The following is a 115343-nucleotide window of genomic DNA, read 5'->3' as shown; positions in this document are numbered from 1 at the left end:
GCCGAGGAGCTCCACCAGCGCTTCGGTCAGCGGCGTGAAGCCAGAGATGTCAACAAACAGCGCCGCGCCGGTGGTCTGTTCCGGCAAGGTAACGCCAGCCACCATAGCCTGGCGCCGATCCATGGGGATGTAAACAGCTTGAAGCTCGATCGGTGTCTGCATCCAAAAATTCCAGCTCTGCCTGTAGGTCACAGCTCCGCTGTGACGGCGCCGTTGGGGCGAGCCAACCTCCCGATCAAGTTCGGGAGGTTGGCCCGCATTGCCTGAATCATGTCACGCCGGAGGCGATGACCTACATAAGACGCTGCTTACGCCCGCGCAGCAGCCAACCGCCGCTGAGCAGGGCCAGCAAAGCAACCGCCAACAGGGTCCAACGACCGGCCAGGCCGGCCAGGTCGGCAAGGCCAGGATCGAAGCTTAGGGCGTCCAGTCTGATGGCGGTTGGCTCCGAGATGATGATCGTCGGGCCGGCCGTGACCGGGGAGGTGAAGTAGCCGCCCACCACGGCGGTGGTGACCTGGTACGTCCCGGCCGCCGGGGCTGTGATGGTGATGATGGCGGCGCCGTCAGGGCCAACCGGCGCCAGGTAGAAGGTCTGCGGGTGGTTGAGCAGATCCAGGTCGAACCGCACGATGGCCTGGGTCAGATCGCCCGGCGCCCCGTCATCCGCCTGCGTCACGCTGGCAGCCAGGGTCAGCGGCAAGCCCACCGCGCCGGTCACCGCGCCAGTGTAGGTGACGCTGGCATCTTCGGCGCTCAGGATCATGGCGGTCGCGGCCGTCGTGGCGTTGTAGCGCAGATCATCCAGGCTGAGTATCTGACCGTTACCCAGCGGGATGTCACCCACAAAGTAGACGCTCAGCGTGTAGCTGCCCGCCGGCGCGGGCAGGTCGCCCAACGGGGCGCGGCCGCTGTAGTCGGTGATGATCGGTTTGGCCTGCGGATCGCTGGCCGGTGTGAGCGGCGCTGACGCCCGCAGCGATTCAGACTCCGCCAGGAAGAAGACGGTCTTGGAGGCGAGGCGGCGCCCGCTGGCGTCGCGCAGCTCAGTCAGGACGTTGATGGGATCGCTATACTGCCCGGCGACCACGGTGGGTGAGAAGACGAGCGATGTGTCCTGCTTGAAGATGGTGAACGGTGCGCTGGCGGACGCGGGGGCAGCGGTGAGCGTGCCGGGAAACGTCACGCGCACCTGGCTTTCGCCGGGCAAGCCGAACAGCGAAAGGTTGACAACGCCGCGGCCGTTGCCATCGGTTACGCCCTGGCGAACTTGTGTGCCCAGGCTGAAGATCAACGGCTGCAGAGGCAGCGGAGCGCCCAGGCTGGTCAGCTCAGCCGTGAAGGGCAGTTCTGTGCCGTAGGGGCCGCTGCCCGGCGGCGCGATCAGCGCGATGGTGGTTGAAACCGGATAGGTGGGGGGCGGTGCGCCTGGATCACTGCCAGGGGTCAGATAGGAGCCGACATCGGTCACCAGGGAGACCAGGCCAACGCCATTGACCGCCTGAACCAGCGCGCGCAGGTTCGATGGGTCCGGGTAGGGGAGAGCCAGCGTGCCTTCCCACAGCGTCGAGTCGGTCGGGCTTTGCGCCAGGTCGAACGACTGCCATTGACCGAACAGCGGGCCGTCTATGGCCGTGTAAGTGACCCACACAGCCTGGATACCGGCAGCCGGGTCGCCGATGACGGTGGCCTGGAAGCTGACCTGGGCCAGGTCGGGGGTGCTGGTGACGCGCACGATGGTGGGCGGTGAGGCCAGGGCCGGAATGTTGCCGGTGGTCGTCAGCAGTCGCGTTGCCCCCCAGGGACCGCTTGCTGCCGCGGGCGCCTCCGGTGTGGGGTAGACGGTGGTGTTGGCGCTGTAGAACAGGCGGAAGTCCAGGGCGTCGTAGCGGCGCAAGGTGCCGGTGGGCGTTGTGGATGACGCGGCGCGGAACTGCGCGGGGCGCAGCAGGAGCGACATTCGGCCGGCCGCGCCGTTGGCCAGCACATCGAAGTAGTTGGCGTCCCAGGGCTTGACCGGGTAGAAAGAATCGCTGAAGAACGGGATGTGTACCCCGCGCACCTCGGTGGCGGCGGCGCCGGTCAGGGGCAAGATGTCGTTCAGATCGGTGTAGCGGCCGCCGCGGAAGCCCACACCGCGCAACACCTGCCCGTTGACATGGACGTTGCGCGCTTCCAGGGGCAGGACCGGCTCCGCGGGGTAGACGACAACGCCATCGGCGCCGGTGAGGTAGGCAGCCGTCACCGTGACGTCGGTCGAGTTGATGTTGAGAATTTTGGTTTGCAGGCTGAGGGTGGGGGTGATCGTCACATCAGCAAAGCTCAGGCCCAGGGTCAGGCCGGGGTCAGTGGCAAGGCCGGCAGTGGCGCCGACGATCGAGGGCGGGGCGGCCGGCGTGCCGCGTCCATTGGGCAAGTCAACGCTGAGCATGGGCAGGCCGAACAGGGTGGCGATCAGGAGCGCTTTCTGGTCAATGCCACGCAGGGAAGGAGTGGTAGCCAGGTAAGCCTGCTTGGCCGCGACCAGGGCTTTGCCCACGGGCACCGGCCCGCTGCCGGCCAGGAGGGCGCGGCTGAACTCGGTGTACAGTTTTTCGCTGTATGCGATGAAATCGGTATCGCCATACTGGTAGCCGGTGCCGCCGATGAAGGTGACGCGCTGGCGTGCAAACGCCTGCGCCCAGTCCGGTTGCGGGGAGATGCCGGCGATGCCGTGGGCGTTGACCAGGCTGTAACCCGAATGACAGCCTGCGCTGAACAGGATGACGTTTTGCAGATCAACGGTGGCCGACGCGACCTCAGAAGCGAGCAGGCGGGTGGTATAGTCCGCGGCCAGGGCGCTGCCGGCGCTGAAGTGGCCGGCCAGGAAGATCAGATCATGGCGGTTGCTCAAGAGGCTGGCGCGCAGATCGGTGGCCGTCCACGCGTCCGGATCGGCCGGCGATTGGTTGGCCGGGGCAATCAGGGTGTCGGCGGCGGCGCCGATGCCGGCCTCGAAGGCTGCCTGTACCGCCTGGGCGCTGTCGGTCAGGAAGTCATAGCCGGTAACGAGGGACGCGGTGGGCGTGTCCACCACACCGGCGGCCGTGGAAAGGTAGGCGTCGAGCATACCGATGATTTCGGCCGGTGTTTCGACGAGGCGTCCCACGGCCAGGTCAGGCAGCGGGAAGGTGCTCACCTTGTGGTTCAGTTCGATGGCCGCGCCGTAGTCGTCCTGGCTGAGCAGATAACCCAGGCGCAGGCTGGCCTGTGAGGCCGAGCTGTCACGCACCGGCGGCACGTAGTTGCGTTCGCTGGCGAGCAGGGCATGGTCAGGATGGCGGAAGAAGGGAATGACGTCATCGTTGCCCACCAACACTACGTAGGCCAGCGGGTTGACGAGGCGATAGCGATCTACCACGGTCTTGATGGCGTCGGCCACCAGGTTCTTGGCCGCTGGACAGGCTGGGTAGGCATCGGCCTGCGCGTTGGCGGCCGCCACGCGTGCGTCGGCGTCTACGTTGATGATCTCAGCGCTGACTTCTGGGCGCGCGGCCAACGTCAGCAGCCTGGCGCGCAGGGTTGGCGTCAACGGGTCGCTGGCGGCCAGGCGTGCGCGATCGGTCAGGATCAGGGTCTGGAAATTAGCGGCCGTCGCAGTCAGGCTGGACGGCGGCAGGTCGGAAGTCACCCCGTCGCAGACATCAGATAGCAGCGTCACCTCCAGGTGGAAGGCCTGGGTGGGGCTGAAAGCGCCATTGCGTCCGCGCACACGGATGTAAAAATCGCTGCTGTTGTCCCACGTGTTGATGGAGATGCCTTCGCTGGCGGTGCCCTCGAAGCCGGCCACGGCGATCACGCTGCGAACCTGCGCGCTGGCGTAGGCATCCGCATCCGGCGAATAGACATCCGGGCTGTAGACATCGGGGCTGTACACGTCCGGACTGTAGACATCCGGGCTGTACACGTCCGGGCTGTAGACATCCGGGCTGTACACGTCCGGGCTGTAGACATCCGGGCTGTACACGTCCGGGCTGTAGACATCCGGGCTGTACACGTCCGGGCTGTAGACATCCGGGCTATACATGTCGGGGCTGTAGACATCCGGGCTGTAGACATCGGGGCTGTAGACATCGGGGCTGAACGCGTCCGGCGCGAATTCAGCGCCCAGTTGCGCCAGGTCGGTCAGCGAAGCGGGCGGGTTCAGCGCCTGGTAGACCTGGGCAATATCCTTGAAGAGGGTCAAATCATAGTTTGCGGGCAGGTCGGTCAGCGTCACCGTCAGCTTACTCTGGGGCGTGACCCTGATCTTGTACCAGCGCGATTGTCCCGGCCGGCTCAGATATTGGTCTATCTCGCCCTGCAGCGTCGAAGCGTCCGGGGCTGGCGGTGCGGACAGGGGGAGGCGATAGGCCAGCGGCCAGGTGACGTTGTTGGGGCCGACGGCCTGGCACGGTCCGAATTCCGAGGTGTTACCGTTGCTGTCGGTGGCGGTGGCGGTGATGAAATGATTCAGCGGCACCGCCAGCGGCGCAGTCATCGAAAAGGCCACGCTGTCAGACAGATCCGTGCTGACGGTGGTGGCGCCGAGCGAAAGGCCGCCTTCACCATAGGTGCTGGCGTCACAGGCGATGTTGTCGAAGAATTCCAGGGTGAACGTCTGCTCGGCCTGGGTATCGAGGCGTCCGCTGATCAGGGTGGTGAGATCATCCGGCACGGCGCTAAAAACTAACGGGTAATTCTGGTCATAATTCGCGCCCTCATCGGCATCGCCGATATCGTTGAGGGTCGGCCCGTCGCCGTCGAGGTCAATGCCCAGGCCATCGTTCAGTTCGATCCGGTTGCCAAGAAAGGAATTCTCATAGCCGTTGAGCACGGTGATGCCGTCGCCGCCATTGAAAGCGATCCGATTGCCCTCGCCCGCCGCCAGGCCACCAACCGTATTGCTGCTGGCATCTTCGAAGTAGATACCGCTGCCGCCGTTGCCCACCGGCGCGTAGCCGCCCACATCGCTGCCGATCCGGTTACCCTGGATCACGTTACCGTTGGCCCAGAACCATGACAGCAGGATGCCATGCTGCGCATTACCGGAAATGACATTCTCCGCGCCTGGCGTCGTGCCGCCAATGGTGTTGTCGGACGCGGCGAGAATCCCGATACCGTTGGCTTGATTGCCGAGGGGCGCAGCGCCGCTCACGTTGGCGCCAATGAAGTTGCCCTGCACCAGGTTGCCAGACGTGCCTGGCTCAGCGGGCGCGGCGCCTGCAGCCAGGTGACCCGCCTTTGGGCTGGCGTAGAGTGTGATGCCGTCGCCCAGGTTGCCGGCCAGCAAATTGCGGCGATCAGGCGTCTCGCCGCCGATGACGTTGTTGTCTGACCGGACCAGCACGCCGCTGCCGCTGTTGCCCAACCCTTCCAGGCCGCTGGCGTCCGTGCCGATGAAGTTGCAGTACAGCGTGTTGTTTCCTGCGAAGCGCAACTCAACCCCATCCTGATCGAAGCGATTGATCACCAGACCCATCAGCGTGCTGTCACCCACCAGCGTCAACCCCGATGTTTGTGACACGGCGCTGCCGTTCACTTCGATGAGCAAGGTGGGCGGCCAGGATGCACAACTGGCGCCGGGCTGAGTCAGGCCGTTGATAATGACCGGATCTGTGACGTGCGGAAGTCCGGTGCTGGGCGTGATGGTCTGTACACCAGAACCGGGAATGGCAAAATGAATCTCATCGGGCACGCCGACGTTGGGGTGACTGTTGGCCGCCTCAATCGCATCGCGCAACGAGCAGGGTTCCACAATATCGCATACGCCGGTGCTTGTATCGTCGGTGGTGGTGACCGTAAAAACGAAGCCGCCCTGGGGTGTGTCCACATCACAGCGGGCACCGGGCTGGTCTGGCCCGGGGCAATCGCTGTTGGCACGGGCGCTCATGGCCGGGCTGCCCAGGTTGACGCCCAGGACCAGTATCGCCACAGCGCAAGCCACGAGCAGCCATGCGGCGCGGATGGGCTGCCTCTTAGAATGATTCGGATAGCTAGAATAAAACCACGGATTCATGCGCTTTTCTCCAGATTTATGATACCACCAAAGTCGAATTTTGCTAAACGCCGTTGCCGAAGGGGCGGCTGTGAGCGGCGGGGAGCAGGCATCGGTAACAAGAAGGGCCGCCAGGTGTAACCTGGCGGCCCTTCTTGTCTGTGTACCCAACGTGATTACTTGACGTCTACCACAGCGCCTTCGGCCTCGATGATCTGCTTGGCGTTGGCGGCCACTTCTTTGGTGACCGCAGCCAGGATGGTCGCGGGCGCCGACTCGACCAGGTCCTTGGCTTCCTTCAGGCCCAGGCTGGTGACCTGGCGGACTGCCTTGATGACGTTGATCTTCTTGGCGCCGATGTCCTTGAGGACCACATCGAACTCGGTCTGCTCTTCCACCACCGGGGGGGCTTCCGCCACCGGCGCCGCAGCGCCGGCCGCGGCCATCATACCTGCAGCCATCGGCGCCGCGGCACTGACGCCCCAATGCTCCTGCAGGATTTTGGACAGTTCAGCGGCTTCTTTGAGGGTCAGAGCATCCAGCTCTTCGACCAGTTTCTGCAATTTGTCGGACATGATTCTGATGATCTCCTCGTGCATTTCAAAAGGTTGTTCTAAGGGTTCGAATCTACGGTCGCGTCAGGCAGCGTTTTCTTCTGCCTGTTCTGAACGTGCGTAGAGAACCGTGATGATTTCGCGCAACGGCGCTTGCAGCACACCAACCAGGTTGGTTGCCGGTCCCTGCACGGCGCCCAGCAACTGCGCCAGTAACTGCTCACGGGTCGGCAGATCCACCAGGCGCTTGACCTCATCGGCCCCGAATATGTCATCGGGCAGGAGCGCGCCAATAAGCTCCAACTTCTTCTGCTCCTTGATCACAGCGAGCAGATGCTTGGTAGACGTTGCAATCGGGCCTGCAAAGTAACAGACGCTCACCATACCGGCAAACATCTCGTCTGGCACCGGGAACTGGCTGTCCTTCAGTGCGATCTTGAACAGTGTGTTCTTGGTCACCTGGAACGTCGCGTCTGCGTCGCGCAACTTCTTGCGCAGCGCGGTGATTTCAGCCACGGTCAGGCCCTTGTTGCGCAGCACCACTATGGCCCGGCTCTTCTGCAAGCGCTCCGCGTACTGATCAATAAACTTCTGCTTTTCTTTTCGAGTCAGCGGCAATCGAGTCACCCCCTCTCACGATTACATCATGGCCATGGCCGGTGCAACGATACGCATCGCGCCAGGCATGGCCTGCTATCAACAAAAAAACCTTCGTGCCGCAGGACACGAAGGCGCACAAACCCGGGCGCTCTCTGTGCAGGGCAGAGAGTGCAGGATTCATTGACGTGCAGCTTCGCCTCAGCAGGGTTTACGTTTGGCTTGGCTGGCAAGCACACAACTACCTGCGGTCATCGGCTCATGCGTTAGGATTCGTAAAAGAATCAGGCTGTCGGTTTCAGACTGGAGGCCAGGTTGGCGTCCATGCGAATACCGGGGCCCATGGTTGTTGTCAACGTGACGCGGCGGACATAGATGCCCTTGGCCGCAGCCGGCTTGGCGCGCACAATCGCGTCCATGATGGCCGACAAGTTTTCGAGCAATTGGTCAGGCGTAAAGCTGGTCTTGCCCACCGGCATATGAATGTTGGACGTCTTGTCCACGCGAAACTCCACACGGCCCTGGCGCGCTTCTTTGATGACGCGCGGCAGGTCTTCGGGCTGCACAATGCTGCCGGTTTTCGGGCTGGGCATCAGACCACGCGGGCCGAGAATCTTGCCGAGACGGCCAACCTTGCCCATGACCTGGGGTGTCGCCAACACCAGGTCGAAGTCAAGCCAGCCATCCTGGATCTTCTTGATCATGTCATCGGCGCCGACGAAATCAGCACCGGCTTCGGAGGCGAAGCGCGCCCCGTCACCATCGGCAAAGGCGAGGATGCGTACCTGCTTGCCGCTACCGGCTGGCATGACCACAACGCCACGGACTTGCTGATCGGCGTGGCGCGGATCAACACCCATACGCAGATGAATTTCGACTGTGGAATCGAACTTGGCAAAGGCTGTTTCTTTGGCCAGGTTGATGGCATCCTGCGGCGTGTAATACTGATTGCGATCTACTTTGGCCGCCGCGGCGATGTATTTCTTTCCGTGCTTAGGCATATTGAGACTCCTGTGGTGCAAGCGAAGAGGTCTTCTTCTCCCACGTGTGACAATGGATTATTCGACAACCGTGATACCCATGCTCTGCGCGGTGCCTTCGATCATCTTCATGGCAGCCGCCAGATCATTGGCGTTCAGGTCTTTCATCTTGGTTTCGGCGATTTCACGCAGTTGGGTGCGCGTAATTTTGCCGCTGGCCTTGCTGTTCGGCGTAGCCGAGCCTTTGGCCACATTGGCTGCCTTCTTCAGGAGATCGGCCGCCGGTGGTGTCTTCGTGACAAACGTAAACGAATTGTCCTGAAAGACGGTAATTTCCACCGGGATGATCATGCCGGTTTGGGCAGCGGTACGCGCGTTGTACTCCTTGCAGAAGGCCATCAGGTTGACACCGTGTTGACCAAGCGCCGGTCCCACCGGCGGCGCCGGGTTCGCCTTGCCGGCGTTCAGTTGGAGCTTAACGATTGCTTTGACTTTTTTCGCCATGCGACTTCCTTTCGACTTCCTTTCAACAAACCCTTTCCTACTACGTGCTTGTCAAGACTGTTGTCAAGAAAAACCGTCTGTCAAAACAAAGGTGCGGCGCCCATCACAGTGGGCCGCACCTCGTTCCCTTATGGCTCGTGCGCTATGCCATCACCCGGACGTCAAACTTTTTCAAGCTGTAGGAAGTCAACTTCAACCGGTGTTTCCCGGCCAAAGAACGACACCATGACACGCGCCTTGCCTTTTTCCAGTGAGATTTCGTCCACGGCGCCAGTGAAATCGGCAAACGGCCCACCCACAAGGCGCACTTTCTGGCCGATCTTGAAGCTGATCTTGATCTTGGGCGCCACATCCTCGATGCGGCGCATGATCTTGTCCACTTCTTCCTGGCTCAGGGCGGTTGGTTTGTTGCCCATGCCGACGAAGCCGGTCACCCCAGGGGTGTTGCGCACGACGTACCACGAATCTTCATCCATGATCATGTCAACCAGGATGTAGCCCGGAAAAACCCGGCGCTCGATGGTACGGCGTTTGCCGTCCTTGAGTTCCACTTCCTCTTCGGTCGGAACGATCACCTGATAGATACGATCTCCGCCCACATCATGCATCGAAGCGGCGCGGTGCTCAAGGTTTTTCTTAACCTTGTTCTCGTAGCCGGAATAGCTGTGGATGACGTACCAGAAGCGCTCTGCCGCTGGTTCTGTCGCCGCAGTCTCGCCTTCGCCGGCCGCGACAGCGGACCGGGTGACCGGTTCATCGTCCAAGTTCAGTTCATCTAGGTAATCTAGCAACATCGCGTGGTCCACACCTTGGTGCCCTGGTCAACTGTGTCAGACAGAATCAGCCACCGACCAACAGGCGGAAAAACTGGGCAAATATGAAGTCCACCGCTCCCAGGATCAACGCCATCGAGAAAGTCACCGCCAGCACGACGACTGTCAGGTTAGTGGCTTCCTCACGCGTCGGCCAGGTCACTTTGCGCAACTCGGCCCGCGTGTCCTTGAAGTATTTGATCAGCGGGTTCTCTTTTAAGTTGACTGTCACAGGTTTATTCACAAATCTTCTCACATCGTTGCGATATCACAGGCCTCTTACAGATCAAGACACCAGTCTCCGCCAGATACTGATCGGAACAGAGGTGGTGTCTCGATACACTCAACAAGAGTGACTTAGGCAGGCCAGGCAGGACTTGAACCCGCAACCCTCGCTTTTGGAGAGCGATGCTCTACCTATTGAGCTACTGGCCTTCGTAAACGAAGCGACAACACATCCTGAAGCTGCTGAAAAACCGGGTTTCGTGATGCGTCGGAAACCCGGTTCTTCCGGCTCCCCTAGCGCGTCTCGCGATGGGGCGTATGCTTGTGACAACGGGAGCAGTACTTAGCCAGCTCCATGCGCCCCTGGTCGTTGCGCCGATTTTTCTCCGAAACGTAATTGCGCTCTTTGCACTCCGTGCAGGCCAACGTAATTACGGTGCGTACCGCTTTTTTCGCCATGATTTTGTGTCCCGTCTGGCAGTGGACGCCGGCAAGGCAGCCACCGCAAAGTCCTTAGTTCATCATCTTGGTGATGACGCCGGCGCCAACGGTGCGGCCACCCTCACGGATGGCAAACCGCGACCCCACTTCCAACCCGACCGGTACGATCAGCTTGATCTTCAGGTTCACGTTGTCGCCCGGCATGACCATCTCCAGCCCTTCCGGCAAATCGCACGTCCCGGTTACGTCCATCGTCCGAATGTAGAACTGCGGCCGGTACCCGTTGAAGAACGGCGTGTGCCGTCCGCCCTCTTCCTTCCGCAACACGTACACCTCGCCCATGAACTCCATGTGCGGCTTGATCGAACCCGGCTTGGCCAATACCTGCCCGCGCTCCACATCGGTGCGCGTGATCCCCCGCAGCAGACAACCCACGTTGTCCCCCGCCTCGCCGCGTTCCAGAATCTTCTTGAACATCTCTACGCCGGTCACGATCGTCTTGCGCGTATCTCGCAATCCCACAATCTCGATCTCTTCGCCCACCTTGACTGTGCCACGCTCGATACGTCCCGTCACCACCGTGCCCCGACCCTTGATCGCAAACACATCTTCCACCGGCATCAGGAACGGCTTCTCCGTCTCACGCACCGGCGTCGGTATGTACTCGTCCACCACTCGCATCAAGTCCCAAATGCACTTGTACTCCGGCGCATTCGGATCCTTCGAACTCGATTCCAACACCTGCAACGCACTGCCACGCACGATCGGAATGTCGTCCCCAGGAAAATGCTGGCTCGTCAGCAACTCCCGTAACTCCAACTCCACCAACTCCAGCAGTTCCTCGTCGTCCATCATGTCGCACTTGTTCAGGAACACCACCATCGCCGGTACTTCCACCTGCCGCGCCAGCAAGATGTGCTCCCGCGTCTGTGGCATCGGCCCATCAGGCGCCGCCACCACCAGGATCGCACCGTCCATCTGTGCCGCACCCGTGATCATGTTCTTGATGTAGTCCGCATGTCCCGGACAATCTACGTGCGCATAGTGCCGCTTCGCTGTCTGGTATTCAACGTGCGCAATCGCAATCGTGATGCCGCGCGCCTTCTCTTCCGGCGCATTGTCAATCGAATCAAATGCACGAAAATCCGCCCATCCCTTGAGCGCCAACACCTTCGTGATTGCCGCCGTCAAACTCGTCTTCCCATGGTCAATATGACCAATCGTCCCCACGTTGATGTGCGGCTTCGTTCGCTGAAATACTGCCTTTGCCATGAAATCCTACGCCTCCTGATCCGTTGCGAGCACTGGCGCCAGGTCCATTTCTCGCTGCATGTTATTATGGAGCCCACGACCAGACTTGAACTGGTGACCCCGTTCTTACCAAGAACGTGCTCTACCGACTGAGCTACGTGGGCAGGTAGAGGAGAGAGCTGCGTGCGCTCTCTCCTCTAATCTGGTGGGCGGAGAAGGATTCGAACCTCCGAAGGCGTCAGCCAGCTGATTTACAGTCAGCCCCCGTTGGCCACTTGGGTATCCGCCCCTATTCACTTACACCGGCCGTTCAATCACTCTGACTCGACGAGAGCCGACGAGGAGAATCGAACTCCTAACCTACTCATTACAAGTGAGTTGCTCTGCCGATTGAGCTACGTCGGCCTGGCAATCGGGTATTATACCAGACGAAAACGAACTGTCAAATGCTTTGGCGTTCTACTTTTGACGCCCCATCCCGGCGGCTCTCGATGACACGCTGATACACCTCCAGGGTCGCCGCTGCGGTCTGCGCCCAGGAGAATTGCGCGGCCCGCACAAGTCCCGCCTGACGCATCGCTTGCCGCTCCTCCTCATCCTGCCATATTCGCTGCAGGGTCTGCGCGATGTCAGCAACCGTGAGGGGATCGAAATATCGAGCCGCCGTACTCCCCAGTTCAGGCAAACTCGCGGTCCCGCTGCACACCACCGGCGACCCGCAGGCCATCCCCTCCAGCACCGGCAGACCAAAACCTTCATACACCGACGCCAGCACCGTCAGGCGCGCGCCTGCGTAGACCGCGGGCAAATCGTCATCCGCCACAAAGCCGGCCAGATGAACTGCCTCGCGCTGCGGCAGCGTCTCCAGGCGGGCAAAGAAGCCTTCCGTCAGCCAGCCCTTGCTGCCAACGATGACCAGGTGGGCATCCAACCCCGATTGGCGCAGAATCAACAGCGCATCCAGCAGGCGATCCAGGTTCTTGCGCGGTTCGATCGTGCCGACGGTCAGCATGTAGTGCGCCGGCAGGTGATAGCGCGCACGTACGGCCGTGATGCGTTCCGGTGTCTGCGGGCGAAAGTGTGGCGCGGCCGCTTCGTAGATGACATGCACCTTTTGCGGCGTCACCGCATAAAGTCGCACCAGGTCGCGCTTGCTGTTTTCCGAGATGGTAATCAGGGCGTTGGCGCGCTGGCAAAACAGCGGCATGGCCGCGTTGAGAAACCAGTAGTTCAGGCGCTTGTGGTGCTGCGGCAACAGGCGGTAGATCAAGTCATGCACGGTGAGCACGCTGGGCACCTGGCGCAGCGGCATCAGCAAATGCTCGGTAGCGTGATATAATTCAGCCGCGGGCAGCAGGCGGTCGAAACCGATCCCCGCCATCTGTCCCAGCCAGACCGCCAGGCGCCAGGGCTTATATCCAAGACGAACGTGCCGAGCCTGATGTGCTGTGCCCGCGCCAGGCAGCCTGACCGTGCCTGATGCACCGGCCCGATTGTAGAAAAACGCCAGGCGCTCGCCCAGCAGCGGCGAGAGATGATCGGCCAACGTGGCGGCGTAGCGCCCCAGGCCGGCCTTGCCGTTGATGGCGGCTGACATATCAAGATAGATGGTCATCTGTACCTGGGTGACAAAAAACGATCGGCCGGCGTCTCATGCAGAACGCTGACCGTTAGCGACAAGCAACAGAAAGATGTTTCCTGACAAGCCCTACGGAGAAAGAACATGACGACAACAATTCCCAGCACGCATCTGGATTTGCTCACCGCACGAGCGCTCGCCAACCTGGCGACCAGCATGGATGACGGCACCCCGCAGGTGACGCCGGTCTGGTTCGATGTGGAGGGTGAGTATGTGCGGGTCAACTCGGCCCAGGGGCGCGTCAAGGATCGCAACATGCGTGCCCGTCCCTATGTGGCCCTGAACATCGTGGATCCACAAAACCCGTATCGCTACCTGCAAATTCGGGGGCCGGTGGTCGAGATCACGACCGAAGGCGCGGACGCCCACATTGATACGCTGGCCGAAAAATACACCGGCGCCGGTCGTCGCTTCAACCACCAGCCCGGCGAGGTGCGCGTGATCTACAAGATCAAACCGGAACACGTCCACGCGTCGGGGTGACCCGACGCCCGCCGAGGAACCGATCATTCCATGCGCATTCTTGTCACGGCTGACCTGCACTATCGGCCAGCCCAGCGTGCAGCCTACCTCGACTTTGCGCAACGGGCGAGCGCCCGGCGGCCTGATTGCCTGATCGTGGCCGGTGATGTGGGCCATCCGCTGCGGCTTTTTCAGCGCGGTCTGCAGCTCTTTCGTGATTTCGCCTGCCCGCGCCTGCTCATCGCCGGCAACCATGATGTTTACCGGGGCGAATTCCACAGTCGCGATCTCTGGCAGGTGCAGCTTCCGCACGCTGCGCGGCAAGAAGGCTTTGTCTGGCTGGAGGACCAAAACCTCGTCATCCAGGGCATCGGCATCTGCGGCACGATGGGTTGGTATGATTACTCCGCACGGGCGCCGCACCTGCCCTATGTGGCCAACGAGTACCGGGCGCTGAAGCGCCTGGTCACACACGACGCCGACTACGTTGATTGGCCGTGGAGCGATGTGGCCATGGCGCGCTATCTGCAGCGTGGTTTCGCCCGTCGTCTGGCGGCCCTGGAGGCCGACGCGGCCGTGCGTCAGATCGTGGTCATCACCCACTGGCCGATCTTTGCCGAATCGGTGCCCCAACGTCCTCAGAGCGCATTCTGGAGCCTGCTCAGCGCCTATATGGCGAACTTCACGCTGGGGCAACTGGTGCGGCAAAGCAGCAAAGTCACGCAGGTCGTCAGTGGCCACATCCATCGGCCGGGGCAATGGATCATCGCTGGCGCGCATGGCCCCATCGCATTCAGCATCGTTGGCTCCCGCAGCGATGAGCCGGCCTGGGTTGAACTCAACCTTTGACTATGTGGCCGTTGTCGGCGCCGGAGCCTGGGCAGTTACATCAATCTTCGATCGTTTCAGCCGTATCTTCTGTGTCCTCTTTCTCCGGCTGCGGTGACAGGCGCCGGTAGAGGTAGGTCAGTTCCAGCAGGCGGTTGCCAAGTTCAGCACTCAAATCGTCAGCCTGATAGCGCCAACCCCAGTTGCCGCTGGGGCGGCCGGGAAAGTTCATACGCGCCTCCGAGTCAAGGCTGAGCAGGTCTTGCAGCGGTGTCAGCGCCATGTCGGCCACGGATGCCCAGGCCACCCTGATGAAATCCCAGGCGATGTCATCGCCATCGCGCGCCAGGTAACGCCGGGCAAAGTCGCGTTCTTCCACGGTTGAGCTATGCCGGTACCAGCCGACACTGGTGTCGTTGTCATGGGTGCCGGTGTAGACCGCGGCGTTATGCACATAATTGTGCGGCAGGAAGGGGTCCTCCGGGCCAGAGCTGAAGGCAAACTGCACGATGCGCATCCCTGGCAGACCGAAATCGTCGCGCAGGGCGCACACCTCCGGCGTGATGAAACCCAGGTCTTCGGCGATGATGGGCAGGTCTCCCAGGCGCGCGCGTACCGTCTTGAAGAGATCGGCGCCCGGCGCCTTGCGCCATTCACCGTTGACGGCCGTTGGTTCGCCAAAGGGCACCGCCCAGTAGGCCTCGAAGCCACGGAAGTGATCAATGCGGATGATGTCTACCACGCGCAGGGTGGCCTGGATACGCGCCAGCCACCAATCATAGCCGCGCGCTTGCATGACATCCCAGCGATAGAGCGGATTGCCCCACAGTTGGCCGGTCTCGCTGAAATAGTCGGGCGGCACGCCAGCCACGATCTCCGGCTGGCCGTTTTCATCGAAATAGAACAATTCCGGGTTGGCCCAGGCGTCGGCGCTGTCATAGGCGACGAAAATGGGAATGTCGCCAATGATGCGAATCCCCTGCGCGTTGGCTGCGGCCTTGACCGCGGCCCACTGCTGGAAGAAGACAAACTGCATGAATTTTTGCAGCGCGACCTGCGCAGCCGCCCGCCGGCGCCAGGCGGTCAACGCCGCGGGCTGCCGGGTGGCGATGTCACGTGTCCAGGTACTCCAGTTGGCGCCGCCATGCGCGCTCTTGACCGCCATGAACAGCGCGTAGTCGTCGAGCCAGGCGGCATTTTCAGCGCACCACGCGTCGAGCGCGGCGCGATCGGCGGCCGTGGCCCGCGCCCGGAAATGGTCGAAAGCCGTGGCGAGCAGGGTCATTTTCCAGGCAATGACCCCGCCAAAATCAATGGACTGGGCCGGGAACGCCGGCACGTCAGCCAGATCATCGGCGTCGAGCAGACCGGCCGCCAGCAGACGATCGGGGCTGATCAGGAGCGGGTTGCCGGCAAAGGCCGAGAAGCATTGATAGGGTGAGTCGCCGTAGCCGGTGGGGCCAAGGGGGAAAACCTGCCAGAGTTGTTGACCATGCCGGGCCAGGAACTCGATCCATTCGATGGCAGCATCGCCCAGGTCGCCGATGCCGTAAGGGCCGGGAAATGACGTGGGGTGCAACAAGACACCACTGGAACGCGGAAAACGCATAGATCGAACCTCACTGCGGGTAAGAATTCACATCAAGATGATGTATTCTAGCACAGCGCAAAGCAAAGTCAATCTGACGGGTGTGAATAGGGGCATTTCGCATTGGGTGCAGGTTTGCAGAAGCCACTCACCGAGAATTCAGCGTGAGATCACGCAGGGGTTGAAGATTTCCTGATTCCGTGATAAGATGCTGCAACAGTGGATGTGAGAGCGAATCAAGAGATTTAGGAATGAGAATTAAATAAGTGTCCGAACATAGCCACCCCGTGGGCCGTTAAACCAGACAATTAAAAAATTCTCGTTCCTTAGCACAGCGATCGTGCCAGACAGGGAGCTGTCGATGCCAGAGCCCCAAAGCGAGATAATCTGGACAGATTACGTGCGCTATCGAGCCAGGTTGCGCGGGTTTGATCTTGCGAAAATCGAACCAATCGTGAGATACTCAAGTGAGCGATATCTGGATACCGAAACCGGACGGTCGGTCGCCATAGGGCGCATTGAGGATGTGTTAGTGATGATCCCTTACGAGACTGAACAGACTGCGATGATACCGGTGACTATTCATGCTACGACGCGTCAACAAGTCAATTTTCGGCTTAAGACGGGGAGGTTTTCCAATGAGTGAAGCCCGGATGATGTACTTCGAAGAGGATGACGTGCTGCATCTGTCCATCTCGGATGAGCCGGAAGCGGGAAGCGTGGAACTCGGCCCCAACATAACGGTCGAACTGAACGCACAGGGGGAAATGATTGGCATTGAGATTTTAGAGGCCAGCCATTTCATCCGAGATTCGATTATGGAGTCAGTGCAGGCAAGAGTATTGCGTATTTCCGATTTTGGCGCGCTTGCGACTGCTGCGAGTGTTTCTGCTGTTGGAGCGGAGGTTTACGCGTAACGTTGGCCGGCGCCATGATAGGTCAGGCGTCACCGGCTGCGCTGCGACCAGGCTGGGCAGTCACGCGGGGCTTGGCATCTGGCCGCGTGGTCATGACCAGGAGAAAGCCGCCGAACATGATGATCGCGCCGAGCAATTCGCTGAGATACAAGAATTCAGGATGCCCCAGGCGGGTGAAGGCGCCGCCAAACGCAGGCGCTAAGCCACCAATCGCAATCAGCACATTGCCGATGACCCGGTTGCGCAGGACGTGCTTGCGCCAGAAGAGCCAGGCCGAATAGATGGCGCCGCCCACCAGGCCGATGGTGCCGTAGATGTTGAAGGGAATGGTGAGCAGCCGCGCGCCGCCCGGCGGCATGATCTGTTTGTACTGCAGGCTGACAGGCATGGTCGCGGAAAACGCGGCGCTGTCCAGCGGGGTGGCAAAGACCCGCCAGACCGCGTAAACCGAACCGAGCGCCAACAGAGCCATGAGCGCGTGCGGCAGCCAGGCCGGTTTGCGCACCAGGAGATACACGGTGCCCTGTCCCAGCCAGGCAGCCGTCAGCATGGCGCCGCCAAGATACCACAGATGAAACCAGGCGGCGCTCCAACGCAGCGCCAGATAGAACTCCGCAAAGGTGCCGATAGCATACAGCACCAGGCCCATGCCCCACAGCAGCAAATGCGCACCGCCGCGGTAAGCGTAGCGGTAGAGCACGAAGCCGGCAAAGACGAGGGTGACAACAGTGGAAATGAGTGATAACCAATTCATGAATGATACATGCCTATTTTGGGGCCACGAGTTGTGTACGCACGTCGGTGATCTGTTTGCGCACGGTCTCATCGTCGGCGAGCAGGTGGGTCACCTTATCCACGCCGTGGATGACGGTGGTATGATCGCGCCCGCCCAGGAGTTGGCCAATCTGCGGCAGCGACATGTCCAACTCGGTGCGCAGCAGGTACATCGCGACATGGCGCGGCCAGGCAATGTTCTTGACGCGCGAGGTGCTGAATAAAACACCTGCTTCGACTTTGTAGTAGCTGCAAATGCACTTCAGGATACTGTCGGCGGTCGGCTTGGGCAGCGCCGGCGCCAGTTCACCCAAAATGCGCTCGGCCAGGTCGGTCGTGATGGGCCGGTGCAGCAATTGCGATTGGGCCACCACACGCGTGAACATGCCTTCCAACTCACGGATGTTGGTCCGCACACGATGCGCGATCAACATGAGCACATCGCCCGGCACCGGCACCGGCTGGTTGTTGGCCCTGGCCTGTAGAATGGCTACCCGTGTTTCCAGGTCCGGCGCCTTGACGTCCGCGGTCAGGCCGCCTTCGAAGCGCGAACGCAGGCGATCTTCCAGCAGCGAGATGGAACGCGGGGGGCGGTCACTGGAGAGCACCACCTGGCGATTGGCCGCGTGCAACGTATTGAAGGTGTGAAAAAACTCCTCCTGGGTACGCTCTTTGTCGGCAATGAACTGAATGTCATCAATCAACAACGCGTCACAGGTGCGGTATTTTTCCCGAAAGGCTTCCGTGCCTTGCGTGCGCAAGGCGCCGATCAGGTCATTCATGAAGGCTTCCGAAGAGACGTAGACGACGCGCAGCCCGCGCCGTTGCAGGTCGTGTGCAATCGCCTGCAGCAGGTGCGTCTTGCCCAGGCCCACGTCACCGTACAGAAACAGGGGATTGTAGGCCTCACCCGGTTTCTCCGCCACCGACTGTGAAACGGCATGCGCCAGCCGATTGGCCGAACCAACGATGAAGGCATCGAAGGTGTAGCGCGGGTTGAGCGGTGGTGATGACACCGCGCCGGAAAAAGCAACGCTTCTGGCGCCATGCCCGTTGCCATTGCGATAACCGGTTTCGGTAGTCTGCGACTCCCCATGCCTTGCTTCGACGTCAAGAAGCGGCCGTTCCGTAACTGCCGGCGGTTCTGACGCCTCGCGGTTGCGCACGACGAAACGCAGATCAATCCCGCGACCGACAATGGCTGCCAACGTGCGTCGCATGGTCGGGCCGAGCCGGTTCTCCAGCCAGTCCTTGGCATACGCGTTGGGGACGCCAATGACATACTCGTCCAGTTCACAACCAACGACGATTGTGTCTTTGACCCACGTGTCAAACGTGGCACGCGGCATTTGCAGCTTCAATTCACCCAGTGTTGCCTGCCAATGAACGGCAGGGGCCATACTATTGCTCATACAGGCCATCCCATACATTATCTGTCATTATCTGTCATCATCTGTCATCCGCCACGCTAACGATCTTTAACATTCTATCATGCCCTGCACGCTCGCGCAACCGCCCTTTTCAGGTCAAAAACCAGTGATTTTGGCTTTTTACGTCAAGTCGGTCACACCGAACATTTGTACTACACTACATCTAGGACAGACATCTTTTCCGAACGCAAAATAACTCCGATTTTCATTGCCCTACAGCAAAAACGCTACTTCTGTCATGCTCATAATTTTAAGGTTCTGTTTGCAACGGTCTTGCAGCGCCGCGCTGAAAGAAAGATTGGAGTAGATACCGGTTGTATGGTATACTTGCCCGCAATCTAGTCACTAGACGACACTCGTCACTCCAAGGAGGCTGTCACGTGCGTATCTCTTGTTTGCAGGAAAATCTGGCCAAAGGCCTTTCGATCGTCGGGCGAGCGGTATCCTCCCGTAGTACGCTCCCTGTTCTCAGTAATATCCTTCTCGCCACCGACCAGGGGCAATTGAAGTTGGCGGCGACCAACCTTGAAATTGGTATCAACTGCTGGATTGGCGCCAAGGTCGAGGATGAGGGAGCCATCACGGTACCCACCCGCATCCTGACCGAATTCGTCAACTCGCTGCCCACCGAAAAGATTGATCTGGACCTGGCGGTGCGCACGCAGACCCTCAACCTGAAGTGCGCGCGCTACGAGGCCAACTTCAAAGGCATTGATGCCGCCGAATTCCCTACCATTCCCACCATGGCTGACCGAGGCGAGACCGCGGTCATCGAGCTGCCGCCAGCCACCCTACGCCAGATGATCAACCAGGTTGCCTTCGCGGCTTCGACCGATGAGAGCCGCCCAACGTTGACCGGCGTCGAGGTGCGCTTCGAAGAAGAACGCCTGACCATGGCCGCGACCGATGGCTACCGCCTGGCACGACGCAGCGGCGGCATGGGGATGATCGGGGGCACGCGCAACACGGTGATCGTCCCGGCGCGCACCCTCAGTGAAGTGGCGCGCATCGTGAGCGACGCCAGCGACGAGCGCCCGGTTGAGGTCACCATCACACCCACGCGTAATCAGATCATGTTTCACGTCTGGGGCAAGACCGACAGCAAGGGCGGCTATCACCAGGTTGACATTGTCAGCCAATTGCTCGATGCCACCTTCCCCGACTACAACGCCATTGTCCCGCGCGGCTTCAAGACCCGCGCCGTGTTAGACACCCAGGCGTTCTTGCGCACGGTGCGGATGGCCTTCCTGTTCGCCCGCGACGCGGCCAACGCCGTGCGCCTGCAAATCATACCGGCCGACGGCCTGAAGCCCGGCACCTTGACCATCACCGCAACCTCGGCCGAGCTGGGCGACAATGTCAGTGAGATGGACGCGTTGGTCGAAGGTGAGGCCAACGAGATCGCTTTCAATGCCAAGTACCTGATTGACGCCTTGTCTGCCATTGACACCCCCCAGGTAGCGCTGGAAGCCACCCGCTCAACGTTGCCCGGCGTGATTCGCCCGGTGGGCACCGGCCCTGAAGACTACACCCAGGTCATCATGCCGATGCAGTTGCAAAAGTAAACGTTCCGCCGGCCGAATGAATTCGGGGGGGGCCGCCGAATGAATTCGGGGCGAACGGGCGTGCCGCCGCAAGGTCGGCCTGCGCCGACCGGCCTCCGCGGCCACGCAGGTGGACGCCTGGCGGCACGCCCTTTAGGTGCGATTTCAATCGCTGAACTGATCTCCGATCCCTGATCTCTGATCTCCGATCTCTGATCTCTGACCTGACCGCTGACTATGTCCGATTCTCACTCGCTGCCATCTCCCACCCAATCTACCCTGGCCGATCTGCCCGCGTGGGCCATCGAGGGCAACAAGGTCTTTCTGCACGGCCCGGCCGGCGTGGGCAAGACAACCCTGGGCGTTGCCCGCCTGCGCCATCTGTTGAGCCAACGCGGCGTCTCTGCGCGGCGTATCCTGGTGTTGACCCCCCAGCGCAGCCTGGCTGCCCCCTACTGGGACGCCCTGGCCGCGCCGGCCCTGGCGCGCAGTGGCAGTCAAGTCACCGTGCAGACCGTGGGCGGACTGGCGCGCAGCCAGGTTGAACTGTACTGGCCGCTGATTGCCGCGGATGCCGGCTTTGCCCATCCAGACCGGGAGCCTGTCTTTCTCACGTTAGAAACAGCCCAATACTACATGGCCGGGCTGGTGCAGCCGGTCATCGCCAGCGGTCGCCTGGATGCTGTGGGGCTTTCCCAGCCGCGCATCATCAGCCAGGTGCTCGACAACCTCAACAAGGCCGCGCTGGTCGGCTTTGCGCACACCGATGTGGCGCGCCGCCTGCAACGGGCCTGGCAGCACGATTCGAACCGCCTGACCGTGTACGAAGACGCGCAAGAACTGGTCAATGCCTTCCGCACGTTCTGCCTGCACAACAACCTGCTCGATTTTTCCCTGCAAATCCAGGTCTTCAGCCGCACGTTGCTCGCCAACGACTGGTGTCGTACCCAGCTCTTTCGCAGCTACGACCATCTGATCGCGGATAACCTGGAAGAGGACACGCCGGTCGCGCACGATCTGCTCAAGCTCTGGCTGCCTGACCTGAAATCGGCGCTGCTCATCTACGATGCGGAAGCCGGCTATCGGGTTTTTCTGGGCGCCGACCCGGACTCGGCGCAACAGTTGCAGGCTGTCTGTACGCAAGCGGTGGCGTTGACCACCCATTATGTCTCATCCGACGATGTGCAGGCGCTGGCATTGGCCTTGACGCGCCAGCTCAGCACGCGCCCGGCGCCGGAGCCTGCACCGGACCCCGCGCCCGCGACCCCTGGCGTTGCCCGCGCCGCGTTCGACGTGGCCCTGCGCCGCTTCTATCCCGAAATGCTCGACTGGACGGCCGATACCATCGCCCATCTGCTGCATGAAGATCGCGTGCCGGCGGCTGAGATTGCCGTCCTGGCCCCCTTTGTCAGTGATTCCCTGCGCTTCTCGTTGATGGATCGCCTGGCGCAGCGCGGCGTACCGGCCCGTTCGCATCGGCCCTCGCGCGAACTGCGCGCCGAACCGGCCACCCGCTGCCTGTTGACCCTGGCCAGCCTGGCGCACCCCGGCTGGCAATTACCGCCGCTGGCCGCGGACGTGGCGCAGGCCTTCTACCTGGCGCTGGACGGCCTTGACCCGGTGCGCGCCCATCTGCTCAGCCGCATCGTTTACCGCGCCAAAGCGGGCGAAGCGCCCACGCTCACCTCGTTCGACATCATCGCCGGCAAGGCGCAGGAGCGCATCACCTACCGGTTGGGGCAGGCCTACGAACAACTGCGCCGTTGGCTGTTGGCTTACCGGGTCGAAGAGGTGCAGGCGCTCGATCATTTTCTCAGCCGCCTGTTTGGCGAGGTGCTGAGCCAGCCCGGCTTCCGTTTTCACGGCGATTTCGACGCCGGCCGCGTGGCCGCGCAGTTGATCGAATCCGCGCGCAAGTTCCGCTGGGCGGTGGCCGGCGTCGGACAGACCCCCCTGCTCGACATGGGGCGCGATTACCTGGGCCTGGTGGAAAGCGGGCTGATCGGCGCGCTATTCGTCGCCGGCTGGCAAGAGAATGAGGACGCCGTGCTGATTGCCCCTGCCTATACCTTCTTGATGCGCAACCGTGCCGTGCAGCACCAATTCTGGCTGGATGTCGGCAGCTCCGGCTGGGCCGAGCGCCTCGATCAGCCGCTGACCCATCCCTACGTGCTCAGCCGGCGCTGGAGTGAAGACCGGATCTGGACCGATGCCGATGAGGTGGCAACCAAACAGCAGAATCTTTATCGCCTGCTGGTGGGCCTCCTGCGGCGCTGCCGCACTCGCGTTCACCTGGGTATCACGCAGTGGGGAGAGCAGGGTTTCGAGCAGCAGGGAATGCTGGTGCAGGTATTGCAGCGCGTGCTGGGGCAGGGAGAAAAACCCCAGGGGGTGGGGGGCTGATGGGAGCGCCGATGGGAGCGCTGATGGAAGCAGGAGCGGTGACAAGCAGCCCGCCGCCCCGTTTCGTGCCGCGACCAGCGCAGGCGCGCGTGCTGGAATTTCGCGAGGGGCGCCTGGGGATCAGCGCGGTGCCGGGCAGTGGCAAAACCCAAACGTTGAGCTATCTGGCCGCGCAGCTCGTGCATGAACTGGCAACCCGCCGCGATGAGATCATCAACCCCTTCGAGACGCCCGAAGTGCTCATCGTCACCTTTTCCAACTCGGCGGTGGAGAACTTTCGCCAGCGCATTTCCCAAATCCTGAGCACAGAGTTCGAACTGCTGCCCAACGTGGGCTACCGCGTGCGCACGCTGCACGCGCTGGCCAACGACATCGTGCGTATGCGGCCGGCGCTGGCCGGGCTGACCGATGATTTTCAGATCGCGGATGAACGGGCGGCCCAACAAGTGCTGGACGAAGCCTTGCACCATCAGCTCAGCAATGAGCCGGCCGCGCTCGATTTTATCCTGAGCGGGGCACTCAAGGAATTTCAAGCGGCCACCGTCCGCCGTGAGAAATGGCCTGAACAGGCCCGCGATATCGCCAGCATGGTCATCCGTCGCGCCAAAGACCTGGAACTGACGCCGGTCGAACTGCGAGCACGCCTGGGCAACCTGGAAGAGCCGTCGCGGGTGCTGCTGCGCCTGGGTCTGAACGTCTATGAGACCTATCAGCGCGGCCTGCAGATGCGCAACATGGTGGACTTCGATGATCTGCTTCGCCTGGCGCTGTTGACCCTGCGCCTGGCGCCCGATTTTCTGGAGCGATTGCGCCGGCGCTGGCCCTACGTGCTGGAAGATGAAGCCCAGGACTCCAGCCTGCTGCAAGAGAAGATGCTGCGCCTGTTGACCAACACCCATGAGCGCGGCACGCAAGGCGCGGGCGGCAGTCATTGGGTGCGCGTGGGCGATCCCAATCAGGCCATCAACACCACCTTTACCACGGCCGACCCTGCACATCTGCGCCAGTTCTTGCATGAGCCGGGCGCGCTGCGGCGCGATTTGCCCGACTCCGGCCGCTCCGCCCGCCCCATCATTGACCTGGCTAACTTCCTGGTAAACTGGACCTGCATCGCCCATCCGGTGGCCTGGCTGCGCCAGCATGCCTTCTTACAGCAGGCCATTCAGCCCACGTCGCTCAGTGATCCGCAGCCTAACCCGACCGAGAGTTTCACCTACCTCGATGAGCGTGCGCATACACCGGACGACGAGCTAAAGGCTGTGGCCGATTCGTTGAGCCGCTGGCTGCCGGGCCATCCTGACTGGACAGCGGCCGTGCTGGTGCCGGAAAACAGCCGGGGGTTTCAACTAGCCACCGAACTCAAGGCGCGCAACCTGCCCTACGAAGAACTGCTGCGCAGCAGCGCGGCCACACGCAACGTGGCTGGTAAGCTGGAGATGGTGGTGCGCTACCTGGCTGAGCCGGTTGAACGCATGCGGTTGGCGGATGTCTACCGGCAGGTGTGGTGGGCGCGCGGGCGTGGCGCCGAAACCGATGATGAAGCGCTCGAGGCCGATCGTGCGGCCGCAGCCGCGGATGTGGACGATACCCCGGACGTGAGTTCAGCGCCGGATGACCAGGGCGACGACGCCATGCCGGATACCCTGGCCGAATCAGTCCTGGTTGTGCCGCCGTTAGGCGCCGGGCCGTTGCCCCTGTCCGCGTTGAATCAGCCGCAGGCGCAGCAGGTCGAGAAGACCCTGCACCGCCTGACCAGCGTGGAGGATTTCCTCTACCCCGGCCCCGCGGGCGATTGGCTGGCCGCGCTGCGACCGGCCCTGGAGCAGCCGGCGATCATGGCCGATCTGCTGAACTTCCGCCAGGCCGTGCAGCGCTGGCTGCAGGCCGGCGTGCTGCCGATTGACCAACTCATCCTGACCCTGGGCCGTGAGCTGTTCACCGAGCCGAGCGAACTGGCGCTGACGCACAAACTGGCGCTGGTGCTGACCCACTTCGCCGAGACGCAGGCCAGCGCCCGCCTGCTGGAACTGGCGAACGAACTGCACATCATCGCGCGCAATGAGCGCCGTTTCCTGGGCTTCGACACGGCCGACACCGGCTACCAACCCAAAAAAGGCACGGTGACCATTGCCACCATGCATGCGGCCAAGGGGCTGGAATGGGATCGCGTCTACCTGATGGCGTTGAACAACTACAGCTTTCCCGCCGCGCAGCCGCACGACTCCTATCAATCAGAACCGTGGTACGCGCGTGATGCGCTCAATCCCCAAGCCGAAACCATCGCCTTGTTGGAAGCGATTCTCGACGATGATGCGGCCGGCTACGTGGAGGGCGCAGCCTCGGCGCAGGCACGGTTGGCCTACGCGGCCGAACGGCTGCGCCTGTTCTACGTCGGCATCACACGTGCGCGCAAGGATCTGATCGTCACCTGGAACATCGGTCGCTTTGGCGTGCAAGACTCGGCGCGGCGCAATCAGGCCGCGGCCGCCTTCACCGCGCTGCACGAACACTGGCGCGTGCGGTTGAAGAACAAGACATCGTAAGCAAAGTAATCGAAGAAAGGTAAAAAGAATGCGTTCGATCATCACCATTTGCTGCCTGGTCGGCCTGGCCGCGGCGGTATTGACAGCAGGACAGGGCGACGCGCAGAGCGTCCCTCCGACCGGCCCGGCTGTCGCGGGCACGTGGCAGTTGCAGTACAGCCATCCCCATGCGGAGGCCACGATGCGCGGCGTCAGGATGCTCAACAACCAGGTCGGTTATGCCGTCGGCGGCTCCGATTGGTACCCAGGCAACGGCGGCGCGTTCGGCATCATCCTGAAGACCACCAACGGCGGCGCCACCTGGACCGAACAGGCGCATCCGGCCACCGGCTGGCTGCACGGCCTCGACTGCCTGGACGCGGACACCTGCTGGGCGGCCGGTCAGTACGGCTACATCCTGCGCACCACCAATGGCGGCACGACCTGGGCGCTGTCACAAACGCCCGACTACGGCGGCTGGCTCTACTCCGTGGGCATCGTCACGCCCAACACCATCCTGTTGGGCGGCACCCAGGGCGAGGTTTTCCGATCCACCAATGGGGGCGCAAGCTGGCGCCTGGTTGATGTAGACGGCGGGCCTGGCGGCGTGGTGATGTGGGACTTCGCCTGTTTCGACGGCAGCACCTGCTACGCAGCGGCCAACGGCGCCAAACTGTACCAATCGTTCGATGGCGGCCTGAGCTGGAGCTTCCACTTTGCCACCGGCGCCGACAACACCGCCATTCACTGCTTGAGCAGCAGCCAGTGCTGGATGGCCGGCGCCACCGCGTCGCATGGCACGGTCTACTATTCGGCCAACGCGGGCGGAACGTCACCCTGGGATCAACAGACGCGCAAGTCAGACAAGAAATTCTTCGGCGTCACCGTGCTGGCCAACGGCGTGGGCTGGGCCGCAGGCGGTGAGGGCACCGACCCGAACTACGCCGGCGCGCTGGCCTACACCGAAAACGGCCAGGACTGGGACAGCATTGCCGCACCGGCCGGATCAAAAGAATTCTGGGACATCGAATTGACCGATGAGTTCCACGGCTGGCTGGTCAGTCATGATGGCAGCATCTACAGCTACGTGCCGGCCGCCACCCCAACGCCCACCGCCACCGATACGCCGACGATCACGCCGACGCCGACCGCCACGCCCACGCCACCCCCACGCCCACGCCGACTCGCACGCCGACGCCCACCTGGACGCCGACGGCCACGGCCACTTTCACCGCCACGCCCACCGCTACGCCGTCGCCCACACCCACCGAGACGCCATCGCCCACACCCACACGCCCACCCCCACGGAGACGCCATCGCCGACGCCAACCGCCACCCCAACCCCAAGACCCTACTTTTTCCCGATCATCTGGCGCTAACGCGACGTGCATCCCCTCAATTTGTAGGGGCGTACCCTTGCGGTCGCCCACTTGCGGTCGCCCACTTGCGGTCGCCCACGCGGGCAGGCGCAAGGCCATGCCCCTACCGCGATGGGCACAGATGACAGTTTTGTCACCTGACAGGGGCCGATCTTCATCTGGCGTTAAGACGATGGGGACATAATGGGTGGCCGTGGCAAACGATGCACAAGAAAGTACAGGCAGGCGCCGGTCGGCGCCTGCCTCAACTTGCCCCAACTCATGAGGTTTGACTGTGAAACGATGGCAACTGACTCTACTCACGCTGTTGAGTACGCTTATCTTGCTGGCCCTGCTGGCCTCCGTGGTATTTGGCCAGACCGCACCCGAAGATGCCAGCGCGCCCGACATCCCCCTGCCCTGGATGAACGATCCGGGCATTTACATGATCAACCACAGCGGCGATGCGGACCCGGCGCGCTACTCGCTGGTCGGCAATCTGCGCACGTTCGACTGGGGTGAGCTGAACCCCGGCAACGGCGTTTACAACTGGGCGCTCGTAGACGATTACCTGGCGGCCGTCGCGTCCACCGGCAAGCGCGCGGCCATTGGCATCAGCACCTACAACGGCCGCTGCTGCGGCGGCATCAACGGCACGCCGGCCTGGGTGTGGCAGAGCAACGCCAACGCGGTGGTCATCACCTCGTCCTGCGAAATCTCGCCCTCCGGCGGCTGCCCCGACGGGCTGTGGCGCGTGCCGCGTTACTGGTTCCGCAGTTACCTGAATCCCTACGCCACTTTCATCGCCGCCCTGGGCAACCGCTACAAGAACGATGCGCGCGTCGAATGGATCTCCATGGGCTTTGGCACCTACGGCGAAAATAAAGCTGGCGGCAACCAGGGTGAAATTGACGCGCTCATCGGCGCCGGCCTGACGAAGAGCCTGTGGATGAGCACCACCAAAGAGATCATTGACGATTATGTCACCGGCTTCCGCACCGGTTCCAGTCTGCAGAAGGGCGTCTTTGCGCAGATTGCCCCCTACACCTTCACCGAGGCCGAACGCTGGGAGCTGGCAAACTACGCGGTGCCGCGCGGGGTTGGTATCTCCCTCAATGGCCTGGTGCCTGACTTCAACGAGGCCTGGCGCGGGTCAACCACCTGCAGCAACACGAACTTCTGCGGCATGTACGACACCGTCTACCAAAACTACACCTCGGTGCCCATCGCCTTCGAGACCTACCAGTACATGCTGTGCAATAACACCGAGGTGTATTGGGGCATGTTGAGCGGCATGGACAAGAAGGCCGACGTCATGCGCCTGAACGATGATCTCTTCTTCAACCGCGATGCCGGCAGCGGGCTGATCGTAGACAACATCCCCAACCTGGAGGTCTTCTCCTGGATGAAGGATTACGTGGGCAAGAACGCGGCCAACACCCCCAACGTGTGGGTGGCGATGCGCGAACATCGCAACCCCACCACCTACTGCTATGCGGCCAGCGAGCAGACCTACTACCCGCAGGTGGGCAACTACAGCTTCTACCTGACCCAGGAAGACAACATCTCTGGCGGCCGCACCGTGGCTGAAACCAACCTCACCGGCGTCGAATATCTCGGCTGGTGCGGGGGCGCCAATGACCCCAATGGCAACCCTTACCCCTGCCACAACAGCCCCTACAACGCCAATCTACCGGCCGGTCGTGAAGGCTGGGTGGCGCGGCGCACGGACCAGGTGGGCGGAAACCCGTACATGTGGTTCAAGGTCAGCGATGGCTACTACTTTGCCGGCAGCAGCACCATCCGCATCGCCGTCACCTACGCGGACCTGGGAACCGATACCTTCAAGATCGAGTACGATTCCACCAGCGGTCTGCGCGATGCCATCGTCGAAGGCACCAATCAAGCTCTCGTCACCAAGACCGACAGTCATACCTGGAAGACGGCCGTTTTCCTGGCGGCTGATGCGCGCATGGCGAACACCCTGAACGGCGGCGCGGACTTCCGCCTGAACAGCCGTAGCGACGGCGATGAGCACATCCACCTGGTGATGGCCTCCAGACTTTCCACCACCTATATCGGCCCGCCGCCGACCTTCACGCCATCGCCCACACCGACCAAGACGCCCACCCCCACGCGCACGCCCACGGTCACTCCCACCAACACCCCGACGCAAACGCCCACCCCCACCGTCACGCCCACCCCCACCCTGACGCCGACGCCCATGCCGCAGACCGGGCACCTGGCCGGCATCGTGTTCAACGACCTCAACCGTAATAATCTGTTGGACGCGGGCGAGCCGCCGTTGGCCGGCGCGGTCATCAAGCTCAAGCGTCCGCCCAACACCCTGGTCACCACCATCATCAGCGGCAACGACGGCTCCTACACCCTGCCCGACATCAGCGCCGGCGCCTATCTGCTGGAAGAAGTGCCGCCGCCGCTCTACGCCGGCTGGCAGCAGGTCGGCGTGCAGGTGCAGGCAGGCAACACCTTCTTCTACAACTTCCCGAACGTCTACGCCCCGCCGGTGTACATCCCCTGGCTGCACCGGTAGCCTGGCCGACCCCGCGCCCGGCAAGCTGAAGAGTTCCCAAAGGCCCGGCTTCTCATCCGAAGCCGGGTTTCTTTTGCATGGCAGAAACCCGGCTTCTCATCCGAAGCCGGGTTTCTTTTGCGGGGCCGATGTGATGCCGGTATAATGGAGGCCGTCACGCGGGATTCATGAGCCGTCGCTTCGACGAACTTCGATCCCTGGCGCATACACTCGAGGCCTATTTGAAATGCACCAGACCCCACTGGCCAAGGACAAAGAAGTCCCTTTGGAGGTGTTCTAATGATCTACACTCTTAGAATTACGAATTTCCGATGTCATCATCAAGCCGAGCTGCATGGTTTGAGCAGAATCAACCTGCTGCTGGGCAAGAACAACTCCGGCAAAACGGCTGTACTGGAAGCCTTGTTGCTCCTATCGCTACCTGGCAATCCGCGCGATGTCATGGTACGGCTGAACGAGTTGCGCGGTTACGGCCCTGGCGCGGATCAGGATGAGATTATGGAATCGCTGTTTCACAACTGGGATCGAACTCAGGAAATCAGCCTCGAAGCCACCGATGTGGCCGGCGCATTTCCACCCAGGACCAAGGAGATGCCAGGATGGAGAGAGCTGCGGATCAAGGCAACGTTTGGAAGCAGGCGGGAAAATGGCTCAGGCGGGGTGCTGGAGAGCGCCAATATGATCGGCGCAACCCAGGGTCTGGCATTTCAATATCGTTCGCCCGTGACATCGGTCGGCCGTACCGTCACGGATTTGACACAGAGAGCCAGTCGCCAAACTCTGACAGATCTGGAGGATGCCAGCGCTGTCGTGTACATCCCGGCCCGCAGCGTGCCCGATGCGCAGACAGTTGCGCAGCGTTTCAGTCGCCTGGAGATTGCGCGGCAGCATGAGCCGGTTGTCGAGGCGCTGCGTGTGATCGAGCCACGACTGAGGCGACTGACCGTAGTTGCTACGCGCGGGGGCAGCGTGCTGTACGGCGATTTAGGCGCGCAGCACCTCATGCCGGTACCTCTGATGGGCGATGGCATGATACGTGTGTTATCCATTGCGCTGGCATTGGCGGGGAGCCAGAATGGCATGGTTTTGCTGGATGAGGTTGAAAACGGCCTGCACCATTCAGCGTTGCCGGGAGTATGGCGGATGATCGCGCAGACGGCGCGACGCCTGAATGTCCAGGTTTTTGCAGCCACCCATAGCGACGAGTGCATCCGCGCGGCCCATCGCGCCGTGGTCTCTCTGAATACTCGTGAGGATCTGCGGCTTTGTCGCTTCGACCTGACAGAGCAAGGCACTCGCGTGGTAGACTATACTGCTGATGAACTTGCTACGGCGATTGAGTCGGAGCAGGAGGTCCGCTGATGGACAAGAAAAATGAGATCCAGAAAACGAAGCTCCTGTTGGTTGAAGGCAACCACGAACGTGATGTCTTCGAGGCATGGCTGAAAGATCTCAAACGCAATGATATCCAGATTATGCCAATCGCCGGGAAGACACGTTTACGTGAAAATCTCCAATCACTGGTCAAACAGTCAGCGTATCCCACCGTAATGAATCTGGTCGTGGTGCGAGACGCCGACGACAACCCCGTAGCGGCCTTTGTCTCCGTACAAGATGCGCTGATAAACGCCGGGCTGACGGCACCGAAACAGCCGTGGCTGCTAACCGAAGGAGTCATACCTCGCACCGGCATTGTGATCGTTCCCGACTCCGACCGGCAGGGCGCGCTTGAGGAACTGCTTCTGGCAACCGTGGCGGATGATCCGCTGGCGACTCCGGCGCACGCCTTCATCGAGAGCGCAGTCGCGACACTGACACAGTCCGGCCATCGCCAGCCGCCGCCAGCGCACCGCCGCAGCAAGGCCGAAATTCACGCCTTCCTGGCTACACACAACGAACCGGATCGAGATCCCGGAAAGGCTGCTTTGGCCGGTGTGTGGCGTTTCGACCATGAATCGTTGAAGGCGCTCGCCGAGCTTCTGGCAGCGATGTAAATTAGCGCCAAACGCGAAGGCCCACGCTATGAGCAGGGGGAAGAAACGATAACGCTGGTGCGGCCTAACGGCGCTGGCAAGAGCAATTTCCTGGATGCGCTGCGCTTCGTAGCCGATTCCTTGCGAACGTCGCTTGACCACGCGCTGCGCGACCGCGGCGGAATCAATATAGTTCAGATCGGAGCTTACCGGCATGACCCAACTCGAACAACTCCAGCCCAACGTCGCGTTGCGCGGCATCTTGCCCGACGCGCTGGTCACGGTGGTCAGCGTGCAGTGGTTCGGCTCCGAGGCGCTGGAGCTGACCTATAAGACGGCGACCGGCCGGGTGGCGAACGAGCTGCTCTATCGTCACGACGAGGCCCGCCTCGAGGTCGTGGAGCACGGCCGGCCCTGGAGCTTCGACGGCGACGGCGCACGCTTCCGCCTGGTCTCCGAGGCGCAGCGCATCCGCCTGGCGCACCTGTTCGACCCCGTGCTGGCGGTGCATACCTCCGTCGTCGAGCCGCTGCCGCACCAGATCACGGCCGTTTACGAGACCATGCTGCCGCGCCAGCCGCTGCGCTTCCTGCTGGCCGACGACCCCGGCGCCGGCAAGACGATCATGGCCGGCCTCTTGATGAAAGAGCTGATCGCGCGCGGCGATCTGCAGCGCTGCCTGGTCGTCTGCCCGGGCAGCCTGGCCGAGCAGTGGCAGGATGAGCTTTACCGTCGTTTCCACCTGCCCTTCGAAATCCTCACTAACGACAAGCTCGAAGCCGCGCGCACCGGCAACTGGTTCATGGAAACCAACCTGGTGATCGCCCGGCTCGACAAGCTCTCGCGCGACGGGGATGTGCAGCAGAAGCTCCAGGCGCCCGACTGCCGCTGGGACCTGATCGTCTGCGACGAGGCGCATAAGATGTCGGCCTCGATCTTCGGCGGCGAGCTCAAGGTCACCAAGCGCTACCGGCTGGGCCAACTGCTCTCGACCCTCACGCGGCACTTCCTGCTGATGACGGCCACGCCGCACAACGGCAAAGAAGAGGACTTCCAGCTCTTCATGGCGCTGCTCGACGGCGACCGCTTCGAGGGCCGACCCCGCGACGGCGTTCACGCGGCCGATGTCTCGGACCTGATGCGCCGCATGGTGAAGGAGCGCCTGCTCAAGTTCGATGGCACGCCGCTCTTCCCGGAACGCATCGCCTACACCGTGCCCTACAAACTCTCGCCGGCCGAAGCGCACCTCTACAGGGCCGTCACCGACTACGTGCGCCAGGAGTTCAACCGCGCGGAGGCGCTGCAGAACGACAAGCGCGCGGGCACGGTTGGCTTTGCGCTGACCATCCTACAGCGCCGGCTGGCATCTTCCCCCGAAGCGATCTACCAATCGCTGCGCCGGCGGCGTGAGCGGCTGGAGGGGCGCTTGCGCGAGCTGGAGTTGTTACAGCGGGGCGCTGCCGCGGCGATCGCGACAGATAGCCCGGTGCTCGACGCCGACGACATCGAGGATCTGGAGGAAGCGCCGGAGAACGAGGTCGCGGCGGTGGAGGAGGAGATTCTCGATCAGGCGACGGCCGCTCGCACCATCGAAGAGCTGAAGGCCGAGATCGCGACCTTGAAGCACCTGGAAGCGCTGGCCCTGGGCGTCCGGCGCAGCGGCACAGACACCAAGTGGCGCCAGCTTGCCAGCCTGCTGGGCGAAATTTTCACGCCCGCGGCTATTGCCAACCGCCTGGCAGAGCAGCGGGCGACGTATGAGTTCAGACAGGATGAACAGGATTTACAGGGGGAGCACGAAAAATATCCGGTGCGTCCTGTCCATCCTGTGCCCCATCCGGTCTCCTCGCCCCGGCAGAAGCTGGTGCTCTTCACCGAACACCGCGACACGCTCAACTACCTGGAGCAGCGCATCACCACGCTGCTCGGCCGGCGCGAGGCGGTGGTGATGATCCACGGCGGCATGGGCCGCGAGGAGCGGCTGCAGGCGCAGGAGTCGTTCCGCCACGATCCCGAGACGCAAGTGCTGCTGGCCACCGACGCGGCGGGCGAGGGCATCAACCTCCAGCGCGGCCACCTGATGGTGAACTACGACCTGCCCTGGAACCCCAACCGCATCGAGCAACGCTTCGGCCGCATCCACCGCATCGGCCAGACCGAGGTCTGCCACCTGTGGAACCTGGTGGCCGAGGAGACGCGCGAGGGCGACGTCTACCGCCGGCTGCTCGAGAAGCTGGAGCAGGCCCGCCAGGCCCTGGGCGGCCAGGTCTTCGACGTGCTCGGCAAGCTGCAGTTCGAGGGCAAGCCGCTGCGCGATCTGCTCATCGAGGCGATCCGCTACGGCGATCAGCCCGAGGTGCGCGCCCGCCTGACGACCGTGCTGGATCATGCGCTGGATCGGGAGCAGTTGCAGAACCTGCTGGAAGAGGGCGCGCTGGCCCGCGATGTGATGGACGCCAGCCGCGTCTTTCGCATCCGTGAGGAGATGGAACGCGCCGAGGCCCGCCGCCTGCAGCCGCACTACATCGAGTCGTTCTTCCAGGAAGCCTTCAAACGCCTGGGCGGCACGGCCAAACAGCGCGAGCCGCGCCGTTACGAGGTGACCCACGTGCCGGCGCCGGTGCGGAACCGCGATCGCCTGATTGGGATCGGCGAACCGGTGCTGCCGCGCTACGAGCGCATCGTCTTCGAGAAGGAGCTGATCGCGCCGCCCGGTCAACCGCCGGCCGCGTTCGTCTGTCCAGGCCATCCGCTGTTGGATGCGGTGCTCGATCTCACCCTCGAACGACAGCGCGATCTGCTCAAGCGCGGCGCGGTGTTGGTGGACGAGCGCGACCCCGGTACGCAGCCCCGCGTCCTTTTCTACCTGGAGCACGCGATCCAGGACGCCAGCCTGACGCGCAGCGGTGAACGCCGCGTCATTTCCAGGCAGATGCTTTATGTCGAGTTGGCCGCTGACGGCACGGCGCGCCATCTGCACTACGCGCCCTATCTCGACTATCGCCCCCTGGCCGAGGGCGAACCGGGCGTGGACGCGCTCCTCGACCGGCCGGAGTGTACCTGGATCACGCGGGGCCTGGAACAGCAGGCGCAGGGTTACGCCATCGCCCATGTCGTGCCGGAGCACCTGGCCGAGGTGCGCGGCCCCAAGCTGGCGTTGAACGCCAAGACCGAGGCCGCGGTCAAGGATCGGCTGATGAAGGAGATCACCTACTGGGATTACCGCGCCGAGCAGCTCAAGCTGCAGGAGCAGGCCGGCAAGCCGAATGCCCGGCTGAACTCGGGCGAAGCGCGCAAGCGCGCCGACAATCTGCAAGCTCGACTGCAGAAGCGGCTGGAGGAGTTGAAGCTCGAAGCCCAGATTTCGCCGCTGCCGCCCGTAGTGCTCGGCGGCGCGCTCATCGTGCCGTTGGGGCTGCTGGCGGCCATGAACGGGCGGAGCACGCCGGCGCCAGCCGCAACTGCCGATAAGCAGGCCGCGGCCGCCCGCGCCCGCGCCAGCGTGATGGCGGTCGAGCGCGGCCTGGGTTTCGCGCCGAGCGACCGCGAGTTCGAGCAGCTCGGCTACGACATCGAGAGCCGCGTGCCCGGCACGGGCAAGCTGCGCTTCATCGAGGTGAAGGGGCGCATCACCGGCGCGGAGACGGTGACGGTCACCAAGAACGAAATCCTCTATTCGCTCAACAAGCCGGACGATTACATTCTGGCGCTTGTCGAATTTCTGAGCGATAATACGCAATGCGTCCACTACCTGCGCCGGCCGTTCAACCGCGAACCGGACTTCGGCGTGACGAGCGTGAACTACGATTTTGCCGGGCTGCTGGCGCGGGCGGGGGCGCCAAGATGAAGCTCAAACCAAGAGGCAATCTATTATGTTGAGCCAAGAACAACTCCAAACCATGCTGTCCGAACTGGAGTCCGATCGCGTTGAGCGCACTGTGTCTACCAATAACACCGACAAATTCGGACAGGCCATCTGCGCCTTCGCGAATGATTTCCCCAATCATCGCCAGCCCGGATACCTCATCGTTGGCGCAAGCGACGACGGGCGCCCCAACGGTCTTTCTGTCACCGATGATTTGCTTCAGAACCTCGCCGCGTTGCGCTCCGACGGAAACATTCAACCGCTCCCGGCCATCACGGTGAGCAGACACTCCTTGCCGGGTGGCGATCTGGCGGTGGTCGAAGTTCTGCCTTCGGACCTGCCCCCGGTGCGCTACAAAGGCAGAGTCTGGATTCGCGTTGGCCCTCGTCGCGCAACCGCCAGCGAGCAAGAGGAGCGTATTCTCAGTGAGCGGCGCATTTCCTACGCCAGGTCTTTCGATGCCTTGCCTTGCCTGGAGAGCACGCTGGCCGATCTCTCCCAGGAACGCTTCTATCTTTCCTATTTGCGACGCGCCGTGGCCGAGGAGGTGATCGTTGAGAACCAGCGTCCGTTCAAGCTGCAACTCGCCAGCCTGCGTTTGTTCGATCTCAAGCAAGATTGTCCCACCCATGCGGGTGTCCTGCTCCTGGCAGATGAGCCTACCTACTACTTGCCGGGGGCTTACGTTCAGTTCGTGCGGTATGCCGGCGGTGAAATGAGCAGTGATGTGATTGATGAGAAGCGGGCGATGGGGGATTTGCACACGATCCTGCAAACCCTCGACCTCCTGATGGATGTCAACCTGCGCCAGCATCCTGTGCCGGTGAGCGCGCTGCGTGAGGCAATGATCAGCGACTACCCCAAGGTTGCTGTGCGTGAACTTCTTATCAATGCCATCATGCATCGCAATTATCAATCGAACGCGCCCGTGCGTTTCTACTGGTTCCCCGATCACATCGAGATCAACAACCCAGGCGGGCTTTATGGCGAGGCGTCCCCGAAGAATTTCCCGTACGCCGTTGGCTATCGCAATCCGGTCATCGCTGAGGCTATCCGCGTCCTGGGGTACACAAATCGCTTTGGACAAGGGGTGCTGCGCGCACGCAAAGCGCTCGAAATCAACCAGAGCCCCCCAGCCAAGTTCACCTTCGATCCGCACTGGTTCTCCGTGCGGATCGAAGCCCGTGCCGCCAACGGCGTCCTGGGCCAGGAATGACGCATGTCCACCACCCGCAAGAAACTCATCGAAGTCGCCCTCCCCCTCGACGCGATCAACACCGCGTCGGCGCGCGAGAAATCCATCCGAAGGGGTCACGGCCATCCAAGCATGCTGCGCCTGTGGTGGGCACGCGGGGAGGCACCCGGATGAACATTGATCTGCCCCAACTCCAAGCTTGGCTGAGCGCCGGGGAAGACGAGCACCTGGAGTTCAAAGAGGCGAGGAATCGCTACGACTTCGAGGAACTGGTCAAGTATTGCGTGGCGCTTGCCAACGAGGGCGGCGGAACGATGATCCTGGGCGTCACCGACAAGCGCCCCCGGCATATCGTCGGCAGCCAGGCTTTCGCCGATCTGGAACGTACCAAGGCCGGCCTGATCGAGCGGCTGCGGCTGCGCGTGGATGTTGCAGCCCTCCAGCATCCCGACGGCCGCGTGATCGTGTTCAGTGTCCCCTCGCGCCCTATGGGGGTGCCGATCCAATACCACGGCGCCTACTGGATGCGCGGCGGCGAAGACCTGATCCCGATGACCCCCGATCTGCTCAAGCGCATTTTCGATGAGGCTGGGCCGGATTTCTCGGCGGAAATCTGCCCCCGTGCGACTTTGGCCGATCTCGATCCTGCGGCCATCGGCCACTTCCGCGCCATGTGGCAGCGCAAGTCGGGTAACAAAGCCCTGGAAGCGCTTCCTGTCGCGCAACTCTTGGCGGACGCTGAACTGGTGGTGCGCGGCGGCGTGACCTACGCCGCGCTGGTGTTGTTTGGCACGCACCAGGCGCTCGGTCAATACCTGGGCCAGGCGGAGGTCATCTTCGAATACCGTTCGAGCGATGTCACTGGCCCGGCCGCCCAGCGTGAGGAATACCGCCAGGGCTTCTTTTTGTTCCAGGACGAAATCTGGCACAAGATCAACCTCCGCAACGACAAACAGCATTTTCAGTACGGCTTTGTCATGCTGGACGTGCCCACTTTCAACGAGGCCGCGGTGCGCGAAGCTATCCTCAACGCCGTTAGCCACCGGGATTACCGCCTGCCGGGGTCGGTCTTTGTGCGCCAGTACCCCCGCCGTCTGGAAGTCGTGAGTCCGGGCGGGTTTCCGCCAGGTATCACCCTCGAAAACATCCTCTGGCGGCAGGCGCCGCGCAACCGGCGGATCGCTGAAGCGTTTGCGCGCTGCGGCCTGGTTGAGCGGGCGGGTCAAGGGATGAACCGGATCTTCGAAGAGTGCATCCGCGAGAGCAAGCCGCAGCCGGACTTCCGCGAGAGCGATGAATACCAGGTGGCGCTCACCCTTCACGGCGAGATTCAAGACCCACAGTTCTTACGTTTTCTGGAACAGGTTGGCCAGGAACGGCTGGCAGCGTTTGTCACGCAGGACTTCCTCCTTCTCGATCTGGTGCACCGGGAGCAACCGATACCTGATCTGCTCCGCGACCGGCTGCCTTTCCTGGTTGACCAGGGCTTGATTGAACGTACCGGGCGCGGCCGCGGTGTGCGCTACATGCTATCGCGCGCTTTGTATACCTTTCTGGGACAAGGTGGGGTCTACACGCGCCAGCGCGGGCTGGATCGAGAGACGAACAAGGCGTTGCTGTTGAAGCACATCCAGGATAACGCACAGGAGGGCAGCCAGTTAGCTGAGCTGATCCAGGTTCTGCCTGCGCTCTCAAGTGACCAGGTACAGTGGCTGCTGCGCGCATTGCAGGCCGATGGGCATGTCCATAAGGTCGGTCACACAAAAGGCGCCCGCTGGTATCCCGGCCGGGAGAAAATCGAAACCGGTGACATAGAGGCGCCGTCGTGATCGTGCTCGGACGCCGCCAGCCTTTTCCGCCCGCGATTGCGCAGGAATTACGTGATAATTGCGTGTTGCGCAATTATGACACGTAATTGCATAAGCAAACCATGAGCAAACTCGGCCCAGGAAACCACATGACCTACAAGAAGAAACTCATCGAAGTCGCCCTCCCCCTTGACGCGATCAACGCCGCGTCGGCGCGGGAGAAATCCATCCGTCACGGCCACCCCTCGACGCTGCACCTGTGGTGGGCGCGGCGACCGCTGGCCGCGGCGCGCGCGGTGATCTTCAGCCAGATGGTGGACGACCCGTCCGAACATGCCGAGCTGCTGCTGAGCGACCCGGACAAGCGCCGCGCGGCCAACCGGGAGCTGACCAGGCGGCGGAACGCGTGGAGCAAGCGCAAAAGCGCGTACGACGAAGCTCGCCGCCAGGGCAATCACGCCGCGCCCGACCCCGGCCCGGAGCCAACCCTGCCAGAGTGCGCCGCCGACCTCGAACGGGAGCGGCTGTTCGAGATCATCCGGCAACTGGTGCTGTGGGAGAACACCACCAACGAGACGGTGCTCCAACAGGCGCGCGATGAAATCTGGCAAAGCTGGCGCTACACCTGCGCGGAGAACGCCGATCACCCGCGCGCCCGCGAGCTCTTCGACCGCCACAAGCTGCCCGCGTTCCACGATCCCTTTGCCGGCGGCGGCGCGCTGCCGCTGGAGGCGCAACGCCTGGGCCTCGAAGCCTACGCCAGCGACCTCAACCCCGTGGCGGTGCTGATCAACAAAGCGATGATCGAGATTCCGCCCAAGTTCGCCGGCCGGCCGCCGGTGCATCCAGGAAGTAGGAGAGAGGAAATAGGAAATAGGCGTGAGGAGGTAGGAAATAGGCGTGAGGAGGTAGGAAATAGGCGTGAGGAGGTAGGAAATAGGCGTGAGGAGGTAGGAAATAGGCGTGAGGAGGTAGGAAATAGGCGCGGCGCTAAAGGGGCTACTTCCTCTCTCCTATTTCCTATCTCCTACCGCGGCGCGGCGGGCCTGGCTGAGGATGTGCGCTATTATGGGAAGTGGATGCGCGATGAGGCGGAGAAGCGGATCGGGCATCTGTACCCGAAGATCGAGATCACGGCGGAGATGGCGCAGGAGCGGCCAGACCTGAAGCCGCTGGTGGGGCGCAAGCTCACGGTGATCGCGTGGCTGTGGGCGCGCACGGTGAAAAGCCCCAATCCCGCCTTCAACCAGGTGGACGTGCCGCTCGCTTCCACCTTCATGCTCTCCACCAAGCCGGGCAAGGAAGCGTATGTCGAGCCGGTGATGGTAGGAAATAGAAGTGAGGAGGTAGGAAATAGGGGGGGCAGCGCTTCCCCTACTTCCTATCTCCTATCTTCTACCTCCTACCTCCTACCTCCTACTTCCTCGCCCGGCTACCGCTTCACGGTGAAGGTGGGCAAGCCGAAGGATGCAGAGGCGGCGAAGAATGGCACCAAGTTGGCGCGGGCGAATTTCGCCTGCGTGATGTCCGGCGCGCCGATTTCCGGTGATTATATCAAGGCCGAAGGCAAGGCTGGACGCATGGGCGCGCGGCTGATGGCTATCGTGGCTGAGGGCGAGCGCGGACGCGTGTACCTCCCGCCAACGGTCGAGCAAGAAGCAATAGCACGCTCGGCAAAGCCAGAGTGGAAACCTGAGGTGACGATTTCTGGTAGTACACAGTATCTCGGAGTGAAACCCTATGGCATGGAGCAGTTCTCGCAACTCTTTACCGGCCGCCAGTTGGTACTGCTATCAATGCTCGCCGAATTGGTGTATGAGGCACGCGCGCGAGTGAAACGCGACGCCGTTGTTGCTGGCCTGTCTGATGATGGTCGTAGTCTCGATAGTGGCGGTGATCGTGCAACCGCTTATGCAGACACCGTGGCTGTCTACTTGGGAATCGGAGTGAGTCGCCAGTCGAATCGTTCTGCAACGCTCAATTTCTGGGATAACGCTGGTGGAATGGTTCAACAGGTCTTTGCTCGACAAGTCCTGCCTATGACTTGGGACTTTGCAGAAGGCAATCCTATGAGTAGTTCTACGGGCAACATTATTGGACAGTTTGAGTATATCACCAACGCGATGCTTAGGCTGCCTCAGGTCGGTTATGGCGAAGCCTCGCAAGCAGAAGCCACAACACAGACCATCAGTGTGGGGAAGATCGTGTCGACGGATCCGCCCTATTTTGACAATGTACCGTATGCTGATATCTCGGACTTCTTCTATTTGTGGATGCGGCGTTCACTGAGTGCAGTTCTACCGAACCTCTTTGCAACCATGACTGTCCCGAAGACTGATGAATTGGTGGCGTTTGCCTACCGACATGCCACCAAGAAAGATGCTGAGCGCTTTTTCATGAGTGGTATGACCCGCGCGATGCATCGCCTTGTGGAACTAGCTCATACTGGTTTCCCTGTCACGATATACTATGCTTTCAGACAATCTGAGACGGAGAGCGAAGGTACCGCCTCAACTGGGTGGGAGACCTTTCTTGACGCCGTCATTCAGGCGGGGTTTGCGATCAGTGGTACCTGGCCAATGCGTACAGAATATACTAGCAACCTCAAGACCAACCGTAATGCCCTCGCCTCCAGCATCGTCCTCGTCTGCCGCAAACGGCCGGCCGACGCGCCCACTGCCACGCGGCGCGAGTTCGTAGCCGCGCTCAAGGCCGAATTGCCGGTCGCGCTGGTTCACCTCCAGCGCGGCAACATCGCGCCGGTGGACCTGGCGCAGGCGGCCATCGGGCCGGGCATGGCGGTCTACACCCGCTACGCACGGGTGCTCGACGCCGCGGGCCGGCCGCTCACCGTGCGTGAGGCGCTGGCGCTCATCAACCAGACCCTGGACGAGGCGCTGGCCGAGCAGGAGGGCGACTTCGACGCGGACACCCGCTGGGCGCTGGCGTGGTTCGAGGGGTCCGGCTTCGCCGAGGGCGAATTCGGCGTGGCCGAAACCCTCTCCAAGGCCAAGAACACCAGCGTCGCCGGCATGGTGGACGCGGGTATCCTGAAATCGAGCCACGGCAAGGTGCGCCTACTCAAGCCGACCGAGCTGCCCGCGGATTGGGACCCCGCCACCGACAAGCGCCTGACCGCCTGGGAAGCGGTGCATCAGCTCGTGCGCGTGCTCGAAACCAGCGGCGAGTCGGCCGCGGCCGCGCTGGTCAGCAAGCTGGGCAGCCAGGCCGAGCCAGCCCGCGAGCTGGCCTATCGGCTCTACACGATCTGCGAACGCAAGAAGCGCGCCACGGAAGCTTTGGCGTATAATAGTCTTGTACAGAGTTGGCCGGAGATCACGCGGTTGGCGCGCGAGAGGGGCGCGCCGCGCCCCGAGCAGGGCGAGTTATTCGGACAGGATGAACGGGATTGACAGGATAACGAACAACCCATCCTGTTCATCCTGTAAATCCTGTCAAAGACGGAATAGGACACGCTATTCGGACAGGATGAACAGGATTGACAGGATAACGAAGAATCCATCCTGTTCATCCTGTACATCCTGTCAAAGATGGAATAGGAGACGCTATTCGGACAGGATGAACAGGATTGACAGGATAACGAAGAATCCATCCTGTTCATCCTGTAAATCCTGTCAAAGACGGAATAGGACACGCTATTCGGACAGGATGAACAGGATTGACAGGATAACGAAGAATCCATCCTGTTCATCCTGTAAATCCTGTCAAAGACGGAATAGGAGACGCTATTCGGACAGGATGAACAGGATTGACAGGATAGAGAATAATCCATCCTGTTCATCCTGTACATCCTGTCCAGAAGGGGAGATCTGATGGCAATCACCAACCACGAACGCGTCGGTAAGGCGCTGGAATTGCTGCGCGATGGATTGCGCCCGTTTGTTGCGCGGGAGATGGAAAATAAGCACGGCAAATACTGGATCACCACTGTGACCGCGGCCTGGCCCAACGAGCTGACCTGGCGGGAGGGCGAGGACGAGCCGCAGATGGATGCGGCCGTGCTGCTGCGCATGATGTGGGATCAGTGGAACGTCGTCTTCCGCGACACCCTGGGCTTCTCGGAACGCTCCCTGGTCAGCGAACTGCGCGAGGTGCGCAACAAGTGGGCGCACCAGGAACCCTTCTCCACCGATGACGCCTACCGCGCGCTTGATTCGGCCGCGCGCCTGCTGACGGCCATTTCCGCACCGCAAGCCGACGAGATCGAAAAGATGAAGCTGGAGCTGCTGCGCCTGCGCTTCGACGAGCAGGTGCGCAGCGAGAAGCGCAAGACCGCCGGCGTCGCCATCGAAAGCCAGGTCACCGGCAGCCTCAAGCCCTGGCGCGAGGTGGTGACGCCCCACCCCGATGTCGCCAGCGGCCGCTACCAGCAGGCCGAGTTCGCGGCCGATCTCTGGCAGGTCCACCTGGGCGAGGGGACCGATGAGTACCGCGACCCGGTCGAGTTCTTCCGCCGCACCTACCTCACCGAGAGCCTGAAGGCCATGCTGGTGGGCGCGGTGCGGCGTCTCGCCGGCCGGGGCGGCGACCCGGTCGTGCAACTCCAAACCAACTTCGGCGGCGGCAAGACCCACTCCATGCTGGCGCTCTATCACCTCTTCTCGGGCATCGCGCCCAGCGAGCTGCCCGGCATTGATGCGGTAATGGCGGAAGTAGGAAATAGGAAAGAGGAAGTAGGAAATAGGAGCGGCGCTACTTCCTCTTTTCTATCTTCTACTTCCTCTTTCCTCCCAACCGTCCGCCGCGTGGTGCTGGTGGGCAACAAGATCTCGCCCGGCAATCCGGTCGTCAAGCCCGACGGCACCGTAATCCGCACGCTATGGGGCGAACTGGCCTGGCAGCTCGGCGGCCGGCCGGCCTTCGCCCGCATCCAGGCCGACGACGAGCGCGCCACCAGCCCCGGCGACGCGCTGCGCGAGCTGTTCAAGGAGTACGGCCCCTGCCTGATCCTGATTGACGAATGGGTGGCCTATGCGCGCCAGCTTCACGACCAGAGCGACCTACCGGCCGGCGGCTTCGAGACCCAATTCAGCTTCGCCCAGGTGCTCACCGAGTCGGCCAAACTGGCGGGCAACTGCCTGCTCGTCATCAGCCTGCCCGCCTCCGACACCACCGGCTCGCCCCACACCCGTGCGGATGACGTCGAGGTGGGCGGCCAGCGCGGCCGCGAGGCGCTCGATCGGCTGCGCAACGTCGTGGGCCGCGTCGAGTCCTCCTGGCGGCCGGCCAGCGCCGAAGAAGGTTTCGAGATCGTGCGCCGGCGCCTCTTCGAGCCGCTGAGCGACCCCGCCCAGTTCAAGGATCGCGACGTGGTGGCGCGCGCCTTTGCCGACTTCTACCGTTCGCAGCATCAGGAATTCCCGCCCGAATGCCGCGACGCCGACTACGAAAAACGCATCCGCGCGGCCTACCCGATCCACCCGGAAATCTTCGACCGGCTCTACAGCGACTGGTCCACGCTGATCAAATTCCAGCGCACCCGCGGCGTCCTGCGCCTGATGGCCGCGGTGATCCACAGCCTGTGGGAGAAAGGCGACCGCAACCCGCTGATCCTGCCGGCCAACATCGCGATTGACGACCCGCGCGTGCAGTTCGAGCTGACGCGCTACCTCCCGGACAACTGGGTGCCGGTGATCGAGAAGGACGTGGATGGCCCCGGTTCGCTGCCGCTGCGGCTGGATGGCGAGGTGCCCAACCTGGGCAAATTCGCCGCCTGCCGCCGCGTCGCGCGCGCCATCTACCTCGGCTCCGCGCCCACCGCGGCCGCGGCCCATCGCGGCATCGAAGATCGCCGCGTCAAGCTCGGCTGCGTCATGCCCGGCGAAAGCCCCGCGGTCTTCGGCGACGCCCTGCGCCGCCTGGCCGGCGCGGCCACCTACCTCTACCAGGATGGCCCGCGCTACTGGTATTCGACCCAGCCCACCGTCACCAAGCTGGCGGAAGATCGCGCCGAGCAGTTCAAGCGCCAGCCTGACAAGATCGTGCAGGAGTTGGACCGCCGCCTGCGCCGTGATCTCGAAAACCGGGGCGACTTCTCCCGCATCCACCCCCTGCCCCAGTCGAGCCACGACATCTCGGACGAACTCGACACGCGGCTGGTGGTGCTCGGCGTGGATCATCCCTACAGCAAAGAGCCTGGCAACGCCGCCGAAACCGCGGCCCAAGCCCTCCTCGAAGCGCGCGGCAACGTGCCCCGCCTCTTCCGCAACACCCTCGTCTTTCTCGCGGCCGACAAGAACCGGCTCCAGGACCTCGACGAGGCAACCCGCAGCTACCTGGCCTGGACTTCCATCCTGGATGAGAAGGTCACGCTCGATCTCGCGCCGCTGCAGGTCAAGCAAGCGGAGACGCAACGGGCCGCGGCCGACACCACGGTCACCGCGCGGCTCCCGGAAACCTACCAGTGGCTGCTCGTGCCCGTGCAGGGGACGCCCCAGGCCCCCGTCACCTGGCAGGCGCTGCGGCTGACCGGCTCGGATGCGCTGGCCGTGCGCGCCAGCAAGAAGCTCAAGAACGACGACCTCCTGGTCACCGCGCTCGCCGGCACGATGCTGCGCATGTGGTTGGATCGCATCCCGCTCTGGCGCGGGGATCACGTGTCCGTCCGCCAGCTCGTGGATGACTTTGCGCGCTATCACTACCTGCCGCGGCTGCGCGACGCCTCGGTCTTGCTCAACGCGATCAGTTCGGGCCTTGCGCTGCTCACCTGGGAGCAGGACAGCTTCGCCTACGCCGACAGCTTTGACGAACGCGCGGGTCGCTACCGCGGGGTGCAGAGCGGTCAGCGCGTGACGTTGGCGGATACCAGTGCGCCGGGGCTGCTGGTGAAGCCGGCGCTCGCGCGCCGGCAGTTGGACGTCGAGCGCGTGGCGCTGCCGGTCGGCGGTCATGATCCCGCGTCGCCGCAGCCTGCGCCTGGCCCTGGCTCTGGGCCTGGGTCAACGCCCCGGCCTGCGCCTGACCCCGCGCCGCGGACTGGCCCCAAACGCTACCACGGCACAGTCAGCCTCGACCCCGCCCGCGTCGGCCGCGACGCCAGCCGCATCGCCGACGAGGTGATCGCCCATCTCGCCGGCCTGGTCGGCGCCGGGGTGACAGTGACCCTCGAAATCGAAGCCGAGATCCCCGGCGGCGCGCCAGACACCGTCGTGCGCATCGTCACCGAAAACAGTCGCACCCTGAAATTCAGCAGCCAGGGCTTCGAGAGGGAGTAGGAGTTGCCGAAGCTCGGGGTGACCTGTCCATCAACCTCTTGTACAGGTCATAACACAAGCACAACAAACCACCAAAGTTGACAAATTTTGACGGAAATACAAACAATTGGTTGCGGGGCTCGAAGGTTTGTCTCGCAGCGCAAAAAGAAAGAAAGAAAGAAAGAAAGAAAGCGAGATCATGACACACAAATCCATCATCACCGGCCCCACGTTCGAAGAGATGCTGCACCCTGAGACGATTGCGCCCGCGACGCGCGCGGCTGCGCTGCGCATGAAGACCGAAGACCCGCTCGATCCGATCAACCTGTTCAACATCACCTGGAAGGATGCGGCCAACACGCCCTACTACCAGGTGCTGCCCACGGCGCTGACCGGCGTGGACGCGAACATCGTCGTCCTCTACGGCAAGGAGTTCCCCACCGGCGCGCACAAGGTCGGCGCGGCCTACTCCGTGCTGGTAGAAAAGGAGCTGTTCGGCGAGGTGGACCCCAGCCAGCACACGCTCGTCTGGCCCAGCACCGGCAACTACGGCATCGGTGGCGCCTGGGTGGGCTGCCGCATGGGCTTCGACGGCATCGTGGTGCTGCCCGCGGAGATGAGCCAGGAACGCTTCGAGCGCATCCGCAGCTACGGCGCCCGCGTCATCGCCACGCCCGGCTCCGAGTCCAACGTCAAGGAAATCTACGACAAGACCTGGGAACTGCGCCGTGATCCGAAGGTGCGGGTGCTCAACCAGTTCGAGGTGATGGGCAACTATCGTTTTCATTATTATGTCACCGGCAACACCATCGTGGAGCTGGCCGCGCTCCTGCACAGCCAGGGCATCGGCAACGGTAAAATTGCCGCCTACTGCTCGGCGATGGGCTCGGCCGGCACCATTGCCGCGGGCGACCGCCTGAAGCAGGTGTGGCCGGACCATCGCATCATCGGCCTGGAACCGGTGCAGTGCCCCACGATGTACAACAACGGCTACGGCAGCCACGACATTCAGGGCATCGGCGACAAGCACGTCACCTGGATTCACAACGTCAACAACATGGACGCGATCATGTGCCTGGATGACATCGAGTGCAAGAAGGGGCTGCAGTTGCTGACCGAGCCGGCCGGTTGGGAAACGCTGCAGCGGCGCTACGGCATCGCGCCAGAAACGGTGCAGAATCTCGCGGCCATCTTCGGCATCAGCGGCGTCTGCAACGTGCTCGGCGCGATCAAGACGGCCAAATACTACGGCCTGGGCAGTCAGGAGACGGTGGTCACCATCTGCACCGATGCCATTGACCGCTATTACTCGGTCATGGCAGCGATGACCGCCTGCTACGGGCGCATGGACGAAACGGAAGCGGCCGTGCGCGTCGAGTCTATCTTCCACGATCAAAAGACCGACTGGATCCGTGAGGGCACGCAGCACGCCCGCGCCTGCTGGCACAACCTGAAGTATTACACCTGGGTGGAGCAGCAGGGCAAGACCGTGCAAGAGTTGGACGCGCAGAAGGACCCGGCCTGGTGGCTGGAGCATCAGGCGCTCGTCGCGGAAATTGACAGCAAGATACGCTCTGCGCGCCAGGCCTCGTAGGGCCGCGGAATCATCACCGCAAATTCGTGATCGGAGAACCAGGAGAATCGTAATCATGAAGACTACACTCATGAATCTTTCCTATGAAGTGGAGTTGGAGCCAGGTGAGCGTTTGTCTCTACCAGAGTGGCTCGTTGGCAGCATTGGATCGGGACATTGGGTACTCATCATCAAACCATTCGACGCTTCTCTACACCTGGCGCCGATCTCATCACCAATTCGCGATCATACTGCGTTCCTCAGTTCGTATGCGCCAGAGGATGAAGGACTCTACGATGATTATGCGCCCGGGTGAATTTTGGATTGCAGATATTCCCTTTACCAACGCCACGGCGTCCAAAAGGCGCCCGATTCTTTTCCTTTGGCTCGATGCAGAGGATGCAGTTGTGGCCGTGGTTACATCAGCAGGCATGCGTTCTTCAACTGATGTGAGCCTGCAAGAATGGAGCGCAAGTGGATTACGAGTTGCCTCCACGGTACGCTTATCACGCCTGGACTGTCTTGAACAGTCTCTCTTGCTTTTCCGATTGGGGACGGTAAGAGCTATAGATGCGGAGCGGCTCAAGAATGTCTGGGCATCAGACGTTAGACTCCGATTCTGAGCCACCTTTTTCAAAAACAAGGAAAGTCATTGATGCAAGTTCGTAATTCTGACGCGCAGTTTCGTGCGCACGAGGCGGCCGGCGCGTATGTCGCTGTGAACGGCGAGCGCATTTTTTACCGCACCGAAGGCGACCGCAGCGACGGCAGCCCGGTGGTCATGCTGCACGGCGTGCCGACCAGTTCGTACCTCTATCGCAAGCTGATTTCGCTGAGCGTGGGGCGTCATTTCGTCCTGGCGCCTGATTTCCCCGGCCTGGGACTTTCGGCTAAACCGCCCGGCCGTGACTATTCGTGGACGGCGCTCGCCCAGTTCGTGGCCGATTTCGCGACCACACTCAAGCTCAAGCCAATGCACCTGGTGCTGCATGACCTAGGCGGGCCGATCGGTCTGGAGTTTGCCATTCGCAACCCTGGCATGGTCGCCAGCATCACCCTGCTCAACGCGCCCATGCAGGCCAGCGCCTACAAGATGCCCGCGATCATGCGGTTGCTGGCGACGCCCGGCCTCAACCGCCTGGCCTTCGCCCTGCTGCAGCCGCGGTTGATGCTGCTGGCCTGGCGGAACATGGGCGTCACCGGCCAGTATAGCGTCAGCCTGACCGACATGCAGGTCTACCGCCGCATGTTGACGCACAACGACGGGCAGCAGAGCTTCTTCAAGATCATGCAGACGATTGATACAACGGCTGAGAAGGACCGCTTCCTGGATGAAGGGCTGCGCAGGCTCGGCAAACCGGCGCTGGTGATCTGGGGCAAGAACGATCCGGCCATTCCCGCCAGCCAGCGCGAATGGTTTACGCAGCGCGTGCCGGGCGCCGCGGTGCATCTGCTCAACGCCAAGCATTTTCTCATGGAAGATCACGCGGAGGAAATGTCCAGCCTGCTCCTGCCGTTCTGGGATCAGGTGGACGGCGTGCAAACCGAGAGCAAACTCGCCCGCGATCGGCTCGGCGAACGTCCAGAGATGAAAGGCTGGCACAAACAGGGTAACTAACCCCTTGCTGGTCATCATCAGACACAGCGCAGCAGTCTTCTGATCTGACTGAATTTTACACAATTAGACCGTGATGGCAAAATACGTGGCAAGCAGAGAGCTTGACCTATTCACATGAGGTTCACGATGCAAACACTCATTACCAACGGTACCGTTATCACCCTGGGCGCGGCCAATCGCATCATCGAGCGGGGGGCTGTCCTGGTGGAAGGGGACGAAATCAGGGCAGTGGGCCAGGCGGCCGAGATGGGGGCCGCTTTCCCGCTTGCGCAGCGCCTGGACGCAGCCGGCCAGCTCATCATGCCCGGCCAAATCTGCGCGCACACCCACTTCTACGGCGCCTTCGCGCGCGGTCTCTACATCCCCGGCGACCCGCCCAAGGACTTCCCCGAAATTCTGCGCCGCTTGTGGTGGACCCTGGACAAGGCCCTGGATGCGGACGGCGTCAGCCTCAGCGCGCTGGTTTGCCTGGTGGACGCCATTCGCCACGGCACCACCACCCTGATTGACCATCACGCCAGCCCCAACGTCATCGCCGGCTCGCTCGATCTGATCGCCGACGCGGTCATCCAATCCGGCCTGCGCGCCTGCCTCTGCTACGAAGTGACCGACCGCGACGGCCCGGCGAAGGCGCAGGCCGGCATCGAAGAGAATGTGCGTTTTTTGCGGAGGATGAGAGAGCAGAGACCGGAGACCGGAGACCGGAGATTGGCCGCCACTTTTGGCCTGCACGCGTCGCTGACGCTGTCGGACGAAACCCTGGCCGCGTGTGTGGACGCGGCCGCGGGCTTGAATACCGGCTTTCATATCCATGCCGCGGAAGGCATGGCGGATCAAAATGACAGCCTCAGCAAGTACGGCCAGCGCACCATTGACCGCCTCGCCAGCCGGGGCATCCTGGGGCCGCAGACGATCGTGGCGCACGCCATCGCCATTGACGCCTGGGAGATGGGCCTGCTGCGCGAGACCGGCGTCTGGGTCTCGCATCAGCCGCGCTCCAACATGAACAACGCGGTGGGCGTGGCCGATGTGCCCGCCATGCTGCGCGGGGGCGTCAAGGTCGTGCTGGGCAACGACGGCTTTTCCAACAACATGTTCACCGAGATGAAGACCGCCTACCTGCTGCACAAGGCCTGGCGCAGCGATCCGCGCGTCGCCACCGGCAACGAGATTGCGCAGATGGCGTGGACCAATAACGCAGCCCTGGCGCGTCAGTTCTTCCCCAAACCGATCGGCGAGCTGACGCCCGGCGCGTACGCGGACATCATCCTGCTCGACTACGCGCCCATCACCCCGCTGACCCCGGCCAATCTGCCCTGGCATGTTCTCTTTGGCGCGGATGGCAGTCACGTCACCACCACCATGGTGGCCGGTCAGTTGCTCATGGTTCAGCGCAAACTGCTCTTCCTGGACGAACAGGCCATCGCCGCACGCAGCCGCGAAGTTGCCGGCCAGACCTGGCAGCGCTTCTGGGCGCTGTCGTAAAGGGGTACAGACCGTGTCCAACCAACAACCCGCCCGCCCGCCTGTGTGGGCGGCCTGGATGGCGAGCCTGTCCAACGGCTTTGTGGGCGACTATTTGCACACCCGCCAAAATGGCCTGGCCATTGAGATGGCTTTCTACCACCAGGGCCGGCCGCTGCCGTTGACGCAGGAAGCCGTGTTAGCCGCGCACCCGTGGCCAACGACCAAACTCTGCATCCTGGTGCATGGCCTGAGTTGTCACGAAGGGATCTGGCTCTATCCTGACCCGACCGACCCTGGGCATGACACCTCGTATGGCGCCTTGCTGCAGAGAGATTTTGGTTACACGCCATTTTTTGTGCGCTACAACACAGGGCTGGCGCTGGCGGACAACAGTGCGCGCCTGGCGGTTTTGCTGCATGAACTGCTGGAGTGCTACCCGACGCCGGTGGAGGACATCCTGCTGATCGGGCACAGCATGGGCGGATTGATTCTACGCGGCGCCTGCCATATCGGCGCCCAGCAACAGGCGGCCTGGGTGCTGCTCGTGAGCCAGGTCTTTTATCTTGGCACCCCGCACGAAGGCGCCAGATTGGCCCGCCTGGGAGGCGCGACGACCGCCGTGCTGCACGCCGTGCCTCATCCGATCACCCAGCTCCTGGGCAACGTTCTCGATGTCTGGAGCCAGGGTGTCAAAGATCTGCGCCTGACCCAGCCGCTGGCCGCAGAGATGGGCAGCGACGGCGCGGCCGCGATACAGCCGATGCCCTGGCTCTCCCATTCCCGACATCATCTGATCGTCGGCGCGCTGACCGACGATCCGCAGGATCTCGCAACCCGCCTGTTCGGCGATGGTTTGGTGGCTGTGCCGAATGTCCACCCCCGGCCGCAGGCAGGGGATGGGTCGGCGCCCGTGGCGAAGGACAGCCTCGAAGTTCTACCGCGCACCCACCATCTGCAACTGACCCGCGATCCGGCGGTTTATGCACAGATCAAGCAATGCTGTGAAGATGGCGTGGAATAAGGGCGAGAAAGGACGTGACGATGGATCAGCAAACGCTGCAACAACTGCGCGGTGCCAGCGACCTCGTAACTGAGGGGGTTGACGCGACCGCCGCCGCGATTGGCGAGACTCACCAGGCGATGGCGCAGCGGCAATATGCCGTGTTGACCCGGATTGAGAGCCTCGTGGGCGACGTGACCGCGCTTGAACAGGTGCAGCGCATGATTACCGCGGGCGTCTACCGCACCATTCGCACGGTCAATCGCATCACCGGTAAAGTTGCGACCCGCGTCTGGGATCATCTCGAGGTCAAATAGCCATCATGTCCATTCGACTCTTTCCCGACACCAGCCGTGAAGCCGAGGCCGTCTTGATCGAGCGCATCCGTAGTCTGTCGGGCGCCCAGCGGCTAGCTGTGCAACAGCAGCTCAACGCCCAGATGCGCTGGAGGCATTACAGGTGCCGTATTTGGTAGGTGACTCGTTGGCCAGCACGCTGCAGGGCGCGTCTGCACACCGACTAGGGCAAGCATATGGATTCTGTCAGTATCATCATGAAGGTCTGGAATGCCCAGGCGCATGTGCGCCTCTGCCTGAAGACCTTGTTGCAGCACACCGATGACCCGTTCGAGTTGATCATCATTGACAATCACTCGCGACCAGAGGTGGTGCAGTTCTTGCGCGCCGCCGCCCGCGACGACTCACGAATCCGGCTGGTCGAAAACGCAACCAACGTCGGGCCAGGGCATGCCAATCAGCAAGGTGCGGCCCTGGCGCAGGGCCGCACGATCTGCCTGCTGGATAGCGATGTGCTCGTGCCCCCGCGCTGGTTGACGCGACTGCGCGCGGAGTTCGAGAGCCATCCCGCGGTCAAGCTGCTGGCCCCGCTGAACTATCACCAGACGCTCAGCCATCCTTTCGGGCCTGACAACAGCGCCGCTGCCTGGTTCGCGACCAAGAGGGAGCATCCGCAGTTGGCGCCGCTGCGCCAGTTCCATGCGTTTTCCAGGGGCCTGAGCATCGAAGAGTTCGACGAACTGATGTGCAGCACCCACGGCCGCGAGTTGGCGGCCATGGTGTGCCCGCCCATGTTCATCGGCACCTGTTGCGCCCTGTTGGACGCTGACTTCGTTGCGGCCGCGGGCGGGGTGGCCGATCCCCGGTTCGACGGTTATGGCAGCGAGGATGTGGATCTGTGCTGGCGGATCGCTGAGCAGGGCGGTCAGGTCGCACGCACGACCGCGGTTTATGTGCATCACTTCCACCATGCCAGCCTCATTGATAACGCGCTGGATCCGGAGGCGGCCTTGCGGCAGGCCAATCAGATCCTCTACGCCAAGTGGAAATCGAAGCTGATCGGCCTGGTGCAGGCCGAAATGGCACGGGGGGGGTCGCCCAGGGATTACCTGAGCGCGTATTTCATTTTCCAGCCCCTGTCGCACCACACATCATTCGTTGCGGATCTGCGCGCGGCCACAGGGCGCGCCGACATCCCTGATGACATCATTTGGAAACCCAGGCCGTAACATGTTACACGCTCTCTACACGGCCTCTGCGCCGGGCAAGATCATTCTGATGGGGGAACACGCCGTCGTGTACGGCCGGCCGGCGATGGCAGTGCCCGTCCACCAGGTGCAGGCCACGGCCACCCTGACCGTGCAAGATGGCGCATCCGATCTGTGGATCGCTGCCACCGACCTGGGACAGCGCACGGCGCTGTCCAGCGCGCCGCCCGTGAATCCCCTCGCGCAGGCGGTGCGGCTGACCCTGACTTTTTTGCAGCGCGCCGCGCCTGCCGGTGAGCTGAGCGTCCATTCCACCATTCCCCTGGCCGGCGGCATGGGCAGCGGTGCGGCCGTTTCCACCGCCATCGGCCGCGCCCTGGCCGCCTGGGCCGGGCAAACCATTCCCGCGGCCGACCTGTCGGCCCTGGTGTACGAGGTGGAGCGCCTGCACCACGGCACGCCGAGCGGCATTGACAACACCGTCATTGCCTACGGCCAGCCGGTGTGGTTTGTCAAAGGCCAGCCGCCGCAGCCCTTTGCCATTCCGCACACCTTCTGGCTCGTCATTGCCAGCACCGGCATCGCCAGCCCGACGCGTGAGACGGTGGGAGACGTGCGCCAATCCTGGCTGGCCGACCCGCTGCGCTTCGATGGGCTGTTCGACGACATAGCCGGCCTGGTCAACGCCGGGCGTGCGGCCATGCTGGCGGGCGATTGGCCGCGCCTGGGCGCGCTGTTCTTCCAGAACCAGCGCCTGCTGGCCGAGATGGGCGTCTCAGCCCCCATCCTCGACCGCCTGGTGGACGCGGCCCGGCTGGCCGGCGCGTTCGGCGCCAAGCTCAGCGGCGGCGGCCGCGGCGGCAACGTCATCGCCCTGGTCGAACCGGCGGCCGCTGAGACGGTCGCCGATGCCCTGCGCCAGGCCGGCGCGGCCGCGATCTTCATCACCCCCGTATCCGCCGGCGCGGCGCGCGCGGCGCTCTTGTGAGTCGAACGATGGATCAACGAACTTTTCTGGAACTCGCGACAGCCCAGGGCCAGGTCATCACCATTGACCGGCCGGTTGACCCCCGCCTGGAACTGGCCGCGGTGAGCGGCGCGCTCGAAGATGAAGCGCCGGGCCGCATCGTGCGCTTCCGCCAGGTGATCGGCAGCGACTACGAGGTGGTGACCGGCCTGGCCGCGGACCGCCGCCATTTCGGCCTGGCCCTCGCCTGCCCGCCGGGCGATCTCATCTTTCGCCTGGCCGCGGCCCTGGCCAACCCGCAGCCGCCGCCTGTGCTACCGGCCGGCGAAGCGCCCTGCCAGGAGATCATCGAAGCTGACCCCAACCTGGAAACGATCCCGTTCCTGACCCATTGGGCCAGCGATGCCGGGCCGTACGCGACCGCGGCCGTGCTCTTCACCCGCGATCCGGACACGGGGGCCAACGCCTCGTTTCATCGTATGCTGCGCCTGGGGCCGCGGCAGGCTGCGCTGCGCCTGGTGGAGCGCCGCGGCACCGATAGCGCGCTGCGCAAAACGCCGGGTGACCTGCCGGTTGCCATCTGCATCGGCCTGCCGCTGCACGTCCTGCTGGCCGCGTCCCTGGCGCCGCCGCCGGGCGTGGATGAGCTGACCATTGCCCAGGCCCTGGCGCCCACCCCGCTGACGCGCTGCCTGACCAGCGACCTGCTGGCGCCGGCGGCCGCGGAGGTGGTGATCGAGGGCCGCCTGACGCATCGCCTGGCCGCGGAAGGGCCGTTCGTGGACCTGACGCAAACCCTCGATCTTGTGCGCCAGCAGCCGCTGCTCACAGTGGACTGCATCACCCACCGCCGCCGGCCGTTCTACCATGCGCTCTTGCCCGGACGCCTGGAGCACAAACTCCTGATGGGGATGCCGCGTGAGCCGACGATCTTCAGTGAAGTCAACCGGGTTTGCCGCTGCCTCAATGTCAACATCACGCCCGGCGGCGCCAGTTGGCTGCACGCGGTGGTGCAGATTGACAAACAGGCGCCGGGCGACGGCCTGCGGGCCATCGAAGCCGCGTTCCGGGGGCATGGATCGCTCAAGCATGTGGTGGTGGTGGATCGTGACGTGGATCTGTTCAACCCGGCCGATGTGGAATGGGCCATTGCCACCCGCTTTCAAGCCGGCCGCGGTCTGCATCTCTTTTCGGGTCAGCCCTCCAGCTCGCTCGATCCTTCGGCGCTGCACGTCCCCGGCCAGAAATCACGCTCCGACAAACTGGGCATTGACGCCACCGTGTTCTGGGACACACCGGCCGGGCCATCCGATCCGGCCGCCTATCAGAAAGTGACTTTTCCCCCGGTTGATCTGAGCCGTTACCGAGCCGCCGAATGAATTCGGGGGGGCCGCCCGCCGAATGGAATTCGGGGCGAAGGGGCGTTCCGCCGCAAGCAAGAGCCGCCCGCCGAATGAATTCGGGGCGAAGGGGCGTTCCGCCGCAAGGTCGGCCTGCGCCGACCGGCATTGCGTCCACGCAGGTGGACGCCCGGCGGCACGCCCGTCAGGCGCGATTTCAATCGCTCTGCGCCGACCCGCATTGCGTCCACGCAGGTGGACGCCCGGCGGCACGCCCGTCAGGCGCGATTTCAATCGCTCTTTTCCCCCGGTTGATCTGAGCCGTTACCGCACGGCCAGCCAGGAATGATGGAGTAGAAATGAAAGACACACCAACCTCTCGCCGTCCCGCCGCCCTGCCGTCGCCGCTGCGTACCTTCATCGCGGTGGAGTTGGATGACGAGGCGCGCCGCCAACTGAAAACCCTGCAAATGGCCTTGCAACCCCTTGTGCCGCCAAGCCTGGTGCGTTGGGTGGCCCCAGAGAATGTTCACATCACGCTGAAATTCCTGGGCGACACGCAGCCCGATCAGGTGGCGGCCGTGACCTCAGCCCTGGACGGCATCGGTCCCACGCTGGCGCCCTTTCAGGTGACGCTGGCCGGCCGCGGCTGTTTTCCCAACTTCAGGCGGCCCAACGTGATCTGGGTCGGGCTAGTGGATCATGGGCAGCGCCTGCAGAAGCTGGTTGCCGCGGTCGAACGGAGCGTCTCACCGCTGGGCTGGCCCACCGAGGCGCGACCGTTCAGGCCGCATTTGACCCTGGGCCGCATCAATGACAACGCCACCAGTCGCGAGCGCGGCCTGATAGGCGCCGCGGTTGAGCTGTTCGAGGTGGGCGAACTTTCCACGCTGGCCGTGTCCGCCTGCTACCTCATCCGCAGCGACCTGAAGTCAAGCGGCCCGGTCTACACGGTGCTGAGGGAGGTGAAGCTGGGAGAGCAGCAGATTTGATTCATTTCCTGCGCACGAGGACGGCCAGTGCGCCGAAGGTGAGGGTGGCGAGCAGGAAACTGAAGAGGGCTTCGGCCGCGACGCCGGCCAGTTGGGCCTGCATCTGACCCGGCCAATCGGCCTGCAACCCGACCGCGGGCCACAGGCCGCTGACGCCCTGACCGGCGATGCCCAGGTACGTTTCGGCGCCGACGCCGTTCCAGCCCTGGCCGAAGCGGCCGTCCGCCAGCAGCGCCAGGGCGAGCAGGCCGCTGATGGCGCCGAGGCCGAAGACGCTGACGCTGCCGGTGCGGTCGTCCAGGCGAACCACTTCGGCGAGCAGGTAGGCGAGCAGGGGCGTGAGCAGTCCGCAGAAGGCGCCCAGGGCCAGCGCGGCCCAGGGCGGCACGAAGCCGGCCACGGCCAGGCCACTGACCACGCCAGCCGCCAGGCCGCGGCTGGCCATGAGCGGGTCCGCGTGGCCAGTGGCAAACCAGGTGTAGGCGATGGGGAGCAGGGCGCCGCCAGCGCCGGCCAGCAGCACGTTGACGGCGGCCAGCGCGGGCGCCAGGTGTGTCCAATCGAGCAGAGGGTTGCTGAGCGCCCAGCCCACCGCGCCCACCAACAGCAGCCCGGCGCCGGTGATGGTCAACAGCGGCAAGTGTACGGGCGGCAGGGGCACGATCTCGTCGGGGGCGCGGCGGGCGTGGCGCGGCAGGAAGATCAACATGCCGGCCAGGGCCGCGGCCGCGCCGACGAGGAAGACCGGCCCGGCGTTGGCAAAATCAACCAGGCCATGCCCCAGGCCCAGGTTGCGGCCCAGGTGAGCCAACCAGCCGCCGCCGGCGCTCCAGTTGCCGGTCAGCGGATAGAGCAGGCCGCCGCTGAGCAGGCCGCCCACCAGGGTGACAGGCGCAGGCGCGCGGCCGCGCAGGGCCAGGAGCGGGATCAAGGTGGCCGTGATGACCCAGGGCAGGCGGCTGAGGAAGAGGAGATAGGCGTCTGCAGTGGCGCCGGCGCCCAGCAGGCCAAAGCCGCTCAGCCCGGCCATGCCCCAGCCCGTGCCCCAGCTTTCGTTCAGGGCTGACCACTCCCAGACCAGCCCATCGAAGCCAGGGCGGCTGTCCACCAGGCCGATGCCGCCAAATTGCAGGGCAAAGCCAACGGCCCAGTAGCTGAGCACGGCCAGGCCAACCGCCGCCAGCAGCGTCAGGGTGGCTTGACGGGCCTGTTCCGGCTCCAGCCCGCCGGCGACGAGCAGCGTCAGGCCAATGGGAAGCAGGAGCGCCAGCGCGCTGCTGAAAATGGACAGAACCAGCGCCGCATCCGGGGGCGTCGAAGCGGCTGCGTGCGCAGGGATGGCGACGATCAAACTGGCAAGCAAGGCCAGCAGGTAGCTCCGGCGGAAGCGCATGAGGGCGATCTCCTGACAACGAACGAGATGCGAGACGATGGGTGCGGATGACGATTTTTTCATCTTGCGGCCAAGTGTACCAGAGAATACGCGAAGACCAAAATGAAACCGCCGGAGTACACAAAGATAGGGTACACGGATTGACACAAAGGAGGTAGTAAAGAAACGTGAAGGACCGCGTGATTTCGTGGGGATTGGGGATCGCCAGCCTGGCGCTGTATGTCGCCACGGCCGCGCCGACCGTGGTGACAGTGTTCGACGACAGCCTGGAGTTCCAGGTCGTCCTGCCCACGCTCGGCATCGCCCATCCCACCGGCTATCCGCTCTACACGCTGCTCGGCTGGCTGAGCACACGCCTGCTGCCGTTCGGTGATGCGGCCTATCGCGCCAACCTCTTTTCCGCGCTGACGGCCAGCCTGACGGTGGTGCTGCTCTACCGGCTGCTGCTGCGCGTCGTGGGCGGCCGCATGCCCGCGCTGCTGGCCGCCGCCCTCTTTGCCATTTCCCCCCTGTGGTGGTCGCAGGCCACGCTGGCCGAGGTCTACGCGCTGCACGGGCTTTTTGTCGTGGCCTTGTGGTTGGTGGCCTTCGACGAACGCACCGCGCCCGACGCCGGTCGCTGGGCGCTTCCGGTTGCCGTGCCCATCGCATTGCCCCTGCTCAGCGGCCTGGCCTTGACGCATCACCGCATGACGCTCCTGCTGGCGCCGGGCCTGGCGCTGTGGGTTGGCCTGCGCTGGTGGGACAGCAGGCGGCCAGCGCTGGGATTCAGGCCGGTCGCCTGGCTGAAAGTCGCACTCCTGGCCGCGCTGCTCTTGCTGGCGCCGCTGCTGCTCTACGCCTACGTCTGGCTGCGCGGCCAGGCCATTCCCACCACGGCCGGCGTCTGGCTGAACACCTGGCCCGCGTTCTGGCAGCACATCAGCGCCAGCGCCTATGGCGCGTTCCTGGCCGGTCACAGCGCCAGCCGCGGGGCATCGCCGGACATCGTGCAACTTCTGCTGGCGCAATTCGGCCCGCTCGCTGCCCTGTTGGGCCTGTGGGGGCTGTTCCCCTGGCCGCTGCATTGGCGACGCTGGGCGGCACTGGCGCTGACCCTGGCGATCCAGGCCGCGTTTGCCCTCAGCTACCGCACCGCGGACGCCGAGGTCTTCTTCCTGCCGGTGACGCTGCTCTTTTCACTTTTCGTTGCGGCCGGCCTGGTGCAGGCGCAGGACGCGGCGCTGCTCTTGTTGGCGCAATGGCGACGGGCTGGCCTGCCCTTGCCGGGCAGGTTTGCCTGGTATCGAGCGGCTGTGCAAGCCGCCCTGGCCCTGCTCGTGGCCTGGGTTCCCGTCCATCAGGCCTGGGCTGCGTTGACCGTCGCGCCGCCCGGGCCTCAGATCTGCGAACAGGCGCTGGCGGTGGGCAAACCGCCCGATCTGACGCCCAATCGCCGCGGCGACTGGCGTGTGGCCGATTGCGCGCAGGACATCCTCAGCCAGCCGCTGGAGCCAGGCGCGGCGGTCATCGGCCTGCTGGGCGAGATCACCCTGCTGCGCTACTATCAGCAGACGGCCGGCCAGCGCCCTGATCTGCTCACGCTGGTAGCCGACGCCGAAGACGACCGCCGCGCGGCCGTGCTGGCGACGCTGGCCGAGGGGCGCCCAACCTACCTGCTGCGCCCTCTGGATGGCCTGCTGGCGTCCGGCCTGGCGCTCGATGCGGTTGGCCCGCTGCTGCGGGTGCGCACCACAACGATGGCGCCTGCGCCAGAACCGCCCGCCCTGGCGCAGCCGGTCGCCATCACGCCCCAGGTCGAGATTGCATCCGCGGCCAGTTGGCCGGTATCTGTGCATCAGGGGCGTGTGCAGCGCATCGGCATCGTCTGGCAGGTGACCGCGGTCATCACCGACACCTTGCAGGTCTCGGCGCGGCTGCTCGACGCGGCCGGGCAGATCGTGGCCCAGTACGATGGGGAGCCGGTTCACCGCGCGCGTCCCACCCTCACCTGGCGGCCGGGCGAGCGCATCGTGGATGTCTACGACCTGCCCTTGCAAGGCCAGGGGCCGTTCACCCCGCTGCTCATCCTCTACCGCGCCGCGGACGGCCGGGAAGTGGGCAGGCTGGCCCTGCCGGGCTTCGATTGAGGGATTCGGCGGTGGAGACTGCTGTGCAAAGCCTGGATTTGCTGACCGGTTTGCCGGTTACTCGCTCACCGTGCTATAATCCGGTTGGCGGCGCCCGATTGCTGCCGAGGATACGATAGAAAGCAGGAGACGGACGATGACCTATCAGACGATCACCTTGACGGTGCCGGAGAACCTTTACAAACGCCTGGAGACCCAGGCGCGGGCAGCGGCGCGCTCGGTTGAGGAAGTCGCAGCCAGGGCGTTGACTCGTAGTCTGCCGCCGCCGGTCGAAGCCGACCTGCCGCCGGCCCTGCGCGCCGAGTTGAAGGCGATGAGCCATCTGTCCGACGAGACCCTTTGGCAGATTGCTGATAGCACGATGAACCCGGACAAGGTGGCGCTGCATGAGGTGCTGCTAGAACGCAATCAATCCGGCGCCCTCACTCCCGAAGGCCGGCAGTGGTTGACCCGCCTGCGCGAAGAGGCCGACGCCCTGATGCTGCGCAAGGCTCACGCCTATATCCTGCTGCAAAGTCGCGGCCACAAACTGCCCTCTCTCGAAGAACTCCACTCGCGCCTCAGAGTATTACATTGACACTACCGGAAATCATCTATGAGCGGCTCAGACAAGCGGCTCTGGCCATGCGTCTACCGCTTGACGATGTATTGGTACATGCGCTTCAAGTGGGGAGTCCTCCCAGTTGGGAAGATGCGCCAGCGCAGTTTCAGCCTGACCTGGCGGCTCTAGATCGGCTGAGTGATGATGATTTGTGGCGTATCATGCGCAGCACGCAGCTCAACCAGAACTGGTCACGCCATCATGAACTGCTGGAAGAAAACGCCAACGGAACGATCACGCCCAGCGGTCGAGCTGAACTCGAACGATTACGAACTGAGGCCGATCGCTTTGTCTTGCGCAAGGCTCATGCAGCCGCGTTGCTGCGTTGGCGTGGACAGCATGGTTTGCACAATACGAGGTGACACAATGCAACTGGAAGACTATTTCGCTTTCCTGGCGCCTGATGACATTCGTGTAAAGGGGACGCGCATCGGCATCGAGACGATTTTGACCGATTACCTGGAACTTGGCTTGTTTGCCGAACAGATCGCAACGCGCTACCCATCCCTCTCGGTCGAGCAGGTGTACGCCACTCTGACCTATTACTGGCGCAACCGCGCCCAGGTAGACACCTACCTGCGTCAGGTAGATCAGGAGATCGAGCAACAGCGCCACCAACAAGATCAGCACCCGTCTCCGGCTGTGCAACGCCTGCGTGAACTGGCGCGGCTACGCGACCAGCAGCGCGGTATGGTGGCCACGCCCGCATGAGTACGATTTGCTTCTTGCTCGACGAGCATGTCCCGCCGTTTATTCAGGCGCAACTGGCACGGCTGGAACCCAATCTGCGCGTATACATGATCGGTGATGATCTTGCGCCAGTGCGAGGCACACCCGATCCCGACGTTTTGCTTTGGATCGAAGCCCACGGCTGTTTGCTGGTCACCAATAATCGCGCCTCCATGCCGGGTCATCTCGCAGACCACCTGGCTCTCGGCCACCATGTTCCTGGCATCATTCAGTTGCCACGACGTATGAACATTCGCGCTGTCCTTGACGATCTATGGCTTATCTGGGCCGCGGCCCGGCCAGATGAGTTCCAGGATCAGATCGTTCACCTGCAGCTACAACGGTAATAAGCGCGACCCATTGTGACCGGGCTACCTCCTCTCGAAGAACTCCATTCCCGTCGGCCACGACTTCAACCTGCGTTCCTTTACGCGACTTGCTCCAGAAACTCAGCAAACGCGGTCAATTCTTGCGCGACGCGCGCCATCGTCGGCGCCAATTGTTTGACCAGCACGCCGATCTGCTCCGGATCCAGATTGTAGGTGTAAACGTTGCGCACGACGTGGCGGAAGCCGCGATAGCGATCCAGGCGCTCGCGTGTCTCCTGGCTCAAGACCGGCGGTCGGACACCGGGAATCTCAGCCGCCATCTGGCGCAGCAATTCATCATGCCAATGCGCGCCGCCAGGCTTCGCCTGGTCTACGCCATCCGCAATGATTTCCAGCAGGCGCTCCAACCCGGCGTAGAACCCATGCAGATTCAGAGCCGTCGCGTCCACATAGTAATCGTCGCTAGATGTCAACGCCTGCTGCCAGATCCGGTCGGTGCGCTCGACCACGCGCGCCAAATCCTGTGACTCCGCGCGAATCCGTCCCGCAATCGTGCGATAGATGCCATTCATAGAATCACTCCCTCGCGCGCGATACTTTCGCGCAACGCCGCCTTGCAGCGTTCCACCGCGACAAGATCCACTTTGAACTCGGGCGATAGGTCTTGCAGCCTGGCAACGGCCGTGAAGTAGTCATCGGGCGCCAGGCCACGGGCGGCCAGGTCAATATCCGACGTGGCGGTGAACCAATGACCGTGGACGGTCGAGCCGAACACGACGACCTGTGTCGCGCCGAACTGTTCCTTCAGTAAGGCCGCCGCCTGCTGCGCCACTTCTTGGGCGCGCGCCCGCCGCGCGGCCAGCTCGCGCATCGCTTCTGTTGCGCGGCGCTGCGCCGTGGCGCGATAGACGGCCATCGCCGCCGGACTGGGATCGGGCGTGCTGATAGTCGCTGTGGCTGTTTCTGACATTGTCTCATCTCCGGTCTGCCTGGGCTGGCAGATGCGCTTACAGATCACTGCTGGGAGCATTCTAGCATCCCGTGGAAGGGCTGGCAAGCCGCAACATAGGCTGCGGCGCGGCTCGTGTCCCCGTGTGTCGGAGCCGGGCCATTACTCCGTCCACAGCGGCGTCCCGCCCGTCGCGGCATCGTACAGGCGGAAGATGATACTGTAGGCGCCGGTCAGCGGCGCGTCGGCCGCGTCCGCCAGCCGGCCCTGGTACGCGATCGTGCCGGTGGAGGCGGCGGCAGGCGCGGTTTTGGTGCGCGCCAACCGCAGCGCGCCGGCCGTCTGCGCGGCGACCAGCAGGGTGAAGATCACGTTGCCGGGGGTCGGCAACAGGCGCCGCAGCCGACCAAGGCCATCGGGCAGTGGGATGCGCAGGTTGAGATAACGTCGAGTTGACATCGGGAACTCCTTTCGAGAAGCGAATTGGCGTTTCATACCAGATTGCGGTATACTCTGTTCCGCATTATCGTCAATGTCTGGAGCAGCAGCGATGTTAGAACAAACGATTACGGTCAGATTAGCGCCTCCGCTCATAGCCAAGCTCAAACGCGCCGCCGAGCTGACCTACCGCTCGGTGGATGAAGTGCTCGCCAACACCATCAACGCGACGCTGATCGCGCCGCCGGGCTTGCCAGACGACCTGGCCGGCGAATTGGCCGCCATGCGGTTGTTGAGCGATCGGGCCTTGCAGGCGGCGACGCATCCTTCCCTCGCGCCGGCCCAGCAATATCGCCTGCGACAGCTCAATCAGGCGGCTGGCACGCGCGCGCTGGCCCCAACGGAGGCCGCCGAACAGACCGCGCTGCTGGCTGCCCATCATCGCTCCGTCCTCCGCCGGGCCCAAGCGTTGGCGATCCTGGCCGAACGCGGGTACCCTGTGCGCCCGACGCCATTCGACGCGTCGCCCACGGATGACGAGGCCGATGATTCCGAAGCCACTGCGTGAATTGGTCCGCCAGCGGGCGCAAGGCCGCTGCGAATACTGCCAGACGTCCGAGTGGCTCAACGGGCTGCCCGGTGAGGTGGATCACATCTTCCCACGCGCCCTGGGCGGCCCGACGGATGCGGACAACCTGTGTTTCGCCTGCTCCTCATGCAACGGTTACAAGACGAGGCAAATTGCGCATCGGGCGGGGAAAGGCGCTGAAGATCATGGCTCAACTTACTGGCTATACACTGGTCAAAATCCCCGGAGCTTTAGTGACCGAGATCCGGAGTGTGCAACCGGACGCCAATCTGGATAGTTTCATCCATCAGGCGGTGCAGGCGTACATTACGGCCGGCCGGCGGCGCCAGTTGCCGCAGCAACTTGCCAGAGATTACGATGCTTTGGCCGCGATGTACTCCGAACTATCCGCCGAGTTGTCCGACGAAGTCTGGCTGCCGGCCGAAAACGCGGCCCTGCTCCAGACCGAAAAGAACTTGGCGGCCTGAATGCATCTTCACCGCGGCGATGTTTTCATGGCGAACCTCGATCCGGTCGTCGGCTTCGAGCAGGCCGGCACGCGCCCCGTTCTGGTCGTGCAATGCGATCAAGCCAACGAACGCATCCCAACCGTCACCGTTGTGCCGTTGACCTCGAACCTGCGCGCCGGTCGCTTCTTATTCACTGTGCCTATCCCTGCGGCCGAATCGGGATTGACAGTAGATGGTGTGGCCCTGGTGTTCCACATCCGCACGTTGGATCAAACACGTTTGATCCGCAAGTTGGGACACCTCAATCCGCAAACGCTGGCGCGGGTGGATCAGGCTTTGGCGCTCCATCTCGGCTTGCCACTGCTCTGATCAACCTCCCCTCCCTGCGCAGCGACCGCCTTCGCGCCACTTCGCGGCTTCGTGATCCGCACCCTTCACCTCCTCCAGCCGCACCCCCGCATACCCCTTGCGCGGCGCGTGCGAAGCGTTTGGATCGCGGAGGCGCGAAGGCCCACGAAGGTCGCGAAGCACGAAGACCACGAAGTCCCACCCGCGGCGACCGCCTTCGTGCCTTCGCGTCACTTCGCGGCTTCGTGATCCAAATCCGCTCGTCATCGCGCCACCTCCCGAATGACGAGCGCCCGTATCCCCAGAAGCCTGCGAGAACAAATCGCCGCCGAAGGCGGTCATCGGTGTGGCTATTGCCTGACGAATATCTTGTCAAAGCGCGGCGCCGTTGGGTGATGGCCGGCTGGCACCCCACGCAGGAATGAGCTTCTGTATTCACCTCGCAGCTTCGTACTCCAACCCCTTCACCTCCTCCAGCCGCACACCCGTATAGCCTTTGCGCGTTGCGCTCAGCCGCCAGGCGAAGCGCACGTCTGGGTCACCGTTCCAGGATTTGACTACGAAGTAATCGTTGCCAATCTCCGCCACGTATAGGTTGGCCGACCTTCATTGCTGCCATCATTGATCCAAATAGTAGAAGAGAGATCTTGAATCCTTCGTCGTTTTACCTTATGTGGATGCAAACTCGCATGCCTCCAAAGCAAACGCCAAAACTCAGATTCCTGCAGTGACAGTGCATTTTCGGCCGAAGCGCCCGGAGTCGCCCAATACTCCGAAGTACACGTTGATGCTTTGTCCCTCGCCTCTGTATATAATGCGAATCGTGAGACTACCACCGCCGAAATCTTGAAGCCGCCCATGGAGGATGTAGTTGTCCCAGTGATTGCTGAAGATATGGGTTGGCGTCAGGTTCAGGTCTCCGCCTGGAGTGACCTGCAGAACCACAGATCCGGCTATACCGTTCGTTGCATCAGTGGAAGCGATAAAGGAGCAGTAGAACGCAATATCGCCCGCAGGTACTTGCTGCAAATTGAACTCACTCAGTATTCTAGTTTCGCTGGACAGTGTCTGCACGTAGCCATTGTCATTGAGATAGTAAGTCACGGCACTCTGTTTCTGGCTGGTCACCGCCTGATCCGCGATCTTCCCCGTCGTCACACTCCCATCCGGCACCGTCAGCGCCTGCACGGCGAACGGCACGCTGCCGAGTTGCACGCGCGGCGCCATCTCATCATCCGTGCCGACGGTGATGCCGAGCCAGAGGGTGTTGTTGCCGGTGACAACGGCCTGCGGGATGGGCGTCAGGCTGCCGAGCATGACGTTGAAGAGACCGTCGCTGACCTGCACGCCGTTCTGGCCGGTCCACTGCTCTTCCCACAGCGGCGCGCCGCCGCTGGCGGCATTGTAGAGGCGGAAGATGATGCTGTAGGCGCCGGTCAAGGGCGAGCCGCCGGCATCGGCCAGGCGGCCCTGGTAGGCGATGGTAGTGGTCGAAGGGACATTCGGCCCCAGCAGGCGCAGCGGCAGCGCGCCGGCTGATGAAGCCCATAAGAGCAAACCGATCATCAGCAGGGTAAACAGGACGTTGCCTGGGGTGGGTAAGAATCGGCGCATGGCGTCTCGATTCCATTGCAGCCGCGGCCACGGAATGGCCAGATCAAAATGGATGTGCTTGCGGTCCATGATTCATGCTCCTCTCATGCAAGAAAGTTGGCTCACCTGGGATGCGATGCGGCCGGAAGCGTCGCAGCGCATCCCAGAATCAGTTGCTTACTGCGAACAACTGCCGCCCCAGCGTGCGGCGTACCACATGATGTCTACAATGGTCACCAGATTGTCGCCATTGCGGTCGTAGGGCAGTCCGGCGCTCTGCTGCCAGCGGCTGGCTTCGGCCTGCAGGTCGGCGACAGTGATGAGGTCATCGCCGCCGGCCAGATCGCAGCCAGGCGGCGCATAGGCGGGATACGGCTCGCTCCAGTTGCCCACCATGTCCTTGACCTGCACCCAGACCACGGCTTGTTCGTCGAAGGTCCAGGCGACGGTTGGCGTGTAGGGCATGGTGACGACGCCGTCGAGCAGCAGGGGATCATTGCTCAGGCGCATGATTCCCACGCCGGCGCTTTGCCCGGCCAGACCGTCATAGGCCAGGATGGTCACGGTGCGCGTGAGGGTGTTGCCGGGCGCCACTTCGACATATACCAGCGGCGGCGAGATGTCGGCGAGGAGGATGTCGCTGTAAACCTCCGAGCCATTGCCGGCCACATCCCGGTACTGCGCATAGAGCGTGATGACCGACTGGGCGGTCAGCGACACAGGCCAGGTTACGGTCGTGGTGTATGGCACCCAGGGCGCAGCACCAAACCCAGGATCGGTGCTCAGCCGCATGTCTTGCACGCCACTCAGGTTATCTTCCGCACCCAGGTAGACCGTCGTCGTGATGGTGTCCGGCCCCACGATCCGCTGGCCAATGGCGATGCCACCCAAGGGGGGCAACGTATCCAAGGCAAAGCTGGTGTTGGCCACGGTCGAGATATTGCCAGCGCTGTCGCGGAAGCGGGCGTAGACCGTCTTGATCCCGTCGCCTCCCGCGGGCGTCCACGGTCTGAGCGCCGAGTACGGCTCCCAGGTAGTGTCGGTGAAGGCGGCGTTGGCGCTGATCTGCATCTCGGCCAGGCCGCTGTTATCGTCCGAAGCGATCACGTAGATGGGCACCGTGCCATCCTGCCGCGGTTCGGCATAGGGAGCGGCCTGGGATGGGCGCGGCGTGATCCAATTGAGATCGCCAAACGAGGCCGGCTGCGAGGCGTCTGCCGGCTGCTGGCCCCGCGCCATGGCGCTGCGCAGAACCAACTGCTCCTCCCCCACGGCCAACTGCCCAATGGGCGGGTTGGGATCGAGGATGATGTCATCGAAGTAGGTGGCATGGATGACGCCGTTGACGTCCTTGAAAGCGGCGTACACGAAGCGCGGCAGCACATACTGCCCGTAGCTCGTAATCGTCCAGTCCCTGGTTTCGGCATAAGGCTCCCAGACTGCGCCGCCAAACCCGCCGTCGTTGCTGACCTTCATCTCTACGGCACTCGGTGAACAAAGCGTCAGTGTGACCGCGGTGCTGTGGGTGAAGGAGTCACCGTCATTGATGCTGACCGTCGAGAACTCGCAGCGCGGGGTGGGCGTTGGCGTCGGTGTGGGGGTCGGCGTTGGGGTTGGCGTTGGCGTACCCATCGGCAGGCCAGCCGCCAGGAAGCCGGGCTGATGGCGATGATTCTGGCTCTGCAGGGTCGTTTCGTTATTGGGCAGCCCCGGCTCGCCCAGAGTACCCTGCAGGCTGTAGAGCGTGGAGGTCATCGGGTGCGAGCCGTTGCCGGAGGCGAAGATGCCGTTGATGAACTGGAACTCGTCGTGCCCCGGCTCGATGATCGGCAACGCCTGGCTGCCCGCTTCGTAGCCCCCCTGGAAGAAGTAGTGGGTGCTCGAGATGCGCGGGGAGTCGAGGATTTGGCCCAGGGTACCCCGACCGCTGTAGAGGGTGGAGGTGTAGGCGCCGCTGCCTGCGCTCAGCGCATGATCGAAGAGACGGTAGCTCAGCGAGCGCGGCTGCTGTGGATTGACATCCAGGTAGACGGTGTGCGAGATCACGTCTGAGGTCAGGCCGACGCCGTCACGCACCTGCACGTACACCGGCCACCACTGCCGGCTGATTCCTGGGATGGTCCAGGGGCGCTGCGTGGCGTAGGTCTCCCAGGGTGTCCAGGCCGCACCATCGCCCGAAATCCGCATCTCCTGCACGCCGCTGCCGGCGTCCGCAGCCGTGATGTCGAGGGTGATCAGGGTTTGGGTGGTCTGCGTGACGCCGCCGTTAATCGTGAAGTCCACCGTAGGCGGCGCATTGTCGTAGCGCAGGACAAAGCCGGTTGTCCAATCTTCGGCCTCGTTGTTGACGTTATCCCGGCTGCGCAGACGCAGGTAGCCGGTGCAGGCGGCGCTGCTGCCACACAGCGGCGTCGCAGAGGCGAAGCTGTTGGCCGGGCTGAAGCTGCTGCTGGTGCCGGCAGGGTTATCTCCCCAGTACACGGAATAGCCCTGGATGCCCGAACCTTCGTCGTGCGGCGCGGGCCAGGTGAAATTCGGCGTGCTCGTGACGTTTTGCCAGACATCGTTGGCGATGCCGGCGGCGTGGGTGATGCCGCTGGGGTTCTCCGGGGGTGTGCCATCGTAGCGGAAGTTGTGCAGTGTGGCCCACGGCGTCCAGTTACCGGCCACATCACGCACACGGCCGCGCAGGAAATAGCTGCCGGTATGCACCCCACCTGGCTGCGGGGTCCACGTGCGCGGCTCGGCTGCCAGGAAGGTCTGATACGCCGTGCCGTTGGGATCCTCGCCGAAGTAGAGTTGATAGCCCCACACCCCGGAGGTGGGATCGCTCGAGGCGTTCCAGGTGAAGGTCGCCACGTTGTGATCGCGCTGCCACTGACCATTGACCACAGAGTGGGTCTCGACCACGCCGGATAGCGAACTGGGGGGTGTCTGGTCAATCTGGAAGTTGACCGTCCGACTGCTTTCCTGGTTGCCCACATTGTCCAGGGCGTAATACTCGACGCTGTGGCTGCCGTCGGTGCCGACCACGAAGCTGGCATCGCTGCCGCTGACCGTCTGCCAGCCGCCGTTATCGAGCCGGTAGCGCACCTGGCTGACCCCGCTGCGCGCCCGGCCCGTATTGCCATCGTCCGCGTGCAGGCGCACGGTCACCGCAGTGGTGAACCAGGTAGGCCAGTTCGCGGGGTTGGCCTCGTTGTTGAAGCTGACGGTTGTCACAGGGGGAGCCAGGTCAATGCGCAGATCGAGATGGCGGCTGGCCGCGTTTTGATTCAGGTTATCGTAGGCCACGAAGTAGACGTCGTTCTGGCCGGCCATGTCGGTGCGTGTCAGCGACCAGGTGTTGCCATTGGTCTGGTTGGGGCCGCTGCCGGCATTGTCGCAGTTGTCACAGCGGAACTCGATACGGTTGAGCTGGCCTTCGGGGTCGTTGGCCGTGCCGGCGAAGGCCCAGGTGCGGTCACGGCTGCTGATCTGACCGGCCGTGCTACCGTTGGCGGTGTTGAAGGAGATAGAGGGGGGCTGGTTGGGCTGCTGAATGGTGAAGTGCCAGGTGGTGCTCCAGCCGCTCTCAGCGCCATAGTTATCCCTGGCCTTGACGTGCCATTGGTAACCGTAATACTGGCCATCCAGATTGCCAGGTCGCCAGCAGGTGCTGCCAGTCCAGCCGCTGTTGGCGTTGACTGCGCTGCCGTAGACTTCGGCGTAGAACTGCACCGAGTCGCCGTCGGGATCGCCGTTGTTGTTCCAACACAGCTGCGGCGCACGACCGTCAGTGGCGACATGCCCATCACCAGGGCTCTGGAGAGATGGCGTGTTCGGTGCGTGATTGTCGCCGCAGTTCGGTACGTTGAAGACCTCAAACGACGAGACAGCATCATTCAGACTGGCGCCGTTGTTGAACTGATTGCCGCCAAAGTTGTCGTCGTTGCTGTTGCGGCAGGCCCAGCCGCCGCCGCGGTCGCCGTGCTCGAAGAGTTTGACCGACCAGCCGGAAGGGACACGTACGGAGGATGCGCGGTTGTTGAAGCCGCCCACATTCTGCCAGCCGGTTGAGTCGCGGCGCACCCACCCGCTGCCTTCGCCTTCGTTGGCGCACTGGTACTGCCAGTCTTTGTAGAGGATGACGCCGCCGGAGGTGGGGCAGGTGGGTGGAACGCCGCAATCGAGCGGCTGTCGTTCATTTGAACTATCTTGTGCAACCAGTGAAACACAGGCGTTGAACCGTATTTCTGGGGCGTAATTGAACGAGTTAATTTGTACGACATGATTCACGGTGCCAAATTCTCGGTTTCTGTAAGCCGAGATTCGCACGGAGCCTGTGGGTGCCACCGGAAACATGTATACTCCGTCCCTATTGGTTGCTGTCTCCAAAGTATAGTTACCGCCTACCAGTGATACAAATGCACCACCAACTGCCTGTCCACTGCCACTCTTAACTATTCCTCCTGTCCCACCAAAGTTACTTGAGGGCGGCAAAGTGGCTCCACAATCATCTCGCCATAGGCATGTTGATGTTGCACTCCACGGATCGGCATAGCGCCCTTTCCATCCATACGGATCTACCTTTTGATTGTTGAGAGTCACTCCAAAATGCAAATGCGGGCCCGTAGAACAACCGGTACTGCCGCTAAGGCCAATTTGGTCGCCTTCTGTAACAGGCCCGTTGTCGATATCGATAAGGCTCAAATGCCAATACTTTGTCTTGTAGCCACTTCCATGATCAATGATGACTGCATTGACATTAGGACATCCGTCTCCGAAATTCCAGTCTCGATAAACAGTGGCTGTGCCGCTTGCTGCAGCAACAACAGCAGCTGTTCCAGTATTATAATCAATGCCATCATGCCCATCATAGCAATTGAATCCGAATGTGCATTGCTCATTTGCCGGGTCGGTACGACGGTCGCCATTATAAATCACAATAGAACCGTTTGTTGCATAGGTGGGTGATTCATGATCAAACCAAGAATTCACGTCATAATTGCGATATCCGCCATTGAACGGCTTGCGTAGAATTGGAGTTACTGCTGGTGAGTACTTAACAATAGACTGCATGGGGTCACCAATTAGTCTATCGTAGACCTGAAGGAACCTTCCTTGGTGCCCTCCGACTAGCAACTGCCAATGTTCTTGATCTAGCCCCATCTCAGCCATGGTCATTTGCAGTGCATAGGTACCCGAATTGATATCTTTCGGAATAGCCAATGCACTTCCGTCTTGGAAATGAATTTCTTTATCAGAAGCCAAGCCAAGTTCGTGTACGTAAAAATTACGGCTCAATGCTTTGGCAACTCTGGAGAGTTGGGCAGGCAGACCTTGCAACTCAGATTTAACGGAAGGAAGTGCGATCGTTATGCCGTCCAGCGAAGCGGTTTCTGGTTCAACAGATCCCGTGGCTACCAACAACACCCATAAGATGAATGGGTTAATGTCGTAATCCCGACCTTGAGCTGATAGAATTACAACATCAGCCAATGGATACCGTTCTTTACCTATTGTCATAGTCTGACCAATCAAGAGTGGAGCGGTATCACGGATCAGACTCTCAATTGTCGATTTATCGGCATTTGGATGAAACACAAGTTGATCGTCCGAAATCAAGACAGCTGATGATTTCATAACGGTATCACCGTCCATGTAGACGGATGGGTAGTTATGTATGTTGCTCGCCATCGAACCTGCGGGCTGCAACGTCACCAGTATGACCATCACCAGCCGCAGAACAGTGTATCGCAAATCGTTGCGATGGTATCGTCTAATGCAGGTAGTGACTGCGTCGGGTAGACGAGAGTATTTCATATTAGCTCCTCCTGTGGGGGGGAAATTACAGGCGCGAATTTGGGAAACACGGATATGGCTTTGCGGGGCGTAATGTCTGGCAGAGCGGGCGTTTGAGCACGTTTCATCCACTGCACTGCGCCGAATACTTTCTCACGCACACACCCAATCCTCGGTCTCCAAATCTGCGCCTTCATCCCTTCCCCCTCACATACTTCACTTCCATCTTCTCGTTCCGATAATTCACGATCATCCCCAGCCGTAGCCCGTGTGTGGCCATGAGAGTCCGCACCTTGTTGGCCTCCGACTGGCTGATCTGCGGTACAGATACGGGTGCCAGCACCAGCTTTTCATCCACGATGAAATGGTGAAACGTGACCTCGCCAATGGGCTGGCCGCGATGTGTCACCATCAGTTTACGCGCGCGTTGGCAGGGGATGCCCTGCGCACGAAGCTCCACACGCAGCGCGCTGACATAGATGCGCAGCAAAAACCCTGGCCCCAACGTGTGATACACCTCGCGTGCTGCATTGCGCAGCGCCAGCGTCAATTCCGGGTACAACAGATCAGGGTCGGTGATTTCTGGATTCCACGGCGCCAACGGTCGCATTCCCTCCGGCGTCAACACCCGCCGTTGACCCTGCGGCTTCAGACTGCCAAAATTGAGCAGTAGCCCCACCGGTTTGCCCGAAACCTTCAGGTAGGACAACAACTGCATCTCGTGGCGTGACCGCAACTCCGGCTGCACCTTGTACTCCAGCACGACACAGTCCTCGATCTCCGTGTCAGTGATATGCTTGCCCACCACGACATCCTTGTAGGTCACCGCATACTCCACCTGCGTCGCGCAGCGCACTCCCAATGCCCCAAACTCCAGACGCATCATCTCTTCGTAAAATGCCTCCGGATAATTGTGCCCGTGCGCATTGTACACGCTGTAGTACGCGCGCCAAGCCTTATCGCTGATGTCCGCATGCAGCAGTTTGATCACAGCACCCTCCCATCACGCCACAAAAGGCCAATACCGGTCACGCCCACATCACCACCCGCGCGCCCCCCCAATCCGCGCTCCCCAAATCCGCGCTCCCTAAATCCGCGCTCCCCAAATCCGCACTCCCCAAATCCGCCCTCCCCAAACCCGCACTCCCCAAATCCGCGCTCCCCAAACCCGCACTCCCCAAATCCGCGCTCCCTAAATCCGCGCTCCCCAAATCCGCGCTCCCTAAATCCGCGCTCCCCAAATCCGCACTCCCTAAATCCGCGCTCCCCAAATCCGCACTCCCCAAATCCGCGCTCCCCAAATCCGCACTCCCTAAATCCGCACTCCCCAAATCCGCACTCCCCAAATCCGCGCTCCCCAAATCCGCACTCCCTAAATCCGCACTCCCTAAATCCGCGCTCCCCAAATCCGCGCTCCCTAAATCCGCACTCCCCAAATCCGCGCTCCCTAAATCCGCACTCCCTAAATCCGCACTCCCTAAATCCGCACTCCCTAAATCCGCACTCCCTAAATCCGCACTCCCTAAATCCGCACTCCCCTAATCCGCGCTCCCCTAATCCGCGCTCCCCAAATCCGCGCTCCCCAAATCCGCGCCTGTACTCCCCCCCCGCAAGGTGCCGGATCAAGTTGCATGAAAAAAGCAGACAACAGCAATCATCATTAGATCCCAAAAGTAACGGTGCATTTGCGCCCGAACCTTGAGTCCCCATTACCTGAGCCGAAACCAACCTGCGTTGTTGGTTGTTCACCAGTATACATCATGTGAATAGCCAGCGAACCGCCGCCAAAATTGGATAGTCTGCCGTGAAGTACATACTGATCCAACTGAGTGCCCATGATATGCGTGGGCATTCCATTTAACCCTCCTCCTGGTGATACTGATAGAATTATTGCTCCGTAAGGGTTTGCCCCGCTGGGAATCCCTGCAACAAATGAACACATGATTACGATATCACCGGCAGGAACGTTAGAAAAGTTGAACTCACTCACAACAAGAGGCCCCTGACCCTGGGCAACCAAGTATGAGTTGTCCTCTACGTAGGTCGCTGCTGCGGTCTGCTTTTGACTGGTCACGGCTTGATCGGCGATCTTCCCCGTCGTCACTGCTCCATCCCCCAACTTGGCCTGCGTCACCGCCTGATCCGCGATCTTCCCCGTCGTCACACTGCCATCTGGCACGGTCAGCGCCTGCACCGCAAACGGCACACTGCCGAGCTGCACGCGTGGGGCCATCTCGTCATCCGTACCGACGGTGATGCCGAGCCAGAGGGTGTTGTTGCCGGTGACCACCGCCTGCGGGATGGGCGTCAGGCTGCCGAGCATGACGTTGAAGAGACCGTCGCTGACCTGCACGCCGTTCTGGCCGGTCCACTGTTCTTCCCACAGCGGCGCGCCCCCGCTGGCAGCGTTGTAAAGGCGAAAGATGATACTGTAAGTGCCGGTCAGCGGCGCACCGGCGGCATCGGCCAGGCGGCCCTGGTAGGCGATGGTGTTGGTCGAAGGGACATTCGGCCCCAGCAGGCGCAGCGGCAGCGCGCCGGCCGATTGCGCCCACAACAGCAGGCCGATCATCAGCAGGGTGAAAAGCACATTGCCCGGCGTGGGCAAGAGGCGGCGCCCGATGCGCTGCCAGCCCTCGCGGCCGCGGCGACGCAGGCGCGTAATGAACGACGGCAATTGAATGGTGATTGTTTCTGGCGTTTCCATTGGATACTACTCCTCTCTCGTTTCAGTCAGGGCATTGGGTCGAGATCGGCCGATGGCTCAGGCACGCTCGACGCCACGACGATGCCGGTGGCCGGCTCAAAGAAATCTCAGGATACACATGCGACAAGATCATTATACTATCGAATGACTTTCAGTGGTCTGTCAACTTTCTGCCAACCTGGCAAAAACCCTGTCACCGATCGGGAAAAACCGTCATTGCAATTCATTGCTGCTCATCCCCTCCCGGGCCGCGGACGGCCGGGAAGTGGACAGGCTGGCCCTGCCGGGCTTCGATTGAGGTGAGGGGTTCGGCGGTGGAGACTGCTGTGCAAGGTCTGGATTTGCTGACCGGTTTACCGGTTACTCGCTCACCGTGCTATAACCCGGTTGGCGATGCCCGATTGCTGACGAGGATCCAAGAGGAAGACGGACGATGACCTGTCAAACGATCACCTTGAAGCTGCCAGGGTCGCTCTATCGCACCGTCCGACAGATGGCGCAGGTTTCCAGGCAGCCTATCGAGACCGTGCTGCAGGATAGCCTGGCGGCTGTACTGCCACCAGGCGAATGCGATACTGCAAGCGGGCACGAATTGCGCCTGTTTCCTTAGGCGAAAAAGTGAAATCCGTTCCCGCTTGCAGTATGTAATTGTCCTGCGAACAACATTTCGAACCGGGTTCGTCCGAGGCAACTGCTGCAAACTTGGACCACTAGTGGGCGGCGTAAGTTGCCAGGCAGTTCGTAGTGACGGCTAAAGCCGTTTCTGCGACCGCCTTCGCGTCTTCGCGTCACTTCGCGGCTTCGTGATCCAAATCCGCTCGTTCGAACCTACGCGCTGCGCTCGCCGATGACGACATCGAGGGTTTGCACCTGGCCCCCACGCACGATGCGCGCCGACAGCGGCCGCCCCACCCGTTCACCGGTCAACAGGGCCATGAGATCATCGAGATGCCGCACCGGCTGGCTATCCAGGCTGATGAGTGTGTCGCCCATGAAAAGGCCAGCCTTGTCGGCCGGGCCATCGGCCTCGACGGAACCGAGCAGCAGACCGCTCTCCTGCTGCAACTGCTGAGCGAGCAGAGCCGGGAGGCGTGCGGCCTGCGCACTGACGCCGAGGTAGCCGCGGCGCACGTGGCCATGCGAGAGGATGGTCTCTACGACGCGGCGCAGCGTGGGCGCGGGGATGGTCAGACTGACGCCGCGCAGCATGGCGGAGGTGTTCATGCCGATGATGTGGCCGGCCGCATCCACCAGGGGGCCGCCAGAAAAACCGGGATACATGACTACATCGCTCTGCAGATAGTGGTCAACTTCACCGCCGGCCGGTGTGCGCCAGCCCTCGCCCAGGGCGCTGACGATGCCGAAGGTGGCCAGGACACGCTGACCAGGACGCCCCAGCGCCAGCGCCAAGTGTCCCACACGCAGGTCGGTCGGATCGGCCCAGGTTGGCACAGTCAGGGGCAGCTGTCCCTGGCCGATCTGCGCCTGCAGCACCGCCACATCGGTGGTTGGGTCACGCCCCAGCAGGCGCGCCGACAGGGTGCGCCCGTCATGCAGGCCGATGCCCACATGGTCATCCTGCTCGACCACATGGTGCGCCGTCACAATCACGCCGGCGGCCGACCAGACGATGCCGGTCGCGGGCAAGCGCCGCCGCGCTTCCACACGCACCACCGCCGACCCGGTCCCCTCCACGGTGAGCGCCAACGCATCCGAAAAATCCTGTAAAACTGAAGCCATCTGATAGTCTCCTTTGTCACGATCCACAAGTCATAGCCGACATCGCGTCGGTACGAACAGGCTCAGGATCGCGCCAACGGCGCGGCGAGGCATCCCCCGCTTGATGAGGGCGCGACCTGGAAAAAAGATCAGGTCAGAGGTTGATCAACCCCAGGCGCGTGGCCCGCACGACGGCTTCGGTGCGGCCCTGGGCGCCCAGTTTGCTCAGAATGGCGTTGACGTGGAACTTGACGGTGTGTTCGCTGATGGCGAGTTGGCGGGCGATTTCTTTGTTGGGCAGACCCTCGGCCAGGCACCGCAGGACATCCAACTCACGGGGGGTCAGTTCCTCCAACAGCGCGACGTGAGAGCGCTCGCCGGGCACGACCCGCGCGGGAGCCAGGGCAGGATCGAGCACGACCAGGCCGGCGGCGGCCGCGGCCAGCGCAGCGACGATCACGGCAGGGGCAGCGTCGCGGAAGAGCAGGCTGCGCACAGCGGCTGCCCACAGCGCGGGGGCATGCGTGGCATCCGGCAGCAGGGCGACGATCGGAATCTGAGGGCGTTCGAGGTCAGTGAGCTGTTCCAGGGCCGATTTGCCGCCAGGGAGGGCTGGTCGCTGCGGATCCCAGCCGAGGTCCCACAGCGCCGCGTCCGGGCGATAGACGGCCAGCGCCAGCGCCAGTTCACCATCGGCAGGCGCCTGGCCGATCACCTGGCAGCCTGGTTCACCGGCCAGGTGCGCGGCCAGGCCCATGCGCGCCAGGGGATCATCGGCGATGATCACGACCCGCAGTTCAGGTGGCATGACAAATCCTGATGGTCCGCGGCATCACGGGGACAGCGCCGGCTTGAGCATGACGGTGAAGGTGCTGCCCTGGCCCACCTGGCTGTCAAGGGTGAGGTGGCCGCCGTGCAGTTTGACGATTTCCTGACAGATGGCCAGTCCCAACCCGGTGCCTGGGACCTTGCTGTGCAAGGCGGCCTGGCCGCGGAAGAACCGATTGAATACCTGGGCCTGTTCCTCAGCCGGAATTCCAGGGCCGGTATCGTTGACCGCCACACAGACCCATTCGGCGCCGGCTGACTGCGCGACGAATGAACGCAGGGTGATGGTCCCGCCGGCCGCTGTGTAGTTCATGGCGTTGGTCATCAAGGTGGTGAGTATCTGAATCAGCAGGCGGTGATCGGCCTGCGCCCACAGGGGAGCCGCATTCATCAACAGATGCAGGGTCAGGCCGCGTTCGTTCACCAACGGCTCACGATCCTGCGCCAGGGTGATGAGCAGGTGATTGACATCCACCGGGACCAAAATCGGCGTTGTCTTGTCGAGATCCAGGCGCGAGATCTGGAGCAGGTCTTCGATCAAACGGTGCAACAGGTTGGCTTCGCGATGCAGGGTGGTCATGTATTGCGCATGCCGCTCGGGTTTGCCGCTTGCCAGCAGCGTCAGGTAGAGTTTGATGTTGGCCAACGGGGTGCGCAGTTCGTGCGAGACGTTGGAGACAAATTGGCTCTTCATGACATCGAGCTCCCGCAGTTTGACGTTTGCCTCCAGCAGGGCGTGCGTGCGCTCGGCCACCCGTTCTTCCATCTCGGCCGCGTGCTGCTGTACGGCTTCATACAGGTGAGCATTTTCGATCGCCACGCCGGCCTGGTCCGCGAAGGCTTGCAGGCGCTCGGCATGGGCCTGTTGGTAGAAGCCGGCGGTGGCGCTGCCTACGGTGACGAGACCGACCATGACGCCCTTGCGGCGGATCGGCGCGCCGGCAAGGGAGCGCAGCCAGGCGATCTCTGGCAGAGCAACCCATCCTGGAAAGGTGCGCGTATCAGGAATGGCTAACGGAAGCCCTGTTTGCAGCATGTGGCGAAGATTGGCCGTTTCCTCGACGCGAAAGCGTAGGCTCAGTACAAATGCCGCCTGATTCGGCTCGTTGTAGCCGCGCACACGCACGATCTGGGCGATGTCGCCGGTGATGAGCATGATCTCAGACGTGTCATGGGGCAGGACTTTGCCGACGTTATCGAGAATGCGGTCGAGCAGCTCGTCGAAATCGAGCGTGCTGCTGAGCGCGGCGGCAGTGTCGCGCAGGGCCTCGGTCAACGTTTGCTGCTCGCGCGCCACCAGCTCCATCTGTTTGCGCTGCGTGATGTCGTGCAACAGGACGGAAATGGCCTGGCGATTTTCGATCTGCAGGAGTGCCGCCGTCACTTCGACCGGAATCAGCGTCCCATCGCGGCGTCGGTAATGACGTTCGGCGACATGAAAATGTCCGCTCGTCAGCACCCGTTCGATGTTGGCATCTAGCGCTGGAGGCGCAAGCGCCACCAGGTCGTAGAGGGTCACTGTGCAGATCTCGGCCAGCGTGTAGCCCAGCAGCTCGCAGACACGGGGATTCGCGTCCATGATGGCCCGGGTCTGCGCATCCATGAGCAGGATGCCTTCGGACGATTGTTCGACCATGCTGCGATAGCGTGTCTCGCTGTCAAGGCGTGCCTGGTGCGACGCGGCGAGGCGATCGAGCATCGAATTGATCGAACGGGCCAGCCCAGTCAACTCATCGCTGCCCGTGACGCCGGTGCGCAGCGCAAGCGTGGCGTCATCCGTACCGATCGCATGGACATCCGCGGCCAGCCGGGAGACGCGTGTGAGAAGAACTCGTTCCAACAAGATCACAGCCAGCACGCCGAAGACGATGCCGATCAGGAGCAGCGCCAGCCCGATGAGGCGCACCGTGATCAAGGTGGCCTGGTAGATCTCACGACCATTGGACACGCGCAGCAAGAGCGCGGGGCTACCGTAGATGTCGGTGAGGGCAACGTAGCCGGTCACAGTCTGGGCGTCGAGCGGCAGCACTATGACCGTGCCCGGTGTGTCCAGCAGGGTGTGCAGCGTGGCGGCCGGCAGCAACGGGTCCGCTTGCTGGATGGATTGCACCGTGACAGAGCCCTGGATTAGGTCGCTCAAAAGCTCCACCTGCGGCGCATCGAGAAAGCGCGCCATCAGCAGGGCGCCGCGCGGCGGGCCTTGCTCGTGACTGGTCAGAATGGGTTGGACGGCGAAGATGAGGGGGCCTTCGGGCAACACAAGCAGCCCGCTCATGGGGCCGCCAGGTGCGGAGAGCGTCAGTTGATGCAGGGCCGGTAGCTGCGCCAACAGATCGGTAGGCAGTGGGAGCAGTTGGCGAGTCTGCAAATCATAGGCTCGACCGCGGAAAACAGCGCCGGCAGGGGTCACGTAGAGCAGAATATTCAGACGCAACGTCTCCAGAGTTTCAGGCATCAGATTGGAGTCAACGAAATCCTCGCTGCCGGTTTGCATGAACTCATAGCTATCGTCCCAAGACGCCCAGTCCGTTGTGGTGGCACGCAAGGTCTCGAGTTCATTGTCGAGCGCCTGCCGGGCGCGCTGCACATGATTGAGGGTGTTGAGCGTCTCAAGTTGGAGAAACTGGCTGAGTAGAATGCGCGACAGCGCCACGTACAGCACCACAAACAGTGCGACGGTCGTTATAACCCACGCCAGAATGACTTTAGTACGCAGCGACATGTGTTTGCATTTACCTTGAGCGATCAAGACACAGCCCATGTCAGTTGCGGACGACTGCAAGTCGCTGCAACGACTGCGAAGTTCACCGGCGTGGGCTGTGACCCAAGACTGAAATGCACCTCTCAGGCCTCATGCGGCCGGGAAAGCGCCAGGGGTAACCACGCGGTAAAGGTGCTGCCACGGCCCGGTTCGCTCTCCAACGTAATCTGCCCGTCATGCCGGCGCAGAATCTCCTGACAGATGGCAAGCCCCAAACCGGTGCCCGACGCGGCCGCGGTGCGGCTGGCGTCGCCGCGATAGAAACGGTCGAAGATATGCATCCGATCCCTGGGTGAGATTCCTGGCCCTGTGTCGCTCACGCTGAAGGTCAACCAGTCATGCTCGCTGTTCGACCGCAACTGAGTCGCCAGCGTGATGACGCCGCCGGTCGGCGTGTAGTTCATCGCGTTGGTCAGCAGGTTGGTGAGCACCTGGGTCATCATGGCTTGATCTGCCGGGATCGTGGGCAGATCGGGAGTCAGCCTGGTCTGCAAGGTCAGGCCGCGATCGGCAATGAGCGCTGCCCGATCGCTGAGGAGGCGCTGAATGAGTAAGTTGACATCGAGCGGTGTCAGCGCGACCGAGCGCTGGCCCAGGTCGAAGCGCGAGAGATCGAGTAACTCCTCGATCAGCCGGTGCAGCAGGCTGGCCTCACGGTTGAGGGTGGCCAGATATTGGGTGTGTTTGTCTGCGCGGCCTTTCTCCAGCAGTTGGAGATAGAGCTTGATGTTCGCGAGTGGCGTGCGCAGTTCGTGCGACACATTAGCGACGAACTGGCTCTTGAGGTGATCGAGTTCTTGTAGTTTGGCGTTGGCCGCTTGCAGCTCGACCGTGCGGCCGGCCACGCGCGCTTCCAACTCGGCTGCGTGCGCGCGCACCCGCTCGTAGAGCTGCGCGTTGTCAATGGCGATGCCGGTCTGATCGGCCAGGGCTTGCAGGCGTTCGGCATGGGTGGTGTTGAAAAATCCTGGCTCCCGGCTTTCCAGGGACAGGAAGCCGATGATGCCACGGCGGCAGCGGATCGGGGCGCCCACGAACGCGCGCGCCTGGTGCCCAGCCTGTGTCACGATCCACCCAGGATAGGCGGTCACATCGGGAATGACGAGGGGACGGTTGCTGGTGAGCATGGTGTGTAGATTGCGTGTGGCGGAGACGACAAAGGGAAATTGCAACGCCTCGTCCGTCAGGCCCATGTCTGCATAACCGGCGCTGCGCACGATCCGCGCCAGGTCGCCCTCGATCAACATGATTATGGCGGCGTCGTGCGGGACGACACGGCCGATGTTGCCGAGGATGCGGTCCAGGACCTCGTTCAGATCGAGGGTGCTGTTGATAAGCGCCGCGATGTGGCGCAGCATCTCTACCAGGGCATGTTGCTGGCGCTCCGCGGCTTCCATGGTCTTACGCGCGGTGATGTCTTCCTTCACCGCCAGGTAATGGGTGATGCGCCCGGTCGAATCGGTGATTGCAGAGATCGAAGCGGCCTCCCAAAACAGTTCGCCGTTCTTCTTGCGATTGTGGAATTCTCCGCGCCATTCCCCGCCACTGCTGATGGTTTGCCAGAGGCGCGCATATTCTGCGGGCGCGGTTTCGCCCGACTTGAGCAGGCGCGGGTTGCGACCAATGACCTCTTCCGGCTGGTAGCCCGTGGCCTGGGTGAATTTGGGATTGACGTATTCCACGTTGCCCTGCGTGTCGGACAGCATGATCGCGGCCGGGCTTTGTTCGATGGCGCGCTGCAGGATATGCAGCCTTTCTTGCGCCTGCTTCTGCTCGCTGATGTCTTCGACCGTGCCCTCGTAATAGAGGACATCGCCATCTGCCCCATAGATGGCATGTGCGTTCTCGCAGATGATCAGGGAAGATCCGTCGCGGCGTTGCCAGATCGCCTCATGACCGCGCAGGATGCCGGTCTGCTGCAGCAGGCGATTGAACTCAGTGCGTGAGTATGGGGGCGCGAAGCCCTCAGTTTCCAGGTCGCGCAGGGCCATCTGCGCGAAGGAGTCATAGCCCAACATGTGGATGAGCGCGGGGTTGGCATCCAGGATACGTCCGCGGGGAGATGTGCGGTAGATGCCGATGGGCGCCTGCTCGAACAGGCTGCGATATTTCTCCTCGCTCTCTCGCAGCGCGGCTTCCGTGCGTTTGCGTGTCAGGGCGATGGCGATCTGGCGCGAGACAAAAGTCAGTAATTCTTTATCGGTTTCACTGAAGTGGATGGCGTCGTGATAGCTCTGCACCACCAGCACACCCAGGACATGGTCATCCACCTTGAGCGGCACACCCAGCCAGTCCACGGCCGGGGTCAACACGAGTTCGACCTCGCCTTGCTCTTGCAGTTTGCGAAAGACGGCCGGCGTCACCAGGTGGGACTGCCCGGTGCGCAGGACATACTCGGTCAGTCCTTTGACCATGGGACGCGGCGGGGGGGGCGGGTCATTTTCGTCCACAAAATAGGGAAAACTGAGGGTGTTCGTCTGCGCATCGTGTAGGGCGATATAAAAGTTGGCAGCAAACATCAATTGCGCGACAATGCTATGCATGGCGGCATAGAAGGTGGGCAGATCACTACCGCTGACGGTCTCTTCGGCAATACGATACAGGGCCGCATGCAGGGTGAGCGGTTGGTCTGATGCGTACATTCGGTACTCCCCTGCGGAGGTAACTGAGTTCTTGGGCAACCATGCTGCAAGCGGGAACAGACTTCACTTTTATGCCGAAGGAAACAGGCGCAATTCGTGCCCGCTTGCAGTATACGTAGGCTTTTGCGCCAGGTGAAACGTCGGTGGACATGGCACAACAAGCCTATGTGCATTATAGCCCAACGCCGGGTACAACGCAATTGATCGCACAGCCGTAAGCCCATCTCAGGCCGGGGGCGAACCGGGCGACTGCCACACGTGCGCTTGAATCAGGGCCTTTCCTGATGAAATTCTCAGGTTTTTCCTGATTCCGGTGAGCGGCCAGAATCGCTACACTACACCGAACACGTTTGATTGTGCGGAGAAGCTATGCACGCGGAAATGACTACGGCCCTGTTCGTTGACTCGCCGTACATCGTTCTCACGCTGGATCGCCAGGGAGCCATCGTGGATGCCAACCCCAGCGCCCTGCGTCTGCTCGGCGATCAAATTTGCGCTCGCGCCTGGATTGATCTGCTCGATCTGTTCAGCCAGGAAAAAGGGCGTTTGTTGCTGGCGAACAGTTGGCGCGACGGCAGCGCCAGCGATTGGGAAGTAGACCACGTCAAGCCTGATGGCGAGTTGATGTTGGTCAGCTACACGACCTTTCAACTGGGCACGGACAGCCTGCTGGCGTTGATCGGGCAGGACCAGAGCGAAAAACTGCAGTTGACCAGCCAGTTGGCGGCCGTCAACCAACGCCTGGAAGGGGCTTACCTGGCCCTGGAAAAGACGCATGCTGAATTGAAGCACACGCAGGCGCAGTTGGTGCAGTCTGAAAAGATGCGGGCCTTGGGCCAGATGGTGGCCGGCGTCGCGCACGAGATCAACAACCCGGCCGCGTTCGTGTCCAGCAACCTGGCGCACCTGGCTACGGTGCTGCCGGACTTGCAGGCGGTGTTCGCGGCCTATCAGCCGCTCAGGATGGTGGCCGATGTCGCCACCCGGGAGGCCATCGCCGCCGCCGAAAGCGCGGCCGATCTCGAATTTTTGTGGGCCGATCTACCGCAGCTCGTGCAAGAGAGCCAGGATGGCGTCACCCGCATTCGCGACATCGTGCTCTCGCTGCGCAATTTCTCCCGCCTGGATGAATCCGCGCAGAAGGACGCGGACATCAATGAGGGCCTGCGCAGCACCCTGCGGATCGTGCGGCCTCTGTGCCAGAATCGCATCGAGATCAAAGAGGCGTACGGAGATCTGCCGGTCATCTGGTGTCACCCTGGCCAACTCAACCAGGTGTTTCTGAATGTGCTCATCAACGCGGTGCAGGCCATCCCTGACAGCGGCACGATTTGGGTGAGCACCGCGCTGCAGGCTGACCAGGTGGTGGTCTGCCTGCGTGACAGCGGTGAGGGCATGGACGCGCAGACCCTGGCGCGTCTGGGCGAGCCGTTTTTCACCACCAAACCGGTTGGCGCCGGCACCGGACTGGGGCTGGCGATCAGCTTTGGCATCATGGAACGTCACCGGGGGCGGCTGCGCTATGAGAGCCAACCCGGCCAAGGAACCACTGTGTTCATCGAGATTCCAGCGCAAAGGAGACAAAGTGTATGAGTTTGGCCATGGATAGGGAAATGACAGGCGTCACAACGGCGCCCGAGGCCACAGCAGTTCTAGCCGATTTTCAAGCCGATTACCTGAACGCGATGATTGCGGGTAGCGGCCGGCAGGCCGATCAAGTGATCACGCACGCGTTCGATCAGCAGGTGGTGGTCAATGATGTTTATATGAACATTCTGCAGACCACAGCCTATGAGATCGGGCGCTTATGGCAGGTCAACAAGTTCACGGTGGCGCAGGAACACCTGGCCACCGCCATCATCGAGCGCCAGATGGGGGACATGCATGGTCTCTTCAAACCGCAGACAGACCTGAAGCGCACCCTGGTGTTGGGCTGCGTAGAAAAAGAATTTCACCGCGTGGGCTGTCGCATGGTGGCCGATTTCATGGAGCAGGCCGGCTGGACCGTCTACTATCTGGGGGCCGCGGTGCCTGTGCGCGATTTTGTCAGCATGGCACGCAGCGTCAATGCCGACCTGATTGGCGTATCGGCGCAAATGGTCTACCATGTGCCGAGCATCACCAATTTCGTGCGTGAGTTCGACAACCAGGGCATGGGCGGTATTCCGATTATGGCGGGCGGGTTGCCCTTCGTGCAACAGCCGGAACTCTATCGGGCCTTGGGCGTGCGCTTCAGCGGCGTGGATGCGCGCGCGGCTGTCACCCGAGCCAGCCAGGTTGCCTGAGCGGCCAAGATGTCAAATCATGGCAGGAAAGCTGCCATTCTGATGCAGGAGGGTTATCATGGATACAACGGTTGAGTTGAAGCCGGTCTCACCCGCGGCGCTGGCTGCGTATCGTAAACACAAAACCAGGATCGTCGAGAACGTCGTGGCGCGCGCGCTGGAGCAACCGGCAGAGGTGGCACAGCATGGGGATGATGCCGAACGGATCGTGACTGCCGGCATCGAATTCACCGCCCAGGTGTTGGAGAGCGTGATACAGGTGGGCGACCCCGCGCTGCTCGACTATCAGCTCAGTTGGGCGCAGGATCGTCTGCCGCACGACGGCGTCTCTCCTGCATTCGTCCTGAGTCGTTTTCGCAACTTCGCCGACAGCGTAGCCGAGGCGCTGGCGCCCGCACACGCGCAGGAGGTCAATCAGTGGGTCAACTGGCTGATCAACCGACAGCAAGCCCTGGTGAACGCAGCCGCATGAAAGCACACGTTCTGGTCATTGACGACGAGGCGCCTGTCCTGGCGGCGTTGCGCCGCCTGTTGCGTCGCGAGTTCGAAGTGTTCACCGCCAACTCCGGCGCTGAAGGTCTGGACCTCATGCAGGAGAACGAGGTCCAAGTCATTCTGACCGATCAGCGCATGCCGGGCATGACAGGGGTTGATTTTCTGGCCGATGTCAAGACGCGCCACCCTGACGCCACGCGCCTGCTGTTCACCGGTTACGCCGATCTGGAGAGCGTCATCCAGGCCATCAATGAGGGCAACGTCTATCGCTACCTGGTCAAGCCCTGGAACCCGGATGAACTACTGGGCATGGTGCGTGAGGCCAACGAACGCTATGAGCTGATTGTGGCGCGACGCCAACTGATGGCTGAACTGCAGCGCATCAACGCCGAACTGGAGCAGCGCGTGCATCTGCGCACCGAGGAGCTGGCCGCGGCCAATGTGCAGTTGCGGGAGCTGAACCGCCTGAAGGATGATTTCATCGCCATCACCTCGCACGACCTGCGCTCGCCCCTGACGGCCATCCTGGGGGCAGCCGAACTGCTGCAGGACATCTCCTGGAAGGATAGCGATATCCGTGACGGCCTGTTGACCATGATCGAAGATGCCGGGCGACGCATGCTGGAGCTGGTCAACAACCTGCTGGACCTGGCGCGCCTGGAAGCCGGCGGGGCCGAATTGCATATCAGTACCGTCTCCCTGGCGCACCTCCTCGGTGAATGCATCAGCACCCTGGCGCCCGTGGCGCGGGGCAAAGCAATCGGCTGTGCGCTGGACATGGGGGCGGAGGTGCCGGACATTCAGGCGGACAACGCGCGTCTCTACCAGGTGTTCAACAACCTGCTGAGCAACGCGCTGAAGTTCACCGACGCGGGCGGGCAGATCAAGGTGTCAGTCCGCCTCAAGGAACCGGAGTGGGTCACGGTGTGTGTCACAGACACCGGGCGCGGAATTGCGCCAGACGATCTGCCCAAGTTGTTCAATCGCTTCAGGCAGACGAGCACCAGGGCCACCCGTGGTGAACAAGGTTCCGGACTGGGGCTTTCCATCGTCCGGCAGTTGGTACATATGCACCACGGCGAAGTGCATGTCAGCAGCACATTGGGGGTGGGCACCACCTTCACGGTGCGCCTACCGATCAAGCCGCCTGCGCAGGCCTGAAGGGTCAGCCTTGAACTGAAGTTCAGGCTGTTATGGGAAGTCCGCTGAAGCGGACTGGCGGCATGAGCGAATCTCGGCGATGCGCGTCGGTCTCGAAGGGCCTCGATTTCCTGCCACGAATTTCACCGATTTTCACGAATCGAGCTTCTGCCTTCGTGGCGGTTCGTGCAATTCGTGGCAAGAATCCGCCCAGCTTTCTCTGCCACGAATTTCACTAATTTGCACGAATCGAGCTTCTGCCTTCGTTTCGATTCGTGCAATTCGTGGCAAGAATCCGCCTTGCTTTCCCTGCCACGAATTTCACTAATTTTCACGAATTCCAGGGCCTTTTCGTTTCGATTCGTGCCATTCGTGGCAAAAACCGGGCTGATTGCGCCACTCGTGGTAGATCACGGCGATGGCGTCGGGAGTGATGCCATGGCCGCCTCCCACCGATCATCGAGTTTGACCAGCAACTCGCCCAACTCATCCTCGTCAAGCGCCGCCGGCGCCGCGGGCGCAATCTGGGCCGAAAATCGTACGACGAACTCGCCATACCGTGCCAACATGCCGCAAAGTTCGGCGCCTTCCGTATTGGGCGCAATGTAGCTTGCACAGGCTACGTACGCCTCGTCTGCAAAATCCATTAGTGTTGTCAATTCGGATTTTTCCCCCCAGGCGCCGTAAAAATGTGTGCCTGGATACCACACGTCCAGTTGGCGCTTATACTCACGCTGCGCACTGCGCACGAATTCGTAACGATAAATCTCGTGAACGACGACGCCGTCTCCACTCATGTCTCGTGACGGATGCTCCAGGGCGCCGTGCGAGTCCGCGGTTGGGCTGATGGGCTGATTACTCCAGCCAGGAGGGAACAGCGTAGCATCCATCAGCATAGACTCAGTCGTAAAGGGCCGCGGCGGCGCCGGGGCGCCGGGTGTGCAGATGAAGCTCAAGACAGCCACAGCGAGGCAAGTCGCCAGTGTCAGAGCCGCCAAACGCAACCTCCGTGTGTTCATGGCGTCACCTCGGCCTGTTGTCGAAATGACCAACGCCATAAGGCGCACCAGACCCCCGTACTGGAGCATAGTTCGGCGTTCCAGCCGCCAGGACATCATGGTATTCTGCCACCAGCGCCGTTGATGATGACATTGGTCGCGTTCATGGGGTGTGGCTGTCTAGGCTGGTGGAAATCTTTTCGTCAATGGCGCGGAGGATACGCTCAAAGTCCGCCGGGGACATATTGTATTCGCTTCCAACAGGTGAATTGAATGTGGATATGTACTCACCATATTGCCCGACGGCTATGCAGTCTGTCCACCCTCCCTCAACCTTAACTTGGGGAGTCGATTCGCGGATATCACAGTAAAGCCGAAACCGGTCAGCGACCTTATTGTGATAACTCCATTCCCCAAGTTGCTCAATCGAAAAGGACGAATCTGATGGTTGGAATCTCCTGCGGAACTCCCTAGCAGCCTCCGAGCCGCTCCCGAAATTGCGTACGATTTGACCCGCAGTAGGAGAGCCAAATTGGGCATTCGGCGAAGCGAATCCCACATCAGCAAAATCGATTGCTCCCTGATCCATTAAGATGTCTAGACGATCTCGCGCCGAAAAAGGTGGTAAATCAACAGTCCACCCGGTTGGAAACAGGGATAGATCATCAATAAGCAGGTCCTCAGCAGGCACCCGTATGGAGCGCGCTCCACAACTTGTCAAACCGATCAACAATGCCACAGCTTGGAATAGAGCTATAGTAATTCCAGCTAGCTTTCTCATATTGGCCTCCCTTGCTGTCTAGAGCAACTACCGGATTGCCAAGCCAGGCGTGCGCTCGATCGCCTCGATGATGTCCATCGGGGTGAGCGTCAGGTTGTAGGTGTTCCACAGGTCAATACCGATCTGGATGCCTATCTGATCTGCGGGATCGTCGAATGCACGCCAGCCCTGAACTCCTGAAGTTCGTCGAGGCAAGTATTCGAGACTACGCTCCTTTACCGTATAACCGAGGCTGCTCCCGATTTGTTCGGCGCCCGCGCCTTCGAGCAATGCATCCCCGAGAAAGCCGATGCTGTTCCCAGGTAACCATATTCGATGTTTCCCCAAACATCATAGTAGTACGCAGGCCCACCTTCTTGAAGACGATTCTCATACGTCGTTGGAACGTCACCGAATTTGGCCACTAGCTTGGGTTTAGGGTCCCATTCGCCGCCCTGACGAACCTTCCAGGCAAAGATAACCATGGCCTTGAGACGATTGACTTGATCGCTCATACGTGCTACTGATGGTGCGCCGGCAATTGCAGGAGCTCCACATCCCATGCATTGAGAGTTGAGGTTCGCCAACTGTGAAACAGTACTTCCCTTTGCGTTAGTGAGCAACTCCTGATAAATGAACTGCACCACCGTAGGAACGGATGCCCAATTGATATGAGCCGGTTGGCGACGCACCAGCTTACCGGTACGAGGATGCAGTACTCGGGTGCAATCTGCATCCTCGCACTCCGCATGTCCGCTGGGATCGCTGAACCTGAGCGGAGTTACATCAACATACTACCCCCGAAGCGGTTACAGATCTGCGGCATGTACGGATCGTGCAGCCACATCACCCCTTGCGCGGACAGATCGTCAAAGTGCTGCGAAACGGTCGGCGTCCGCATGCGGATGAACCATGCTGGCTCATCGAGACGGACGCAGGCGCCCGGCAGCTTGTGCCACAAGCCTGGTGTCGTGCGGTTGAGGACAGCGTGAATTTTTTGCCGATAGCCTCGACTGACCTCCCCCCTGTACACGTGACAATCTTGCGTCAACTGGCTATCATGGTGTGCGAACTCTCTCGTAAGGAGGAAACGCACCATGTCCCAGTCACGCTCACTGCCCCCGCAGTCCACCTCACCCCAACAACCTCCACCGTCTATCAGGAGTCAGGATGTCTGGCCGAGTCTGCCTCATTCCCTGCAGAGGCAGGCTGTGCTGATTCTGGCACAGATCCTTGTCAAGGTCAAGCAGATGGAGGCCAGCCATGACCAGCCCGACTAAGATTCAACCCGGCCATCTGGCTCGTCAAGCTGTGGTCTACATTCGCCAGTCCACTCCCGGTCAGGTCAAAGAGCACTTGGAGAGCCAGGACCTGCAATACCAACTCGCCCAACGCGCCGTCAGCCTCGGTTGGCCCACAGAGCAGGTGCAGATCATTGACGATGACCTGGGCAAATCCGGCATCTCCAGCGCCGAGCGGACCGGCTTTCAGACGTTGGTTACCGCCGTTGGCCTCGCCCAGGTTGGCATCATTTTGGTCACCGATGTCTCGCGCCTGGCCCGCAACTGCGCTGACTGGTATAGGCTTCTCGATCTGGCCTCTCTCTGCGCCACCCTGATCTCCGATTCCGCCGGAATCTACGACCCGCGCCTGTTCGATGACCGTCTGCTGCTCGGCCTCAAGGGCACCTTTGCGGAAGCCCAGTGGTACAACATGCGCACCCACCTGACTGCCGCCCTCTTCAACAAAGCCAGGCGCGGCGAACTTGCCTTACGTCTGCCGGTGGGGTATGATCGGCTTGCAGATGGCCGAGTCGTGCTGACCGCCGACCGCCAGGTGCAGGACGCCATCCGCCTGGTCTTTGCGCTCTTTCGCCAATTGGGCAGTGCGCACCGTATCCTGCACTACTGCCGCGACCACCAACTGACCCTGCCGTACCTGACATCTGATGGGTTAGGGGGGCGCCTGGTGGCGTGGCGGCCCGCCGATTTCACCGCCATCTACCAGATCTTGAAACGCCCCATCTATGCTGGCGCCTATGCCTATGGCCGTACGCAGGGTCAACACCTGCCGGGCAGTCAGGGCAAAGTGCGCCGGCAGCGCTTGCCGCAGGAAAAATGGATTGTGCTCAAACCCGACGCCCACGAGGGCTACATCACCTGGGCTGAGTACCAGGAGAATCAAAAACAACTGGCCGAAAATCGTCAGTTGGCGCCCATGGCTGCCGCCGGACCGGCGCGGGAAGGGTTGGCCTTGCTGCAAGGCATCGTCTTGTGCGCTCGCTGTGGCCGCCCGCTGCGCCCGCGTTACCGCAACAAGCCGATCTACGTCTGCGAGGCGCTCAGCCAAGCCCTGGCCCAGCCTCGCTGCCAACGTTTCGGCGTGACGCACGTGGATGCCGCCGTCACCGAGCTTCTGTTAGCCGCCGTGCAACCGGCTCAACTCGAATTGGCATTGGTGGCCAGCCAACAGGCCGAGGCTGAACGTCAACAGTTACAGCGCCATTGGCTGGAGCGTCTGGAACACGCCCGCTACGAGGCCACCCTCGCCCGTCGGCGCTACGAACAGGTGGACCCAGACAACCGCCTGGTCGCTGCCGAGTTGGAACGACGGTGGGAAGAACAACTCGTCGCGGTTCAGACAGTCGAGCGGGCCTGGACCGAACTGCAAGCCGCAGCGCCTCTGCCACTCAGCAGCGCTGAACAGGCACAAATCCGCCGTCTGGCCGCAGATCTGCCTGCCCTCTGGCATGCCCCGACCACAACGAACGCCGACCGCAAACGCCTGCTGCGCTGCCTGATCAAAACCGTGACCCTCGACAGCTTCAGTCAGGTTGGCTTTACCCGCATCCAGGTGCTGTGGCAGACCGGCGCCGCCACCGAGGTGACAGTCCCACGCCCGCGTCCCGGCTGTCGCACGCCCCAACCGGTACTGGCTCGGCTACGGGAGCTTGCCGCGACGGAGCCGGACTATCGGATCGCCGAAATCCTGAACGCCGAAGGGCGGCAGACGGCGACGCATCACGCCTGGACGAAGGAGAACGTGCGTCAGACGCGCATCAAATATCGCATCCCCACCGCGTGCGGCCCCTACGCCAGGCAACCCGGCCCGCGTGGAGATGGGTTGTTCTCGGCAGCCGAGGCGGCGCAACAACTCAACGTCTCGCCGGGCATGATCTGCGACTGGTATCGCCGCGGCCGACTGGTGGGTGAACAGCGTCAACCCCATGCCCCGCTCTGGGTGCGCCTGACAGAGGCGGATCACCACCGCTACAGCGGCGCCGCACCCCTGACCCCGGATTTGATCCTCGAGGCCGACGCACCGTCCGCCCTGGGCCTCAGTCCTGAGCAGATTCGCCAGCAGGTGCAAGCGGGTTCCCTGCTCACCTATCGCATCTGGCACAATCACGTCTGGCGCTGGTACATCCAGCGGCCACCCCAACCCATCCCCAATCCCACACTCACTTGAGGTGCATTATGCTGACGTCAGTGGTTGATTCCCGACGTAGCTGTACCGGTTCAGATTCTGCGGATTTTGCGGCTGAGGAACGATCGTATCCGCGGCCAGGAATCGCCCGATGATCGGGTCGTACCAGCGGGACTGATAGAAATACAAGGCGGTGCCGCTGTCCCAACGTTGTCCGGTGAAGCGGTAGGTGGTGAGCTGGTTGTTCGCGTTGTAGCGGGTGCTGCCATACGGATAGTAGCGCAGCTCGGTGTTCGTGTTGAGCCGCGCACCGGCGCTGGTCAGTGTCAACGCCTGCGAACCCAGATGGTCGCCCAGCAGATAGTAGAGCGTGCCGCCGCTGCTCTCGGCCACGCGCACATTGCCCGCATAGTAATACTTCTTGACCGTCCCGTTGTCTACTTCGTAAGTGTTGCCCACGAAGACCCGCGTGACGCCGCTGATGGTCTCTTTGACCCGGTTGCCGTCCCCGTCGTAGACGTAGCTGGAGGTCACGCGGCCGCTCATGCCGGTCAGCCGATTCTCAGCGTCGTAGGTCAGCGTGATGTCCTGGCTGCCGTTGACCCGCCGCGTCGCGTTCCCGTTGGCATCGTACCAGTATTTCTGCACGCCGCCGATGTGCGTCACCGCGTGCTTGTGCGCACCGTTCTGATAGGTCAAGGCCGCGCCCTCGAAATTGGCGATGTTGCCTGCATTGTTGTAGGCATAGCTGCGTTGGGTGTAGCCACCGTAGGCGGTCAAGCCGTTGGCCTGGGCTGTGCTCAGGCGATCCAGGGTGTCGTAGGCGAAGGCCTGGGTTTGGCTGCCGCCATACGCCGCTGCATCGGCAATAGCCTGGATGTTGCCATCGTCGTCGTAGGTGTAGCTGATCTTCTGCTGGTTGTCGTAGTTCGGACTCGTACCCGCCTTCAGGCTGACCAGGCGGAAGTTCTCGGCCGCACTGTAGGCATATTGTTGCTTTACCACCCCCGTCGTGCTGCCCAGTCGGCGTTCCGTCACCTGCCCGCGCACGTTGTAGAACGTGTCGCCCACATAGGTGTTCCAGCCGCTGACGCTCTTCAGCAAGCCCTGCGCCGTGTACGCGTAGCTGACCTGCTCGCCGATCTGCCCGCCGTTGCCGCCCGGGTATTTCTGCCACATCGGCCGATCCGCCGAGTCATACCCCCACTGCGTCACGAACGTGCCGCCGCCCGTGCCGTTGATGACCCGGCTTTCCTGCGTCACCCGCCCGCGGGCGTCATAGGTCCAGGCCACGCGGTTGTTGAGCGCACCGCCCGCATTGTAGATATCCGGCCTGCGTCCGCCGCCCCAGCCCATTCGTGCCCCCGTCGTAGAGATATGCGACCAGCAAGCCGTTCGTTCCATGGGTCGCTGGCTTTGTTGCAGGGCAACTCTGATCGTTGCGGTAGTGCTTGCCCACCAGCCGGTTGTGCGAGTCGTAGTAGAAGCAAATCTGTTGCCCCGCGCATCCGCCTGCCGCTTGAGGTTGCCTGCCCCATCGTACGCATAGCTCCATGCGCCCATGTCCGGGTCGCTCATGCTCGTCTTGCGCCCCAGTAGATCGTACCCGATCGTCGTCACCGCCCCGTCCGGCCCGGTCATCTGCGTCAGCCGGTCGGCCACGTCGTAGCTATAGCTGGCCTGCCCGTAGACCGTCGCACCCCAATTCGGCGCAGCCCCTGCTGCCAATGTCAGATCGTACTGCTTGACGCTCACCAGCCGCCCAAAAGCATCGCTCTCCGAGATCGCCTGATGGTTCGCCGCATCAATCACGGCCGTCTGCCGCTTATGGTAGTAGGTGCGCATCGTCGTGCCGTCCGCCTGCACCACCTGGATCACCCGCCCTAACCCGTCATAGGCGGTTTGCGTGCTGACCAGGCTACCCCAGTTGCTCACTGGCGCGTAAGTCCCCAATGCAACAGTCAGCGTGTAGGGAGCGCTCTGCTGCACCGTCAATCCCAACGCATTGTAGCGTGAGCTGACCACGCTCGACGCCTCTCCTTCCGCCTCCACCTGCAGCGCCTGCCCCAGGCCATCGTAGAAGTTGTAGTCGTAACGCAGACCGTCGCCCGGACCGTCGTCGCGCAGCCAATGCTCGATCTTGAACGGTTGGTTAGCGCCGGCCATATCGGTGTAGGTGTAACGCTCGCTGGCGCCCTCGCTGAAAGTCACGTTGGGCCGACGCAGGCTGGTTTACGCCCGAACGCATCATAGGTGTAGCGCGTCATCGCCCCATTGGCATCGGTCTCCTTCTGCAACTGACCCTTCAGCCCCACGCCGCCTGCTTCCAGCGTTGATGCCGTAGTAGGCATAGCTGGTGGTCAAAGTCATCCCACCCAGGCTCGCAGTCGGCATCACGGTCACGCTCGTCGCATAGGTGGCGAAGGTGGTATCGTAACTGGTGCTGGCAACCGTGCCGTTGGCTGCGGTTTCGCTGACCAGATTGCCCGTCGCCGCATCATAGCCGTAGAGCGCCGGCCGTAGCCAATCACTCACGTTGGCGCTGGCGCACACCTTCGCCTGCCAAACCTCCCTCAGAAGACCCTGCGTAGGCGGCGCCTGGTGTTGGTCGAAGCCAGTGGTATCGTAGATGCGTCGCGTCTGGCCCCGGCACACATTGCCCGCGTCCCACAGCTTCTCCTGACCCAGCCGGTTCACGATGTACTTGCCGGCGCCGGTGTCCACTTTGGGATAATACCAGCGCTCCGTGCTGCGATAGAGCGTCGTGCTGTCGCTGTACTCCTTGATCCGCGTCAAATTGCCGGCTTGCACATTGCCCTGGTGGTCAGGCTCGTAGAGGTACTCGGTCTTGCGCGTCACGGGGTTGGCCCCGTCCTTGTCGTAGGTCGTTTGCAGTTCCTGGCCCAGGTAAACGAACTGCGCACCGCCATAGACGCCCACCGTGGTTCCGCTCCAGGTGCGCACCCGCTCCGTCTGCTTCTGGTTCCCGCTCGTGCCTATCTGCCGAATCTCCTTGCCGCGGAACCCCTCGCCGGCACTCGCATCCTGATACTGATAACTGGCCCAATGGCCGGTTCCCAGGCTGGAGGGCAGTGTCTCCGTGACATAGCGATAACCCGCGGCGTCAATCTTGCCGACGTAGCTGTAGCTCCAGGTGTTCGCCTGCCCTGTCACGGTGTCGGTGACGGTGCGGGTGGCAATGACGTTGTCTGCTCCATACCCCAGGCGCACGCTGCCCCCGTAGCCGTTGTTCATCTGCTGCACCTGGCGTTGTTCATCTGCTGCACCTGGCTACGTGTGTTGCTGAAAGTCGTCGCCGGCAGGCAATTGCTCAGAGCATCGTCGCTGCAACGCTGAATGCTGCGCAAGGCGTACAGACGCCGGTCGGCCACGCCATCGTCGAAGAAATCATACCCCAGTTTATAGGCCGCGACCAAGCTGTCCCCCTGCTTCACCTTCACCGCGGTCAGCAAGCGCGTGGTGTAGTGCGCCCAGGCGCCGGTGTCGGCCGGGTCACTCAGCGCGGCATCGGTGCGTGTGATGGCGTAGGCGAAGTCAATCACACTCTGATCGCTCCCGTTGTTGGGATTGTAGCTGATGCGCACCAGATTCAGCTGCGACAGGTAAGTGACGGTCTCCTCACCGCATGGCGAGCCGATGCGCACCGTGCGTACGCGATCGTCATAGTTGCCTGCGTGGCTATTGACATCCACCGGGTCTACCGGCAGGGCCGTATCGTATGTGTAGTTGATGCGGTTGCCCACCGGGTCCAGCACATACTGCAGCGCCCACTTGTCGCCGCGCTGCTGCCAGGTTGTGCCGCTGCAAAACCAGTCACTTAGCGCCCGCTCGAAGTGATAGCGTGCCATCCGGCGCATAGGCATCCGCCCCTGTGCCCATGTACAGGATGCGCCATGTGGGCGCTTCCTTCAGGTACACCGCGCCGCCGGAGCCTGCTTCGCTAAACGCCGCGCCCGCCACACGCCAGGTGTTCGGCGCACTGCCCATCAACCACGGCGTACCGTAGATGAAGCTGTCCGCGCTCAGCTTCCAGCCCGCACCCACGACCGAACTGTGGCCGCCATCTTCCGACCGGCTGCGACTGTTGAACTGCAGCGCCACGTCCGGCGTCAGCCCACCCCGCCCCGGTGGCAGACTGAGCGGGTAATCGTAGCTGGCTGAGCCGCTGAACAGGTCGTTCTGCCAGCCGCGCAGACTGGGCATGATCTCAGGGGCGAAGTTGTTGCCTTCCGCCGTCTGCGATAGGTGCGGCACAACAGCCACCAAGGCTCCTTCCATGGCATCCCAGGTCGTCGGCAGCATCTCCCACGCGCCCGTGTCCGCCGCGGCCACGAACAAGCGCCCGCCGACCGGCTCGCCCTCCGGGTAGTACACGGTCAAGGTCACTGGCTGGCTGAAGGTGTGGATCTCGTCGCCGCTCCGCCCGCGCACCACGAACTCATGGCTGCGCTGCACATTCCCCGGCGCATTGACCGGTCGTCCCAACGACCGCGCCCACACCATCACCGTTTCCGCCACTGCACCGGGCGCAAAGGTCAGCATGACCCGACCATCCTCCAACGTTACACTGCCGCCCTCCGGCCCGATACGCGTGGCCTGCGCGGCCGGGGGCAGCACATGCACCCCGGCCTCGGCGCTGGCGGCTGACCGTCCGTCAGCCAGGCGCAGTTCTGCCCGCACCGTCACCACATCCCCCACCCGCCGACCGCTCAGCCGCACCGGAAGCGTCACTGCATCAACGCCGCCCGCAGGCAGCGGGGCCATGACCCAGGTCAGGCGGCGGGTGGCTGCATCGTACACCAGGGGAGGCGGTACTTCGGCCGGCGTCACCAGCAACCCGTCAGGCAGATCCGCCTGAAACGTGATACCCTCCACCACCTGGCGGTCGAGATTCATCACCTCCCAACGCAGCAGCACCCGCTCCCCGGCCGCGGCCGCCTCCGGACTGACCGTGGCCGCCAGGCTCAAGAACGGCTGTGGCTGGTTCGTGTCTGTTGCCGATGGCTGCGTGCGCGCCGAAGTCCGCTGCGTCGCGTCAACCGCGCGCGAGCCAAGCTTGCTCAGTGGCATCGCCGCCGCTGTCGTTGAAAACAGCAGACTGACGATGACCAACAGATGGACGACCAGCAGCGGACGCGGCGCGAGCCGGCCGCGAGCAGAATGTCGGGAGGAGAGAGGAGAGAAAGCAGTAGATAGAAAAGAGAAAATAGAAGAGCGGCGTAACATAACAACGGACTCCTTTCGCACAGCAATCGAAACGGCTGGGGTCAGGGACATTTTCCTGACTGCTGTAAGGAGGTCGCGGGCGGGAGAGAGAACTCTCGCCAGGGACTTCCGAAGGCGGGAGGCGACTCGGAAGGCGGGGGGCAGACTTGTGGCTGGTCACAGCATACCACGGCCGCGGCGCTCTGTCAAGAGGCAAAATATCGAGGGTTGTTTGACCCACTGGCCCTCGCCCGTTTTGAACTCAGACGCGGGATGTGCTATAATACGCGTGCTTTGGGGATGAATGGTTTCGACGGGGCAGGCTGGTTGCAAGTCGCAAGCCGAGGCGCTCTCTCCTCGTTAACAAAGAGCAAAACAATAACTGCCAACACTGGCAAGGCCTTCAACTTCGCTCCTCGTTTCGCTGCTGCGCCCGCAATGGCGCTCGCTGCCTAATCGAGTAGGGAAGCGGCCACTCTCCTCTCGTTAGAGAGGACGGCGTATGGGGCGTGGCGCCGCCTGGTGCTTCATACACCGACACACACAGGAGGGCTGCTGCCGATTCTACACCGATAGAATCGGCCTAAGACTCATCGGTTAGCTTGCATGGCACGCTGTCGTTAGTGGGCCGGCGAGCGAAACTCCAAAATGACGACTAAGCTTGTAGAGACTTTCGGTCGAATGTTTCGGACGCGGGTTCGATACCCGCCATCTCCACCAGATTGTGACACCAGCCTTCGGTTCTCGCTCTTGAGAATTGGGGCTGGTGTCCCTTTTTTTGGGATGCTTTACATGCAGGAGGCGCAATGGATCTTGAACTGCGAGACAAAGTAGCGTGCGTCGTCGGCGCCAGCAGTGGCCTGGGACTGGCGGTGGCCCACTTGCTGGCCGCGGAAGGCGCGCGCGTCGCGATTGTGGCCCGCCGGCCTGACCCGCTCAAGGCCGCGGCCGAACGCATCCACCAGGAAACCGGCGCCGAGGTGCTGTCCATCACCGCGGACGTCACTTTGCCCATTGCCTGCCAGCGCGCGGTGGATGCCACCGCGGCCCATTTCGGCGGCCTGGACATCCTCATCGCCAACGCCGGCGGGCCACCTTCCGGCGCCTTTACCGAACTGCGCGACGAGCAATGGCAGCAGGCGGTCAACCTCAACCTGATGAGCAGCGTGCGCCTGGCCCGCGCCGCCATTCCGCACCTGAAGCAGCGCGGGGGCGGCCGCATCATTGTCATCGCCTCGCTGTCAGCCAAACAGCCGCTGCCCAATCTGATCCTCTCCAACTCCATCCGCGCCGGGGTCCTGGGCCTGACCAAGTCGCTCGCCAACGAATTGGCGCCCTTCAACATTTTAGTCAACGCGGTCTGCCCCGGCTGGACTCAGACCGAGCGCGTGCAATACCTGGTGGACGACCGCGCTCGCCGCCAGAACATGACTGCCGAGCAGGCGGCCGCGGCCATCGTCAGCGACATCCCCCTGCGGCGCATGGCGCAGCCGGAAGAATTCGCCGCCCCAGTGGTCTTCCTGGCCTCCGCACGCGCCAGTTTCATCACCGGCATTGCCCTGCAGATTGACGGCGGGCAAATTCGCAGCACATTCTAAGCCATTCATGAAATCATCTCGCCATCAACTTCTGTTCGGCCTGCTGGCCGTTGGCTTACTCGCCCTGGGCGTCGTCTTGATACGAACGCCCGGCGCCCGCCTGGCCGCTGCACCCACTCCCGTTGTCAGCCAACCGACCGCCGCGCCGGCCAGTACGGCCACGCCCCTGCCCCCCACCGCGGCGCCGCCCACGTCCACGCCTGCGCCGACCTCCACGCCATCCCCCACGCCCACGCCAACGGTCATCACCCTGGCGCTGGATCTCAGCGCGCCGGCCGGCCTGCGCGCCGTCATCGCAGACTGGGCCGCGACGCAGGGCATGGTCCTCGTCACAGACACCGTTACAGCCACGCTCAGCGTTGGCCCCCGCGCCGGCGACCAGGCCATTCTGCTGGCTGAACAGGTCTACGCGGCCGCCGATTGGTTCGCCACGCTGCGCAGCGGCATCTCCAGCGCCGCGCTGCAAGCCTTGTGGCAGGGCCAGCCCACCGACGACGGCCTGCAGGTGCTGCTGGTGAGCGAAGAGACGGCCGCCGCCTTGACCGGGCTGTGGGGCACACCGGGGTCAACCGTAGCGGTGGTCACGCCGGCCGATCTCCTGACGCGTCTGTGGAGGGACAAGACCGCGCTGGCTCTGGTTCCCTTCGATGCGCTCACGCCGCAGATGACCAATCTGCTGGTAGACGACATGAATGTGCTGGCGCGCGACCTGGCGCTCGATCGCTACCCGTTGGTGGTGCGCACCTGGGCCAGCGGGGACTCCGGCCTGGCGCAGGCGCTGGCGCAGACCATGCACCTGCCGCTGCGCAATCGCGACCCGGCGCGGCTCACCAGCCTGGTGATGACCGGCGTGACGGCCATGGCGCGCAACACCGCCTATGCCATCGAGCAGCGCGGGGACCCGGCCTTCCCGGCGCGCCAGATCGCCGAGGTGCTGAGCGCCGCGGACATCACGCACATCAGCAACGAAATTCCCTTCTACGTGGGCTGCGAGGCCCGGCCCATCAGGAACCTGCTGGTGCTGTGCAGCAAGCCCGCGTATATGGCCGCGATCAAGCTGGTGGGCACGGACATCATCGGCCTGACCGGCAACCACATGCTGGACTACGACATCGAGCCATTCCTGTACACCCTCGACCTGTACGACCAGGAGGGGCTGCCCTACTACGGCGGCGGCCGCACCGATGTGGAAGCCAGCCGGCCCTTGACCATCACCGATCACGGCAACAAGCTGGCCTTCCTGGGCGCCAACAGCTTTGGGCCGGAGTGGAACTGGGCCGACAGCAAATCGCCCGGCGCGCGGCGCTACGATCCCGCCGCGATGGCGCAGTCCATCCGCGACATCCGCGCCTGGACCGATATCGTACTGGTGGAATACCAGGCCGAAGAAACTTACGAGTACGAGCCGAGTTTCAACAACCAGGCGCAGTTCCGCGCCACGTTGGCCGCGGGCGCGGACATCGTCACCGGCGTGCAGGCCCATCAGCCGCAGGCCGTCGAATTCAGTCAGGATGGCCGCGGGATCATCCTCTACGGCCTGGGCAACCTGTTCTTCGACCAGATGTTTGCCGAGAACGTGCGCCAGGGCTTGATCCCGCGCCACACGATCTACGAGGGGCGTCTGCTGCAAACCGAACTGCTGACCACGATCCTGGAAGATTACGCGCAACCGCGCTGGGCCACCGCGGCCGAGCGTGAGCGAATTCTCAAGCTCGTGTTTGGCGCCAGTGGATTCAAATAGAGGGGACCGCCATGTTACGCAACCTGCTCGATCAACAACAAGCCGACCTGCTGCAAAAGGAGCGGGCGCTGCTCGAAGACCTGCGCGTCACCCTGGCACGCCTGGATGCCACGCCAGAAGATCAGCGGCGTCTGGCGCTGACCCTGCGCCAGTTGGAAGAGCTTTTCCTGCTGGTCATCGTGGGTGAATTCAACGCCGGCAAGTCGGCTTTCATCAATGCCTTGCTGGGGCAGAAACTGCTGGCCGAAGGAGTGACGCCGACCACCAATCGCATCAATGTCCTGCGCTATGGCGCCGAGCAGTCCCAAACCCTGCGCGAGGAAGATGTGCTGGTGTTGACCCTGCCGGTCGCCTGGCTGCAGGAGATCAACGTCGTGGATACGCCCGGCACCAACGCGGTCATCCAGCGCCACCAGGAGATCACCGAGGACTTCGTGCCGCGCAGCGACCTGGTGCTCTTCATCACCTCGGCCGACCGTCCCTTTTCCGAATCGGAGCGCACATTCTTGAGCCGCATCCGTGACTGGGGCAAGAAAGTGGTGATCGTCATCAACAAGATTGATATCTTCGAGCAAGAGGATGACATTCAGCAGATTACGCAGTTCGTCGAGGACAACGCGCAGACGCTGCTGGGCGTGCGGCCGCAAATCTTCCCGGTGTCGGCCCGCCTGGCGCAGAAGGCCAAGACCGTGACCGGCGTCGAGCGCACGGCGCTGTGGCAGGCCAGCCGCTTCGGTCCGCTGGAAGAGTTCATCCTGAGCACGCTCGATCAGCGCCAGCGTGTGCGCCTCAAGCTGGAAAACCCCCTGGGCGTGGCCGCGCGCCTGCAGGAGCAGTACCAGGCCACGACGCAGGCGCGCATCACCCTGCTGACCGAGGACTTCCGCACGATTGACACGATTGACAGCCAGTTGGGCGCGTACGAAGAGGACATGCGTCACGACTTCAAGTATCAACTGAGCCACGTGGACAACGTGCTGCACGAAATGTCGGCGCGGGGCATGGAGTTCTTCGACGACACCGTGCGCGTGGCGCGCGTGTTCGATCTAGTCAACACCAGCAAGGTCAAAGGCGAGTTCGAGGAGAAGGTCATCGCCAACGCCGTGCAAGAGATCGAGACGCAGGTCGGCGAGCTGATTGATTGGCTGGTCGAGCGCGACTTCAAGCAGTGGCAGGGTGTAATGGACTATCTCAATCGCCGCGCCGAACAGCACCAGGATCGCATCGTTGGGCAACTGGGCGGCCAGTTCGAGTTCAATCGGCGCGAGCTGTTGGCCTCGGTGGGACGCGCCGCCCGTGAGGTGGTGGCCGGCTATGACAGGATCGGCGAGGCGCGACAACTGGCCGATTCGGTGCAGATGGCGGTCGCGCAAACGGCCATTGCCGAGGTGGGCGCGCTGGGGTTGGGCACGGTGTTGGTGGTGATTCTGCACACCACGCTGGCCGATGTCAGCGGCGTGCTGGCCGCGGGGGCTGTGGCTGCGCTTGGGCTTTACATCTTGCCCACGCGACGGCGCAAAGCCAAGGCCGACCTCAAAACGAAGATGGAAACCTTGCGCGGTAATCTGGCTGCTTCCTTGAGCACCGAGTTCGAGCAAGAACTGAGCCGTTCCGTGCGCCGCATTCGCGAGGCCATGGCGCCCTACACGCGCTTCGTGCGCAGCGAGCGCACCAAGTTGAGCGAGATCGAAAGCCATCTCCTGCAAGCGGCCTCTGACCTGCGTGCCTTGCGCGCGCAGGTGCAGGAGCTGTGAGCGCCGGCGGGGAAGATGGGGCAGCGAAGCTCGTATATTCGTATGCAGTTTCGTGGATGGCTTGCCCGAAGTAGTGACCGCAGGACAAAAAATTCAGGGGTTGTGTGAGAGGGTTCCGAACTCACACAACCCCTTTGGTTTGGGGGGTAGTTATCTGAACTGCACCGGTGTGCCATCAAGCCGGTGCAGCCGGACGGCGTCGAGCGCGTCTGCGACCCGCTTTCGTTACCTTGCCGGGGCCTGGCGAGCAGCATCCGCTTCGGCCTGCCAGCGTGCGTCCAGGCGGCTCAACGCGTAACCGAGTGCAATCATGACCAGCAGCGGCACGCCCACCCGCACCAGGAACATACCCAGAATCAGCAGACCTTCCATGAACGTCAACATAGTAACCTCCTGAGGCGGCCCGAACCCGGTTGGGGTCCGGCTGCCTTTCTGCCTCAAGTGTACTCCTGCTGGCCAGGCAATTCAATTGGGTAAATCACCCATCCTGGTTGTGGGTGAGGGGTGCGGGATGCCTTACGCCACCCCCTTCTCCATCGCGTAGCGCGTCAACTCCACGCGCGTGTGCAGGTTGAGCTTGCGCATGATGTTCTCGCGGTGCCGGTCCACGGTCTTGACGCTGAGGACCAGGCGCTCGGCGATCTCCTTGTTGGAAAAACCGTCGGCGATCAGAACCAGGACCTCCCGTTCACGCGCGGTGAGTTCGTCCAGGCTGTCGCCGCGGCCGGCCGCGGAACGCTGTAAGAAATCGTTGACCAGCAGCCGGGCCAATGAGGGGTGAATGAAGACATCGCCCTGACTGACCGTTTGAATGGCCGACATCAACTCATCGGGCGCGGCGCGCTTGGGCACGTAGCCGGACGCGCCGGCGTCGAGCATGGCAAAAAAGTAGCGCTCATCTTCGTGCATGGTGAGCGCCAGCACCGCCACGTCGGGAAAGGCCTCCTTGATGCGCCGCGTGGCCTCCATCCCGTTCATGTCCGGCATGGCCGCGTCCATCAGCACAATGTCGGGCCGGCAGCGGGCCACCGCGGCCAGGGCTTCCGCGCCGTTACTGGCCTCGCCCACAATTTCAACGCCTGGCTCGGCCATGAACAACATACGCAGGCCGGCCCGCACGATCTCGTGATCGTCTACGAGTAGCAGTTTGATCTTAGTCATGGGTGACTTCCTGCAACACCGGCAGCTTGACCTCCACAAGGGTGCCATGTCCTGGCGTCGCGATGATCGAGCAGTCGCCGCCCATCAGGATGGTGCGTTCTTGAATTCCCAGCAAGCCCCAGGCCGTGCGCGAGGCGTTGCTGGCCAGCAGTTTGCGCGCATCGAAGCCTATGCCATCGTCCTCGATGACCAATGAAACCCGGGTCGGCGCCATTTCCAGTTGCACCGTAACCTGGCTGGCGCGCGCGTGCTTCGCCACGTTGGTCAGGGCTTCTTGCGTGATGCGAAAGAGCACCGTTTCATACTCGGATGGCAGACGTTTGATCGAACCCTGCACATCCAGGAATATCCGAATGTTATGGCGTCGTTGAAAATCTTGAATGTACCAGTCCAACGCGGCTTCCAGCCCCATATCGTCTAGCAACGCCGGCCGCAGGTCGGCGATGATCTGGCGCAGCTCCCCGATGGCATCGGTGCTGAAGTTCTTCAGCTCACGAACCTGCGGCAGCAGCGTCGCGGGGATCGCAGTACCCGTTGCCAGCACCGTTTCCACGCCACGCAGGCCGAGGGCAATGGCAGCCAACGATTGGCCGGTAGCGTCGTGCAGTTCACGGGCCACGCGTTGGCGCTCCGATTCCTGGGCATTGACCACCTGGTGCAGAGCCTGCAAACGGGCCTCATTGGCTTTGACCAGGCGCAGACGACTCTCCAACTTGAAGGCTTCCAGCGTGCGCACCATGAAGAACGCCCACAACGCGGCCATCATCCCGCGGAAGAGCTGCACCGGGATGCCAAACCAGCGTAAGAACAGGGCTGTGTTGATCACGGTCGAAGGAAAGAGGGCGGTTTGACGCACAAAAATCTGGCCGAGGACGCCATAGAGCAAGAGGGCCGTCGCACACCACACCAGGTTGCGACCAAATTGAGGCATGCCGTAATCGCGGAATTCGTGCTGTTGGGACATCATCGCCCACGCGCCAATGACGGCGCCAGGCATCGCCAGCACGTAGCGTCCCAACACGTCGGCCAGGGCCACAAGCTGCGGCAACGTCGGTTTGGCAACCAGTTGCACCATCAACACGCTGATCGCCCAAACACCAACGAGCAGGCCCAACGGTTGCGCGACGCGCCGCCAGTTTGGCGCCTCGCGCCGCAAGAGCACGATGCCAAAGGCGTCCAGGGCCACAAACGATACGATCAGGAGCAAGAGGCGCATGATCTCATGGCTGACCGGCGCCTGATAGCCGTCGGTTACCGCGGCGATCTGCTGAAACATCTCCACCCACTCGTGCGCGCCGTGCAGCAGGCCGAAAACGGCCAGCGGCCCGATGGCGCGGGCAAAGCTCAGCTCGGACGTGCGCCGGCTGGCGAGCGCCAGCGCCAGCCCCATCGTGAAGAAGGCCAGGCCGTAGAAAAAATAAACCTCGATGATGTTGTCCACAAAGAACTGCGTAATTGGGTTCATGATGCTCATTAAAACCTGCAAGCGGGCACGAATTGCGCCTGTTTCCGTAGGCGGATCAGTGAAGTCCATTCCCGCTGACAGTATAGCAGACGCCGGGCCGCAGCGTAATGCTCTCAATCATGTTTTGCCTATCGCTCTCTTTTCTTCTACAATTACCCTGTCATGAATCAACCAATCCGCCTTGTCAAACCAGAAATCATGAGCCCGGCCGGCTACTGGCCGCAGATGCAGGCCGCCATCGAAGCGGGCGCCGATGCGGTCTACTTCGGTCTCAAGCACTTCAGCGCGCGGGCCAAAGTAGGCTTTGCCCTGGCCGAGCTGCCTGAGGTCATGTCTACCCTGCACCGCCGCGGGGTCAAGGGTTATGTCACCTTCAACACCCTGATCTTCGATCATGAGCTGGCCGAAGCGGTGCAGACCCTGACCGGCATCATCGAGGCCGGCGCGGATGCCATCATCGTGCAGGATGTGGGCATGGCTCACCTTGCGCATCAGATCGCGCCGGCGCTCGAAATCCACGGCAGCACGCAGATGAGCCTGACCAGCGCCGAAGGCATCCGCCTGGCGCAGCAGTTTGGGGTCAGCCGGGTGGTCATGGCGCGGGAACTTTCGCTGGACGAGGTGCGCGTCATCCGCAGCCAAACCGACTGCGAACTGGAGATGTTCGTGCATGGCGCGCTCTGCGTTTCCTACTCCGGCCAGTGTTTTTCGTCCGAAGCCTGGGGCGGCCGCAGCGCCAACCGCGGTCAATGCGCACAGGCCTGCCGCCTGCCCTACGAGCTGCTGGTGGATGACCGCCTCACGCCGCTGGGCGATGCGCGCTATCTGCTCTCGCCGGGCGATCTCTACGCCTTGCAGCAGATGCCGGAGATCGTGCAGATTGGCATTGCTGCGCTCAAGATCGAAGGTCGCTACAAGGACGCCAACTACGTGGCGTTGACCACCGCCGCCTATCGCAAGGCCGTGGACGAGGCCTGGGCTGGCCTGCCGCTCAGCGTGACGCGGCGCGAGGAATTGCAGTTGGAGCAGGTCTACTCACGCGGGCTGGGCGCCCATTTCATCACCGGCGTCAATCACCAAACTGTCGTCAGCGGCCGCGCGCCGCGTCACCGCGGGGTGTTGATGGGCCGCGTGACGGGTGTGCTGGCCGATCGCATCCTGCTGACGCCCTCTGCCGACGCGGCCGTGGCGCCGCTGAAGCCGGGCGATGGCGTGGTTTTCGATGCCGCAGACTGGCGCAGCCCGCAACTGACCGAGGAAGGCGGCCGCGTCTACCAGGTCAGCCCGGGCCGCGGCGGTCAATTGGAAGTGCAGTTTGGCAACGGCGCGCTCGATTTTAGCCGCATTCGCCCCGGCGATTGGCTCTGGCGCACGCACGATCCGGGGCTGGACAAGGTCGTGCAGCCGTTCATCGAACCGGCATCTCCGCGGCGCAAACAGCCGCTGGCCGTGCAGGTGTGGGCGCACGAGGGTGAACCGCTGCGCCTGACCTGGACGCTGCCAGCGCGGCCGGGCCTGGCGGTCAGCGTGCAGAGCGACGAACCGCTGGTCGCGGCGCAGGAGCGGGCGCTGACAGAGGAGTACTTGCAGGCGCAGTTGGGCCGCCTGGGGCAAACGCCGTTCACCCTGGCCGAGCTGCGCCTCGATGTGCAGGGCAACCCGTTCGCGCCCAGTTCCCTGCTCAACCAACTGCGCCGGCAGGCGGTGGAGCAGTTGAGCGAGCGCCTTAGCCAGCCGCGCGTGCCGGAGATTCACGATCCGCAGGTCATGCTGGCCGCAGCCCTGGCGCAGATCGCGCCGGCGCCCGCACTCAACCTGGCGCCGCAACTGCATTTGCTCGTGCGCACGCCGGAGCAACTCGACGCCGCGCTGACCCTGCGGCCGGCCAGTATCACGCTGGACTACCTCGACCTGTACGGTTTGCGGCCGGCCGTGGAGCAGGTACAGGCCGCGGGCATCACCGCGCGTGTCGCCAGCCCGCGCGTGCTCAAGCCCAACGAGCAGCGCATCGTCAACTTCCTCCTGCGCCTGGAGTGCGCCATCCTGGTGCGCTCAACCGGCCTGCTCATGGCCTTGCAGGAGGGCGCGCATCCATCGCTGATCGGCGACTTCAGCCTGAACGCGGCCAACGTCTTGACGGCCGACACCTTTTTGCGCCGCGGCCTGCAGCGCATCACCCCCACGCACGATCTCAATGCCGCGCAGGTGGCCGACCTGGCGCGCGGCATCGGCGCGGACAAGATCGAAGTGGTAGCCTACCATCATCTGCCGGTTTTCCACACCGAGCACTGCGTCTTCTGCCGTTTTCTATCCAGCGGCGCCAGTTACAAGGACTGCGGCCATCCATGCGAAACCCACCGCGTGGCCCTGCGCGACGTGGCCGGCCGCAGCCATGCCGTCATGGCCGACGTCGGCTGCCGCAACACCGTGTTCGGCGCGGAGGCGCAGGAAGCCAGCCAGCACCTGGAAGCCTGGCGCCAGGCCGGCATCCTCCACTGGCGCCTGGAGTTCGTGCATGAAACCGCCGACCAGGTGACGCGCATCGCCGCCGCGTTCAACGCCACCCTGGCCGGCGCCGCCTCAGCCTTCGATCTCAACCGGCAACTGGCGCACCTGGCCCCGCAAGGCACCACCCAGGGCAGCCTCTTCATCCCGGATGATTATCTGAACTTGCCGCTGCTGTAATCAAGGAATTCAGCCGGGGGGCGTGATGCCCTTTTCTTGCAGCTTGCGGTTGATCACTTCTTTGAACTGCTCGACGGATACCGCACCCAGCACCCGTTCATCGTTGATGAACATCGTGGGCGTTGAATTGATCTGCTTGGCCACGCCTTCGCGCGCATCTGCGTCCACCTGCGCCTTGCCCTGTTTCCCATCGAAACAGGTATCGAACGCGGCCGTGTCCAATCCCAAGTCCACCGCGTACTGCTTCAGCTTGGCGGCGCTCAGCTCACTGCCCTGTTGGTTCTTGAACAGGACATCGTGATACTCCCAGAACTTGTCCTGGCCTGCCGCACATTCGGCCGCGATGTGCGCGCCGTAGGACGACTCGCGCAGCGGGAAGTGCTTGAACTCGATGCGCAGCAGCCCTTTGTCCACGTAATCCTTCACCAGTTCCGGCGCACGATCCAGCGCGAAGTCACGGCAGTGGCTGCAGTAGAAATCGGAGAAATCTTTCAGCACCACCGGTGCATCGGCCGGCCCCAGGGTGGCGCCCTTGCCCGAACGGGCGATGCCGCCGCTGTTGCGTGAGGCATTGCTGATGAGCACCACCGCCAGCACACCGACGATCGCAACGCCCACGATGATCAGGAGCAGGTTGCGGCGCTGTTCCTGCTGTCGCCGTTTGCGCGTCGCCTCGCGCGCGATCTGCTTGGACGTTTTCTCCCGCTGTCCTTCCAGTTTCTGTGGGGGCGGGGGCATGCCAGGTTTGTTTGCCACGTGTCTTGTCCTCCAGTAAATTGATTTCTTCTCGTTACTCTGACCAGTCAGCAGGCCTGGTCAACTACTCCTCAGTTTGCCGTGCGCAGCCTGCCACCGATGGTCTCTTGCAGGTGCCGCACGATCTTGGCCCGCACCCTGGCCGCATCGGCATCGGTCAGCGAGCGGTCGGCCGCCTGATAGGTCACGCGGTAGGCCAGGCTCTTCTGCCCCGCGCCGATCTGATCGCCGCGGTACACGTCGAACAGGCGCAGGCCCTGCAACAGCTCACCGCCCGCGGCCATAATGGCTTCCGCCACCTGGTCGGCCCGTATCGCTTCATCCACGATCACCGCCAGGTCCTCCTTGATCGCAGGATACGCGGAGATGGACTGCATCTGTGCATCGGCCTGATGGGCGACGAACAGCGGCGCCAGCGCCAGTTCGGCAGCGACGACGCGCCCCTGCGCCGGCAGCTCGAAGGCTCGCCGCACGGCCGGGTGTAGTTCACCCACGATGCCGATGTCCTGATCGTTGACCAGGATACGCGCCGCACGCCTGCTGAATGTTGGATGATCTGCCGCTGTGAAGCGTACTGCCGCCCGCGGCACACCCATGCGTGTCAGCAAGGTTTCCACCACCCCCTTGAGGTCGTAGAAATCGAGTTCCTCAGCGCTTGCCCCCTGCCACCAGGCCGGCGCGCGTGGCCCGGCCATCACCAGGCTGACATGGCGCGCTTCGTAGGGCAGCGCCGCGCCGGCCAGCGGCCAGTAGACGCGGCCGATCTCGAACGCGGCCCAGCGCTCGCGATAGCGCAGATTGGCGGCCATCACCTGCAGCGCGACCGGCAGCAGGCTGGAGCGCAGCACGCTGCGTTCCACACTCAGCGGATTTGCCAACTGCACGCTGTCGGCCGGTCGCAGCAGGCTGGGCAGCAGGTAGCCGGCCGTGGCCTGCGCTTCTGTCCAGCCGTCACCGCTGCCGGCCGCCGCTAACAGGCGAGCGTTGTCACCCTCGCTGATCAGCGGATAGTTGATCGTATCCTGCAAGCCGCAGCCGGCCAGCAACGTGCGGATCGCCTCTTCGCCTTCGATCGGCCAGTTGTGCCACTGCTCCGGCAGCGCCGAGGCCAACAGGGTGGCCGGAATTTTATCATAACCAATGCCACGCGCCACTTCTTCCACCAGGTCGGCCGGAATTTCCAGGTCGAGCCGGTGCCAGGGCACCGTGACGCGCAGCGCGCCGGGGTCGCCAGGCGTCAGTTCAACCCGGCACTCCATCGCCTCCAACGTGCGCAGCAGATCGGCTGACGCCACGGGCATGCCCAACAGCCGTTCCACCTCTGCCTGGGTCAGTTCGATGTGGATGTCGCGCTGGCGCCGGGGATAGGCATCCTGCACACCGGCCGTCACCTCGGCGCCGGCCAGGTCGGCCATCCACTGAGCGGCGCGGCGATTGGCCAGCGGCGCCAGGGTGGCCGGGATGCCGCGTCCAAAGCGAGTTGAAGCCTCGCTGAACAGCTTCAGCGCCTGCGCGGTGCGCCGGTTGTTGATGTTGTTGAAGCAGGCCGATTCCAGCAGCACGTTGACGGTCCCTGCGTTGACTTCCGTCTCCTGCCCGCCCATGACGCCGGCTACGGCAATCGGCCCCGCGCTGTCCGCGATCAGCAGCATGTCGGCGGTCAGCGCCCGATCTACGTTGTCGAGGGTGGTCATGCGCTCGCCAGGTTGGGCGCGGCGCACGTGGATCGTGGGCAGCGTCTGACCGCTGCGCTGTGCCCGCGCCAGCAGCGCGTCGTAATCGAACGCGTGCAGCGGCTGGCCCCATTCCAGCATCACGTAATTGGTAATGTCCACCACATTGTTGATGGGGCGCTGGCCGGCGCGGCGCAGACGGTCCTGCAGCCAGGCCGGGGACGGCCCGATCTTGACATTGCGGATCAAGATTGCCGTATAGCGCGGGCACAGGTCAGGCGCTTCGATGACAATCTGGCAAAATGGCTCCGTCACCGGCGCCGGATCGGGCACCTCGGAGGGCGCCACCTTGCCTGCAATCTCCTGCAGCAGCGGCTGATCGCGTTTGAGGGTCAACGCCTCCAGCGCGGCCACTTCACGCGCAACGCCCAGCATGGAGAGGCAGCGGCCCAGGTTGGGCGTCAGTTCGATCTCCAGGATCGTGTCGCCCAGGTAATCCACCAGCGGCATGCCCACCGGCGCATCGGCCGGCAGGATGATCACCCCGTCATGGTTGTCGCTCAGGCCCAACTCCTTTTCGGAGCAGACCATCCCCTCCGAGCGGACGCCGCGAATTTTGCCGGGCTTGAGGCGCATGACCTTCTTTTCCGCGCTGTGCCCATCAATCAGCCGCGCGCCGCTGATGGCAAAGGGCGACTTCAGACCCGGATTGGCCTGGCCCTTGTACGGGAACAGATTGGGCGCGCCGGTGACGACGGTCATCGCCGCGTCGCCGCCGTAAACCACGGTTGCCAGCACCAGGCGGTCCGCGTCCGGGTGCGGCTCGATGCGTACGATTTCGCCGACGAAAATTTTGTCGCGCTCCCACTCCGCGCCGATGCGCTCGATGCCTGCCACCTCGATCCCCGCCAGGGTCAGGCGCTGCCCCAGCTCCTCGGCGGACAGTTGGATATCTACATAATCACGTAACCAGTTCAGTGGTATTTTCATCAGAACTGCTCCAAGAATCGTACATCGTTCGAGAAGAAGTAACGAATGTCGTCAATGCTGTGTTTGAGCATGGTGATGCGCTCTGGCCCCATGCCGAAGGCGAAGCCGGTGTAGATGGCGGGGTCGTAGCCGCCGTTGCGCAGGACGACAGGGTGGACCATGCCGGCGCCGCTGATCTCCAGCCAGCCGCTGTATTTGCACAGACGACAGCCGCGACCGCCGCACAGGATGCAGTCCATGTCCACCTCCACGCCTGGCTCCACAAAGGGGAAGTAGGAGCAGCGGAAGCGTAACTGCCGGCCTTCGCCGTAGAGTTGATTGGCAAATTCCTGCAGCGTGCCTTTGAGATCGGCCATCGTGATCCCTTTGCCCACCGCCAGCCCTTCCACCTGGTGGAACATGAATTCGCTGCGGGCAGTGACCTGTTCGTAGCGGAAGCACTTGCCCGGCAGGATGACGCGCAGCGGCGCGGGTGCGAACTGGCGCATGGCGCGAATCTGCCCAGGCGAGGTGTGCGTGCGCAGAAGCACGGCTGGGTCCTTCGTGTAGAAGGTGTCCTGCATGTCGCGCGCCGGATGATCGGGCGGGATGTTCAGCAATTGGAAATTGATCTCATCGAGTTCCACATCGGGCGCGTCGTAAACCTGGAAGCCCATCTGACCGAAGATGGCGTAGATGCGGCGCAGCACCGCGTTGCTGGGATGGATGCGCCCCAGGCTGGGCGGCCGGCCGGGTAGGGTGACATCCACCGCTTCGGCTGCCAGCGTGGCCGCGATCTCAGCCTGTTGCAGCGCCTCCTGATGCGCGCTGAACGCGGCTTCCAGGCGATCCTTGACGCGGTTGGCCTCCGCGCCGGCCGCGGGACGCTCGTCGCGCGGCAGTTGACCCAACCCGCGCAGTGCATGGGTCAGGCTGCCCTTGCGCCCCAGCACCGCCACACGCCAGCCCTCCAGGCCAGCCGCATCGTGTGCGACCGCCAGCGTGGCCAGCGCGCCCTCTTCGATGGTTTTGAGTTGATCGAGCATCTTCAATCCTTTCCTCTTTTGGCCGCTTTTTGGCAACAAAAAACCGCACGTGTCAGGGACGACGTGCGGTCAGGCACATTCCGTGGTACCACCCTGGTTGAGGATCAGCCAGGCTGATCGCTCCGCTCAAGCCGGCGAACGGGGTTTACCGGCGGCCCGTGTAACGGTGGGCATCCGGGGCGAACTACGCGCCGGTCAGGTGACCGGTTTCCCTCACCCGGCTCAGGAGCGAACTTCCGTGGAGGCGCACCCGGTTGAGCTTACAGCCTATGGCTCAACCTCTCTGAGAGTCGCGGTTCCGCGTACTTTTCTCCATCACAGCCATTGTTGGTGTCAATGCAATTGTGGCGTGATTATCGCCGAAAGGGCAGGGTTTGTCAAGCCGCGCGGCTTACAAACAGACGACAGCCGTTTTTCGGCCTTTGTTGCCGGTTCAGGGATGAGGTGGTAGAATAGCTGTACTGGTACGCGGCCAAATGTCGTGATTCATGCAGCGCCCCATGTGATGCGATCGGAAGTGCGCTTCGATGAGGAGGTGAACCATGTCGGTGCAACGTTGGCAACTACTGTTCGTGGTCAGCCTCTTGACCATTGGTTTTCAGGCCACGCCGCCTCAGAATTCTGCACCTTCTCCGCCCAACGGCGAGCCTACAGGCGTGACGTCGCCTGCGAACCTGAATCTGACGCCCATTGCTCGCACGTGGGTGCGTTGGACTCCCTGGATGTTGGCGTTAGCGGAACATGATGGGAGCATCTGGATTGGCGGTGAAGTTGGCCTGTTGCGAGTTGACAAAACGACTGGGGTCTATCAACGCTTCACGGGCCTTGATGGTCTTCCGCTGACGACGATCGTGGCATTGGCCGAAGATCCTGCGGGGCAACTCTGGGCAGGCGGTGATGGCGGTCTGTCGCGCATGACCTCAGATGGCGCATGGCAGACCGAGACGCCAGCAAACAGCGGTCTCTACAGCGCCTGGGTAGATGGCATCGCCATCACGACAGATGGCGCCCTATGGTTGAGCCACGGCTTACCCGACTCTGTTGTCAGCCGTCGCAACCCGGATGGCTCCTGGTTTACATATCCGAACCGATTTGCGGTCGTGGCGGAGGAATACGCAAACATTCTCACAACACGGAATCGCAACCCGCTGTGGACTGTGGCAGGTTCAGAAATCTGGGTTGGGTATTGGGTATTCGATGGCACACGCTGGGCTTATCGTTTGCCTTCGTCAACGCAAACGGTAGGGCTGCCTGTTGGTACGAGACCGACCTACTCAGATGCGGATTCGATACCTCGTTCGATGGATGTAGAAAGCAACGGTCGTGTTTGGATCCTTGAGAGCGATCAGCATAGGATCGCTTCCTGGGAAGGCGATCATTGGTTGTCACATCCCGTTTCCTTCCCGTTCCACGGCTCTGTGCAGCTACTCACGGTAGCATCGGATGATAGAGTGTGGATTGCATTCATCAGGGACACGAACCCGTACGGGAACGAATGGGCAGGAGTAGCGCCTCTGGGCAGTTCCTTACCGATCGTTGGACGATCAGGCCCGGTCAGGGCGCTCTTGCCAACCGCAGACGGCGTCTGGGCTGCCGGGCCAGCGTGGTTCAAGATGGGTAATGACACCGTCGTTGATCTTCGCGGCCTGCCAGCGCGCCTCTGGGTCAACGGCGTCGCTGTCGGCGGGGATGGCAAAGTATGGATTCACTCAGAAGTAGGTGGATCGAACACCTATGGCAACCTGCAAGGCCTCGATGATCGCGGAACATCATCGTTGTTGGACGATCGCTGGCAGTATGCAGATACCGATCTGGAAGTGATGGAGCTAACCGCAATGGCTGGCGGACCAACGGGTGATGTTTGGGTCGCCAGTGGTACGCGCTGGCGTTATTGGTTCTCCTTCAACGAGTTGCTGCGCCTGTACAACGGCGCGTGGTATCCGAGCGGCAGACCTTCAGGCAACTACGAGCGCCTGACCAATATCTTTGTCCAGGATGAACGTCATGTATGGTTTGTTAGCAATGGCGATGGCGTCTATCGCCTCGACGATGGCGGCACACCGACGAGTACGGCGGACGATGATTGGACTCACTACGAATTACTCACCGTTGATAGCAATGGTATAGTGGCGGTGGACGCGCAAGGCTACCCCTGGTACGGAGACAATACCGGACTTTATCGCTATGAAGGCTCTGACTGGCGCATTGTTAGCGATAACATTTCCGTGTGCGGTCTCGTACCCTCCACGGCCGGTCCCCTCTTTGTTTTTCGTCACGATGACCACGGCGTTTGCCAACCGTCGCATCATGACATGCTGTATGTCATGGCCGATGGAACAATTCAAATCGGGCCGTTGAGACAAATCTTCCGCGATCATCCTGAATGGTTGCGCACAACCACCCGACGCAATCAACTCTGGGCAGTAACCGCTGACGGAGGACTGTGGATCCGCTTCTATTCCTCCTCCCAGTCAGAAACGCTCGAGTATTTCGACTCCAGGGGACGTTCGCTGGTCTACCCCTGGCCGCTCGATAGCCACTTCATTCCATCGCTGGAAGTGGATCCTCACGGTCATCTCTGGGTGTTGGTATTTAGTCAGATCTGGCGCTTCTCGCCCACGCCTGATTTTGGCTTGAACCAACTGCCAACCGCCTGGTTGCTACCGCCAGATACAGCGACGCAACGCCGGGTTAGCATCGAAGCACAGGGAGGTTGGGCAGAGCCAATCAGCGTAACGGTCCGCGGATTACCGGCCGAGTTGACGTTGGCGCCGACTCCGGCCATTGTGCAACCTGGCGAAGTCTTTACCCTGACGCTGACAAGCGCTCCTTCGATAGCGCCAGATTCCTACCCAGGTTTTCTTGTTGCCACCAGCGGCATTCTATCGCATACCCTTCCGTTTACCGTTACGATCAGTAACCAGCTTTGGGAATGGTATTTTCCTGGTATTGGACCTGATGCAAACATGCAGAAACGCACAGGGAAAAACTGATGCTCATACAGTTACATCGTACCGGTTGATTTCGGGACGCAAAACGACGCACCTTCACAGGTGCGTCGTTTGGTGTTGGGGGAAATTCGGACAGGCGATCCTGACTCCGGCCTAGTCGCCGGACTCGTACTTGAACGACACCTTCAGCTTGGCGCGATAGGCAACGATCCTGCCTTCGTCCAAGTGCATGTCCAACTGCACGACCTCGGCGATGCGCAGTTCGCGCAGGCTCTTGGAAGCCGTCTCGACCGCGTTAGTCGCGGCTTTTTCCCACGACTCACTGCTCGTGCCAATGAGTTCTATAACCTTGTACACACTCTCAGCCATGATGTTCTCCTTCAAGGGGCTGTGTGAATACGCACGGGTAAACTCGCAACCTCTGTACGCAACCGGCTTCAGCGGCCGTTTCATCAGAGGTTGTATTGTTATTATACGCCAATGGGCGTGCTTTTTCAATTACCGCGCCTGGAGCGGCGCGTCCAGCGGATCGCGCCGCTCACATCGGCGATGGGTTGACCTTATCGGTGTTGGCAATGAGCGTCGTGACCACGGCTGCTACTTCGGGCAACGCCTCCGCACTCAGCGCCACATCCAGTAAGATAGGCAGGTGCGGGCTGGGCAAGCCGCAAATGGACGCCGTCAGGTCAGCAGAAATCATACCGAAGCGTCGGTTCAACACACGCAACACCATTTCTGCCTGACCCTGCTGCACGCCTTGCTGCACGCCTTGTTGCACGCCTTGCTGGATTCCCTGCTGGATTCCTTGCTGGATTCCTTGCTCCAGGCCTCTCTGCATCCCCATTCGTTCGACACTGGTGATGTACGGCATCTGTTCTGCCTCCTCTAGCTCAGCGACCTCTCGCCAAAAGATCTCATCCAATCCCTGCGGTAATTGTATCACCCAATCAATGAACCGATAACTGGACACATTGGAAAGGCCTGGCGGCCTGTTTACTTACCCTGCACCAGGTTCGCTTGACTCATTACCCACCTTCCACTGCACGCCGCCCAGGAATCCCTGGCTGGGGTCGAAGTCCTGCGGCGTTTTGATCTCGCCAAAACGGCGCTCGTAGTTTACCAGGTTTTCAGACAGGGCGCGCAGGAGCAGCTTGGCGTTCATTGGGGTGAGCATGACGCGGGCGCGCACTCGTATCTGCTGTGGTGTGTTGGGCATCAACTGTCCGAAGTCAATCATCACCTCCGACGGTGCATGGTTGATGATGGCAAAGTTGGAATAGACAAGCTCAAGGTTGCTGGGAACTTCCACGT

General features: G+C 62.3%; 90 protein-coding genes, 4 tRNA genes, 1 other RNA gene and 2 pseudogenes (2 of these 97 cut by a window edge). 48 read left to right on the top strand and 49 right to left on the bottom strand.

What is annotated here, in order from left to right:
* From IPM84_10595 to IPM84_10525, 15 genes are all read right to left on the bottom strand, one after another.
* Positions 1–162: the start of a tetratricopeptide repeat protein gene (locus IPM84_10595; GenBank protein ID MBK9093210.1), read on the bottom strand. The gene continues 3624 nt to the left of window position 1, outside the view; 162 of the gene's 3786 nt are visible here — the first part of the coding sequence; its start codon is at positions 160–162; its stop codon lies beyond the left edge, outside the window.
* A 130-nt stretch (positions 163–292) separates the two neighbouring features.
* Positions 293–5953: a right-handed parallel beta-helix repeat-containing protein gene (locus IPM84_10590; GenBank protein MBK9093209.1), complete on the bottom strand. Its 5661-nt coding sequence runs from the start codon at positions 5951–5953 to the stop codon at positions 293–295.
* A 239-nt stretch (positions 5954–6192) separates the two neighbouring features.
* Positions 6193–6591, bottom strand: a complete 399-nt coding sequence (gene rplL, locus IPM84_10585) for a 50S ribosomal protein L7/L12 (protein MBK9093208.1) — start codon at positions 6589–6591, stop codon at positions 6193–6195.
* A gap of 63 nt (positions 6592–6654) precedes the next feature.
* Entirely contained in the window at positions 6655–7197 is a 543-nt protein-coding gene (locus tag IPM84_10580; GenBank protein ID MBK9093207.1) for a 50S ribosomal protein L10, read from the bottom strand.
* 254 nt (positions 7198–7451) lie between these two features.
* Positions 7452–8168: a 50S ribosomal protein L1 gene (locus IPM84_10575; GenBank protein MBK9093206.1), complete on the bottom strand. Its 717-nt coding sequence runs from the start codon at positions 8166–8168 to the stop codon at positions 7452–7454.
* Between the two features lie 57 nt (positions 8169–8225).
* A complete protein-coding gene (gene rplK, locus IPM84_10570) occupies positions 8226–8651 on the bottom strand; it encodes a 50S ribosomal protein L11 (GenBank protein MBK9093205.1) in 426 nt (141 codons plus the stop codon).
* Between the two features lie 161 nt (positions 8652–8812).
* A complete protein-coding gene (nusG, locus tag IPM84_10565; protein ID MBK9093204.1) occupies positions 8813–9445 on the bottom strand; it encodes a transcription termination/antitermination factor NusG in 633 nt (210 codons plus the stop codon).
* Positions 9446–9491: 46 nt separating this feature from the next.
* Positions 9492–9707, bottom strand: coding sequence for a preprotein translocase subunit SecE (gene secE / locus IPM84_10560; GenBank protein MBK9093203.1), 216 nt, complete (start codon positions 9705–9707; stop codon positions 9492–9494).
* A 118-nt stretch (positions 9708–9825) separates the two neighbouring features.
* Positions 9826–9898, bottom strand: a tRNA-Trp gene (locus IPM84_10555).
* An 84-nt stretch (positions 9899–9982) separates the two neighbouring features.
* Positions 9983–10147, bottom strand: coding sequence for a 50S ribosomal protein L33 (gene rpmG, locus IPM84_10550; protein ID MBK9093202.1), 165 nt, complete (start codon positions 10145–10147; stop codon positions 9983–9985).
* Between the two features lie 54 nt (positions 10148–10201).
* Positions 10202–11401: an elongation factor Tu gene (gene tuf, locus IPM84_10545; GenBank protein ID MBK9093201.1), complete on the bottom strand. Its 1200-nt coding sequence runs from the start codon at positions 11399–11401 to the stop codon at positions 10202–10204.
* Between the two features lie 67 nt (positions 11402–11468).
* Positions 11469–11544: transfer RNA gene (locus IPM84_10540), tRNA-Thr, on the bottom strand.
* Positions 11545–11583: 39 nt separating this feature from the next.
* Positions 11584–11669 (bottom strand) — tRNA-Tyr (locus IPM84_10535).
* A 43-nt stretch (positions 11670–11712) separates the two neighbouring features.
* Positions 11713–11785 (bottom strand) — tRNA-Thr (locus IPM84_10530).
* A 37-nt stretch (positions 11786–11822) separates the two neighbouring features.
* The gene (locus IPM84_10525) at positions 11823–12995 is read right to left on the bottom strand and encodes a glycosyltransferase family 4 protein (GenBank protein ID MBK9093200.1); all 1173 of its coding nucleotides are present in this window, start codon (positions 12993–12995) and stop codon (positions 11823–11825) included.
* A 108-nt stretch (positions 12996–13103) separates the two neighbouring features.
* On the opposite strand from IPM84_10525, the gene IPM84_10520 reads away from it, so the two are divergent.
* Together IPM84_10520 and IPM84_10515 are read left to right on the top strand one after the other, a co-directional pair.
* Positions 13104–13502: a PPOX class F420-dependent oxidoreductase gene (locus IPM84_10520; GenBank protein MBK9093199.1), complete on the top strand. Its 399-nt coding sequence runs from the start codon at positions 13104–13106 to the stop codon at positions 13500–13502.
* Positions 13503–13532: 30 nt separating this feature from the next.
* Positions 13533–14330, top strand: a complete 798-nt coding sequence (locus IPM84_10515; GenBank protein MBK9093198.1) for a metallophosphoesterase — start codon at positions 13533–13535, stop codon at positions 14328–14330.
* Positions 14331–14370: 40 nt separating this feature from the next.
* On the opposite strand, the gene malQ is transcribed toward IPM84_10515, so the two are convergent.
* Positions 14371–15918: a 4-alpha-glucanotransferase gene (malQ, locus tag IPM84_10510; GenBank protein ID MBK9093197.1), complete on the bottom strand. Its 1548-nt coding sequence runs from the start codon at positions 15916–15918 to the stop codon at positions 14371–14373.
* Positions 15919–16535: 617 nt separating this feature from the next.
* Here malQ and IPM84_10505 point away from each other — a divergent pair.
* Positions 16536–16814, top strand: coding sequence for a DUF2283 domain-containing protein (locus IPM84_10505; protein MBK9093196.1), 279 nt, complete (start codon positions 16536–16538; stop codon positions 16812–16814).
* Between the two features lie 22 nt (positions 16815–16836).
* On the opposite strand, the gene IPM84_10500 is transcribed toward IPM84_10505, so the two are convergent.
* Positions 16837–17568: a hypothetical protein gene (locus IPM84_10500; GenBank protein ID MBK9093195.1), complete on the bottom strand. Its 732-nt coding sequence runs from the start codon at positions 17566–17568 to the stop codon at positions 16837–16839.
* A gap of 13 nt (positions 17569–17581) precedes the next feature.
* Complete coding sequence (gene dnaA / locus IPM84_10495; protein MBK9093194.1) at positions 17582–18988, bottom strand: chromosomal replication initiator protein DnaA; 1407 nt, start codon at positions 18986–18988, stop codon at positions 17582–17584.
* 410 nt (positions 18989–19398) lie between these two features.
* Between dnaA and dnaN the strand changes: the two genes are divergently transcribed.
* The 24 genes and pseudogenes from dnaN (at position 19399) to thpR (ending at position 55915) form a co-directional block, all read left to right on the top strand.
* On the top strand, positions 19399–20583 hold the full coding sequence (gene dnaN / locus IPM84_10490) for a DNA polymerase III subunit beta (protein MBK9093193.1): 1185 nt from the start codon (positions 19399–19401) through the stop codon (positions 20581–20583).
* Positions 20584–20799: 216 nt separating this feature from the next.
* Positions 20800–22965 (top strand): AAA family ATPase, encoded by a 2166-nt coding sequence (locus IPM84_10485; protein ID MBK9093192.1) that lies wholly within the window; start codon positions 20800–20802, stop codon positions 22963–22965.
* A gap of 11 nt (positions 22966–22976) precedes the next feature.
* Positions 22977–25508, top strand: coding sequence for an ATP-dependent helicase (locus IPM84_10480; GenBank protein MBK9093191.1), 2532 nt, complete (start codon positions 22977–22979; stop codon positions 25506–25508).
* 28 nt (positions 25509–25536) lie between these two features.
* The gene (locus IPM84_10475) at positions 25537–26991 is read left to right on the top strand and encodes a hypothetical protein (protein MBK9093190.1); all 1455 of its coding nucleotides are present in this window, start codon (positions 25537–25539) and stop codon (positions 26989–26991) included.
* Positions 26992–27140: 149 nt separating this feature from the next.
* The gene (locus IPM84_10470; GenBank protein ID MBK9093189.1) at positions 27141–29399 is read left to right on the top strand and encodes a hypothetical protein; all 2259 of its coding nucleotides are present in this window, start codon (positions 27141–27143) and stop codon (positions 29397–29399) included.
* 279 nt (positions 29400–29678) lie between these two features.
* The gene (locus IPM84_10465) at positions 29679–30761 is read left to right on the top strand and encodes an AAA family ATPase (GenBank protein MBK9093188.1); all 1083 of its coding nucleotides are present in this window, start codon (positions 29679–29681) and stop codon (positions 30759–30761) included.
* Positions 30761–31393 (top strand): hypothetical protein, encoded by a 633-nt coding sequence (locus IPM84_10460; protein ID MBK9093187.1) that lies wholly within the window; start codon positions 30761–30763, stop codon positions 31391–31393. Before IPM84_10465 ends, IPM84_10460 begins: the two co-directional genes overlap by 1 nt.
* 193 nt (positions 31394–31586) lie before the next feature.
* On the top strand, positions 31587–35219 hold the full coding sequence (locus tag IPM84_10455; protein ID MBK9093186.1) for a DUF3883 domain-containing protein: 3633 nt from the start codon (positions 31587–31589) through the stop codon (positions 35217–35219).
* Positions 35220–35244: 25 nt separating this feature from the next.
* Positions 35245–36453, top strand: coding sequence for a putative DNA binding domain-containing protein (locus tag IPM84_10450; protein ID MBK9093185.1), 1209 nt, complete (start codon positions 35245–35247; stop codon positions 36451–36453).
* Between the two features lie 3 nt (positions 36454–36456).
* Entirely contained in the window at positions 36457–36606 is a 150-nt protein-coding gene (locus IPM84_10445) for a DUF1156 domain-containing protein (protein ID MBK9093184.1), read from the top strand.
* On the top strand, positions 36603–38261 hold the full coding sequence (locus tag IPM84_10440; GenBank protein ID MBK9093183.1) for a putative DNA binding domain-containing protein: 1659 nt from the start codon (positions 36603–36605) through the stop codon (positions 38259–38261). Before IPM84_10445 ends, IPM84_10440 begins: the two co-directional genes overlap by 4 nt.
* A 128-nt stretch (positions 38262–38389) precedes the next feature.
* Positions 38390–38569: pseudogene (locus IPM84_10435) on the top strand (DUF1156 domain-containing protein).
* A gap of 183 nt (positions 38570–38752) precedes the next feature.
* A pseudogene (locus IPM84_10430) lies at positions 38753–39097 on the top strand (DNA adenine methylase).
* A gap of 2976 nt (positions 39098–42073) precedes the next feature.
* Positions 42074–45475, top strand: a complete 3402-nt coding sequence (locus tag IPM84_10425; GenBank protein MBK9093182.1) for a DUF499 domain-containing protein — start codon at positions 42074–42076, stop codon at positions 45473–45475.
* Positions 45476–45653: 178 nt separating this feature from the next.
* Positions 45654–47048 (top strand): pyridoxal-phosphate dependent enzyme, encoded by a 1395-nt coding sequence (locus IPM84_10420; protein ID MBK9093181.1) that lies wholly within the window; start codon positions 45654–45656, stop codon positions 47046–47048.
* Between the two features lie 55 nt (positions 47049–47103).
* On the top strand, positions 47104–47343 hold the full coding sequence (locus tag IPM84_10415) for a hypothetical protein (protein ID MBK9093180.1): 240 nt from the start codon (positions 47104–47106) through the stop codon (positions 47341–47343).
* A gap of 339 nt (positions 47344–47682) precedes the next feature.
* Positions 47683–48645, top strand: a complete 963-nt coding sequence (locus IPM84_10410) for an alpha/beta hydrolase (protein ID MBK9093179.1) — start codon at positions 47683–47685, stop codon at positions 48643–48645.
* Positions 48646–48771: 126 nt separating this feature from the next.
* Positions 48772–50130 carry a putative aminohydrolase SsnA gene (gene ssnA / locus IPM84_10405; GenBank protein MBK9093178.1) on the top strand — a complete coding sequence of 453 codons (1359 nt, stop codon included), beginning with the start codon at positions 48772–48774 and terminating at the stop codon, positions 50128–50130.
* Between the two features lie 13 nt (positions 50131–50143).
* Entirely contained in the window at positions 50144–51133 is a 990-nt protein-coding gene (locus IPM84_10400; GenBank protein MBK9093177.1) for an alpha/beta hydrolase, read from the top strand.
* A 20-nt stretch (positions 51134–51153) separates the two neighbouring features.
* Complete coding sequence (locus IPM84_10395) at positions 51154–51429, top strand: hypothetical protein (protein ID MBK9093176.1); 276 nt, start codon at positions 51154–51156, stop codon at positions 51427–51429.
* A 215-nt stretch (positions 51430–51644) separates the two neighbouring features.
* Positions 51645–52637, top strand: coding sequence for a glycosyltransferase family 2 protein (locus tag IPM84_10390; protein ID MBK9093175.1), 993 nt, complete (start codon positions 51645–51647; stop codon positions 52635–52637).
* A gap of 1 nt (position 52638) precedes the next feature.
* Positions 52639–53604, top strand: a complete 966-nt coding sequence (gene mvk / locus IPM84_10385; GenBank protein ID MBK9093174.1) for a mevalonate kinase — start codon at positions 52639–52641, stop codon at positions 53602–53604.
* Between the two features lie 8 nt (positions 53605–53612).
* Positions 53613–54962 (top strand): UbiD family decarboxylase, encoded by a 1350-nt coding sequence (locus IPM84_10380; protein MBK9093173.1) that lies wholly within the window; start codon positions 53613–53615, stop codon positions 54960–54962.
* Between the two features lie 320 nt (positions 54963–55282).
* Complete coding sequence (gene thpR / locus IPM84_10375) at positions 55283–55915, top strand: RNA 2',3'-cyclic phosphodiesterase (GenBank protein MBK9093172.1); 633 nt, start codon at positions 55283–55285, stop codon at positions 55913–55915.
* Between the two features lies 1 nt (position 55916).
* On the opposite strand, the gene IPM84_10370 is transcribed toward thpR, so the two are convergent.
* Positions 55917–57308, bottom strand: a complete 1392-nt coding sequence (locus IPM84_10370) for a hypothetical protein (GenBank protein ID MBK9093171.1) — start codon at positions 57306–57308, stop codon at positions 55917–55919.
* 167 nt (positions 57309–57475) lie between these two features.
* On the opposite strand from IPM84_10370, the gene IPM84_10365 reads away from it, so the two are divergent.
* The 5 genes from IPM84_10365 (at position 57476) to IPM84_10345 (ending at position 61114) form a co-directional block, all read left to right on the top strand.
* A complete protein-coding gene (locus IPM84_10365; protein MBK9093170.1) occupies positions 57476–59437 on the top strand; it encodes a DUF2723 domain-containing protein in 1962 nt (653 codons plus the stop codon).
* Positions 59438–59573: 136 nt separating this feature from the next.
* Entirely contained in the window at positions 59574–60014 is a 441-nt protein-coding gene (locus tag IPM84_10360) for a hypothetical protein (GenBank protein MBK9093169.1), read from the top strand.
* A complete protein-coding gene (locus tag IPM84_10355; GenBank protein ID MBK9093168.1) occupies positions 60005–60400 on the top strand; it encodes a hypothetical protein in 396 nt (131 codons plus the stop codon). Before IPM84_10360 ends, IPM84_10355 begins: the two co-directional genes overlap by 10 nt.
* Before the next feature lie 4 nt (positions 60401–60404).
* On the top strand, positions 60405–60749 hold the full coding sequence (locus IPM84_10350) for a DUF433 domain-containing protein (protein MBK9093167.1): 345 nt from the start codon (positions 60405–60407) through the stop codon (positions 60747–60749).
* On the top strand, positions 60746–61114 hold the full coding sequence (locus IPM84_10345; protein MBK9093166.1) for a DUF5615 family PIN-like protein: 369 nt from the start codon (positions 60746–60748) through the stop codon (positions 61112–61114). The genes IPM84_10350 and IPM84_10345 overlap by 4 nt, the downstream gene beginning before the upstream one ends.
* Before the next feature lie 80 nt (positions 61115–61194).
* Here the strand turns inward: IPM84_10345 and IPM84_10340 are convergent, their stop codons facing one another.
* The 3 genes from IPM84_10340 to IPM84_10330 form a co-directional block, all read right to left on the bottom strand.
* Positions 61195–61668, bottom strand: coding sequence for a hypothetical protein (locus IPM84_10340; protein MBK9093165.1), 474 nt, complete (start codon positions 61666–61668; stop codon positions 61195–61197).
* Complete coding sequence (locus IPM84_10335; GenBank protein MBK9093164.1) at positions 61665–62066, bottom strand: nucleotidyltransferase domain-containing protein; 402 nt, start codon at positions 62064–62066, stop codon at positions 61665–61667. The genes IPM84_10340 and IPM84_10335 overlap by 4 nt, the downstream gene beginning before the upstream one ends.
* A gap of 141 nt (positions 62067–62207) precedes the next feature.
* Complete coding sequence (locus IPM84_10330) at positions 62208–62504, bottom strand: hypothetical protein (GenBank protein MBK9093163.1); 297 nt, start codon at positions 62502–62504, stop codon at positions 62208–62210.
* A 91-nt stretch (positions 62505–62595) separates the two neighbouring features.
* Between IPM84_10330 and IPM84_10325 the strand changes: the two genes are divergently transcribed.
* The 4 genes from IPM84_10325 to IPM84_10310 are packed head-to-tail and all read left to right on the top strand — an operon-like array spanning position 62596 to position 63890.
* Positions 62596–63051 (top strand): hypothetical protein, encoded by a 456-nt coding sequence (locus IPM84_10325; protein ID MBK9093162.1) that lies wholly within the window; start codon positions 62596–62598, stop codon positions 63049–63051.
* A complete protein-coding gene (locus tag IPM84_10320; protein ID MBK9093161.1) occupies positions 63029–63349 on the top strand; it encodes an HNH endonuclease in 321 nt (106 codons plus the stop codon). Before IPM84_10325 ends, IPM84_10320 begins: the two co-directional genes overlap by 23 nt.
* Positions 63258–63539 carry a hypothetical protein gene (locus tag IPM84_10315; protein MBK9093160.1) on the top strand — a complete coding sequence of 94 codons (282 nt, stop codon included), beginning with the start codon at positions 63258–63260 and terminating at the stop codon, positions 63537–63539. Before IPM84_10320 ends, IPM84_10315 begins: the two co-directional genes overlap by 92 nt.
* Complete coding sequence (locus IPM84_10310) at positions 63540–63890, top strand: type II toxin-antitoxin system PemK/MazF family toxin (GenBank protein MBK9093159.1); 351 nt, start codon at positions 63540–63542, stop codon at positions 63888–63890.
* Positions 63891–64583: 693 nt separating this feature from the next.
* On the opposite strand, the gene IPM84_10305 is transcribed toward IPM84_10310, so the two are convergent.
* From IPM84_10305 to IPM84_10285, 5 genes are all read right to left on the bottom strand, one after another.
* Positions 64584–65552 (bottom strand): hypothetical protein, encoded by a 969-nt coding sequence (locus IPM84_10305; GenBank protein MBK9093158.1) that lies wholly within the window; start codon positions 65550–65552, stop codon positions 64584–64586.
* A gap of 87 nt (positions 65553–65639) precedes the next feature.
* Complete coding sequence (locus IPM84_10300) at positions 65640–70388, bottom strand: peptidoglycan DD-metalloendopeptidase family protein (GenBank protein ID MBK9093157.1); 4749 nt, start codon at positions 70386–70388, stop codon at positions 65640–65642.
* Positions 70389–71439: 1051 nt separating this feature from the next.
* Positions 71440–72237, bottom strand: a complete 798-nt coding sequence (locus IPM84_10295) for a GxxExxY protein (protein MBK9093156.1) — start codon at positions 72235–72237, stop codon at positions 71440–71442.
* Entirely contained in the window at positions 72234–72917 is a 684-nt protein-coding gene (locus tag IPM84_10290) for a pentapeptide repeat-containing protein (GenBank protein MBK9093155.1), read from the bottom strand. Before IPM84_10290 ends, IPM84_10295 begins: the two co-directional genes overlap by 4 nt.
* Positions 72907–73953, bottom strand: a complete 1047-nt coding sequence (locus tag IPM84_10285) for a hypothetical protein (protein MBK9093154.1) — start codon at positions 73951–73953, stop codon at positions 72907–72909. The genes IPM84_10290 and IPM84_10285 overlap by 11 nt, the downstream gene beginning before the upstream one ends.
* 433 nt (positions 73954–74386) lie before the next feature.
* Between IPM84_10285 and IPM84_10280 the strand changes: the two genes are divergently transcribed.
* Positions 74387–74563 (top strand): hypothetical protein, encoded by a 177-nt coding sequence (locus IPM84_10280; protein ID MBK9093153.1) that lies wholly within the window; start codon positions 74387–74389, stop codon positions 74561–74563.
* A 218-nt stretch (positions 74564–74781) separates the two neighbouring features.
* Here IPM84_10280 and IPM84_10275 read toward each other — a convergent pair whose 3' ends face one another.
* The 4 genes from IPM84_10275 to IPM84_10260 form a co-directional block, all read right to left on the bottom strand.
* Positions 74782–75693, bottom strand: coding sequence for a trypsin-like peptidase domain-containing protein (locus tag IPM84_10275; GenBank protein ID MBK9093152.1), 912 nt, complete (start codon positions 75691–75693; stop codon positions 74782–74784).
* Between the two features lie 133 nt (positions 75694–75826).
* Positions 75827–76480 carry a response regulator transcription factor gene (locus IPM84_10270; protein ID MBK9093151.1) on the bottom strand — a complete coding sequence of 218 codons (654 nt, stop codon included), beginning with the start codon at positions 76478–76480 and terminating at the stop codon, positions 75827–75829.
* Positions 76481–76504: 24 nt separating this feature from the next.
* Positions 76505–79222, bottom strand: coding sequence for a PAS domain S-box protein (locus IPM84_10265; protein MBK9093150.1), 2718 nt, complete (start codon positions 79220–79222; stop codon positions 76505–76507).
* A 122-nt stretch (positions 79223–79344) separates the two neighbouring features.
* Positions 79345–81903 (bottom strand): PAS domain S-box protein, encoded by a 2559-nt coding sequence (locus IPM84_10260; protein MBK9093149.1) that lies wholly within the window; start codon positions 81901–81903, stop codon positions 79345–79347.
* Positions 81904–82272: 369 nt separating this feature from the next.
* Here IPM84_10260 and IPM84_10255 point away from each other — a divergent pair, with 369 nt between their 5' ends.
* Genes IPM84_10255 through IPM84_10240 form a run of 4 tightly spaced genes read left to right on the top strand, consistent with a single transcriptional unit; the run spans position 82273 to position 85844 of the window.
* Positions 82273–83496, top strand: coding sequence for an ATPase (locus IPM84_10255; GenBank protein ID MBK9093148.1), 1224 nt, complete (start codon positions 82273–82275; stop codon positions 83494–83496).
* 20 nt (positions 83497–83516) lie between these two features.
* Positions 83517–84188 carry a cobalamin-dependent protein gene (locus IPM84_10250; protein ID MBK9093147.1) on the top strand — a complete coding sequence of 224 codons (672 nt, stop codon included), beginning with the start codon at positions 83517–83519 and terminating at the stop codon, positions 84186–84188.
* A gap of 58 nt (positions 84189–84246) precedes the next feature.
* Positions 84247–84660 carry a hypothetical protein gene (locus IPM84_10245; protein ID MBK9093146.1) on the top strand — a complete coding sequence of 138 codons (414 nt, stop codon included), beginning with the start codon at positions 84247–84249 and terminating at the stop codon, positions 84658–84660.
* Positions 84657–85844, top strand: a complete 1188-nt coding sequence (locus IPM84_10240) for a hybrid sensor histidine kinase/response regulator (protein MBK9093145.1) — start codon at positions 84657–84659, stop codon at positions 85842–85844. Before IPM84_10245 ends, IPM84_10240 begins: the two co-directional genes overlap by 4 nt.
* 389 nt (positions 85845–86233) lie before the next feature.
* On the opposite strand, the gene IPM84_10235 is transcribed toward IPM84_10240, so the two are convergent.
* The 5 genes from IPM84_10235 to IPM84_10215 all read right to left on the bottom strand — a co-directional run bounded on the left by IPM84_10235 (position 86234) and on the right by IPM84_10215 (position 88542).
* Positions 86234–86821, bottom strand: a complete 588-nt coding sequence (locus tag IPM84_10235; protein MBK9093144.1) for a hypothetical protein — start codon at positions 86819–86821, stop codon at positions 86234–86236.
* Positions 86822–86984: 163 nt separating this feature from the next.
* Entirely contained in the window at positions 86985–87602 is a 618-nt protein-coding gene (locus IPM84_10230) for a hypothetical protein (GenBank protein ID MBK9093143.1), read from the bottom strand.
* Between the two features lie 27 nt (positions 87603–87629).
* On the bottom strand, positions 87630–87872 hold the full coding sequence (locus IPM84_10225) for a hypothetical protein (GenBank protein MBK9093142.1): 243 nt from the start codon (positions 87870–87872) through the stop codon (positions 87630–87632).
* The gene (locus IPM84_10220) at positions 87818–88096 is read right to left on the bottom strand and encodes a hypothetical protein (protein MBK9093141.1); all 279 of its coding nucleotides are present in this window, start codon (positions 88094–88096) and stop codon (positions 87818–87820) included. Before IPM84_10220 ends, IPM84_10225 begins: the two co-directional genes overlap by 55 nt.
* A gap of 266 nt (positions 88097–88362) precedes the next feature.
* Positions 88363–88542 carry a hypothetical protein gene (locus IPM84_10215; protein MBK9093140.1) on the bottom strand — a complete coding sequence of 60 codons (180 nt, stop codon included), beginning with the start codon at positions 88540–88542 and terminating at the stop codon, positions 88363–88365.
* A gap of 302 nt (positions 88543–88844) precedes the next feature.
* On the opposite strand from IPM84_10215, the gene IPM84_10210 reads away from it, so the two are divergent.
* On the top strand, positions 88845–91049 hold the full coding sequence (locus IPM84_10210; GenBank protein ID MBK9093139.1) for a recombinase family protein: 2205 nt from the start codon (positions 88845–88847) through the stop codon (positions 91047–91049).
* 6 nt (positions 91050–91055) lie between these two features.
* Here IPM84_10210 and IPM84_10205 read toward each other — a convergent pair whose 3' ends face one another.
* The 4 genes from IPM84_10205 to IPM84_10190 form a co-directional block, all read right to left on the bottom strand.
* Entirely contained in the window at positions 91056–93218 is a 2163-nt protein-coding gene (locus IPM84_10205; GenBank protein ID MBK9093138.1) for a hypothetical protein, read from the bottom strand.
* Positions 93215–93304 carry an RHS repeat protein gene (locus IPM84_10200; GenBank protein ID MBK9093137.1) on the bottom strand — a complete coding sequence of 30 codons (90 nt, stop codon included), beginning with the start codon at positions 93302–93304 and terminating at the stop codon, positions 93215–93217. The genes IPM84_10205 and IPM84_10200 overlap by 4 nt, the downstream gene beginning before the upstream one ends.
* Positions 93305–94258: 954 nt before the next feature.
* Positions 94259–94885: a hypothetical protein gene (locus tag IPM84_10195; protein MBK9093136.1), complete on the bottom strand. Its 627-nt coding sequence runs from the start codon at positions 94883–94885 to the stop codon at positions 94259–94261.
* Entirely contained in the window at positions 94842–96254 is a 1413-nt protein-coding gene (locus IPM84_10190; protein ID MBK9093135.1) for a hypothetical protein, read from the bottom strand. Before IPM84_10190 ends, IPM84_10195 begins: the two co-directional genes overlap by 44 nt.
* 275 nt (positions 96255–96529) lie before the next feature.
* On the opposite strand from IPM84_10190, the gene ssrA reads away from it, so the two are divergent.
* The 4 genes from ssrA (at position 96530) to IPM84_10170 (ending at position 101326) form a co-directional block, all read left to right on the top strand.
* Positions 96530–96953: a transfer-messenger RNA gene (gene ssrA / locus IPM84_10185) on the top strand.
* Between the two features lie 86 nt (positions 96954–97039).
* Positions 97040–97831: an SDR family oxidoreductase gene (locus IPM84_10180; protein ID MBK9093134.1), complete on the top strand. Its 792-nt coding sequence runs from the start codon at positions 97040–97042 to the stop codon at positions 97829–97831.
* 7 nt (positions 97832–97838) lie between these two features.
* A complete protein-coding gene (locus IPM84_10175) occupies positions 97839–99572 on the top strand; it encodes a CapA family protein (protein ID MBK9093133.1) in 1734 nt (577 codons plus the stop codon).
* A gap of 11 nt (positions 99573–99583) precedes the next feature.
* A complete protein-coding gene (locus tag IPM84_10170) occupies positions 99584–101326 on the top strand; it encodes a dynamin family protein (GenBank protein ID MBK9093132.1) in 1743 nt (580 codons plus the stop codon).
* A gap of 225 nt (positions 101327–101551) precedes the next feature.
* Here the strand turns inward: IPM84_10170 and IPM84_10165 are convergent, their stop codons facing one another.
* The 3 genes from IPM84_10165 to IPM84_10155 form a co-directional block, all read right to left on the bottom strand.
* Positions 101552–101710 (bottom strand): hypothetical protein, encoded by a 159-nt coding sequence (locus IPM84_10165; GenBank protein ID MBK9093131.1) that lies wholly within the window; start codon positions 101708–101710, stop codon positions 101552–101554.
* A gap of 132 nt (positions 101711–101842) precedes the next feature.
* A complete protein-coding gene (locus IPM84_10160) occupies positions 101843–102487 on the bottom strand; it encodes a response regulator transcription factor (protein ID MBK9093130.1) in 645 nt (214 codons plus the stop codon).
* Positions 102480–103952, bottom strand: a complete 1473-nt coding sequence (locus IPM84_10155; GenBank protein ID MBK9093129.1) for a sensor histidine kinase — start codon at positions 103950–103952, stop codon at positions 102480–102482. The genes IPM84_10160 and IPM84_10155 overlap by 8 nt, the downstream gene beginning before the upstream one ends.
* A gap of 162 nt (positions 103953–104114) precedes the next feature.
* On the opposite strand from IPM84_10155, the gene IPM84_10150 reads away from it, so the two are divergent.
* Positions 104115–106637, top strand: coding sequence for a U32 family peptidase (locus IPM84_10150; protein MBK9093128.1), 2523 nt, complete (start codon positions 104115–104117; stop codon positions 106635–106637).
* A 9-nt stretch (positions 106638–106646) separates the two neighbouring features.
* On the opposite strand, the gene IPM84_10145 is transcribed toward IPM84_10150, so the two are convergent.
* From IPM84_10145 to pheS, 3 genes are all read right to left on the bottom strand, one after another.
* Positions 106647–107393 (bottom strand): DsbA family protein, encoded by a 747-nt coding sequence (locus IPM84_10145; protein ID MBK9093127.1) that lies wholly within the window; start codon positions 107391–107393, stop codon positions 106647–106649.
* Between the two features lie 71 nt (positions 107394–107464).
* Complete coding sequence (locus IPM84_10140; GenBank protein MBK9093126.1) at positions 107465–110056, bottom strand: phenylalanine--tRNA ligase subunit beta; 2592 nt, start codon at positions 110054–110056, stop codon at positions 107465–107467.
* Entirely contained in the window at positions 110056–111087 is a 1032-nt protein-coding gene (gene pheS, locus IPM84_10135) for a phenylalanine--tRNA ligase subunit alpha (GenBank protein ID MBK9093125.1), read from the bottom strand. Before pheS ends, IPM84_10140 begins: the two co-directional genes overlap by 1 nt.
* A gap of 536 nt (positions 111088–111623) precedes the next feature.
* On the opposite strand from pheS, the gene IPM84_10130 reads away from it, so the two are divergent.
* Positions 111624–114074 carry a hypothetical protein gene (locus tag IPM84_10130; protein MBK9093124.1) on the top strand — a complete coding sequence of 817 codons (2451 nt, stop codon included), beginning with the start codon at positions 111624–111626 and terminating at the stop codon, positions 114072–114074.
* 111 nt (positions 114075–114185) lie between these two features.
* Here IPM84_10130 and IPM84_10125 read toward each other — a convergent pair whose 3' ends face one another.
* The 3 genes from IPM84_10125 to IPM84_10115 form a co-directional block, all read right to left on the bottom strand.
* Positions 114186–114401 (bottom strand): dodecin domain-containing protein, encoded by a 216-nt coding sequence (locus IPM84_10125; protein ID MBK9093123.1) that lies wholly within the window; start codon positions 114399–114401, stop codon positions 114186–114188.
* A 169-nt stretch (positions 114402–114570) separates the two neighbouring features.
* Positions 114571–114903 (bottom strand): DUF4351 domain-containing protein, encoded by a 333-nt coding sequence (locus IPM84_10120; GenBank protein MBK9093122.1) that lies wholly within the window; start codon positions 114901–114903, stop codon positions 114571–114573.
* Positions 114904–115029: 126 nt separating this feature from the next.
* Positions 115030–115343, bottom strand: partial view of a DUF3467 domain-containing protein gene (locus tag IPM84_10115; protein ID MBK9093121.1) — the 3' portion only. Its footprint extends 49 nt past the window's final position; the window shows 314 of its 363 coding nt (coding positions 50–363); its start codon lies off the right edge, out of view; the stop codon is at positions 115030–115032.

Origin of the sequence: Candidatus Amarolinea dominans (assembly GCA_016719785.1) — a bacterium.
Classification (GTDB): Bacteria; Chloroflexota; Anaerolineae; order SSC4; family Amarolineaceae; genus Amarolinea; species Amarolinea dominans.
Note: the sequence above shows the minus strand (reverse complement) of the source record. Positions and strands in the feature narration are given on the sequence as shown.

Excerpts from the sequence above, each read along its gene's own strand:
- rplL (MBK9093208.1), bottom strand. The coding sequence starts at position 6,591 with ATGTCCGACAAATTGCAGAAACTGGTCGAAGAGCTGGATGCTCTGACC.
- IPM84_10575 (MBK9093206.1), bottom strand. The coding sequence starts at position 8,168 with ATGCCTAAGCACGGAAAGAAATACATCGCCGCGGCGGCCAAAGTAGAT.
- rplK (MBK9093205.1), bottom strand. The coding sequence starts at position 8,651 with ATGGCGAAAAAAGTCAAAGCAATCGTTAAGCTCCAACTGAACGCCGGC.
- nusG (MBK9093204.1), bottom strand. The coding sequence starts at position 9,445 with ATGTTGCTAGATTACCTAGATGAACTGAACTTGGACGATGAACCGGTC.
- rpmG (MBK9093202.1), bottom strand. The coding sequence starts at position 10,147 with ATGGCGAAAAAAGCGGTACGCACCGTAATTACGTTGGCCTGCACGGAG.
- tuf (MBK9093201.1), bottom strand. The coding sequence starts at position 11,401 with ATGGCAAAGGCAGTATTTCAGCGAACGAAGCCGCACATCAACGTGGGG.
- IPM84_10525 (MBK9093200.1), bottom strand. The coding sequence starts at position 12,995 with ATGACCATCTATCTTGATATGTCAGCCGCCATCAACGGCAAGGCCGGC.
- IPM84_10520 (MBK9093199.1), top strand. The coding sequence starts at position 13,104 with ATGACGACAACAATTCCCAGCACGCATCTGGATTTGCTCACCGCACGA.
- IPM84_10515 (MBK9093198.1), top strand. The coding sequence starts at position 13,533 with ATGCGCATTCTTGTCACGGCTGACCTGCACTATCGGCCAGCCCAGCGT.
- malQ (MBK9093197.1), bottom strand. The coding sequence starts at position 15,918 with ATGCGTTTTCCGCGTTCCAGTGGTGTCTTGTTGCACCCCACGTCATTT.
- IPM84_10505 (MBK9093196.1), top strand. The coding sequence starts at position 16,536 with ATGAGTGAAGCCCGGATGATGTACTTCGAAGAGGATGACGTGCTGCAT.
- IPM84_10500 (MBK9093195.1), bottom strand. The coding sequence starts at position 17,568 with ATGAATTGGTTATCACTCATTTCCACTGTTGTCACCCTCGTCTTTGCC.
- dnaA (MBK9093194.1), bottom strand. The coding sequence starts at position 18,988 with ATGGCCCCTGCCGTTCATTGGCAGGCAACACTGGGTGAATTGAAGCTG.
- IPM84_10485 (MBK9093192.1), top strand. The coding sequence starts at position 20,800 with ATGTCCGATTCTCACTCGCTGCCATCTCCCACCCAATCTACCCTGGCC.
- IPM84_10480 (MBK9093191.1), top strand. The coding sequence starts at position 22,977 with ATGGGAGCGCTGATGGAAGCAGGAGCGGTGACAAGCAGCCCGCCGCCC.
- IPM84_10475 (MBK9093190.1), top strand. The coding sequence starts at position 25,537 with ATGCGTTCGATCATCACCATTTGCTGCCTGGTCGGCCTGGCCGCGGCG.
- IPM84_10465 (MBK9093188.1), top strand. The coding sequence starts at position 29,679 with ATGATCTACACTCTTAGAATTACGAATTTCCGATGTCATCATCAAGCC.
- IPM84_10460 (MBK9093187.1), top strand. The coding sequence starts at position 30,761 with ATGGACAAGAAAAATGAGATCCAGAAAACGAAGCTCCTGTTGGTTGAA.
- IPM84_10455 (MBK9093186.1), top strand. The coding sequence starts at position 31,587 with ATGACCCAACTCGAACAACTCCAGCCCAACGTCGCGTTGCGCGGCATC.
- IPM84_10450 (MBK9093185.1), top strand. The coding sequence starts at position 35,245 with ATGTTGAGCCAAGAACAACTCCAAACCATGCTGTCCGAACTGGAGTCC.
- IPM84_10445 (MBK9093184.1), top strand. The coding sequence starts at position 36,457 with ATGTCCACCACCCGCAAGAAACTCATCGAAGTCGCCCTCCCCCTCGAC.
- IPM84_10440 (MBK9093183.1), top strand. The coding sequence starts at position 36,603 with ATGAACATTGATCTGCCCCAACTCCAAGCTTGGCTGAGCGCCGGGGAA.
- IPM84_10425 (MBK9093182.1), top strand. The coding sequence starts at position 42,074 with ATGGCAATCACCAACCACGAACGCGTCGGTAAGGCGCTGGAATTGCTG.
- IPM84_10420 (MBK9093181.1), top strand. The coding sequence starts at position 45,654 with ATGACACACAAATCCATCATCACCGGCCCCACGTTCGAAGAGATGCTG.
- IPM84_10415 (MBK9093180.1), top strand. The coding sequence starts at position 47,104 with ATGAAGACTACACTCATGAATCTTTCCTATGAAGTGGAGTTGGAGCCA.
- IPM84_10410 (MBK9093179.1), top strand. The coding sequence starts at position 47,683 with ATGCAAGTTCGTAATTCTGACGCGCAGTTTCGTGCGCACGAGGCGGCC.
- ssnA (MBK9093178.1), top strand. The coding sequence starts at position 48,772 with ATGCAAACACTCATTACCAACGGTACCGTTATCACCCTGGGCGCGGCC.
- IPM84_10395 (MBK9093176.1), top strand. The coding sequence starts at position 51,154 with ATGGATCAGCAAACGCTGCAACAACTGCGCGGTGCCAGCGACCTCGTA.
- IPM84_10390 (MBK9093175.1), top strand. The coding sequence starts at position 51,645 with ATGGATTCTGTCAGTATCATCATGAAGGTCTGGAATGCCCAGGCGCAT.
- mvk (MBK9093174.1), top strand. The coding sequence starts at position 52,639 with ATGTTACACGCTCTCTACACGGCCTCTGCGCCGGGCAAGATCATTCTG.
- IPM84_10380 (MBK9093173.1), top strand. The coding sequence starts at position 53,613 with ATGGATCAACGAACTTTTCTGGAACTCGCGACAGCCCAGGGCCAGGTC.
- thpR (MBK9093172.1), top strand. The coding sequence starts at position 55,283 with ATGAAAGACACACCAACCTCTCGCCGTCCCGCCGCCCTGCCGTCGCCG.
- IPM84_10370 (MBK9093171.1), bottom strand. The coding sequence starts at position 57,308 with ATGCGCTTCCGCCGGAGCTACCTGCTGGCCTTGCTTGCCAGTTTGATC.
- IPM84_10360 (MBK9093169.1), top strand. The coding sequence starts at position 59,574 with ATGACCTATCAGACGATCACCTTGACGGTGCCGGAGAACCTTTACAAA.
- IPM84_10350 (MBK9093167.1), top strand. The coding sequence starts at position 60,405 with ATGCAACTGGAAGACTATTTCGCTTTCCTGGCGCCTGATGACATTCGT.
- IPM84_10345 (MBK9093166.1), top strand. The coding sequence starts at position 60,746 with ATGAGTACGATTTGCTTCTTGCTCGACGAGCATGTCCCGCCGTTTATT.
- IPM84_10340 (MBK9093165.1), bottom strand. The coding sequence starts at position 61,668 with ATGAATGGCATCTATCGCACGATTGCGGGACGGATTCGCGCGGAGTCA.
- IPM84_10335 (MBK9093164.1), bottom strand. The coding sequence starts at position 62,066 with ATGTCAGAAACAGCCACAGCGACTATCAGCACGCCCGATCCCAGTCCG.
- IPM84_10330 (MBK9093163.1), bottom strand. The coding sequence starts at position 62,504 with ATGTCAACTCGACGTTATCTCAACCTGCGCATCCCACTGCCCGATGGC.
- IPM84_10325 (MBK9093162.1), top strand. The coding sequence starts at position 62,596 with ATGTTAGAACAAACGATTACGGTCAGATTAGCGCCTCCGCTCATAGCC.
- IPM84_10320 (MBK9093161.1), top strand. The coding sequence starts at position 63,029 with ATGATTCCGAAGCCACTGCGTGAATTGGTCCGCCAGCGGGCGCAAGGC.
- IPM84_10315 (MBK9093160.1), top strand. The coding sequence starts at position 63,258 with ATGGCTCAACTTACTGGCTATACACTGGTCAAAATCCCCGGAGCTTTA.
- IPM84_10310 (MBK9093159.1), top strand. The coding sequence starts at position 63,540 with ATGCATCTTCACCGCGGCGATGTTTTCATGGCGAACCTCGATCCGGTC.
- IPM84_10305 (MBK9093158.1), bottom strand. The coding sequence starts at position 65,552 with ATGGACCGCAAGCACATCCATTTTGATCTGGCCATTCCGTGGCCGCGG.
- IPM84_10285 (MBK9093154.1), bottom strand. The coding sequence starts at position 73,953 with ATGGAAACGCCAGAAACAATCACCATTCAATTGCCGTCGTTCATTACG.
- IPM84_10280 (MBK9093153.1), top strand. The coding sequence starts at position 74,387 with ATGACCTGTCAAACGATCACCTTGAAGCTGCCAGGGTCGCTCTATCGC.
- IPM84_10275 (MBK9093152.1), bottom strand. The coding sequence starts at position 75,693 with ATGGCTTCAGTTTTACAGGATTTTTCGGATGCGTTGGCGCTCACCGTG.
- IPM84_10270 (MBK9093151.1), bottom strand. The coding sequence starts at position 76,480 with ATGCCACCTGAACTGCGGGTCGTGATCATCGCCGATGATCCCCTGGCG.
- IPM84_10265 (MBK9093150.1), bottom strand. The coding sequence starts at position 79,222 with ATGTCGCTGCGTACTAAAGTCATTCTGGCGTGGGTTATAACGACCGTC.
- IPM84_10260 (MBK9093149.1), bottom strand. The coding sequence starts at position 81,903 with ATGTACGCATCAGACCAACCGCTCACCCTGCATGCGGCCCTGTATCGT.
- IPM84_10255 (MBK9093148.1), top strand. The coding sequence starts at position 82,273 with ATGCACGCGGAAATGACTACGGCCCTGTTCGTTGACTCGCCGTACATC.
- IPM84_10250 (MBK9093147.1), top strand. The coding sequence starts at position 83,517 with ATGACAGGCGTCACAACGGCGCCCGAGGCCACAGCAGTTCTAGCCGAT.
- IPM84_10245 (MBK9093146.1), top strand. The coding sequence starts at position 84,247 with ATGGATACAACGGTTGAGTTGAAGCCGGTCTCACCCGCGGCGCTGGCT.
- IPM84_10240 (MBK9093145.1), top strand. The coding sequence starts at position 84,657 with ATGAAAGCACACGTTCTGGTCATTGACGACGAGGCGCCTGTCCTGGCG.
- IPM84_10230 (MBK9093143.1), bottom strand. The coding sequence starts at position 87,602 with ATGAGAAAGCTAGCTGGAATTACTATAGCTCTATTCCAAGCTGTGGCA.
- IPM84_10220 (MBK9093141.1), bottom strand. The coding sequence starts at position 88,096 with ATGAGCGATCAAGTCAATCGTCTCAAGGCCATGGTTATCTTTGCCTGG.
- IPM84_10210 (MBK9093139.1), top strand. The coding sequence starts at position 88,845 with ATGACCAGCCCGACTAAGATTCAACCCGGCCATCTGGCTCGTCAAGCT.
- IPM84_10195 (MBK9093136.1), bottom strand. The coding sequence starts at position 94,885 with ATGCGCCGGATGGCACGCTATCACTTCGAGCGGGCGCTAAGTGACTGG.
- IPM84_10190 (MBK9093135.1), bottom strand. The coding sequence starts at position 96,254 with ATGTTACGCCGCTCTTCTATTTTCTCTTTTCTATCTACTGCTTTCTCT.
- IPM84_10180 (MBK9093134.1), top strand. The coding sequence starts at position 97,040 with ATGGATCTTGAACTGCGAGACAAAGTAGCGTGCGTCGTCGGCGCCAGC.
- IPM84_10175 (MBK9093133.1), top strand. The coding sequence starts at position 97,839 with ATGAAATCATCTCGCCATCAACTTCTGTTCGGCCTGCTGGCCGTTGGC.
- IPM84_10170 (MBK9093132.1), top strand. The coding sequence starts at position 99,584 with ATGTTACGCAACCTGCTCGATCAACAACAAGCCGACCTGCTGCAAAAG.
- IPM84_10165 (MBK9093131.1), bottom strand. The coding sequence starts at position 101,710 with ATGTTGACGTTCATGGAAGGTCTGCTGATTCTGGGTATGTTCCTGGTG.
- IPM84_10160 (MBK9093130.1), bottom strand. The coding sequence starts at position 102,487 with ATGACTAAGATCAAACTGCTACTCGTAGACGATCACGAGATCGTGCGG.
- IPM84_10155 (MBK9093129.1), bottom strand. The coding sequence starts at position 103,952 with ATGAACCCAATTACGCAGTTCTTTGTGGACAACATCATCGAGGTTTAT.
- IPM84_10150 (MBK9093128.1), top strand. The coding sequence starts at position 104,115 with ATGAATCAACCAATCCGCCTTGTCAAACCAGAAATCATGAGCCCGGCC.
- IPM84_10140 (MBK9093126.1), bottom strand. The coding sequence starts at position 110,056 with ATGAAAATACCACTGAACTGGTTACGTGATTATGTAGATATCCAACTG.
- IPM84_10130 (MBK9093124.1), top strand. The coding sequence starts at position 111,624 with ATGTCGGTGCAACGTTGGCAACTACTGTTCGTGGTCAGCCTCTTGACC.
- IPM84_10125 (MBK9093123.1), bottom strand. The coding sequence starts at position 114,401 with ATGGCTGAGAGTGTGTACAAGGTTATAGAACTCATTGGCACGAGCAGT.
- IPM84_10120 (MBK9093122.1), bottom strand. The coding sequence starts at position 114,903 with ATGCCGTACATCACCAGTGTCGAACGAATGGGGATGCAGAGAGGCCTG.